Origin of the sequence: Comamonas sp. JNW, assembly GCF_003105075.1 — a bacterium.
Lineage (GTDB): Bacteria > Pseudomonadota > Gammaproteobacteria > Burkholderiales > Burkholderiaceae_C > Comamonas > Comamonas squillarum.
Window position 1 is genome coordinate 340,875 of sequence record NZ_QETI01000003.1, and the last position, 104,301, is coordinate 445,175.

At 63.8% G+C, this 104,301-nt stretch carries 96 protein-coding genes (1 of these 96 cut by a window edge); 61 read left to right on the forward strand and 35 right to left on the reverse strand.

From position 1 onward, the window contains the following. Both DCO45_RS07140 and DCO45_RS23175 read right to left on the reverse strand, forming a co-directional pair. Window positions 1–155: the 5' end (the start) of an excalibur calcium-binding domain-containing protein gene (locus tag DCO45_RS07140; protein WP_198424369.1), read on the reverse strand. 166 nt of this gene lie to the left of the window's left edge; 155 of the gene's 321 nt are visible here — the first part of the coding sequence; it begins with the start codon at window positions 153–155; its stop codon lies off the left edge, out of view. A 954-nt stretch (window positions 156–1,109) separates the two neighbouring features. Next, window positions 1,110–1,475 (reverse strand): hypothetical protein, encoded by a 366-nt coding sequence (locus DCO45_RS23175; protein WP_243419272.1) that lies wholly within the window; start codon window positions 1,473–1,475, stop codon window positions 1,110–1,112. Between the two features lie 52 nt (window positions 1,476–1,527). Between DCO45_RS23175 and DCO45_RS07150 the strand changes: the two genes are divergently transcribed. After that, window positions 1,528–4,323 carry a DUF5979 domain-containing protein gene (locus DCO45_RS07150; RefSeq protein ID WP_243419273.1) on the forward strand — a complete coding sequence of 932 codons (2,796 nt, stop codon included), beginning with the start codon at window positions 1,528–1,530 and terminating at the stop codon, window positions 4,321–4,323. 143 nt (window positions 4,324–4,466) lie between these two features. On the opposite strand, the gene DCO45_RS07155 is transcribed toward DCO45_RS07150, so the two are convergent. Further along, window positions 4,467–5,489, reverse strand: a complete 1,023-nt coding sequence (locus tag DCO45_RS07155) for a DNA topoisomerase IB (RefSeq protein WP_116925160.1) — start codon at window positions 5,487–5,489, stop codon at window positions 4,467–4,469. Window positions 5,490–6,575: 1,086 nt separating this feature from the next. Between DCO45_RS07155 and DCO45_RS07165 the strand changes: the two genes are divergently transcribed. Next, entirely contained in the window at window positions 6,576–10,526 is a 3,951-nt protein-coding gene (locus DCO45_RS07165) for a choice-of-anchor Q domain-containing protein (RefSeq protein WP_165841140.1), read from the forward strand. Between the two features lie 349 nt (window positions 10,527–10,875). Continuing rightward, window positions 10,876–12,582 carry a hypothetical protein gene (locus DCO45_RS07170; RefSeq protein ID WP_133248087.1) on the forward strand — a complete coding sequence of 569 codons (1,707 nt, stop codon included), beginning with the start codon at window positions 10,876–10,878 and terminating at the stop codon, window positions 12,580–12,582. Between the two features lie 266 nt (window positions 12,583–12,848). On the opposite strand, the gene DCO45_RS07175 is transcribed toward DCO45_RS07170, so the two are convergent. Both DCO45_RS07175 and DCO45_RS07180 read right to left on the reverse strand, forming a co-directional pair. Next, on the reverse strand, window positions 12,849–13,169 hold the full coding sequence (locus tag DCO45_RS07175; protein ID WP_116925164.1) for a hypothetical protein: 321 nt from the start codon (window positions 13,167–13,169) through the stop codon (window positions 12,849–12,851). Between the two features lie 213 nt (window positions 13,170–13,382). After that, window positions 13,383–14,300 carry a LysR family transcriptional regulator gene (locus DCO45_RS07180; protein ID WP_116925165.1) on the reverse strand — a complete coding sequence of 306 codons (918 nt, stop codon included), beginning with the start codon at window positions 14,298–14,300 and terminating at the stop codon, window positions 13,383–13,385. A 92-nt stretch (window positions 14,301–14,392) separates the two neighbouring features. On the opposite strand from DCO45_RS07180, the gene DCO45_RS07185 reads away from it, so the two are divergent. The 5 genes from DCO45_RS07185 (at window position 14,393) to DCO45_RS07205 (ending at window position 19,396) form a co-directional block, all read left to right on the forward strand. After that, complete coding sequence (locus tag DCO45_RS07185) at window positions 14,393–15,364, forward strand: tripartite tricarboxylate transporter substrate binding protein (protein ID WP_165841141.1); 972 nt, start codon at window positions 14,393–14,395, stop codon at window positions 15,362–15,364. Beyond that, window positions 15,357–16,253 (forward strand): amidohydrolase family protein, encoded by an 897-nt coding sequence (locus DCO45_RS07190; RefSeq protein ID WP_165841142.1) that lies wholly within the window; start codon window positions 15,357–15,359, stop codon window positions 16,251–16,253. The genes DCO45_RS07185 and DCO45_RS07190 overlap by 8 nt, the downstream gene beginning before the upstream one ends. 17 nt (window positions 16,254–16,270) lie before the next feature. Continuing rightward, window positions 16,271–17,239, forward strand: coding sequence for a hydroxyacid dehydrogenase (locus DCO45_RS07195; RefSeq protein WP_116925168.1), 969 nt, complete (start codon window positions 16,271–16,273; stop codon window positions 17,237–17,239). A gap of 54 nt (window positions 17,240–17,293) precedes the next feature. Beyond that, window positions 17,294–18,004 (forward strand): RraA family protein, encoded by a 711-nt coding sequence (locus DCO45_RS07200; protein WP_116925169.1) that lies wholly within the window; start codon window positions 17,294–17,296, stop codon window positions 18,002–18,004. A gap of 114 nt (window positions 18,005–18,118) precedes the next feature. Further along, window positions 18,119–19,396, forward strand: coding sequence for a citrate:proton symporter (locus tag DCO45_RS07205; RefSeq protein WP_116925170.1), 1,278 nt, complete (start codon window positions 18,119–18,121; stop codon window positions 19,394–19,396). A gap of 199 nt (window positions 19,397–19,595) precedes the next feature. On the opposite strand, the gene DCO45_RS07210 is transcribed toward DCO45_RS07205, so the two are convergent. After that, complete coding sequence (locus DCO45_RS07210; RefSeq protein ID WP_116925171.1) at window positions 19,596–20,063, reverse strand: nuclear transport factor 2 family protein; 468 nt, start codon at window positions 20,061–20,063, stop codon at window positions 19,596–19,598. Window positions 20,064–20,150: 87 nt separating this feature from the next. Between DCO45_RS07210 and DCO45_RS07215 the strand changes: the two genes are divergently transcribed. Next, entirely contained in the window at window positions 20,151–20,720 is a 570-nt protein-coding gene (locus tag DCO45_RS07215) for a TetR/AcrR family transcriptional regulator (protein WP_116925278.1), read from the forward strand. A gap of 105 nt (window positions 20,721–20,825) precedes the next feature. On the opposite strand, the gene DCO45_RS07220 is transcribed toward DCO45_RS07215, so the two are convergent. From DCO45_RS07220 to DCO45_RS07245, 6 genes are all read right to left on the reverse strand, one after another. Beyond that, complete coding sequence (locus tag DCO45_RS07220; RefSeq protein ID WP_243419274.1) at window positions 20,826–22,646, reverse strand: ATP-binding protein; 1,821 nt, start codon at window positions 22,644–22,646, stop codon at window positions 20,826–20,828. Between the two features lie 23 nt (window positions 22,647–22,669). Continuing rightward, window positions 22,670–23,362, reverse strand: coding sequence for a response regulator transcription factor (locus DCO45_RS07225; protein WP_116925173.1), 693 nt, complete (start codon window positions 23,360–23,362; stop codon window positions 22,670–22,672). A 453-nt stretch (window positions 23,363–23,815) separates the two neighbouring features. Then, window positions 23,816–24,562, reverse strand: coding sequence for a sulfite exporter TauE/SafE family protein (locus DCO45_RS07230; RefSeq protein WP_116925279.1), 747 nt, complete (start codon window positions 24,560–24,562; stop codon window positions 23,816–23,818). A gap of 323 nt (window positions 24,563–24,885) precedes the next feature. Continuing rightward, on the reverse strand, window positions 24,886–27,333 hold the full coding sequence (locus DCO45_RS07235) for a TonB-dependent receptor (protein WP_165841143.1): 2,448 nt from the start codon (window positions 27,331–27,333) through the stop codon (window positions 24,886–24,888). 185 nt (window positions 27,334–27,518) lie between these two features. Continuing rightward, complete coding sequence (locus DCO45_RS07240) at window positions 27,519–28,523, reverse strand: FecR domain-containing protein (protein WP_116925175.1); 1,005 nt, start codon at window positions 28,521–28,523, stop codon at window positions 27,519–27,521. Next, complete coding sequence (locus tag DCO45_RS07245) at window positions 28,520–29,086, reverse strand: sigma-70 family RNA polymerase sigma factor (protein ID WP_207788054.1); 567 nt, start codon at window positions 29,084–29,086, stop codon at window positions 28,520–28,522. The genes DCO45_RS07240 and DCO45_RS07245 overlap by 4 nt, the downstream gene beginning before the upstream one ends. A 453-nt stretch (window positions 29,087–29,539) precedes the next feature. On the opposite strand from DCO45_RS07245, the gene DCO45_RS07250 reads away from it, so the two are divergent. Beyond that, entirely contained in the window at window positions 29,540–30,049 is a 510-nt protein-coding gene (locus DCO45_RS07250) for a hypothetical protein (protein WP_116925177.1), read from the forward strand. Between the two features lie 204 nt (window positions 30,050–30,253). Here DCO45_RS07250 and infA read toward each other — a convergent pair whose 3' ends face one another. From infA to DCO45_RS07300, 11 genes are all read right to left on the reverse strand, one after another. Continuing rightward, window positions 30,254–30,520 carry a translation initiation factor IF-1 gene (gene infA / locus DCO45_RS07255; protein ID WP_116925178.1) on the reverse strand — a complete coding sequence of 89 codons (267 nt, stop codon included), beginning with the start codon at window positions 30,518–30,520 and terminating at the stop codon, window positions 30,254–30,256. Between the two features lie 28 nt (window positions 30,521–30,548). Beyond that, window positions 30,549–30,773, reverse strand: coding sequence for a hypothetical protein (locus DCO45_RS07260; protein WP_116925179.1), 225 nt, complete (start codon window positions 30,771–30,773; stop codon window positions 30,549–30,551). A gap of 316 nt (window positions 30,774–31,089) precedes the next feature. After that, window positions 31,090–31,512 carry a hypothetical protein gene (locus DCO45_RS07265; protein WP_232539603.1) on the reverse strand — a complete coding sequence of 141 codons (423 nt, stop codon included), beginning with the start codon at window positions 31,510–31,512 and terminating at the stop codon, window positions 31,090–31,092. A gap of 561 nt (window positions 31,513–32,073) precedes the next feature. After that, complete coding sequence (locus DCO45_RS22920) at window positions 32,074–32,247, reverse strand: hypothetical protein (RefSeq protein WP_158400602.1); 174 nt, start codon at window positions 32,245–32,247, stop codon at window positions 32,074–32,076. Window positions 32,248–32,476: 229 nt separating this feature from the next. After that, window positions 32,477–33,133: a glycosyltransferase family A protein gene (locus DCO45_RS07270; RefSeq protein WP_116925180.1), complete on the reverse strand. Its 657-nt coding sequence runs from the start codon at window positions 33,131–33,133 to the stop codon at window positions 32,477–32,479. A 7-nt stretch (window positions 33,134–33,140) separates the two neighbouring features. Next, a complete protein-coding gene (locus DCO45_RS07275) occupies window positions 33,141–33,719 on the reverse strand; it encodes a class I SAM-dependent methyltransferase (protein WP_116925181.1) in 579 nt (192 codons plus the stop codon). Next, window positions 33,716–34,462: a PIG-L family deacetylase gene (locus DCO45_RS07280; RefSeq protein ID WP_243419275.1), complete on the reverse strand. Its 747-nt coding sequence runs from the start codon at window positions 34,460–34,462 to the stop codon at window positions 33,716–33,718. The genes DCO45_RS07275 and DCO45_RS07280 overlap by 4 nt, the downstream gene beginning before the upstream one ends. Continuing rightward, window positions 34,462–35,487, reverse strand: a complete 1,026-nt coding sequence (locus tag DCO45_RS07285; RefSeq protein WP_116925183.1) for an acyl-CoA/acyl-ACP dehydrogenase — start codon at window positions 35,485–35,487, stop codon at window positions 34,462–34,464. Before DCO45_RS07285 ends, DCO45_RS07280 begins: the two co-directional genes overlap by 1 nt. Before the next feature lie 3 nt (window positions 35,488–35,490). After that, a complete protein-coding gene (locus DCO45_RS07290) occupies window positions 35,491–37,035 on the reverse strand; it encodes a trehalose-6-phosphate synthase (RefSeq protein ID WP_116925184.1) in 1,545 nt (514 codons plus the stop codon). Then, on the reverse strand, window positions 37,032–37,811 hold the full coding sequence (gene otsB, locus DCO45_RS07295; RefSeq protein ID WP_116925185.1) for a trehalose-phosphatase: 780 nt from the start codon (window positions 37,809–37,811) through the stop codon (window positions 37,032–37,034). Before otsB ends, DCO45_RS07290 begins: the two co-directional genes overlap by 4 nt. Then, on the reverse strand, window positions 37,811–38,068 hold the full coding sequence (locus DCO45_RS07300) for a hypothetical protein (protein ID WP_116925186.1): 258 nt from the start codon (window positions 38,066–38,068) through the stop codon (window positions 37,811–37,813). The genes otsB and DCO45_RS07300 overlap by 1 nt, the downstream gene beginning before the upstream one ends. A 252-nt stretch (window positions 38,069–38,320) precedes the next feature. Here DCO45_RS07300 and DCO45_RS07305 point away from each other — a divergent pair, with 252 nt between their 5' ends. The 4 genes from DCO45_RS07305 (at window position 38,321) to DCO45_RS22925 (ending at window position 42,544) form a co-directional block, all read left to right on the forward strand. Further along, on the forward strand, window positions 38,321–39,325 hold the full coding sequence (locus DCO45_RS07305) for a Ku protein (protein WP_116925187.1): 1,005 nt from the start codon (window positions 38,321–38,323) through the stop codon (window positions 39,323–39,325). Between the two features lie 25 nt (window positions 39,326–39,350). After that, complete coding sequence (gene ligD / locus DCO45_RS07310; protein ID WP_116925188.1) at window positions 39,351–41,861, forward strand: DNA ligase D; 2,511 nt, start codon at window positions 39,351–39,353, stop codon at window positions 41,859–41,861. 185 nt (window positions 41,862–42,046) lie between these two features. Next, complete coding sequence (locus tag DCO45_RS07315; protein WP_021028206.1) at window positions 42,047–42,241, forward strand: hypothetical protein; 195 nt, start codon at window positions 42,047–42,049, stop codon at window positions 42,239–42,241. A 132-nt stretch (window positions 42,242–42,373) separates the two neighbouring features. After that, window positions 42,374–42,544: a hypothetical protein gene (locus DCO45_RS22925; protein ID WP_021028205.1), complete on the forward strand. Its 171-nt coding sequence runs from the start codon at window positions 42,374–42,376 to the stop codon at window positions 42,542–42,544. Between the two features lie 73 nt (window positions 42,545–42,617). Here DCO45_RS22925 and DCO45_RS22930 read toward each other — a convergent pair whose 3' ends face one another. Beyond that, the gene (locus DCO45_RS22930; RefSeq protein WP_165841144.1) at window positions 42,618–42,770 is read right to left on the reverse strand and encodes a hypothetical protein; all 153 of its coding nucleotides are present in this window, start codon (window positions 42,768–42,770) and stop codon (window positions 42,618–42,620) included. A gap of 150 nt (window positions 42,771–42,920) precedes the next feature. Then, window positions 42,921–43,535: a TetR family transcriptional regulator gene (locus DCO45_RS07320; RefSeq protein WP_116925189.1), complete on the reverse strand. Its 615-nt coding sequence runs from the start codon at window positions 43,533–43,535 to the stop codon at window positions 42,921–42,923. Between the two features lie 133 nt (window positions 43,536–43,668). On the opposite strand from DCO45_RS07320, the gene DCO45_RS07325 reads away from it, so the two are divergent. Further along, window positions 43,669–44,910 (forward strand): MFS transporter, encoded by a 1,242-nt coding sequence (locus tag DCO45_RS07325; protein WP_116925281.1) that lies wholly within the window; start codon window positions 43,669–43,671, stop codon window positions 44,908–44,910. A 37-nt stretch (window positions 44,911–44,947) separates the two neighbouring features. Then, complete coding sequence (locus tag DCO45_RS07330; RefSeq protein WP_116925190.1) at window positions 44,948–46,144, forward strand: MFS transporter; 1,197 nt, start codon at window positions 44,948–44,950, stop codon at window positions 46,142–46,144. 37 nt (window positions 46,145–46,181) lie between these two features. On the opposite strand, the gene DCO45_RS07335 is transcribed toward DCO45_RS07330, so the two are convergent. Both DCO45_RS07335 and DCO45_RS07340 read right to left on the reverse strand, forming a co-directional pair. Then, complete coding sequence (locus DCO45_RS07335) at window positions 46,182–47,732, reverse strand: MFS transporter (RefSeq protein ID WP_279324803.1); 1,551 nt, start codon at window positions 47,730–47,732, stop codon at window positions 46,182–46,184. 2 nt (window positions 47,733–47,734) lie between these two features. After that, window positions 47,735–48,271 (reverse strand): GNAT family N-acetyltransferase, encoded by a 537-nt coding sequence (locus DCO45_RS07340; protein WP_165841145.1) that lies wholly within the window; start codon window positions 48,269–48,271, stop codon window positions 47,735–47,737. A gap of 83 nt (window positions 48,272–48,354) precedes the next feature. Here DCO45_RS07340 and DCO45_RS07345 point away from each other — a divergent pair, with 83 nt between their 5' ends. After that, window positions 48,355–49,242, forward strand: coding sequence for a LysR family transcriptional regulator (locus DCO45_RS07345; protein WP_116925192.1), 888 nt, complete (start codon window positions 48,355–48,357; stop codon window positions 49,240–49,242). Here the strand turns inward: DCO45_RS07345 and DCO45_RS07350 are convergent. Beyond that, entirely contained in the window at window positions 49,224–50,642 is a 1,419-nt protein-coding gene (locus tag DCO45_RS07350; RefSeq protein WP_116925193.1) for a short-chain fatty acyl-CoA regulator family protein, read from the reverse strand. The genes DCO45_RS07345 and DCO45_RS07350 overlap by 19 nt on opposite strands. Window positions 50,643–50,801: 159 nt before the next feature. Between DCO45_RS07350 and DCO45_RS07355 the strand changes: the two genes are divergently transcribed. From DCO45_RS07355 to DCO45_RS07410, 12 genes are all read left to right on the forward strand, one after another. Beyond that, window positions 50,802–51,200, forward strand: coding sequence for an acyl-CoA thioesterase (locus DCO45_RS07355; RefSeq protein ID WP_116925194.1), 399 nt, complete (start codon window positions 50,802–50,804; stop codon window positions 51,198–51,200). After that, on the forward strand, window positions 51,197–52,375 hold the full coding sequence (prpC, locus tag DCO45_RS07360) for a 2-methylcitrate synthase (protein WP_116925195.1): 1,179 nt from the start codon (window positions 51,197–51,199) through the stop codon (window positions 52,373–52,375). The genes DCO45_RS07355 and prpC overlap by 4 nt, the downstream gene beginning before the upstream one ends. 85 nt (window positions 52,376–52,460) lie before the next feature. Then, the gene (gene acnD / locus DCO45_RS07365) at window positions 52,461–55,100 is read left to right on the forward strand and encodes a Fe/S-dependent 2-methylisocitrate dehydratase AcnD (RefSeq protein ID WP_116925196.1); all 2,640 of its coding nucleotides are present in this window, start codon (window positions 52,461–52,463) and stop codon (window positions 55,098–55,100) included. Between the two features lie 25 nt (window positions 55,101–55,125). Continuing rightward, window positions 55,126–56,325, forward strand: coding sequence for a 2-methylaconitate cis-trans isomerase PrpF (prpF, locus tag DCO45_RS07370; RefSeq protein ID WP_116925197.1), 1,200 nt, complete (start codon window positions 55,126–55,128; stop codon window positions 56,323–56,325). Window positions 56,326–56,340: 15 nt separating this feature from the next. Then, entirely contained in the window at window positions 56,341–57,201 is an 861-nt protein-coding gene (locus tag DCO45_RS07375; protein ID WP_116925198.1) for an isocitrate lyase/phosphoenolpyruvate mutase family protein, read from the forward strand. A gap of 114 nt (window positions 57,202–57,315) precedes the next feature. Continuing rightward, the gene (locus DCO45_RS07380; RefSeq protein ID WP_116925199.1) at window positions 57,316–58,005 is read left to right on the forward strand and encodes a response regulator transcription factor; all 690 of its coding nucleotides are present in this window, start codon (window positions 57,316–57,318) and stop codon (window positions 58,003–58,005) included. Between the two features lie 76 nt (window positions 58,006–58,081). Next, window positions 58,082–58,918 (forward strand): hypothetical protein, encoded by an 837-nt coding sequence (locus DCO45_RS07385; RefSeq protein ID WP_116925283.1) that lies wholly within the window; start codon window positions 58,082–58,084, stop codon window positions 58,916–58,918. Between the two features lie 7 nt (window positions 58,919–58,925). Further along, window positions 58,926–59,990 carry a PAS domain-containing protein gene (locus tag DCO45_RS07390; RefSeq protein WP_116925200.1) on the forward strand — a complete coding sequence of 355 codons (1,065 nt, stop codon included), beginning with the start codon at window positions 58,926–58,928 and terminating at the stop codon, window positions 59,988–59,990. Window positions 59,991–60,134: 144 nt separating this feature from the next. Further along, window positions 60,135–60,782 carry a MarR family transcriptional regulator gene (locus DCO45_RS07395; RefSeq protein WP_165841146.1) on the forward strand — a complete coding sequence of 216 codons (648 nt, stop codon included), beginning with the start codon at window positions 60,135–60,137 and terminating at the stop codon, window positions 60,780–60,782. A gap of 11 nt (window positions 60,783–60,793) precedes the next feature. Next, window positions 60,794–62,236, forward strand: a complete 1,443-nt coding sequence (locus DCO45_RS07400) for a TolC family protein (protein ID WP_116925202.1) — start codon at window positions 60,794–60,796, stop codon at window positions 62,234–62,236. 22 nt (window positions 62,237–62,258) lie between these two features. After that, on the forward strand, window positions 62,259–63,431 hold the full coding sequence (locus DCO45_RS07405) for an efflux RND transporter periplasmic adaptor subunit (protein ID WP_116925203.1): 1,173 nt from the start codon (window positions 62,259–62,261) through the stop codon (window positions 63,429–63,431). Then, a complete protein-coding gene (locus DCO45_RS07410; RefSeq protein ID WP_116925204.1) occupies window positions 63,428–66,511 on the forward strand; it encodes an efflux RND transporter permease subunit in 3,084 nt (1,027 codons plus the stop codon). The genes DCO45_RS07405 and DCO45_RS07410 overlap by 4 nt, the downstream gene beginning before the upstream one ends. 213 nt (window positions 66,512–66,724) lie before the next feature. Here DCO45_RS07410 and DCO45_RS07415 read toward each other — a convergent pair whose 3' ends face one another. Beyond that, the gene (locus tag DCO45_RS07415; protein WP_133248088.1) at window positions 66,725–66,919 is read right to left on the reverse strand and encodes a hypothetical protein; all 195 of its coding nucleotides are present in this window, start codon (window positions 66,917–66,919) and stop codon (window positions 66,725–66,727) included. Window positions 66,920–67,095: 176 nt separating this feature from the next. Then, on the reverse strand, window positions 67,096–67,356 hold the full coding sequence (locus DCO45_RS07420; RefSeq protein WP_232539609.1) for a hypothetical protein: 261 nt from the start codon (window positions 67,354–67,356) through the stop codon (window positions 67,096–67,098). 233 nt (window positions 67,357–67,589) lie between these two features. On the opposite strand from DCO45_RS07420, the gene DCO45_RS07425 reads away from it, so the two are divergent. After that, entirely contained in the window at window positions 67,590–67,892 is a 303-nt protein-coding gene (locus DCO45_RS07425; protein WP_116925207.1) for a DUF883 family protein, read from the forward strand. A gap of 120 nt (window positions 67,893–68,012) precedes the next feature. Here the strand turns inward: DCO45_RS07425 and DCO45_RS07430 are convergent, their stop codons facing one another. Further along, window positions 68,013–68,522, reverse strand: coding sequence for a hypothetical protein (locus DCO45_RS07430; protein ID WP_133248089.1), 510 nt, complete (start codon window positions 68,520–68,522; stop codon window positions 68,013–68,015). Between the two features lie 193 nt (window positions 68,523–68,715). On the opposite strand from DCO45_RS07430, the gene DCO45_RS07435 reads away from it, so the two are divergent. From DCO45_RS07435 to DCO45_RS07470, 8 genes are all read left to right on the forward strand, one after another. Continuing rightward, window positions 68,716–69,834: a 4-oxalomesaconate tautomerase gene (locus tag DCO45_RS07435; protein ID WP_116925209.1), complete on the forward strand. Its 1,119-nt coding sequence runs from the start codon at window positions 68,716–68,718 to the stop codon at window positions 69,832–69,834. Window positions 69,835–69,903: 69 nt separating this feature from the next. Beyond that, on the forward strand, window positions 69,904–70,932 hold the full coding sequence (locus DCO45_RS07440; protein WP_116925210.1) for an amidohydrolase family protein: 1,029 nt from the start codon (window positions 69,904–69,906) through the stop codon (window positions 70,930–70,932). Window positions 70,933–70,964: 32 nt separating this feature from the next. Next, entirely contained in the window at window positions 70,965–71,648 is a 684-nt protein-coding gene (gene ligK / locus DCO45_RS07445; RefSeq protein ID WP_116925284.1) for a 4-carboxy-4-hydroxy-2-oxoadipate aldolase/oxaloacetate decarboxylase, read from the forward strand. A gap of 12 nt (window positions 71,649–71,660) precedes the next feature. Then, a complete protein-coding gene (locus tag DCO45_RS07450) occupies window positions 71,661–72,578 on the forward strand; it encodes an amidohydrolase family protein (RefSeq protein WP_116925211.1) in 918 nt (305 codons plus the stop codon). A 77-nt stretch (window positions 72,579–72,655) separates the two neighbouring features. Continuing rightward, entirely contained in the window at window positions 72,656–73,093 is a 438-nt protein-coding gene (gene ligA / locus DCO45_RS07455) for a protocatechuate 4,5-dioxygenase subunit alpha (RefSeq protein WP_116925212.1), read from the forward strand. A 1-nt stretch (window position 73,094) separates the two neighbouring features. Beyond that, on the forward strand, window positions 73,095–73,964 hold the full coding sequence (locus tag DCO45_RS07460; RefSeq protein WP_116925213.1) for a class III extradiol dioxygenase subunit beta: 870 nt from the start codon (window positions 73,095–73,097) through the stop codon (window positions 73,962–73,964). A gap of 77 nt (window positions 73,965–74,041) precedes the next feature. Beyond that, complete coding sequence (locus tag DCO45_RS07465; protein WP_116925214.1) at window positions 74,042–74,998, forward strand: Gfo/Idh/MocA family oxidoreductase; 957 nt, start codon at window positions 74,042–74,044, stop codon at window positions 74,996–74,998. A 70-nt stretch (window positions 74,999–75,068) separates the two neighbouring features. Further along, window positions 75,069–76,085 (forward strand): aldo/keto reductase, encoded by a 1,017-nt coding sequence (locus tag DCO45_RS07470; RefSeq protein WP_116925285.1) that lies wholly within the window; start codon window positions 75,069–75,071, stop codon window positions 76,083–76,085. Window positions 76,086–76,190: 105 nt separating this feature from the next. On the opposite strand, the gene DCO45_RS07475 is transcribed toward DCO45_RS07470, so the two are convergent. The 4 genes from DCO45_RS07475 to DCO45_RS07490 are packed head-to-tail and all read right to left on the reverse strand — an operon-like array spanning window position 76,191 to window position 79,804. After that, window positions 76,191–76,904 carry an SDR family oxidoreductase gene (locus DCO45_RS07475; protein ID WP_116925215.1) on the reverse strand — a complete coding sequence of 238 codons (714 nt, stop codon included), beginning with the start codon at window positions 76,902–76,904 and terminating at the stop codon, window positions 76,191–76,193. Window positions 76,905–76,916: 12 nt separating this feature from the next. Then, a complete protein-coding gene (locus DCO45_RS07480) occupies window positions 76,917–77,996 on the reverse strand; it encodes a 2,3-butanediol dehydrogenase (protein WP_116925286.1) in 1,080 nt (359 codons plus the stop codon). Continuing rightward, window positions 77,996–79,246, reverse strand: coding sequence for an MFS transporter (locus DCO45_RS07485; RefSeq protein ID WP_116925216.1), 1,251 nt, complete (start codon window positions 79,244–79,246; stop codon window positions 77,996–77,998). The genes DCO45_RS07480 and DCO45_RS07485 overlap by 1 nt, the downstream gene beginning before the upstream one ends. 24 nt (window positions 79,247–79,270) lie before the next feature. Then, the gene (locus tag DCO45_RS07490) at window positions 79,271–79,804 is read right to left on the reverse strand and encodes a 2,4'-dihydroxyacetophenone dioxygenase family protein (protein ID WP_116925217.1); all 534 of its coding nucleotides are present in this window, start codon (window positions 79,802–79,804) and stop codon (window positions 79,271–79,273) included. A 431-nt stretch (window positions 79,805–80,235) separates the two neighbouring features. On the opposite strand from DCO45_RS07490, the gene DCO45_RS07495 reads away from it, so the two are divergent. From DCO45_RS07495 to DCO45_RS07605, 23 genes are all read left to right on the forward strand, one after another. Beyond that, window positions 80,236–81,186: a LysR family transcriptional regulator gene (locus DCO45_RS07495; RefSeq protein ID WP_116925218.1), complete on the forward strand. Its 951-nt coding sequence runs from the start codon at window positions 80,236–80,238 to the stop codon at window positions 81,184–81,186. Window positions 81,187–81,366: 180 nt separating this feature from the next. Continuing rightward, window positions 81,367–82,146: a 5'/3'-nucleotidase SurE gene (gene surE / locus DCO45_RS07500; RefSeq protein WP_116925287.1), complete on the forward strand. Its 780-nt coding sequence runs from the start codon at window positions 81,367–81,369 to the stop codon at window positions 82,144–82,146. Window positions 82,147–82,262: 116 nt separating this feature from the next. Further along, a complete protein-coding gene (locus DCO45_RS07505) occupies window positions 82,263–82,943 on the forward strand; it encodes a protein-L-isoaspartate(D-aspartate) O-methyltransferase (protein ID WP_232539668.1) in 681 nt (226 codons plus the stop codon). Window positions 82,944–82,954: 11 nt separating this feature from the next. Beyond that, window positions 82,955–83,800, forward strand: a complete 846-nt coding sequence (locus tag DCO45_RS07510; protein WP_116925219.1) for a peptidoglycan DD-metalloendopeptidase family protein — start codon at window positions 82,955–82,957, stop codon at window positions 83,798–83,800. A gap of 74 nt (window positions 83,801–83,874) precedes the next feature. Continuing rightward, window positions 83,875–84,867 carry an RluA family pseudouridine synthase gene (locus DCO45_RS07515; protein WP_243419276.1) on the forward strand — a complete coding sequence of 331 codons (993 nt, stop codon included), beginning with the start codon at window positions 83,875–83,877 and terminating at the stop codon, window positions 84,865–84,867. A gap of 198 nt (window positions 84,868–85,065) precedes the next feature. After that, window positions 85,066–85,971, forward strand: coding sequence for an SMC-Scp complex subunit ScpB (gene scpB, locus DCO45_RS07520; protein ID WP_116925221.1), 906 nt, complete (start codon window positions 85,066–85,068; stop codon window positions 85,969–85,971). Then, on the forward strand, window positions 85,961–87,424 hold the full coding sequence (locus tag DCO45_RS07525) for a pseudouridine synthase (protein ID WP_116925222.1): 1,464 nt from the start codon (window positions 85,961–85,963) through the stop codon (window positions 87,422–87,424). Before scpB ends, DCO45_RS07525 begins: the two co-directional genes overlap by 11 nt. A gap of 79 nt (window positions 87,425–87,503) precedes the next feature. Next, window positions 87,504–87,929, forward strand: a complete 426-nt coding sequence (ndk, locus tag DCO45_RS07530) for a nucleoside-diphosphate kinase (protein WP_021027513.1) — start codon at window positions 87,504–87,506, stop codon at window positions 87,927–87,929. A 59-nt stretch (window positions 87,930–87,988) separates the two neighbouring features. Then, window positions 87,989–89,110 (forward strand): 23S rRNA (adenine(2503)-C(2))-methyltransferase RlmN, encoded by a 1,122-nt coding sequence (rlmN, locus tag DCO45_RS07535; RefSeq protein ID WP_021027514.1) that lies wholly within the window; start codon window positions 87,989–87,991, stop codon window positions 89,108–89,110. A 43-nt stretch (window positions 89,111–89,153) separates the two neighbouring features. Continuing rightward, window positions 89,154–89,969, forward strand: a complete 816-nt coding sequence (gene pilW, locus DCO45_RS07540) for a type IV pilus biogenesis/stability protein PilW (protein ID WP_243419277.1) — start codon at window positions 89,154–89,156, stop codon at window positions 89,967–89,969. Next, the gene (locus DCO45_RS07545) at window positions 89,966–90,883 is read left to right on the forward strand and encodes a RodZ domain-containing protein (RefSeq protein WP_116925224.1); all 918 of its coding nucleotides are present in this window, start codon (window positions 89,966–89,968) and stop codon (window positions 90,881–90,883) included. The genes pilW and DCO45_RS07545 overlap by 4 nt, the downstream gene beginning before the upstream one ends. 33 nt (window positions 90,884–90,916) lie before the next feature. Next, window positions 90,917–92,161, forward strand: a complete 1,245-nt coding sequence (ispG, locus tag DCO45_RS07550) for a flavodoxin-dependent (E)-4-hydroxy-3-methylbut-2-enyl-diphosphate synthase (protein ID WP_116925289.1) — start codon at window positions 90,917–90,919, stop codon at window positions 92,159–92,161. Window positions 92,162–92,222: 61 nt separating this feature from the next. After that, a complete protein-coding gene (gene hisS, locus DCO45_RS07555; protein WP_116925225.1) occupies window positions 92,223–93,527 on the forward strand; it encodes a histidine--tRNA ligase in 1,305 nt (434 codons plus the stop codon). Between the two features lie 50 nt (window positions 93,528–93,577). Further along, window positions 93,578–94,222, forward strand: a complete 645-nt coding sequence (locus tag DCO45_RS07560) for a tetratricopeptide repeat protein (protein WP_116925226.1) — start codon at window positions 93,578–93,580, stop codon at window positions 94,220–94,222. Window positions 94,223–94,244: 22 nt separating this feature from the next. Continuing rightward, window positions 94,245–95,396 carry an outer membrane protein assembly factor BamB gene (bamB, locus tag DCO45_RS07565; protein ID WP_116925227.1) on the forward strand — a complete coding sequence of 384 codons (1,152 nt, stop codon included), beginning with the start codon at window positions 94,245–94,247 and terminating at the stop codon, window positions 95,394–95,396. A gap of 21 nt (window positions 95,397–95,417) precedes the next feature. Continuing rightward, window positions 95,418–96,758: a ribosome biogenesis GTPase Der gene (der, locus tag DCO45_RS07570; protein ID WP_116925228.1), complete on the forward strand. Its 1,341-nt coding sequence runs from the start codon at window positions 95,418–95,420 to the stop codon at window positions 96,756–96,758. A gap of 129 nt (window positions 96,759–96,887) precedes the next feature. Continuing rightward, window positions 96,888–97,139 carry an RNA chaperone Hfq gene (hfq, locus tag DCO45_RS07575; protein ID WP_116925229.1) on the forward strand — a complete coding sequence of 84 codons (252 nt, stop codon included), beginning with the start codon at window positions 96,888–96,890 and terminating at the stop codon, window positions 97,137–97,139. 98 nt (window positions 97,140–97,237) lie between these two features. Beyond that, window positions 97,238–98,395: a GTPase HflX gene (hflX, locus tag DCO45_RS07580; RefSeq protein WP_021027522.1), complete on the forward strand. Its 1,158-nt coding sequence runs from the start codon at window positions 97,238–97,240 to the stop codon at window positions 98,393–98,395. A gap of 58 nt (window positions 98,396–98,453) precedes the next feature. Further along, window positions 98,454–99,818, forward strand: coding sequence for an FtsH protease activity modulator HflK (hflK, locus tag DCO45_RS07585; protein WP_116925230.1), 1,365 nt, complete (start codon window positions 98,454–98,456; stop codon window positions 99,816–99,818). 9 nt (window positions 99,819–99,827) lie between these two features. Then, the gene (gene hflC / locus DCO45_RS07590; RefSeq protein ID WP_021027524.1) at window positions 99,828–100,712 is read left to right on the forward strand and encodes a protease modulator HflC; all 885 of its coding nucleotides are present in this window, start codon (window positions 99,828–99,830) and stop codon (window positions 100,710–100,712) included. 189 nt (window positions 100,713–100,901) lie between these two features. Further along, window positions 100,902–102,050 carry an ATP phosphoribosyltransferase regulatory subunit gene (locus tag DCO45_RS07595; protein ID WP_116925231.1) on the forward strand — a complete coding sequence of 383 codons (1,149 nt, stop codon included), beginning with the start codon at window positions 100,902–100,904 and terminating at the stop codon, window positions 102,048–102,050. A gap of 29 nt (window positions 102,051–102,079) precedes the next feature. Then, complete coding sequence (locus tag DCO45_RS07600; RefSeq protein WP_021027526.1) at window positions 102,080–103,453, forward strand: adenylosuccinate synthase; 1,374 nt, start codon at window positions 102,080–102,082, stop codon at window positions 103,451–103,453. Between the two features lie 32 nt (window positions 103,454–103,485). Beyond that, window positions 103,486–104,010 (forward strand): phosphoribosyltransferase, encoded by a 525-nt coding sequence (locus DCO45_RS07605; RefSeq protein WP_021027527.1) that lies wholly within the window; start codon window positions 103,486–103,488, stop codon window positions 104,008–104,010. Window positions 104,011–104,301 lie beyond the last annotated feature (291 nt).

Sequence of the window (104,301 nt, forward strand, 5' to 3'; positions counted from 1 at the left end):
GCACTGGGCGCTGCTGCTTCAGGTGCCTCGGGTGGCTCGGGCTCGGAGAGAACCGGCTCGGAATCCCGCATCGATGCGGCCTGCTGCTGCTCATAGCGGCTGTAGACCGTCCACGCGGCTAATGCGATCAGCAGATAGATGACAGGCCTGAACACGGTCTCCTCCATTTTTTGGATGTTAATGAGTGTAACAACTCCATCCAAAGCCGAGTCAAGCCAGGGGCGCGGGAAAGCACTTAGCTGCTTGTCCCGGCAACAGCATGCGGTTCCTTCCCGCTGCCAGTTCGGGCTCTGAGCAGGTGCCGCTCAACCATGCGGCACGCAGTGCCGCGCACAGCGTCCAGATCGTACAGGCGCTGGCGAACCCGGCAGGCCGAGCCCAGCGCCAGGTCAAAGGCGCTGACTGCCAACCTATCTAACTGGAGTTGGTGGTAGAGCTTGGGGCAGGGCGCGACCAGGTTGCCCATGCTGCGAATGTACCCGTGGCAGCGCTGGGCGCCCCGGCTTTCACATTTGGCGCGGTATGCCGCCTGGGCCCTATCAAGCCGGTGGACTTGAGCGCAGGGGCTCCACTGCCAAGTGGCTATGGCTGGCGCAAGGGTTTTCCCTGGCACTGTTTTCAGTCATTGGCATTTAGTTACACGACCGGGATATTAGCGGCCTCTGCCCACCATCGCAGCGCTGACGCTCGGCCCACAAAGGGCTTCCTGGTGCTTGGGCTGACTCTTCGACGCTGGATGGCCAGCGCGGATGGTGGATGGTCGCTGCCGGGCAGCCACAGGTTCCGGCGCTGCGCCAAGTCAGTGCCAATCAACTTATCAGCAATCTAGATGTGATCAGAGATTGTTCACAGTCTCAATGTCGTGTTTGAAATAAAATAGATTTCTTTGATTAATTCATATATTTATTAGAATTTTTCAATTGTTTGCAATCGCAGGTTGGTTGGAGATTGACTTCCTCATGGCCCTTGGCTGTGGGTAAAGGCCATGGCAGAAGAAGCCGCAGAGAGCGGCTTCATGCGATTTTGTGGGTGGTTTTGGGTAAACGCATTAACTCATTTCTTGCAGTTAATGATGGGTTGACGTCCTTTGATAAATTCTTTTAAAGATTTTATATGTCATTTAATTCTATAAAGAAGAGAATATCCAATTTCTGCTTCTTGTTATTCTCTTTTATGCTTTTGCCGGCGTTTGCGCAGGCGCAAACAGCAGATCTGCAGATTACCAAGACAGGGCCGGTATCTGCCAATGGTGGGGATGGGTTTTTGTATGTGCTGACCATTGATAACAACGGTCCAGGTGCAGCGGGTGGGGCCAGTGTGGTCGATAGCTTGCCGCCCAATTTGAGCAATGTTGCCGCTGTCTGCGTGTCTGCCATCAACGGTGCGGCATGCCCAAGCTCCATGGCGATCGACGCCTCGGGTGTGACGGCCACCATTCCCAGCTTTCCGGCTTTGGGGCGGGTGATCATCAACATCACCGGGAATTTCCCCAGCAGTGGCCCTTCGAGTATCACGAACTCTGCCCGCGTGGACACCCCTGTGGGGGTGACGGATCCCGATCTGGCCACCAATACCAGCGTGGTGAGTACCGCCATGTCCTATAAAACGGATCTGGCCGTGACCAAGACGCAAAGCAGCAATGTGTTTGCACCGGGTGTTCCCATCACCTACACGATGACGTTGCAAAACAATGGACCGGCCAGCGCTGATGGCGCCCATATTCAAGACAGTCTGACCAATTTCGCCAATTACAACTCAGGCCCACCCTATGACTACCTGACGATTGCCAATACCTTTGTCAGCTGTACCGCCTCGGGCGGAGCGGTGTGCCCGGCCAGCTCCAATTTCAATAGCCAGTCTGCTACTGGCATTGACTACGTGTTGTTCAATACCCCCGTGCCCAGCTTGCCCTCGGGAGGTTCGATCACCATCGTCTACACCATGACGCCGACCATTACCGGTGCGCAGCGTTGCGGCACGGGCGCGGGATTTTTGCAAAACGAGTTCCGGGCATCGGTGCCAGCGGGCATGACCGACTCTGATTACAACAACAATGCTGCGCAAGTCAGCATCTCCACACCGCAATCGCCCAACTGCCCGCAGTCGGATCTGGCCGTGACCAAGACGCAGAGCACGGACACCTTTACCTCGGGTGCCCCCGTGACCTACACGATGACCCTGGTGAACAACGGCCCCAATGCCGCCGATGGCACCAATATCCGTGATTCCATTACCAGTTTTGCCAACTACAACGCGGGCGCTCCCTACGATTACATGAATATCGAAGCCAGCTTTGTCGACTGCTCGGCTTCTGGCGGCGCGGTTTGCCCGGATGGCCCGAATTTCAACAATATCTCGGCGACAGGTATTGATTACAACCTGTTCAACACGACGGTGCCCAGCCTGCCTGCCGGAGGTGCGCTCACCATTGTCTATACGATGACGCCCACCATTGTGGGCACGCAGCGCTGCAGCTCGGGCGCAGGATTCATCCAGAATGAATTCCGTGCCACCTTGCCCAGCGGCATGACCGATAGCAATTACGACAACAATGCTTCGCAGGTGAGCATTCAAACGCCGCGCGCGCCCGATTGCCCGCAAACCGATCTGGAAGTCACCAAGACCCAAAGCAGCGACGTGTTTGTGGCAGGGCAGCCCATTACCTATACGATGACCTTGCTCAACCACGGCCCCAATGCGGTGGACCAGGTGCAGATCACCGATTCGATCACCAATTTCGCGAATTACACCTACGGCGCGCCTTACCAGTACATCAATACCAGCACGGCCTTTGTCAGCTGTACTGCGGCGGGAGGCGCGGTGTGCCCCGATGCATCGAATTTTGGCAATCAATCCCAAGCGGGTATTGATGTGATGCTGTTCAGCACCGCCGTTCCCAAGCTGCCGGTGGGAGGCGCGGTGACCGTGGTTTACACGATGACGCCAACGGCGCTCCCGGTTCCGTCTTGTGGCAACAGCGCGTCGAGCTTTATCCAGAACACGTTTTCTGCCTCCGTTCCCGCAGGCTATATCGATCTGGGTCCGGCCAGCAATTCGGCGAGCGTATCGCTGCCTGTCAGCTGTGCGGATATTTCCGTGAACAAGAAGGTGGACCCGGTAACCACCAGCGTGAGCGGCTCCACCGTGGTGTACACCATTGATGTGGCCAATGCCACGGGCTCTGCTGCGGCGAACAACGTGGCTTTCTCGGACCCTCTGCCCAGCGGCTTTGTCTACGGCAATGCGGTGTGCGCTGCCCAGACGCCAAATGCCATTTGTGGTGCGGTGAACTACGACGCGGCGAGCCACACGGTGACCAGCACCATCCCTGCGCTTCCCGAAGGCGGCATCGTGCGCTTTGTCATCACTGGAGCGGCCGGCAACACCGCGGGTACCTATGCGAATACGGCCTCTGCCGCTGTGGCGCCAGGGTGGCTGGACCCCGTGCCCTCGTCGAACAGCAGCACGGTGAACTTCCAGATCTTCAATACCAGCTCGCCCATCACCGTCACGAAGAAGGTGCAAGGCTTGCCTGCTGCAGGCATGCCCGCAGCGATGACCTTTACCGGCACCATCACCTGCGGCGCGCAGGCACCGCAGACATGGTCGGCCACCGTTGCCGCTGGCGCCTTGAGCGCGGACAGCGCGGCACTGACTTTCTATGACAAGGACAGCTGTACGGTGACCGAAGATACGCCGCCCGCAGCGCCCAATGGCTACACCTGGGTGGGGACGGCGACCATTGCCCCGAACCCTACCAATGTGTTGGGGCCGGCGACGCCCCTGACGGTGGTGGTGACCAATACCCTGGCTGCACTGCCGCCTGGCAAGGTAACGATCGCCAAGCTGGCGCAAACCGCAACGGGTACCCCTGCCACGGGAACCGCCAGCTTCAGCTTTGCCGGCACCGGCACGGGTGTGCCCGCCACCATGGCGGTGGCGACCCAGGCTGGCTCCGGTAGCCAGACCATCGACAACCTGGCAGCCGACCAAAGCTACACCTGGACGGAAGGTGTTCTCTCCGGTTGGAAGCTCGCCAGCATTCAATGCACCGACCAAAATGGCGCCCCGCCGAAGAGCACGATCACCACCGATGTAGCCACGCGGCAACTGAGCGTTGCCCTGGTATCGGCCGAGGAGCTGGTTTGCACCTTTACCAACCGCCAAACAGAGACGTCCGATGGTGGCCCCACTGATCCCAATGGCCCGGGTACTCCTCAGCTCAAGAAAGTGCCGACCCTCGATCCATCCAAGCTGGTGCTGATGATGCTGGCAGTTGCAGCCATGGGCATGGCGGGCCTGCGCCGCGCACAACGACGCTGATCCGATTGCGCCAGGCATTGGGCCGCAACGCCGATATCGTGGAGATATCGGCGTTTTTTCTTTGTGCCAGGATTGGCGCCAGGCATCCGCATGCACGCTGCAGCAGCTGCCCAATGCGCTAAAGGAGAAGGCCCAAAGCCGTTTTATGGTTTGCGCCGCCGCTTGCCAGTCGCCAAAAACGCCATCAGCGTGCGCTCGGCCTCGCGCAATCCCGCGCTGCCGCGCAGCTTGCCCGCATAGGCATCGCAGCGCGCGCCGCCCTCGGGACCTTCGCAGACCTCCATCACCAGGGGGTGAATGTAGTACTTGCGGCAGACCGCCACGGTATTGCCCAGGTGCTGGGCGACCTGGCGGACGATATCGGGTGCCGTCAGCGGCGCATCGCTGCTGCGCGACTGCAGCGCCAGCGACAAGGCCAGCACGCTGGCATGCCAGGTGCGAAAGTCCTTGGCGCTGAAGTCCTCACCGGCGATCTCGTGCAGATAGGCATTCACATGCTCGGAGCGCAGCTGCTTGCGCTCGCCCGCATCATCCACATACTGGAACAACCGCTGGCCCGGCAGGTCCTGGCAGCGCCGCACGATGCGCGCGACGCGCGGGTCCTCCAGCTCCACCTGCTGCTCCACGCCGCTCTTGCCTTTGAACGCCAGCCGGATGCGCGATGCGCGCATCGTCACATGGCGGTTGCGCAGGGTCGTCAGCCCAAACGAGCCGTTCTCGCGCGCATAGCTGTCGTTGCCAATGCGCAGCGCCGTGGTGTCCAGAAGGCGGACTACCGCTGCCGCCACCGAGGTCTGCGTGGTATCCCCCGCTTTCAGGTCGCGCTGGATGCGCCTTCGAATCAGACCCAGCTTGGCCGCAAAGGCCGCCATGCGCTCGAACTTGGTCTGCTTGCGCTGCTCCTGCCACAGCGGGTGGTAGCGGTACTGCTTGCGCCCCCGGGCATCGCGGCCCGTCGCCTGCAGGTGGCCCTGCGGATCGGGGCAGATCCACACATCGGTGTAGGCGGGGGGAATGACCAAGAGGCGTATGCGCTCGAGCTGGCGCGGGTTGCGGATGGTCTGCCCGCGCTGGTTTTGGTAGACAAACCCGTCGCCGCGCTGGATGCGCTGCCAGCCGGGCGAGGCATCGGTGACATAAGCCAAAGGCTTTTGGGGTTTGACCATGTGGTGCTGCTCTTGTGGTTTTGAGAAATGCGCTGAGCGCGTCGCAAAAGCGTAGTGGGGACCACGGCAGCCCGCTGTCAGCGCGGGGCTTGCGCAGGCCTCCTGTTTTGGCGCATCTGCGCCTCAGACGGGGCTGCTGCGCAGATGCGGGGTAGATGCCGCATGGCTGTGGTCTTGGCAAAGCCGGGGCAGCCGGGACCGTGCTCGGCGGAAAAGTTCAATGCGCTGGCACGGGCACTCTGTAAGCGGAAATCGCTTCGTTATGTAGTTTTTGTAACGCCGGATAGATTTCATCAAATAAATAGGTAGAGTTAATTTTTCAAAGAAAATTGAAGAAAACCAAATGTCAGAACGTTCTAGCAACCTGCAGGATTTGGCTGAAAGATTGGCAGCCTTGAGGGAAGAAGGGGCGGAGTTGCTGGCCCGCAGGCCGGCGCCGGGCACCAGCGACCATGCGCGTTTGTCTTCAATCGATGCCCAGATAGAGGCGTTGAGCCGGCAGCTGCAGCAGGGGGCGGGTCAACCTTGAGCCTTGGACTCACGCGCGGCATGTTGTGCAGGCTGCACCAAGGTACCGGCTCTTATGGGGCCCTCGGTAAGCGCCATCGCGCGGAGGCCAACCGCTATTTGCCCTTGCATGCGCAGAAGCGGATGGCAGCATGCCAGGCATCTGTTCTGTATTCTTCCGCTTGGGCCAAGCCACACGATCGGTGACGCAGAGTAGGTCTGGGAAGCCTGGCGGCTGGACGCTGATAAGCAAGCGGACTGCATTGGCTTTCACCCGAGCGCTGACCATCGCCCCAGTGCCGCGCATGGGCCTCGATAGTCCCCACATCTCCCCTGGGCAGGCCCTGAAAGCCCGCCACCCGCAGCCGAATCACTAATTTACGGGATGGCAAAACCGGCTTACCCCTTTAGTCTGCGCTCAAGACAAGACTGGGGGTAACTATGGTTAGTTTTGGCAACGCCGGTAACGTCGACAGGCGGGCGCAATGCGGGAGAGTTGGGCTGGCAACGACCCTTGAGCGCACAGCGCAGGCAAGGGCCGCCGGGAGCCGCTTGCGGCAGCTGATCTTGCTGGGCAGTTTGGCATTGGCATCTGCACTGCCACTGGCGGCCCAGGCCAAAACCTATGTGGTCAATGCCGTAACCAGCGCTACGGTGAATGCGTCCGGCTGCGGTGCAGGCAATAGTGGCACTTGCACCCTCGGCAATGCGATTTTGGCGCTCAATGCAGATGCAGACAGCAGCGTTGCGGCGCGCATCGAGTTTGACGCGGGGCTGTTTTCGTCTCCGCAGACGATTGCGGTGAGCCAATTGGCTCCTCGTTACAGCGTGGACATTGCGGGCCCGGGTGCGCATCTGCTGACCTTGAGGGGCAGCAGCTCGCAGACCATGTTTGTGATGAATGCCGGCCAAGACGCCAGCGGTACCGGAAGTACCTTGGAGGTTCGTCTCGCTGGGCTGCGCATCAGTGGCGCGCGCCAAGGTATCAACAGCGCTGCCAAGCTCACGGTCGACAGCTGCTGGATCGATGGCAACACCAACACCAGCACGAGCAATGGTGGCGGTATCCTCAACCGCGGCAGCCTCAGCTTGCTCAACAGCACGGTGGCCAACAACACGGCCAGCAACGCGTCGTTTGGCTACGGCGGCGGCATCCAGAATGATCCGACTGCCACGGCGCTGCTGATTCACAACAGCACCATTGCCAATAACCGCGCCATCCGGGGGGGCGGCATCAACAGCAGCTCTGGCGGCAGCGTGGTCATCCATAACAGTACCATCAGCGCCAACCTGGCCACGACCGGTTTTGGTGGGGGCTTCTATAAGGAGGGCAGCAGCGCGCCGTTGGTGGTCAACTCCATCATCCGTGGCAATACAGCACCCTCCAACAGCTATCCGGATGTCGTCGGAGGGGCCTCTTTCCTAGTCCAGAACAGCCTGGTCAATACCGTTCGGCTGGAGGATGCGGTGCAAGTGAGCATGGCAACTTTGGGCGCCTATGGCGGCACCATGCCCACGATGCCGCCCCTGGCGGGCTCGCCGGCACTGGGCCTGGGCCGCTACGCAGCAGGCGAGCAGGCGCTCGACCAGATCGGCGCACCGCGCCCAGCCACCGTGGGTGCGGTGATTGATGCAGGTGCTGTGCAAGGCCAGGCCTATACCCTGACGCTTGCCAGCCCTTCGCCTTTCCCCAGCCAGGTGGCGCCGGGCGCGGCGTTGCCGGTGACGGTGGATGTGCAAAGCGGCGGGCAGCCTCTGGTGGGGGTTACGCCGGCCTTGCTTGCCAGCGCACATGCGGGCCTGACTTCCAGCGCCAGCTGCGCGCCGAGCAATGCCAGCGGCCAGGCTGCTTGCACGGTCAGCTTCACATTGCCCGGTGGCGTGCCGGTCGCGGGCGTCAGCCTCAGTGCCTACCTGGGCGCAGCCTCGGTCAGCAGCGCGGCCTTTACCGTTGCGGCCCAGCAGCTGGGCGGATTTGGTATCAGCCTGCCAGCGCAAGTGGCTGCGGGCCAGGCGTTCAACATCACCGTCAACGCGCTCGATACCGATGGCCATGCGATGCCCAGCTACAGTGGCACCGTGCATTTCAGCAGCAGTGATGCCGGGGCGCAGTTGCCCGCAGACGCCGCACTCTCCGGCGGCGCGGGCAGTTTCAGCGCCACCGTGGCCGCCACGGGCAACCAGCAGATCACGGTGGCAGATGCGCTGTCCAACCCAGTGGCCCAAGGCTCGGCCAGCACGCAGGTGCTCTTGCTGCCGCCCACCGTCACCAATCTGGCGCCCGCTGTGGCCGATGCCGCAGGCGGCACGGTGGTGACGGTGAACGGCAGCCACTTTGATGCCACGGCCCAAGTGCAATTTGCCGGCTTTACCTATATCCAGCCTTTCAATGTGACAGCCACGTCGCTCAGCTTTGTGGCGCCAGCCGGCGCGGGCGGCAATGATGCAGCGGTACAGGTGTTTACCCAAGGCTGCTATGTGGCCCCGCCCAACACCCATTGCATGAGCCCCATCACGCCCGCCAGCCGGTTGCGCTTCTTTGCGGCCAGCTATGTGGTCAACAACGCTGGCGACAGCGATGGCAGCAACCCACAAGCCTGTGCCCAGGGCAATGCCAACACCTGCACCTTGCGCGATGCGGTGCTGCAGGCCAATATGCTGGGCGGCGCGCCCGTCATCGAGTTTGATGCCAGCGTGTTCAACCCCGCTGCGCCGCAGACCATCAGCTTGGCCCATGGCCAGATCAGCCTGGCTAAAAGCATGACCATCGAGGGCCCGGGCGCCGATGTGCTGACGGTCAGCGGCAATGGGGCCAGCCGTGTGCTGCAGATCGAGGCTGCCGCGCAGCCGGTGCGCTTGGCGGGCCTGCGCTTGGCGCAAGGCCGCTCCAACGGCGGCAGCGCGGTGCTCAACCATTCCATCGGCATGGTGCAGCTGCAAAACCTGGTGCTGGCGCAGAATGTGGCCGCAGCCGGGGGCTATAGCGGCGGCAATGACACGCTGGCCCAGGCGGGCTCGGGCGGCGCCGTGTACTCGCATGGAACGGGTGCGTTGGAGATTGAAGGTTCCACCTTCGACAGCAACAGTGCTGCGCAACTGGGCGGCGGCCTGTTGGTGGCATCGGGCCACACCGCAAGCTTGCGCGGCAGCACTTGGATGTCCAACCAAGGCGACTTGGGTGGCAGTGCGCTTGCCAACCTGGGCAGTGTGGCGCAAATCGAGAACAGCACCTTCAGCGCCAATGCCAGCCCGGATGCGGCCGGCCAAGGCGGCACCCTGTTCAGCCAGGGCCAGAGCCGTTTGGTGCTGGTGAACAGCACGCTGGCAGGCAATAGCAGCGGCGTTGCCGGTGGTATCAGTGGCGCAGCCGACGGTGGCAACACCCCCAGCCTGACGCTGGTGAACAGCATTGTGGCCGGCAACAGCGGCGGCGCTAGGCCAGCGGCTGATATCCGCAGCACAGGGCTGACCTTGGTTGATGGCGGTGGCAATGTCTTTACCCGGGACACATCTACGACCATCGACCCTGGGCTGGCACCGCTGGGCCACTACGGCGGCAACACGCAAACCCTTCTGGCGCTGCCCGGTTCGCGCAGCATTTGTGCGGGCGTGGCCAGCGCGGCTGGGGTGACCGTGCCGCCGCTGGACCAGCGTGGCGCCGCACGCCCCTATGCGGCCGACGGCCTGGTGCCCGCATCCTGCGTGGACGCCGGTGCCGTGCAAAGCCATTACGCGATGCAGTTCAGCGTGCAGCCATCAGCGGTGGCGCTGAACACGCCCATGCTGCCAGCGCCACAAGTCACATTGGAAGAAAACGGCCAGGCCTTTAACAGTACCAGCTACCCAGCCCTTGGCGCACTCGCCTCGCTGGGCAGCGTGCAGCTGGCCCAAGGCCCAGGCACGGGCCGCCTGGCCAAGCTGGTGTTGGCCACCACGCCGGTATCGGTAGACCTGGCAACTGCCACCGGCATTGCCGTGTTTGACGATCTGGAGTTTGCCCAAGCCGGTAGCCAGAGCCTCGTCGCCAGCCTGGCGCTCAACCCCAGCCTGGCCGAGCTGGCCCTGCTGCAAACCAGCAGCGCCAGCTTCGCCGTCGGCCAGTCCGCCGCGCAGGTCAGCCTGGAGGCCAGCCCGCAGCAAGTGCAGCAGGGCCAGGCGGTGACCTTGACCGCGACGGTGATCGGCAGCGCCCCTGGCGGCACCTTCACCTTCAGCGATGGCCCCACCGTGCTCTGCGGCGGCCCCGTGGCCCTTGCCACCGTGGGCGATACCGCCACTGCCCGCTGCACCACCACCGCGTTGGCGCAGGGTGAGCGCGCTATCACCGTGACCTACAGCGGCGATGCGAACAATGCGGGGGCCGTCGTGTTGACCCCGTCGCAGGTGGTGTTGACCGCGCCCCCAGGCAACGGCGGCGCCAATCCCATTGCGGTTCCTGCGCTGTCGGGTTGGGCGCTGGCCTTGCTGGCGGCGCTAGTGGGCGGGATGGGCCCGGTGGGGCGCCGTGTGGTGGCGCGCAAGCAGGACTGACGGCCTTGGCTGTGATCAGCTTGCATGGCAGAGCATTGGAGTCATATTTTTTGATCAAACAGAGGCGAGAGGGCTGAGGGGCAGGCTAACGGTCCCTCGTTGCGCGGCTGGTCTGGCAGTTTTTTGCCAGATCCGCCGCAGCTGGTTTGGGAACTAATATTTTTTGCACCCACGACATGGGCTCGTTTGTTGACGCCTGAGAGTGACACCGCTCTTCACAGCGTGCTTGTGTACAGAGGTATTCCGCAGCGAGCATTGGCTGCGGGGTGCGGATAAATAAAGGATGGCGGTAGATAGCCAGCGATTAACGACGCATCCCCTATACTTGCTGCGCACCATAGGAGATAAAGTGAAAAGCACCCAATGCATAAAAGTGATTCGTTCGGCTATGTTGGTTTCTTTGGCTGCTTTATCAGGAGCCGCGAGTTGGGCAGCGCGCGATTTCACGCCACAAGCTGGCACCTGGGTCATCAATCAAGAAGTGGACGGCAAGCCTGGACGTGGCCTGGCGATTGATGTACAGGGAAATACGTTTTTTATGCAGGTATTTGGCTATGAGAAGAATGGGGATGCCACCTTCTACACTGCCACCGGTCATATGGATGGCACGGCTGTTACCGCCCCGCTGATGCGCTATCAAGGTGGCCGTAGCTTTGGCAGCGAGGCACGGGATGCGAAAGAGGACGCCAATCTGGGTAATGTGACGGTGAGCTTTACCAGCGGCTTGAAAGGAACGGTGCAGTTTCCTGGCGAGCCTGCAGTCGAGATAAGGCGATTCCTGGTCGACAGCGCGATGGAAGGCGTGACGAATCCCGTCATGCAAAACGGCACGCGTCTCATGACCATGCTGGTGTTGAATGCACAGCGAGAAGTGGCCTTTCAATGGATGGCGGAACTTTCGCGGTCTCGCGACAACAGAACCGAGCTCACCATGCATCAGCACGGGTACAACCCCAGAGGGTATGGCGGAACTATTTTTCAAAAGCTGGTCTGTGAACCAGATGGATTGAGAAGCCGCTTTACATGCCTTCCCTCAGGCTCTGAACCTGTTCTGGGATTTGATGGGAAACCCGCAGAAGGCCCCAACATCGCCAGATTGAACTTTGAATTGGCTGGCTATGATTTGTCAGGCTTCGTGGATTTGGCAGGTGCTGGCGAAAGCCAGCCGGTCACTACGCTGCAGCTGACGGGCTTCGACCAGTTCTCCAGCATCAAGGGCTCCACTCGGGTAGTCGATGGCAAATTGATAACACCCTATACACAGCAAAACTATTATCCAGACGGAAATGAATTTGGGCCAGGCGCTTGTTCCTTGCAGTGCTCGGCTCGTGAAAATTTCAATACCTTGATGCCTATCAATGGAACCTGGGTGGTAGAGGACGAATTAACTGGAAAGCCAGGCAGGGGTTTAGCCCTGGATATTCAAGGCAGCACTGCGATCTTGCAGATTTTCAACTACCGTCCCGACGGACAGCCCAGCTTTCATATGGGCAGTGCCGATTATGTGAGCAAAGGGGTCGATACCTTGGCTACGGTAGCGACCATCCCGATGGATGAGTATGCAAATGGTCGCAGCATCGGGGGCGTACAGCAGCCTGCACAATGGCGTAGCCATGCAGGCGATGCGCTTTTGGAATTTGCATACCAAAAGTTCAACGCCCAGCCTCAAGAAGAATGGCAGTACTGGACTTCGGGCCTTGTACAACTGCCCGGCGAGCAGCCTGTTCGCATCAGGCGCCTGCAGTTGGAACGGGCAGAAACCTGGCCCGAAGAATTCTTGGGGCAATGGTTCCTGCCAGCGCTCCAGACAAGCTTCACCCTCAGCAAGATAGAAGGCAATGCAGCCGTTTCGGAAGACGGGCTAGCCAGTTGCCGCCCACCCGTGACGGGAAGCGCCGATAACCAAGTCAGTTGCATAGTTCGGCTTGGTGATGGTGCTTCCTGGAACCGGGACTCTCCCAAGCCATTGATGAACCGAGGTGGCGCCATGATCCGCTTACGTGACCGCCACGGCAACGGCGTGGGCTTGGGGCAGTTGGACTGGGCGAAAGATTAACGCTGCAGTCTGTGCAGAGCCATCCAGGCCATAGCTCTGCCGAACCTCGCGATGGTCCCGCGTCGGTGTCTGTCTACGAGGTTTGGTTGTGAAGAAGTCCCTGGTAGTCAAGCCGGCTGTAGTCGACCATTGCCAGAAAAAATCTTCAAATGTGGGGAAGGTATCGATCAGTCCGCCAGCGAACCAGAAAACCTGGCCTGGTTCACCTGCATGGGGCCGTGTCATGAGCATGATATCGATGTCGTCGGAGGAAACCGCCACTGCCATCAATTCTGACCGGTCGCATCCGCACAAGTCGGGCAGCCGCTCCAGCGAATCGCTAAGTTCCTTCGCACGATCAGCGCGTGGCCCCGCCAAGAGATCGTCGATACCGAATAGGTCAATCTGGTAATGAAACGCTCGGCATGCAGCAAAAAGCTTCTGTACCCCGAGTCCAGGCTTTCGCCAAGGCACATTTCAAGTGCATCCAATGCTTGCTCGCTGGCGGCGACTTCGGGAAGGATGTGCTGCCATAAGCCGAGGGCATCCACCTCTGCGACCTTTTGCTTCACCAGTGCGGCGATGACAAGCGCTCTTTTCCAGTCCATTTTCTATCTTTTCTGGGGAAATGATGGGGGGCTATAGGGGGGAAAATTCTGCCTGTAAGGGATGAATAGGCGTTGTTGGCTGATAGATTGCATGCGCCAGCCCTCAGCGACAATGCCGCATTCGAGTTTTTGGACTACGGATGCATGTTGGTGTCTGCGCCCGAGGCCGGGTGGCGTTCTTGCACAAGTGCGGGGTGCGCTCTGCTGTGGCTTTCAATCCCCAGCTCCCACAAACAAACTCCTTCCCCGCTCCCGCAGCAGATTCAGCAAGCGGCGGGCCGCAGGCGATAGGTAGCCGGAGCGGCGGTAGGTCACGCCAAGCTTGCGGTGCAGCTGCAATTCCTTGAGCGGTACTTCGCGCAGCGCCTGGTGGCCACGCGCTTCTGCCAAGGTGTGGCGAGACAGAAAGCTCAGCAGCTCGTTGTGGGCAATCAGGCGGGGCAGCAGGGGGATGGAGTTGGCGTTGATCTGCACCTGCGGGGTAGAGAGGCCCCGGGCGCGGAAGGCGGCATCCAGCCATTGCCGGCTGGGGATACTCTCGAGCGGAAGCACCCATTTCCAGCGTAGCAGCGACTCGACAGTGATCTGCGGCAGCGAAAACACGGGGTGCCGGCGGCTGGTGGCGACCACGACGACGTCGTCGACGATGGCATGCGATACCAGCTCCTCATCGTCGTCCGGCATCAGGCCGATCAGCAGATCGAGCGAGCCTTCCTTCAAGCGCTCTCGGAGCATTAGGCTGGGCCCGGTGGTGATGTCGATCGTGGTCTCGGGCGCCTCGGCCAGCAGCAGGTTGCAGATTTCGGGCAGGACATAGTCGGCGGCGATGGGGCCGCTGCCAATGCGCACATGGCCGGCTTGCCCCCGCGAGAAGTCGTTGACCTCGCGCAGCACTTCCTCGGTCGTGCCCCGCAGCAGCCGGGCCCGGGCCAGCAGCACCTCGCCCACGGCGGTGAGCTGGATGCCCCGGCCCTTGCGCTCAAACAGCTCGCACGCAAAAGCTTCCTCCAGCCGCTGGATGGCCTTGCTCAGGGCCGGCTGCGTGCGGCCCAGCTTGTCGGCAGCCAGGCCGACATGGCCGGCATCTGCCACCGCTTCGAAGTATTTGAGGTCCCGGAAATTGATGTCCATCGATAACTTTTAGGAATTATTTTATGAAAATTATCCAATGGACGGAATGATTTGTCGACTGGAGAATGCCATCCCATAACAGGAGACAAGACATGCGCAATATGACGAAAAAGGCTGCAGTGGCAGCGCTGGCCTTCGCCTGCTCGGCGGCCTTTGCAAGCGCCTGGCCAACCCGCGCCATCACCCTGGTGGTGCCCTTTGCCCCGGGCGGCAACATCGATTTCACGGCACGGGCCATTTCGGACCTGATTGGCAAGTCGCTGGGCCAGCCGGTCATCGTCGAGAACCGGCCCGGCGCTGGCGGCGTGATCGGCGCGGCCTATGTGGCCCGCGCCAAGCCCGATGGCTATACCTTGCTGCTGGGCAACTCCGGCCCCAACGCGGTGGCCAATGCGGTCAGCAAAAAGGTGCCTTACGACGGCGTCAAGAGCTTCACGGTCATTGGTGGCATCACCACCAATCCGGCGGTGCTGACGATCTCCACCCATATCCCCGCCAGCAACTTTGCGCAGTTCAATGCCTATGCCAGGGGCCGCGCGGGCGGCGCCAGCGTGGGTACCGCTGGCAACGGCTCCTTCACCCATCTGGCGATCGAGCTGGTGCGGGCCGCCACGGCCACGCCCATTACCGTCATTCCCTACAAAGGCACAGGCCCTGCGGCGGCCGACCTGATGGGCCATACCCTGGATGCGATGGTGGACCAGATCACCACGGCCGCGCCGCTGATCCGGGATGGCCGAGTCAAGGCCATCGCCCAGCTGGGCCCTGTGCGCTCGCCGTTGATGCCCGATGTGCCCACCTTGGCGGAGCAGGGGTTCCCGGCGGTGGATGCCACGCTCTACACCGGCTTGTTTGCGCCTGCCGGTCTGCCTCCTGCCATCCTCGACAAACTCTCCAGCGCGCTGACCGCTGCCCTGAAGGACCCCAAGGTTCAGCAGCGCTACCGGGAGATGGGTGCCGAGCCCACGGCGCTGACGCGTGTGGAGTTTGAAGCCTATGTGGCAGCGGAAGCCAAGCGTTGGGCCAATGCGGCCCAGACCAGCAAGGTGTCGATCGATGACTGATGCGGTAGCCACCGGCAAGCATGCGTCGCCTGCGCTGCCTTCGCCGCTGCCGGTTCTGTCAGGCCAGCAATGGGCGGGCGCCTGCGACTGCCATATTCATATCAACGATCCCCGCTACCCCTATGCGGCTGGGGCCGACCTCCATCCGCCCGCAGCCACTGTGGCCGATTACCGGCAGCTGCAGGCGCGGCTGGGCACCCGCAGGGTGGTGGTAGTGCAGCCCTCCAGCTACGGAACGGACAACCGCTGCACCTTGGATGCGGTGGCCGAGCTGGGCTTGGACGTTGCCCGCGCCGTCGTCGTGGTGGATGCCAGCACGAGCGCGGACGATGTGGCCGCGATGCACCAGCGCGGCGCCCGTGGCGTGCGCTTCAACCTGCTGCGGCCGTCGCCTGTGGCTGCTGGCCACATGCATGCGGTGGCCCGGCTGATTGCACCCTGGGGCTGGCATCTGCAGCTACATGCCAGTGCTGATCAGATTGCTGCGCTGGCGCCCGCGATACGTGATTTGCCAGTGCCGGTGGTGTTTGACCACCTCGCCCGTTTGCCGGGTCATGGCGGCAGCACGCATCCCGCATTTGACGTGGTGGCCCAGCTGCTGCAGCAGCAGCGCGCCTGGCTCAAGCTGTCCGGCGCAGAGCTGGATGGCGCGGCCGAGGCGCCGGGCTACGCCTCTGCTGCCCGTGTCGCCCAGCGCTTTATTGCGCTGTCTCCTGACCGCCTGGTCTGGGGCAGCAACTGGCCGCACCCCGCTATCCACAAGACCGGAGATGCGGCCCCCGATGACGCAGCGCTGCTGCGTTGGCTGTCTGCCTGTGTACCCGATAGCGCTGTGCAACGGCAGATCCTGCTGGACAACGCCTGCAACTTGTACGGCTTCAGCGTTTGATTTTTTGACTCTCACCTATGACTTTCTGCATCTTTGTTACCGCACCCCGTCTGGCCCCAAGCGGGGTTGACCTGCTGGCCCAGGCCAACGCCCGTGTCATCTATCTGCAGGATGGCAACAGCGCCGAGGAGGTGGAGCACATCATGGCGACCGAACCGGTCGATGCCGTCATCTCGCGCACCGTCGCGCTGTCGGCCAAGGCCATTGCCTCCTGCCCCACGCTCAAGGTCATCTCCAAGCATGGCGTGGGCGTCAGCAATATCGATGTCGAGGCGGCCACGGCGCGCGGCATTCCTGTGTATGTGACGCCAGGCGCCAATGCCCAGTCCGTGGCCGAGATGACCTTGGGCCTGATGTTTGCCGCAGCCCGCCGTATTGCCTGGATGGACAGCGAACTGCATGCCGGCCGCTGGTCGCGCGTGCAGGATGGCATCGAGCTGCAGGGCCGCACCTTGGCGTTGGTCGGGTTCGGGCAGATCGGGCAGCGGGTGGCAGCGGCTGCGCTGGCCATCGGCATGCAGGTGGTTGCGTTTGACCCGGCTCTGGCGCAGAGCTCCAACCCCGCCGTTCGTCTGCTGGGCTCTTTCGAGGAGCTGCTGGGCCATGCCGATGTGCTGAGCCTGCATGTACCCCTGAACAAGCACACCCGCGGCATGCTGGGTGCCGAACAGATCGCCAAACTGCCACGCGGCGCGATCGTGGTGAACACCGCGCGCGGCGAGGTGATCGACGAGGCTGCGCTGATCGATGCCTTGAAGACCGGGCAGCTCTATGCCGCCGGCCTGGACACCATGCACGAGGAGCCACTGCCTGCCTGCCACCCGCTGACCCGCCTGCCCAATGTGGTGCTGACCCCGCATGTGGGCGGCTCCACGCCCGCCGCCTTGGCCGGCATGGCCTCGGGCGCCGCGCGCAATGTGCTGGGCTGGCTGCAGGGGCAGCCGGCCGATGCGGCCGCCTGCGTGAACGGGCAAGTACTGGCTTGATGCCCGCCCAACGACCTTCGATACCTTTTCCCTCTTTATCCGAGAAAGCGCCGCATGAGTTCTGACACCACTACTACCGCATCGCTCCAATGGCCTGCGGGCTACCGCATCAACCCCCGTGTGGACGGGCCAGCCGCTGACGTTGTAGCCGCGTTTCGCGAGATTCCGGTGGCCGCGATTGGCGATGCGATGAGCCGCAATATCGGCACCATCGGCCTGCGCCAGTACCATGCGCGGCTGGACACCGTCCTGTGCGGCCCTGCGGTGACGGTGCGCGTGCGCCCGGGCGACAACCTGATGATCCACAAGGCGCTGATGATGGTGCAGCCCGGCGATGTGCTGGTGATCGATGGCGGCGGCGATGTGGCCCAAGCCCTGGTCGGCGGCCTGATCCGTACCACCTGCGTAGCTAAAAAACTGGGCGGCCTGGTCATCGACGGCGCTGTGCGGGACCTCTGCGAATGGGCCGAGGAGGGCATGCCGCTGTTTGCCAAGGGCCATACGCACCGGGGCCCGAGCAAGGACGGCCCGGGCGAGATCAACATCCCCATCTCCTGCGCCGGCATGGCCGTGCTGCCGGGTGACCTGATCGTTGGGGATGCCGATGGCGTGATCGCGATCCCGGCCGCCGAGGCAGCGCGGGTGCTGGAGCTGGGCCGTGCGCACCTGATCAAGGAAGCCAAGATCCGCGCCGACAATGAGGCCGGTCGTTCGGACCCCGAGCGCTTTGACGCCACCTTGCGCGCCAAGGGTCTGCCGGTCTGATCGCCAGCCGCCTCAGCGGCCATACCAAGAAGGTCAGCAGGACCCCTCGCTGACCCCTTTACCAAGACACATCTCCCTTCGGGCCAGCGCCCGTGGGGGTGGAGGAACACGTCCATGCTCGTCGCATTGAGCTTTGCCATGTTTGCCTGTTTCATCTACCTGCTGATCAGCGGGCGGATGTCGGCCGTGGCCACCCTGATTCTGGTCCCGACCATTTTTGCGCTGATTGGAGGCTTTGGACCAGAGATGGGCGCCATGGTCATCAAGGGCGTTCGCACCATTGCACCGACCGGCGTTTTGCTGATCTTCGCGATGGCCTATTTCATGCTGATGACCGACACCGGTCTGTTCGATCCGATCATCCGCCGCATCGTCGGCGCGGTCGGCGGTGATCCCGTCAAGATCCTTATCGGCACCGTGGCGCTGGGCTACCTGGTCGCGCTCGATGGCGATGGCGCCACGGTCTACATGATTGTGCTGTCGGCCTTCTTGCCGATCTACAAACGCCTGGGCCTGTCCTTGCCGCTGGTGGCGGTGCTGCTGCTGCAGTGCACTGGCATTGGCAACCTGCTGCCCTGGGGCGGCCCAACGGCTCGGGCCGCCGCTTCGATGAAGGTCGAGATGTCGGAGGTATTCACGCCGCTGATCGCGCCACTGCTGGCCTGCGTGGTCTGGGCCTTCTTTATGGCCTGGCTGTTTGGCAAGCGTGAGCGCAGCCGCCTGGGCATCGTCCAGCTCGACACGGCGCAGATGCTCGAGCAGCACCCGCCTGCTGGCTGGAAGCTGTACTTCAACTGGGCGCTGACCATTGGCCTGATGGTTGGCCTGGTGATGGAAGTGCTGCCTCTGGCCTATTTATTCATGCTGGCCACCGCTATTGCCTTTGTCGTGAACTTCCCCAAGCACCAGGACCAGCAAAAGCGCATGGCCGAACATGCGCCCGCCATCCTGTCCGTGGCGATGATGCTGTTTGCTGCCAGCGTCTTTATCGGCATCCTGAACGAAACCGGCATGGCCTCGGCACTGGCCAAGACCATCGTCGCGATGGTTCCCGAGGCGCTGGGCCCTTATATGGCCGTGGTCACCGCCTTGGTCAGCATCCCGATGACCTGGGTCGTCTCCAACGATGTGTTCTATTTCGGCATGCTGCCCATCCTGGCGGAGGCCGCCGCCCATTACGGCGTGACGGGCGCCGAGATGGCCCGCGCTTCGCTCATCGGCCAGCCCGTGCACATTCTGAGCCCGCTGGTCGCCTCCACCTATTTGCTGGTCAGCATGCTGGATCTCAACTACGGTGCCGTGCAAAAGCAAGCGATCAAGTGGGCCGTGGGGTCAAGCATGGTGATGCTGCTGGCATCGCTGGCGCTGGGTGTGGTGCCTTTAGTGAAGTAAGCGCCTGATGCCCATCACCGAAGCGGCGGTGATGGGCGCCCCAGCGGTGGATCACGGTCGCTGCTTTCAACCCAGTCGCACCAGATTTTTGAGCAGGACCAAGCGGGAGATGCCCAGGTGCCGAGCTGCCTCAGACTGGTCCGCGGGGGAGCGGGAAAATTTGCCATTGAGATGGTAGAACCGCTCGCTAGCCTGTTTATTAAAGCCCCAACTCTGACAGTCCAGGATGGTCATCCGGCCGGCGGCCAAGGGGCCAGTGGAACTTGCGCTCGGACTCTTTGATCGGCATGTCGTTGATGCAGGCGTAGCGGCGTCGCATCAGGCCGTCGGCTTCGAACTCCCAGTTCTCGTTACCGTACGAGCGGAACCAATGGCCTGCGTCGTCATGCCACTCATACGCATACCGAACCGCGATCCGGTTGCCTTCATGCAACCACAGCTCTTTGATGAGCCGGTAGTCCAGCTCCTTGTTCCACTTTCTCTCCAGGAAGGCCTGGGCCTCCGCTCTGCTGTGCGCGAATTCGGCGCGGTTGCGCCACTGTGTATCCAGCGTATAAGCCATAGCCACTGTAGCGGCATCTCGGGTGTTCCAGCCGTCTTCAGCCATACGCACCTTTTGGATGGCGGCTTCGCGGGTAAAGGGGGGCAGGGGTGGGCGCATTTCCATGGGTTACCTCTTTCAAAACGTATGTAGGACGATCTGTCTACATGTGTCATGCTAGCGCATGTGGAACGATCTGTCTACAATGCCCACATGCCTTCTGCAAAATCCTCCTCAGACACCCTCGCTCCTAGGGAGCGCATTCTTGTGGCCGCGCACGCGCTTTTCTACCAGGATGGCATCCGAGCCACCGGCGTAGACAAAATCATTGACCAGGCCAGCGTCAGCAAAGTCACGTTCTACCGCCAATACCCGAGCAAAGACGAGTTGATCCGGGCCTATCTTGACTATCGACATGGCATCTGGATGTCCTGGTTCGAGATGAGTTTGACGCAAGCCCTCCATGCAGGAGCGGCTGCCACGCTAGCACTCAGCACCACGTTGCGGACTTGGTTCAGCCGTGCTGATTTTCGGGGCTGTGCATTTCTCAACGCAGCGGCTGAGTTAGGCTCTTCTAACCCGGAAATTTTGAAAGTGGTGCGCCAACACAAGCAGGAAATGGCAGCGGTGCTCGACAGCCTGTTGGCCAGCGATGGCAGGCCTGTGGGCCATGCGCTGTCGTTGGTGATTGATGGCGCGATCGTCCATGCGCAAATGGGCCAAGTCTTGGATGACGTAATGGACGCCTTCAACGTAACGGCTGCGGCGATGCTTCAGCGCTAAGCTGCGAGCACGCAGCTCGCGCATGCAGCTCGTGCAATCTTGCAGGAGGAATGGGGATGGTTGCCTCGAATGAAGCGTACTCTCAACAAAGGTGCTTGGCGGACATCAGGCCTCAGGTGTTTCAGCACCCTCTGCGTCCGTGGGCAGCGGTACCCGCAGCAGCATCGTTGTGAGCCCGCCTTGCGACCCTACGGACAACTGCGCCCCCAGCCGCTGGGCCCGGGCCTGCATGCTGCGCAGGCCGGTGCCGTGCGTGGGGGTGTTGGCCGCTTTGGCCGCAGGCAGACCCACGCCATTGTCTTGCACCTGCAGCAGCAGCTGGCCGGCCTCGCGGGCCAGCACCACGTCCACGCGCTTGGCGTGGCTGTGCTTGAAGGCATTGGTTAAGGCTTCTTGCAAAATGCGCAGGACATCCAGGCTGGCGCTGGTGGGCAGGTGCAGCTGGTCGATATGGCTCAGCTGCCAGTGCACCTCCATGTCATGCACTTCGAACAGCTGGCTCATGCGGTAGCGCATGGGGGCGAGCAGCTCTGCGAGCGACAGCTCGCCATAGTGCTGGGCAGAGGCCAGGTCGATGATCAGCCGCAGGTCATCGCGCATGCCGCGCAGCATGCCCAGCACCTGGTCGGGTGGCAGCGAGCCGCGTGTGCGCTCCAAGGTGGTGATATTGCCGATCAGCATGCCGCCCAGGCCGTCGTGCAGGTCATGCGCAATGTTGACCCGCTCGCCCAGGCGGGCCTGCAGCAGCTCCAGCTCATGGCGGCCGGCCAGCGATTCGGTCAGCTCGGCGCGGGCTTCGGCCACATGGTGCTGCATCTCGTCGTTGAAGCTCTCGATGCGCCGCGTGTTCTGCACAAAGGTCCAGGCCAAGGTCAGCGCAATGCCTACGGTGGCCAGTGGCTCGGTGTAGGTGGCCAGGTAGAAGTTGTCGTCCACGATGCGGGTGAAGACCAGCAGGTCATGCGCCATCGCCAGGGCGCTGGCCAGTGCCGTGAGCGACAGCAGGCGCTGGGCCTGGTTGCCGTTGCGCCAGGCCAGGCCGACAAACACGCCAGCGGTGGTGAACAGCAGGGCCGACGAGGCCCAGGCCATCACATTGCGCATGTCTCTGAGCTGCGCATCAGGCACCAGCAAGGTAATGGCCGCCAGCGCGGCAATGATAAGCCACATGGCGGCCTCGCGCCTGGGCCAGCGGCGGCCCATGAAGCGCAGCACAAACATGGCATTGCAGCCGTGGTAGAGCACATAGGCAACCGACACCACGGCTGCATAGGTATTGATATGGTTGAACGGCCAGGGCGTGGTGCTGACAAAGTTGACGGTAAAGCCCACCCAGGCGGCCTGGCGTGCGGCGTACCAGCCGTAGGCGGCCTCTTGGCGGCGCATCAGCCACAGCACCAGGAAGAAGCAGCCCAGGGTCGCCCCCACGCCCAGGTGCAGCCAGTTGAGGTTGTGCCGCACCAGGTAGCTGTGCTGCTGTGCCATGCGCAGCGGCTCGGGTGCACCAATCTCAACCGGGCCTAGCGCAGGCTGGTAGGCGTAGTAGCCGCTCACGCGGATCAGCAGCTCGTTGCTGCCGCTGTGCAGCAGCGGCGCGGGCAGCACCAGGTAGCGCGGCGTGTTCCAGGCGCGTGTCATCGGCTCGGTCAGATACGGGTCGCGCTGCAGCTCCACGCCGTTGACCGAGATGACACCGGCTTGCATCAGGTAGTGGATGTAGAGGCCCTGGGTCTGCGGCTCGCCGCTGATGTCCCAGCGCAGCCGGTACCAGACAACGCCGCTATAGCCGGGCCACTGCTGGTTCCAGTCGTTGGGCACCTTCACCGGCACCCAGCCGTTGTCGGGTGGCTGCTGGGCATCCCAGTCCGAGCGCGCCGCCTCGGCCGTGCCAGGCCAGGGCTGGCCTTGCGCCTGCGCGGGCGGCACCTGGCACAGGGCCGCCAGGCAGATCAGCGCAACAAGCCATGCTCGCGTGCACGCCGCAAGGCCTGCGTGCGCGAGCTCACGGCCAATTTGTCGTAGATATGCCGGATATGGGTGTCGATGGTCCATCGGGATAGGTGCAGGCATTCGGCGATTTCGCGGTTGCTCATGCCGGCGGCGACATGGTCGAGGATCTCGCGCTCGCGCTCGGTGAGCGCTTCGCGCAGCGCCGGGTCCGGCGGCTGCGACGGGGTGGGAGGGCGCCCGGCCGGGCGCCCCACCAGGTCCAGAATACGCCGGGCGATGAAGGGGTCGATGGGCGCGCCGCCCTTGAGCACATTGCGCACCGACAGCGCAATCTCCAGGTCGTCGCGCTCCTTGAGCACATAGCCATTGGCGCCGGCGCGCAGCGCGCCCAGAATCATCTCCTCGGTGCTCCAGGCCGACACCACCAGAATCGGCAGCACCGGGTTGCGCGCGCGCAGCCAGTCAATCAGGTCAATGCCATTGCCATCGGGCAGGCCTAGATCGATCAGCGCCATCACTATGGGCTGCAGGCCGCCCTCGGGCGCGGTCACCAATTGCTGGCACTCGGCCAGCGAGCCGGCCTCGCACAGCTGATCGGCTGCGACGCCTACCGAGCCCAGCACGGCGCCCAGCCGGGCGAGCATGTCGGGGTCGTCATCAACCAGCAGTACGGGAAGTTGCGCAATAGCCATCGCTACATTTTGACGCAAAGACGGAGATCTTCCATCACGCATTTACGGTAAATGCGGCTGTTATGGCCCCTGGAGCGCTAATGGCCGGACAAGGCGTTGAGCGTGGATGGCACCTGCTGGGCACTGCGCTAGGTGAGCCGCCACAGTACGGCAGAGGCCAGCAGCATAAAGCCAGCCACGGAGCGGTGCCCAGGCACCACCACCTTGCCGCACAGCGGCGTGGCGGCCGAGAGATGCTGCGCTGGAACGCGCCCGCTGCGCGCCCAGCAGCGGACTGATGAGCGCCAGCTGCGCGACGCCTGCGCACAGCACCAGCGTGTCGCTGGTGACCGCGCCGATCCGCGCCATGGCCACAGGTTGCGGACGGTAGCAAGGCATTTTTGCCATCCAGGTGATCGGCTGCTGTGGTGGGGCGGGCGTGGGGGATCGGTGTTTTGCGTGGTCTGCGCGTCTTTAAATAAAGGGCCGAGAGGCAAGCTCGAGTCCCAAGACAAGCAGCAACAGCAGAAAGCAAAGCCGAAAGCGCTGGGGACTGATACGCGCCCGGAGCGAAGCGCCAAGCCCCATGCCCAGCAACGCAGGGATGACGCTGAGTGACGAGAGGCCCAGCTGGTTCAGGCGAAATGCGTCGTTGGCCAGCAAACCTGCGGCAAGGGCCAGGGTCGAGATGCTGAAGGACAGCCCCAGCGCCTGCACCAGCTCATCCTTGTGCAAGCCAAGAGCGCCAAGGTAGGGAACGGCCGGCATCACAAAGACGCCGGTGGCGCCTGTGACCATGCCGGTAACCAGCCCCACCAGCGGTGAAAGCCATGTCTCCAGCGCACGCGGGATGGTGAGCGCGGGCGCCAACAAGGCATAGACCGCATACGCGATCAAGGCCGATCCCAGGGCGAAGCCGGACCAGCGGGGGTCAACTTGCACCAGGAGCGCGGACCCGCCCACCGTCCCGATCACCATGGCCGCCAGCATGGGCCACAGGCGCTGCACCAGCGCTGCCACCGCGCTGCCAGAGAACAGTTGCCAAACATTGGTGACTAAGGACGGCACCACCAACAGGGATGCCGCCATGGCCGGCGGCATCACCATGCCCAGCAGCCCCATCGCCACCGTCGGCAGCCCCATCCCGGTCACCCCCTTCACCAAGCCGGCAAAAAGAAAGGTGGCTGTCAGCAAGCCATAAAAGAACATTGAATCATGCATGGGAAACCTCCAGATGGCCCCCATTGAACGGGTTTGGCGGTCCAAGCACAATTCGGAATTTATGGCTGATGCTTCGGTTATTCCTGAGGATCTATGGAGAGAGCCTGGAAAATGGCCGGAATGGTTGGAAATGCCGTATATGCCTATGGCTGCTGTCTGGTAGGCGGTAGCCGGGCTGGCGTTGGCCGTTGGGCCCCCGCGGCCCGCTGGACGTGGCAGCGTCCAGTTTGTTTTACTGTGCAGACCATGCCGACCCGGCCGCTCCAGGTGTGCAGCCAGGCCATGCGTTGGCGAAACTCGCCTGCCATCTGCGCAGGCGGGTTTTAGAACGAGCCGCGCAAGGTCAACATCGCGTTGCGCGGCTCGCCATAGTGGCTGCTGTTGACCAGGCTGCCGATGGACGAGTAGTAGCGCTTGTTGAAGATGTTGTTGAGGTTCAGGCTCAGTTGCCAATGTGGGTCGATCTGGTAGCGCACATAGCTGCTCCAGACGGCGCGGCCCGGGGCATGGAGGTTGATCGCACCGATCTTGCGGTAAGAGGCCGTTTGGGTGTTGACGCCGCCACCGATGGTGAGGGCGTTCCAGTCGCCGGGCAGGCGGTAGGTGGTCCACAGGCGCAGCAGGTGCTTGGGCGTGTAGCTGTTGAAGTCCAGGCCTTCGTTGTTGATATCGCGCTTGTAGGTGTTGCGGTTGAAGGTATAGCCGGCAAACAGGTTCCAGCCCCGGCTCAGCTCGCCGCTGATCTCGGCATCAAAGCCCTGGCTGCGCACGCGCCCGTCGTCGGTGTAGCAGTAGTAGCCATCGCGGCAGTCCGGGCCGGAGGCGACGTCTTCGGTGGCGCGGTTCTTCTGGTCGACGCGGTAGAGCGCAAACGATGTGTTGGCGCGGCCGCCCAGGATTTCACCCTTGAGGCCGAGCTCATAGGTTGCACCCTGGATGGGTTTCAAGTTCTGGCCCGCCGCGTTGAGCGACCACTGCGGGTTGAAGATATCGGCATAGCTGGCGTAGGCCGACCATTGCGGGTTGAGGGCATAGATCAGCCCGGCAAAGGGCATGAAGCGGGTGTTGTCCTGGTGCGTGGATGAGGCGACGACGGTGCCGGTCGTCGTCGTGATCGTGTCGAAGTCGGTCTTGTAGCTGCCCAGGCGCCCACCCAACACCAGCTTGAGCGGATCGCTCAGCTGCAGGCGCAGCGCGCCATAGGCGCCGGCCTGGCGCGTCTTGCCCAAGGTGCGCTCGGTGTTGGCATAGCGAATGGCCTCGTCGCTGGGCTCGGTGCGGAACGGGTCCGGGTCAAACACATTGATCGGCACCGCCGGGCTCATCGAGCTGTAGTCGCTGGTGACCTTGCCCTGGCTGTAGCTCGTGCCCAGAACCAGCTGGTGCTCGCGCCCCAAGGCGCTGAAGTCGCCCACCAGGCTCGCATCCAGGCCCGAGGCGCTCTGGTCGGCTTGCGTCAGGTTGCTGACGGTGGCGCCCAGGCCGGTGGCGGCGGCCACGGCGCGCTGGGAAGAGGCGTACTTCATGTCCAGCGCTTCCTTGACGTGCAGGGCCGAGACCTTGGCGCGCCAGCGGCTGTTGAAGGTATGGGACAGGTCGGCGTACAGCGTCTGGGTATGGTTGTTCTGGCGGTTCCAGATGGCGCCCAGGTAGGTGGAGCGGGGCAGCGCGATGTCGCGGCCATCGCTGTAGTGCGGCAGGCCCGAGATAAAGGGCCGGCCCTTGAAGGACTCGTAGCTTGCGCCCACGCTGACCTGGGTCTGGGGCGAGATGTCGTACTCCAGGGTGCCGTACAGGGTGCCATTGCGCTGGTTGGCATAGTCGATGAAGGAGTGCTGGTCGTCCACATCGATGACGGCGCGGCCGCGCAGGCTGCCTTCGGCGTTCAACGCGCCGCTGCCATCGATTTGCGCGCCATAGCGGTCCCAGGAGCCGGCCTTGGCGGTGACGGTGACGCCGCCTTCCTTGAGCGGGCGCTTGCGCGCCAGGTTGACGGCGCCGCTCGGGTCGCCGCCGCCTTGCAGCAGGCCGGCCGAGCCGCGCAGCACTTCGGCCCGGTCATAGATGGCCGTGCCGCCCTGGTAGTTGCTGGCGCGGCCATAGAGGCGCTGCACATTGACCCCGTCATACTGGATGGTGGCGATGCTGAAGCCGCGCGAGTAGATGTACTTGCCGCCTTGCGGGCTTTGCAGCAAGGTGATGCCAGTGGTGCTGCCCAGCGCATCGTAGACCGAGGTCGCGTTTTGCTCATCCATCAGCTGGCGGGTGACCACGCTGATCGACTGGGGGATGTCCTTGAGCGCCTGCTCACCCTTGCCGATGGTGACGGCACGCGGCGTGTAGGCGCCGGTCTGCTCGGTGGTCGCACTGCGGATGGCCGGCGCGGTCACGCGGATCTCGTTGAGCGTCAGGCCAGCGGCGGCGGCATCGCTGCTGACGGTCGTGGCGCCGACTCTGGCTCCCGTATGGGGCGCGGCGCGCAATGCCCAGGTGCCGCCGTCGATCTTGACCAGCTCCAGCCCGCTGCCGGCCAGCGCGGCGCGCGCTGCGTCCTCCGGGGCATAGCTGCCGCGCAGGGCCGGCGCCGTGCGGCCTTGCACCAGGCTGGCATCCATGCTGATTTGCTGGCCGCTTTGCGAGGCAATGCGGGCCAGCGTGCTGCCCAGCGGCTGGGCAGGCAGGTCATAGCTTTGGACGGCGGCCGGGTGGCTGGTTTGGGCCTGGGCAGGCAAGCTGCAGGCGATGGCGGCGGCCAGTGCGAGTGCGCCCATATGCGCAGTAGGCAGGGCGGGCGAGCGGCAAAGTGGCATAGATTCCTTGGAGATGCAGAGGGAAAAATTGAGGCTTCCAAGGTGTGTAGAGCGAGCACAAAAAAGTGTTCATTTATTTTTGAGGGGCGAGGCCGATGCGCTGCAGCCCCATCCCGAACAGACCTGTCCGGACAGGTCTGTGCGCCTCAGGCCGCCTCGATCACGACCAGCCAGCCGCGCTGGTAGACGCGCACCGTGATGGGCAGGGTCGCCGCCAGCGCATCCAAGGCGCGGTCGCTGTCATCGAGCGCATAGTTGCCATAGACCCGCAGCGCCGCAGCCTGGGCGCTGATGCGGACAAAACCCCGGCGGTAGGCCCGCAGCGCCTGCACCACCTCGCCCAGCGGCTGGTGGTGCACTTCGAGCATGCCGCGCTGCCAGGCAGCCGCTGCCTGCGGGCTGGTGTCGTCGCCAGCGATCGACAGCGTATCAAAGCGCGCGCTTCGGCCTTCTTCCAGCACCTGGCTGGCACCGGCTGCAGTCGTCAGGCGCGTGGCGTGCTCGAGCATGCTGACGCGGGTAGCGGCCTCATCCAGCCGTACGGCAAAGCGGGTACCCAGCGCCTGGATGCGGCCGTGCGGGCTCAGCACCTCCAACGGCGCCAGGCCGTTGCTGGCGGGCTGGGCCTGCAACAGCAGCGCGCCCTGGCGCAGCTTGACCCGGCGGCGGTCCGCGCCAAAGTCCAGGTCCACGGCCGAGCGCGCATCCAACAGCAGCTCGCTGCCATCGGGCAGGGTGAACGCATGGCGCTCGCCGGTGCCGGTGCGCAGGTCGGCGGTGATCTGGCGCAGCGGCATCTGGCGGTTGGCCAGCAGCAGCGCCCCGGTGGACACGCCGGCAACGGCCAACGCACCGCTGAGCAAACGCCGCCGGCTGCTGCCCCGGCGCTGGGCATGCGCGAGGGCCTGGCCCATCACATCTCCGATCGGGGTGGCGGCTTGGGGCGCGGCCACGGCGCGGGCAGCGCCAAACTGCGCATGCAGGCTGCCGCTCAGCCGCTGCCAGACCACCTGGTGCTGGGGTTGGGCGGCGAGCCAGGCACGGTGGCGGGCCTGGTCGGCCTCGGTCATCTCGCCCGAGTGGAACTGCACGAGCCATTCCACGGCCGCTTCGCTGACCGGGTCGAGCGCGGATTCGGGGCCTGCCGTCATCCAGCGCTCAGGCGGGTCGCCATCGCAGGTGCTGCATTGCGCACTGGTGCGGTAATGCCGGCATCCTGCCTGGCCAGGGCCAGCGCAATGCGGCGAAAGCCCTCTGCCATATGGCGGCGCACGGTGCTGTGCGAGATGCCCAGGCGCGTTGCGATGGCCTCATAGCCCAGACCATCGAGCTGGCTGAGCAAAAAGGCCTGCTGGGCCGGCAGCGGCAGGCCGTCGAGCGCATGGGCCACATGGGCCAGCGTCTCTTGCAGCACCGCCAGCTCTTCGGGCGAGGGCATCAGCGGCTCGGGCTGGGCGCCCAGCGCTTCGAGGTAGCTGCGCTCCAAGTCGCGGCGGCGCCAGTGGTTGATCAGCAGCCGCTTGGCAATGGTCGTCAAAAACGCCCGGGGCTCACGGATGGCCTCGGGCGGCGTGGCACTGGTGAGCACGCAGACAAAGGTGTCGGCCGCCATGTCCTGCGCATCGGCGGCATTGCCGAGCCGGTGCTGCAGGCGCTGCTGCAGCCATTGGTGGTGGCCGGTGTAGAGAAGCTGGATGTCGGGAATGGCAGACATGGGAGGCGGTGCCAAACAGGCGGCAAGCGGATGCATTTGAGAATTATTCTCATTTTAAGCCGGTTTCCTGGGCCTGTCGGCAATACCCTCGTGCCGTGGGATGGATGCCGATGGGCATGCGGCGCAAGGCGTCGTTTGCGGTCAGCTGCGAGCTCGTGGCAACGACGACGACGCAGCGAATCGCCCGAGCCCGCATGCAGGCAAATCAGAGGCGTTGGCCGAGGGCCCTTCGCTCTGGCGTTGGGGTTTGTGTTGTGCCGCGGGCCAGATGCGGGCCGCGCTGCTTCGCCGAGCACGGTTCGCATGGCTATCGATGGCAGTCGGCGCCATGGATGAGGTGCCTGGCCAATTGGTAAACGCGGGAAGCGCCTACTTGAAGGACATCTACTTGCTCTCGCTCCATCGCCCTGGCGATGGGGTAGCCTGACTCACAGCTTCAGGTAAAGGAACGAGATGAGCTATGGGCAAATACTGTTGTTTTTCTTCATGTGTTGGCTGTCGTACTTTGCGTACTGGCTTTTGTCGAGGGGGCCGCCGAATGCGCCTGGGCGTCTCAGCCGCCCTGTTGAGGGCTCGGTCCGATTGGAAGACCTGATATCAAAAAAGCACTGGGCCAGAGGGGAGACGGTCAAAATTGCCGACGATGGCAGCTATACGGCAAACATCTCACGAGTCGCAGGCAATACCTTTGGTGAAAACGCCAACCGGGAGTGCATCGCGTTTCTTGTTCCAGAAGACGGCAAGGCGAGTTCCGACAAGGCCGTGTCAGTGGTGGTGGATGGGCTGCGCATCGGTCAGCTGTCCGCGAGAGACCTGATGCCCTTTGAAGTCATGTTGCACGGCGCGGGATTGCATGCCCAAGTCACATCCTGCGATGCATATATCGGCGGTGGCGGAACGGGGGCGGACGGGAAAAAGCGGCACTATGCGATTTGCCTGGATGTGGATTGGTTCGAAGCCTAGCGCCTTGAAGGCGGGCCACCGGGGTTCGCGGGCCTGTCACCGAGCCTGATGACTGAAGCGCGCCATGGCGCTGGCTTGCTCGGTGGTGCATGCCATGGCCCACAGCGGCGAGATTGCAGCCCGGGGCCTGCAGTGGACGAAAAAAACCGCCCGGAGGCGGTTATAGATCGGCAGAGCCAAGCTCCTTAAAGGTTGCTTGTCTGTCTATCGCTTGCGGAACTGCTTGGAGCCGGTGGCGGCTCCCGTGCGAGGCGCAAGATGCCGGAACGTAATTCGACCCTTCGACAGATCGTAAGGGGACATTTCGATAGTCACATTGTCCCCTGCAATGATCTTGATACGGTGCTTTCTCATCTTGCCACCGGTATATGCAATGAGGGAGTGTCCATTGTCCAGGTTCACGCGATACCTGGCATCTGGAAGAATTTCTTCGATCTTCCCCTGCATTTCGATAAGGTCTTCTTTGCTCAACGGATGTCCTTGGTGATGGCCTGCGGCCTTATTTCATGAGGGCAAGCTGCATGCCCTCTTGCTTGGCGTGATCGACCGCCTCCTGCGCTGTCTCGAACAGCTTGGAGAAGGTGTACACGGTGTCTTGCGCTACTGAGCCCTGGCCGGACTTCAATGAGACTGCGGATTGGAACTTTCCGTCTGGCTGCTCGCACACGCCTGGCGAGATGAAGTAACGGGAAATTTTGTTAGTGTCTTTAAAAAAATGAAACATGGGTGCGCGCTCCACACGTTGACACGGTGGAGCATGAAGCGCCAGAAATAAATGCGAAAGAGGGAAAAGCCGACCCTAGGAATTTATTGTGGCTTGGAGGGCTTGCCTAGGATGGTGTGCACAGCGCCTTGAGCACTTTGCACTTTGACGAATCAAGGGGCAAGCATGCCCTGATCGGATATTTCAGGATAGCACAAAGCTGACTTCCGTGCGCGAGAAGTCCAATTGCAGGAAGAATCCAGGTCAGGGCCCAGGGTGGGCACCGGCTCCCAAAAAGGCAACCCATCCTGTGGCAGCGACGGTACACCCCAGAGCGCTACGGCGCAGCGATGGCTGCGGGTAATGCGAAATCAGGATGGTCGTACAGCCGTTGGCAAGCCCGCTTGATCTGGTAGGCGGCCATTTCGCTGCGCGTGTCTTGCGCTTTTCGGGCTGAACACTGGGCCCCGGAGCGGAAGTCTGTGCCGCCATTTCTTGACCCTTGTCCTACCGCCTCCATCCCTGCGGGGTAGCTTGCCAAGCAGCCTTGCGATACCGCCTTGGCAGCAGCGTCGCTTCCCACTTGTTCCGCATGGTCGAGGATGCAGGTTGCGTAGTTGCCCGCCCGTATCGGTAGGGGCCACAGCAGGGCCAGTGCTGCCAACGGTGACGACAGCGCAATCCACCAAGAAAAAAACCGCGCAACGGCGGTCAGGTCTTTGGACTGCAGCGTCCCCCTGTTATAGAAATTTGAAGGCATGCACCGCCGCGATCTGCTGGTCCTGGCCGGGGCGATCTTTGTCTGCAGGGAGTTTCTTGTCTTGCTCCTGCGGCGCTGGCACCCCCGCGCTGTGCAGCATCAGTTTGGACGTATCCCAAAACGACGCAGGGGGATAGGCTGAGAATTTGAACATGTAGACCTCCGGTCTATTGCGGCAGATCAAGATGGATTGCCTCGACCCACAGTACTCCTTTTAATGACCTTAAACCGGCCCACACAATGTCTTACGTTGGCACTTTGGGTAGGCACCGCCTGCGCCGCTTGCCGCGCCGTTGGCACATGCCAGAGACGCCATCGCTGGGCACAGAGCATGCTGGGATGTCGCATTGCCATGCGGGTACCGGGCGCTTTTGCGACCAAAGGAGCCGGAACCCAGATGCAATTCCAGGCAAACAGCCCGCCAGTGGGCGGGCTGTGGTGCCGGTAGCCAGGCCTGGGTGATACCGCAGGCAGGTGCAAGAAAGCCGATGCTCGCTAAAAGCCGTTCATGCAAGCTTGAACCGGATGGAGGAGATGCACGAACTCGGCGTGAAACAGAGACTAGGTGGCGAGCTGCTTGGCGTTTTGCAATGCAGCGAGGCGGCGGTACTTTTCGAAGGTCTTGCTGATATCAGTGGACACCGCTGGAACATAGCGGTTTTGCTTCTCACCACGCTGCGCGACTAAGGGTCGGGTTGGCATGGTCAGCATCGGAAATGATGGCTGGTGTTGCATGACGAACTCCTTTCTTCGATAGCTCCATGATCGCCGCGAAGGGCTGCTTCGCGGTGTAGGCGCTGTCTGAGGAATGTCAACAGATTTGAGCTGACTGGCTGTAGTGTTTTTGCCCGTGGCCTGCTGCCGCAGCGATGGCGTTGGGCAGATTGCTGCAGCGCCTGGCGGCACATCAGGCCTTGAGGGCAGTTTTGGTGCTGCGTGCAGGGCTGCCTTAGCGCAGCCCGTGCTAGGTTGCCCGCCGAATGGCCCCCGCAAAGCCATGCTCGACGCGCGAAAAAGGCCGGCCGCTGGTGAGCACCCGCGGCAAGGCGCTCCAGGCGATCTGCGCGCCCAGGGCGGCAAGGCGGTCCACCAACGCCTGGTCTTCGCCGCACTCCATCGCGTCAAACCCGCCCGCCTGTTGGTAGCAATGGGCAGACAGGCCCAGGTTGGCGCCATGCACATGGCGGTGGCCGTCGCGGTCCTGGTAGCTCGATTCAAAGCGCAGACGCGCGGCCTGTGCATCCAGGCCGTGCGCCTCCCAGCTGTCGACCCCCACCGTGCCGCAGACCACATCGGCCCCCAGCGACAGCTGCACCGCCAGCCAATCGGGTGCCACGCGGGTATCGGCATCGGTAAATGCCAGCCAGCGCGCCTGGTGCTGCAGCAGATGGCGCGCACCTGCGGCCCGCGCGCGGCCCACATTGCGGGCACTGACGTGCAGGGTCACAAAAGGCCATTGCTGTGCGATGGCAGCGCTGCCATCGCTGCAGCTGTCGAGCACGACGACAACCTTGACGTCTTCGCCCTCCAGGTCGGGGTGCAGGCTGGCGCGGGCGACGCTCTCGAGGCAGGCCGCGATAAGCTCCTCTTCGTCATGGGCGGGTATGCAGATACCAATCATCGGGTGCTCACAGTCTTTCCCAAACCTCTAGCAAGAAATCAGTCTCGCGGTGCTCCACAACAGTCTTGAGCGCTGCGCTGGCCCCCACCTGCGCATGGATGGTATCGGCGGCTTGCAGCAGGTCGGGCGCCTGGTGGCGCCAGTGGCACATCAGCCAATGACCACCCGGCGCGAGGCACGACAGGCAGCGCTCGATGAACAACGCCAGATCGGCATCACACAGGTAGTAGGCGAGCTCGGAAACCACCAAGAGATCAAAGCCGCCGGGTGGAACCTGGGGCCACTGCTGCGGCAGTTGCAGCTTTTGCAGGTGCAGCTGGTGCCGGTCCTCGCGCTGGATGCGGGCGTTGCACAGCAGCATCGCCGATTCGGCACAGTCGGCGGCGATCAGTTGGTCACAGCGCTCGAGCAGCGCCATCGTGGTTTCGCCATTGCCGCAGCCGGGCTCAAACGCGTAGCGGTAGTGCTCGCGCGGCAGCGATGCCAGCAGCAGCTGGCGTTTGCGCCGCTCGTACCAGGCGGTCTTGACGGCCCAGGGGTCCGGGGAGCGTTGGTAGAGCTGTTCAAAGTGTTGGCGCTGGTTCATCGCAAGATCACCTCGAAGTTGCGCAAGAGGCGCGCCGTGGCCCAACGGGGCAGGATTGGGGGTCTGCCCGTGGACGGGTCAGGCAGCAACTGGCTGCGAAAGCAGGACAGCGCCAGGCATTTGCGGTCCAGCTGCTCGGCGCTCAGCGGCATGCGCACGGCCTGCTGCCAAGGCACGCGCTGGTCTCCGGGGCTGGCCCAATGCCAGGTCCAGATTGGCACCTCAAACAAGCGGCTGCCCACATCGGCTGTGGCTGCTGCGCAGGCCTCGCCGGTGGCCTCGTGGTCCGGGTGGCCGTCATAGCGCCACGGGCAGAAGACGGCGTCCGTTGCGCGCAGCAGTTGCTGCAGGCGCGACTCGAGCTGGGGCTGGTGGTCCTGTACCTGCCCATCAGGGATGCGCAGGTGGATGATCTGGCTGCCCGGGCAGAGCAGGGCCAGCGCCTGGGCGCTTTCGCGCTCGCGGGCTTGGGCCAGTTGGTCCGGCGTCCACAGGCGCGAGCCCGGGTGGCTGGCTTCGCCCGAGGTGACGGCGATCACCGTGCAGGGCAGCGCGTTGGCCTCGCAGTACTGCATGATGGCGGCAGTGGCAAGAATCTCATCGTCGGGATGGGGTGAGACAATCACCACCCGCTGGCAGCCTTGCAGCAGCGCATCGGCAGGCGTGGTGTTCAAGGGGGCCTGGGCCAGCCAGGACTGCCATTGCAATTCGGGGGTGCCTTCTCCCTCGATATGGCGGGACATCAGAGCTTCCATGGTGCGTTGTTCTCCTGTTGTGTGATGGCCTGCCCGAGAGCGGCGAGATCGCGCTCCGCATGGCTTTGGCGGATAAAAATTGGCAGATCGGCCAGCAGCAAGGCGAGCGACCTGTCTTTGCAAAAAGGGCCCGGGCCCAGCGCGCGCGGCACATGCTGCAGCACTTGCTGGGCTGTGGCCTCGGCGGCCAGGCGGGTGCGGTTCACTTCCCGGGTCCAGGGCTGGTCAGGCTGGGCATCGATATGGGCTGCCGTGGCGCGCAGCAGCGCGGCTGTGGCCGAGAGCGCCACATCCACCGCGCCCAGGTGGGCCAAGGCATGGGGCTCTGCATGGCTGCGGCAGGTGCGCAGCAACTGGCCCGCGATGCGGGCGCTGGCGCCATACCAGCACGCTGCAATGCCGGCGCCCCCATGCTGAAAGCCCGGGCGGCTGAGGTAGGCACCGGGCTGGCCCACCAGGGTGCCAGTGGCGTTGCGCAGCTGCACATCCACACTCGCGCTGTCGGCCATGCCTACGGCCTGCCAGCCATCGCTGCTGACCTGCACTGCGGGCTGGAGCAGGTTGACGGCGACCAGACAGCGCTCGGTATCGGAGAGCCAGGCGGTCACCAGCGCATGGTCCACGGATTGCGCGCCCGAGCACCAGGCCTTGGTGCCGGTCAGCAGCACCTTGCTGCCGGGGGCCAGGCCATCGCTGGCGCTGAGCGCTACGGCCTGCACCCGGTTGCCCGGCGGCTCCGCGCCCCAGACGGCCCAGGTCCGCGCCGCTGCCGGCGCCTGCGCGCCCAGTTCAGCCAGAGTGGCCAGCGCATCGGTATGGCCCTCAAACAACTTGACCAGGCTGAGGTTGCTGGCTGCCACAGCCGCCAGCGCCCGCCAGCGCGCCAGGGTCTGGCCCTTTCCGGGCAGAGGCAACCGGTCAAGGCGCTGCGCCACCAAGGTGCGCAGCATCTCTGCGGGCTCCTGCGGCTCGGAGGCGGTCAGAAAATCTTCAAGTTCGGTAGAGGCATTCATCGTTCAACGGCCCATGCGTATTGCTGCAGCGTCCGGGCGTGGTGCGGGGGCGCTGCCGCTCACCACACGCAGATAGGGAAAGCTGCCATCCCGCGTGGGGCGGGTCATCGGCAGCTCGCCATCCGCGGCGGCAACGAGGCGGTGTGCTGGCACAGACAAGCGCGGTTTACGCGGCATCGCAGGCTGGCACTGGTCCAGTGCCTGCAAAAAGCGCTGGCACCACCAGTGCACATCCTCGGCCTCGATGCGGGCCAGCAGCTTTTGGTGCCGCTCGATGCGCTCGGCCAGCGGCATCTGGAGGGCCTGGTCCAGGCTGTTGGCAGTGCTGTGGGCGTCATAGGGATTGACCAGCAGGGCTTCTTGCAGCTGCTCGGCCGCACCGGCAAAGCGCGACAGCACCAGCACCCCGGGGTCAGCCGGGTCCTGGGCGGCAATGAATTCCTTGGCGACCAGGTTCATGCCGTCGCGCAGCGGCGTGACCAGGCCCACCGCTGCCGAGCGGCACAGGCCCGCCAGTTGGGCACGCGTGAGCACCTGGTGCATGTAGCGCACGGGCATCCAATCGAGCTCACCAAAATCGCCATTGATGGCGCCGCACAGCGATTCGAACTGGCGGCGGATCGCGGCATAGGCCAGCAGGTGCTCGCGGGTGGGCGAGCCGATCTGCACCAGGGTGGCGCTGCGCCGGTGGGCCGGGTGGCGCTCGAGCAGATCGCGAAAGGCGTGGATGCGCTCGGGCAGGCCCTTGGAGTAATCGAGCCGGTCAATGCCCACCACCAGGCGGCGCTGGCGGTATTCCTGCTCCAGTGTCGCCTGCACCTGCTGGGCGGGGGGGGTGGCCGTCAGCGCTGCAAAGGCGCGGGCATCGATGCCGATCGGAAACACCTCGCAGCGCGTTTGCTGGCCGTGGGCGCGGTAGTGGTGGCGGTGGCTGATGCGGCCATCTGCCTGTGCCAGCACATAGCTCTCAAAATGCTGCAGGTCCTGCCGGCTTTGCAGGCCCACCAGATCAAATGCCATCAAGGCCTGCATCAATGCCTTGTGCTGGGGCACGGCCCCGAGGGCGACCAGCGGCGGGAATGGGATGTGCAGAAAGAAGCCGATGCGCTGCTGGCAGCCCAGCGCGCGCAATTCAGACGCCAGCGCCATCAGGTGGTAATCATGCACCCAGATCACGTCATTGGGCTGCAGCAACGGCAGCAGCTGCTGCGCAAACTGGCGGTTGACACGCTGGTAGCCTTCGTAAAAGCTGGGGTCGAATGCAGCCAGATCCAGGCGATTGTGGAACACCGGCCAGAGCACGTTGTTGCAAAAGCCGCTGTAGTAGCTGTCATGGTCGCAGCGCTCCAGCGTGGTCGTGGCGACGGTCACGGCGCCCCATGGGCGGATGGAGGGTTGCGCTGGGGACTGCTCCGTGACCGCGCCGCCCCAGCCAAACCACAGACCGCCGTGGCGCTGCAGCGCCTCTTCCAGCGCGATGGCCAGGCCACCGGGCGCCGCATCCTGCGGATCGGCCACGCGGTTGGAGACAATGACCAGACGGCTCATGGTTGCACCTCCGCCGGCCGGCGCAGCGCGCTCAGCATGCGTTGCTGCGTGCACGCGGCTTGAAGCCAGTGGTAGACGGCCTCCACGCCATCGAGGCGGTGGCTGGCGCAGCTTACGTCCGCGCCCACCTTGATGGCGACGCCGCGCTCGGCCAGCACAGCGGCAAAGCCGCTTTCATCGCTGATGTCATCACCCAGGAAAAATGGCGTGCGGCCGGAAAACGGCGGCTCCTGCATAAAGGCCTGGATGGCGCGGCCCTTGCTCGCGCCCACCGGCAGCATCTCCAGCACCTGCTTGCCGCGCAGCAGCGTCCACTGCGGCCTGTGGGCCAGCATCGCTTGCAGGCTGCGCAGGCACAGGTCCTCCAGCGATGGATCGCGGCGGTAGTGCAGGGCAACACCGCTTTGTTTGGGCTCGACATACAGCGCTGGGTGCGCCTGGGCCAATTGCTCGCAGGCGTCGATCACTGCAGAAATATCACCTGGCGCGTCGTCGCATTGGTGGCCTGCGGCATCGCGGCGCTGCGCGCCATGCGCGCCGGCACAGGGCAATTTCAAGGGCTGCAGGAAGGCGTCGATGACTGCAATCTCCCGCCCGGAGATGATGGCCAGCGCGCCGCCCAGCAGTGCCTGCAGATCGCGCAACAACGGCACCAGCCCGGCAGGCACGGCAATGCTGTCTGGCGTTGTGGCAATGGGCACCAGGCTGCCATCGAAGTCCAGGAACAGCGCCGCATTGGCGGGCAAATGCGGCGGCACTGGCAAGAGGCTGGCCATCAGGGATCCAGCGGTTCGGGGCTGATGACGCGCTCGGATTCGGGATCCTGCGGAATGTCGGGCTCGGTGCTGGGTGAGAACGGAGGGTGGGGCGGGTCCTCGCCCGGCTCGGGTGCCAAAGGCTCCTGCTCGGGATAGGGCTTGCCCACGGGATCCATGGTTTCGTCTTCGGGGTAACTGGGTTGGGTTGCGGGCCGGGTGTCGGTGCGGCTGTCGGTACCGGTTTCCGGCTGGGTGTCTGGCTTGGTGCTGCTCATGTCGTGCTCCTCGGTCGTATGCCTACTAGGTTCGCTGCTGCCGCGCCCCAGGTCTGTAGGATTTGTGCGCCCGCGCATGGAGTCATCCAAGCGAGTTGGCAGCTGAGGCTGGTGCAGGATTGGGGTGGTGCGGTCTTTTTGTCAGACCGCGCTGGCATGCAGATGGTCGGAAGTTCCCTGCGCGCGTTGCCATTTGCTCTCAGCGGTCCGGCCGTGACGCGCGCACACTGGCCGCATACCTAGGAGGCCGGCATGAAAGCGCAGCAAGGCAACGCCCCGACATCGACACGAACCATCTGGAAAGGCGCGATCAGCTTTGGGTTGGTACATGTACCCATAGGGCTGTACACGGCCACACGCGATTCGGGCATTGATTTTGACTGGCTGGACAAACGCTCGATGGAGCCAGTGGGCTACAAACGCATCAACAAGCGCACTGGCAAGGAGATCGCCAGCAGCGATATCGTCAAAGGCGTGGAGTACGAAGACGGGCGCTATGTGATCCTGAGCCAGGAGGAGATCAGCGCGGCCTTTCCCAAAACCACGCAGACCATCGAGATCGAGGCCTTTGTCGATGCCGATGACATTCCGCTGATCTACCTGGAGCGGCCCTACTACACGGCGCCGCTCAAGCGCGGCGAAAAGGTGTATGCACTGCTGCGCGAGGCGCTGCGCAAGACCAACAAGGTCGGCGTGGCCAAGGTCGTCATCCAGACCAAGCAGCACCTGGCCGTGCTGGTGCCGTGCGGGCGGGCGCTGGTGCTGAACCTTCTGCGCTGGGGCGGTGATATCCGCTCGTTCGAGCAGCTCAACCTGCCGCCCCAATCGCCCAAGGCCGCAGGCATCAGCAGCGCCGAGATGGACATGGCCGTTGCGTTGATCGAAGACAAGGCCCAGGCCTGGAATGCCGATGATTTTCGCAATTCCTTCTCCGAACAGATCCAGAAGCTCATCGTTGCCAAGGTCAAATCGGGCGAGGTCGAAGAGGTGGTGCAGGCGCCCAAGGATTCGCCGGTATCGGGCGGCGCCGAGATCCTGGATTTGACCGCATTGCTCAAGCGCAGCCTGGCTGGCGGCGCCAAGACTGCCGAGGCCAAGCGCGCTGCACGCAAAACCAAGGCCGCGCCGGCCAAGACCAAGGCCAGTGCCCCAGCCAAAGTGGCAGCCGCAGCGGCTAAACCCAAGGCCAAGTCCACGCCAGCCACCAAATCCGCCAGCGCCCGCAAGCCCACGCCTGCCAAGCGGCGTGCGGCTTAGTGGCCTGGCGCCCTGGAGGCTCTGCATGCCCAGTTCATTGGACAAATACCAAGCCAAGCGCAACTTTGCCAAGACCCCTGAGCCGGCCGACGGCGGCGAATCGGTCGCGGGCCAGCTGCAGTTTGTCATCCAGAAACACTGGGCCAGCCATTTGCACTACGACCTGCGGCTCGAGCTCGATGGCGTGATGAAAAGCTGGGCGGTGCCCAAAGGGCCCAGCCTGGACCCCAGCCACAAGCGCATGGCCGTGCAGGTGGAAGACCACCCGATTTCCTACAACCGCTTTGAGGGCCAGATCCCCGCCGGCCACTATGGCGCGGGCAAGGTGATCGTCTGGGACAAAGGCCTGTGGCTGCCGCTGGCTGACCCGCACGAGGGCTACCGCAAGGGCAAACTCCATTTTGAGTTGCAGGGCCACAAGCTGGGCGGGCGCTGGACCCTGGTGCGAATGAAGGGCAAGGAGGGCGAGCGCCAACCGCCTTGGCTTTGGATCAAGGAAGCGGACGACTTTGCCCGCCCGGCTGGCGAGTTGGACATTGTCAGCGCCCGGCCCGACAGCGTGGCCAGTGTGCAGCGGGCGGCGGTCGCCCAACTCGCTGCAGCGCCAGCGGCCCAGCGCGGCACCACCCGCAAAGCGAAAACCCGAGCCTCTGCCTTGCCCACCACGATGGCACCGCAGCTGGCCGTGCTCGCTGATGCGCCGCCTCCGAACCCCCAGGACTGGGCCTGGGAGCTCAAGCTCGATGGCTACCGCATGGCAGCGCGCAAACAGGGCCGCAAGCTGGCGCTGTGGACCCGCAATGGCAAGGACTGGACGGCCAAGATGCCGGCGTTGGCAGCGGCCCTGCAGCATGTGCAGCTCAACGACGCCTGGCTGGATGGCGAGGTGGTAGCGCTCAATGACAAAGGGCTGCCCGATTTTCAGCGGCTGCAAAACGCGTTTGATGGGGAGGGTACGACCGACCCTGTCTATTACCTGTTTGACCTGATGTTTGCCAATGGTCAGGATTTGCGTGCCCAGCCCTGGCAGGCGCGGCGCCAGGCGCTGCGGGCGGCGCTGGATGCCAGCCCGGGCTTGGGCAACAGCGTGCGAATCAGTGAGGCTTTTGCCGGCGACCCGGCACAACTGTTGGCCTCGGCCTGCGCGCTGGGCATGGAGGGCATTGTCGGCAAGCGCAAGGATGCCGCCTACCGCGAGGGCCGCACGGCGGACTGGATCAAGCTCAAATGCGGCCAGCGCCAGGAGTTTGTCATCGGCGGCTACACGCGCCCCCAAGGCACGCGAACCGGTCTGGGCTCATTGCTGCTGGGGATGCACGACAGCGGCGGCCAACTGGTCTATGCCGGCAATGTGGGCACCGGTTTTACCGAGGCCAGCCTGCGCGCGCTGACGGCGCAACTGCAAAAAATCAAGACTAGGACATGCCCTTTTGTGGACCCCAAGCGCATTGACTATGCGGCCATCTGGGTTCGTCCCGAGCTGGTCGCAGAAATCGCCTTTGCCGGCTGGACCGGCCAGGGCCGGGTGCGCCATGCGGTCTTCCATGGCTTGCGCGGGGACAAGCCCGCCAACCAGATCACTCGGGAGAGAACCACCACCATGCCTGTTTGCAAGATAACCCCCAGCGCTACCGGCGGCATTGAGGTCAGCCATGGAGAGCGCATCATGGACGCCAGCACGGGCGTGACCAAGCTGGACGTGGTGCGCTACTACGAGCAGGTGGCGCCGCTGATGATGGAGCACCTGCAAGACCGGCCTACCTCGCTTGTGCGCACCCCCGATGGGGTGGGGGGCGAGCATTTCTTTCAGAAGCACCTGCAGGCCCGTGCCATGGCCGGCATCGTGCAGTTGCCCCCGTCGCTCGATCCGGAACACCCGCCGCTGCTGGCCATTGCCCAATCGGAGGGCCTGGTCCAGGCGGCGCAGTTCAATGTGCTCGAGTTCCACACCTGGAACGCCAGGCGCGACAAGATTCTGCGGCCCGACCGCATGACCTTTGACCTGGACCCGGGAGAGGGCGTGGCCTGGCCGGCGGTGCAGGAGGCGGCCGAGCTGGTGCGGGTGCTGCTGCAGGAGCTTGGCTTGGAGCCCTTTCTCAAAACCAGCGGCGGCAAGGGCCTGCACTTGGTAGTACCGATCCAGCGCCGCCATGACTGGGATACCGTCAAGGGCTTTTCCAAGGCGATCGTGCAGCACCTCGCAGCCACCGTGCCCCAGCGCTTTGTGGCCAAGAGCGGCCCGCAAAACCGCAAGGGCAAGATCTTTGTCGACTACCTGCGTAATGGCTGGGGCGCCACGACGGTCAGTGCCTGGTCGCTGCGGGCGCGGCCGGGTATGGGTGTGTCGGTACCCATCGGCTGGTCGGAGCTGGACCAGGTCAGCAGCGGCGCACACTGGGGCATTGAGTCCATTGAAGCGCGCTTTCGCAAGGGAAATGCACCCTGGGATGGCTATGCCCAAGCGGCGGTGTCAATTACCGCGGCAATGAAGCGGCTCGCTGACGCAGGCTCATCATCGGGTGATGGATGGGCTTGAAAGCCTCTATATCAACCCAGTGCATATCAGCTGGGTTAGTCTTACGGAAAGCAAATAACAAGTCTGCGCCACGCCTGGGGGTGGCTGTAGGACGTTTTCTGCTTATTTCGTAATTTTAAGATCGCTGGCTGGCGTTTTGGAGTAGTTTTGTTACAGTTTAACCACCAAAGCATTGGAGGCTAGGAATGTCTACGCAGACCGGAAATGACAAGGAGAAAGACGCCTATTTGGATGCGTTGAAAGCCCAGGGCGCCGAATTGCTGGCAGACCACCCGGCAGAAGGCACCATTGAGCACGCGCGCCTGTCGCTGATCGACGCCAAGATCGAGCAGTTGACGCGACCCATCACCGCAGACAGCTGGAAAACGCCGGAATACTGAATACGCCCGGGGGTGTACCAAACGTTGGTTCTTGTAAAAGAACTTTGCAAAACGCGTGGATGGCGCTATCGTCGTGGAACCTGGACCGTCAGCCGAATCTACGGTTTGGGTATCAGGTGGAAAGGAGGTCTTATGCGAGAAGCGGAAGACCTGCTTGTGGTGACGCAAGCGCAATACGAGCGTCTGGAACTGGAAGTGATTGGTTTACGGGATCTGGAGCCCTTCATGGGCTCTCCGCAATATGATCGCCTGCAGGATGTGGAATTGGCACTGAAACATTACCAAACGCAATTTCGCCCCTAAGCGATACGACACAAAACCCGCAGTGGCGGGTTTTTTCCTGGGCGGGTCTTGCGGCCCGCCTGCTTCACCGCTTTTACTGCTGCTGGGACTGCGCTTGCTGCTGCTGGTTCTGGCCCCGGCCTTGCTGCTGCTGCTGGGCAGGGCGCTGCTGGTTTTGTTGGTCCTGCTGCTTTTGGGCAGGTTGTTGGCCATTGGGACTTTGGTTGGGTTGCTGCTGGTTGGTCATCTCTGTCTCCGGTTAAAGGGCGCAGCGGGATATTTGCTGCCCTTTCAGATTAAAGGCGCAGCCTTGCTGAATCTGTAGTCACTGTGCTTGCATGGGCGTAATATGCCGTGGAGGCATGTCGTCACCGCCCATCTCACAGACACGCCAGAGCTAGCCACGCAGCGGCTGCACCAGCAAGCCCCGCAGCAGTAAATCCAGGCCCACGGCGGCTTGCTCCAGGCGCGCTGCGCCATCGGCCCCATCGGCACCTTCAGCCCCATCGGCAATCCAGAACGCCGCCTCGGCCAGGCTGCCATAGATCAGTGCTGCGAGCGCCCGCGCATCGGCTGGGGCCACCACGCCTTGCGCGATCAGCGTGCTGATCAAGCCCTGCATGGCGGTGAGGCAATGGCGTTGTGCATCGGGGGACGCGCCGCCTAGCACGGCCCGGGCATCGCGCAGCACGATGCGCTGTATCTCTGGCTCCAAGGCCATTTCCAGGTAGGCGCGGCAGCGCTGGCGAAAGCCTTGCCAGGGGTCCTCGGCGCTGTCCGAGATCGCCTGCAGCCGGGCATCCATCTCGTCATCGATCTGCGCCACCACGGCGGCGAGCAGGCCTTTCTTGTCACCAAAGTGGTGGTAGAGCGCGCCCCGGGTCAGGCCGGCCCGGGCGGTCAAATCGTCCATCGACGTATCGGCATAGCCATGCTCGGCCAGCACTTGGCGGGCGGTGGCCAGCAGGCTGGCACGGGTGGCTTCCATCTCGGCGCGGGTGCGTCGAACCATGCGCAATCTCCTTACATACAGTGCGTATGATTATTTACAAACATGGCGCATGTATATAAGATTTTATTCATACGCCTTGTATGTATTGTCGCTAGCCCGGCCCGTGTTGGCAAGCCGGGCGCAGAAAGAAGCCATGCTCCAGACCTACCGAACAATTTTTGCCGCGCCCGGCAGCACGGGCTTTTGCCTGGCTGGGCTGCTTGCCCGCCTGGCGCTGCCGATGATGGGCATCGGCATCATCACCATGCTGGCCCAGTTGCGCGGCAGCTATGCGCTCGCTGGCGCAGTCTCTGCCGCCTTTGTGCTCAGTTATGCGCTGCTGTCGCCGCAGACATCGCGCCTGGTGGACCGCCATGGCCAGCGCCGCGTGCTGCCGCTGGCCACCGGCATCAGTGTGGCCGGCCTGGTGCTGCTGCTGGCGGCCACCCGGTGGCCGCTGCCCGATTGGACCTTGTTTGCCGGCGCGGTGCTGGCCGGGGCCATGCCCAGCATGCCGGCGATGCTGCGTGCCCGCTGGACGGCGCTGTACCGGGGATCGCCGCAGTTGCAGACCGCTTATGCGCTGGAGGCCGTGCTCGATGAGCTGAGCTTTATTGCCGGGCCACCGTTGTCGGTGGGACTGTGCGTGGCGGCCTTTGCGCAGGCAGGCCCGCTGGCTGCCGGTGGTCTGCTGGTGCTGGGCGTATTCGCTTTGCTCGCCCAGGGCGCGACCGAGCCAGCGCTTCAGCCGCTTTGCATGCAGGGCAGAGCAGCGGTCTCGGTGATTTGCCTGCCCCATGTGGGCCTACTGGCGCTCTTGATGGCGGCGATGGGGGTCATCGTGGGCACGGTCGATATCGTGAGCGTGGCCTTGGCGCGCACGCTTGGCCAGCCAGCCTGGGCCAGCGGCGTGCTGGCCGCTTATGCGCTGGGCTCTTGCGTGGCAGGCCTGCTGTTTGGTGCGCTCCAGCTGCGCATGCCTTTGCCGCAGCAGCTGGCGCTGGGCGGGCTCGCCACGGCGCTGACGACCTTGCCACTGCTGCTGGTAGGCAGCATCCCGGCGCTCGCTGGTGCCGTGCTGCTGGCCGGTCTGTGTTTTGCGCCCACGATGATCGTGGCGATGGCGCTGGTCGAGCGCCTGGTGCCCGCGCAGCGCCTGACCGAGGGCATGACCTGGCTGCTGGCCGGCCTGAATGTGGGCGTAGCGCTGGGCGCAGCGGCATCGGGCCAACTGGTCGATGGCTTGGGTGCTCGCTCGGCCTTTGCGGTGGCCTGGGTGGCTGGGGCGCTTGTGCTGCTGCTGGCGCTATGGGCTGCGCGGCAACTGCGTGTGCCGATGTCTGCTGCGGCAGATGGCACCACCACCAACAACAACACCGCCTCCCCAGCCGCTTGATAGCGCGCTGCCTTTTGCCATGACTGGAACCCATGACATGTCCCTGTCTTTATCAGCGCCTGCTCCACATCATGCCCGCAACCCTTGGCCGGCCGTGATCGCCGCCGGCCTGGCAACCTTTTCTGTCGTTACCACCGAGATGCTGCCCGTGGGCCTCTTGACAGCGATTGCGCCTTCGCTGGGCATGACCACTGGCCAAGCTGGGCTGATGGTGTCGCTGCCTGCCTTGCTGGCAGCGGTGTTTGCACCGCTGGTGGTGGTGATAGCCGGCCGCATGGACCGGCGCCGCATGCTGGCAGCGCTGCTGGCGCTGTTAGCGCTGGCCAATACCGCATCGGCCCTCGCGCCGAGCTGGGGCTGGATGCTGGCCGCCCGCGTGTTGCTGGGTCTGTGCATTGGCGGGATCTGGGCGGTGGCGGGGGGATTGGCGGCGCGCCTGGTGCCAGCGGCTGCCGTCGGGCTCGCCACCTCCATCATCTTTGGCGGGGTGGCCGCCGCATCGGTGTTGGGCGTGCCAATGGGCGCGCTGATCGGGGAAGGGGCAGGCTGGCGCTGGGCTTTTGGTGTGATGGCCTTGTTCAGTGTGCTGGTGCTGGCCCTGCAGCTATGGGTGATGCCGGCCTTGCCGGTCCGCAGCGCGGTGGGGCTGCGCCAGTTTCTGGCACTGCGCAGCAACCGCGCGCTGCAAGCAGGTCTGGTGTTGACCTTGCTGCTGGTCGCAGGGCACTTTATGGCCTTTACCTTTGTGCGACCGCTGCTGCTGGCGGTCTCGAGCTTTGATGCGCAGTGGATTGCAGCCTTGCTGCTGGCCTATGGGCTAGCCGGCATTGCGGGCAATTTCATCGCAGGCCTGGCGGCGGCGCACAAAACAACGCTGACGGTGGCCACCATTGCACTGGGGCTGCTGCTGGTGCCGTTGCTGTGGCTGGTGTTTGGCGGCTCTCCCACGGGTGGACTTGCGCTGCTGCTAGTCTGGGGCCTGGCCTATGGCGGGGTGTCCGTCGCCTTGATGACCTGGATGATGAAGGCGGCCCCCCAGGCGATGGAGGTCGTGGCAGCGCTGTATGTCGGGGTTTTCAACACCGGCATTGCGCTGGGTGCTTGGGGAGGTGGGGCGTTGGTCGATGCATGGGGTTTGTCTGCCGTGCTGTGGCCGGCCGCCGCCTTGGCGTCGGCGGCCTTGATGTTGGCGACCGGGCACGCACTGCGGCAGCGGCGCATGGGGACGCGCTAAAGGAGATGGCGCCCCGCCGCTGAGCAGTGACTCACGATCAGTGCCCTTTGCTGGCCACCGCGCCGCTGCGATGTCCCAGGGTGGCCTGTTGCTGACCTCGGCTGCGCAGCAGGGCCACCGCCAACGCAGCGGATAGCACCAGCACCACGGCCGTGGCCATCACCGCGATAAAGCCCTGGTCAAACGCGGCATGGGCTAGGCCCAGCAGCTGCGTGGCAGCCTGCGGCGGCAGTTTTTCTGCAGCCAACAAAGCCGCATCGATGCCGTCACTGGCCCCGCCAGCGGCGCCATGCAGGATGTCTGGCAGCACCAGGCTGCTGGTATAGCGCCAGGACAGCACGCTGCCCAGCAAGGCCACGCCCAGCACGCCGCCAAACTCGTAGGACACCTCTTCGACCGAGGCGGCCATGCCGGCATGCTCGGGCGGCGCGCTGTTCATCACCGCGTTCGATGCGGCGGTGATGGTGACGCCCACGCCCAGGCCCAGGACGGCCAGTACCGCTATTTTCTGCAGGCCATGGGCATCGCTGTTGAGGCTCATGGCCAGCGCGCACAGCGCCACGGCAGTGACGAGGAGGCCGCCCACTATCAGCTGGTGGGTGCCCAGGCGCGACAGCGCCCAGCCGGCAATCGGGCCGGCGACAAAGGCCGCCACCGGAATCGGCAAGATGGCCAGCCCCGCTTGCAGGGGGCTGAGGCCCAGCACCAGCTGCAGGCGCTGGCTGAACACCAGCTCCACCCCGACCAGGGCCACGGCCGCCACCACGGCTGCCACCACACCGCCCGAGAACGTCGGAATGCGGAACAGACGCAGCTCGATCAGCGGCTGGGGCCGGCTGAGCTGGCGGCGGATAAAGATCCACAGCACGGCGGCACTGAGCAGCCCCATCAGCACGGCAAACACCAGCGATGGTGCGGGCTTGGCCAGCTCCTTGATGCCCAGCACCAGACTGACCATGGCGACCATGGCCTGCAGCGAGCTGGTGTAGTCCCAACCGGGCAGGCTGGCCTTGGTGCTCAGGCGGTCTGCAGGAATCAGCCAGGCGGTCAGCACCAGCGCCAGCGCCACGATGGGCACATTGACCAGAAACACCGAGCCCCACCAGAAATACTGCAGCAGCACGCCGCCCACCACCGGGCCAAGCGCCGCGCCCCCCGAGGCGACCGAGGCCCAGATGCCGATGGCGACCGAGCGCTCGCGTTGGTCGGGAAAGCTCATGCGGATGATGGCCAGGGTAGCGGGCATCATGATGGCCGCCCCCAAGCCCAGCACGGCGCGCGCGGCAATCAGCAGCCCGGCATTGGGCGCATAGGCGGCTGCCAGCGAGGCGGCGCCAAAGATCACCAGGCCGAGCATGAACATGCGCCGGTAGCCCAGGCGGTCGCCTAAAGCGCCGGTGCTCAGCAGCAGGCCCGCGACCACCAGCGCATAGGCGTTGACGATCCACAGCTTCATCGAGGTGGAGGCGGCCAGGTCATGGGTGAGGGTGGGCAGGGCGGTGTAGAGCACCGTCATGTCGACGACGATCAGCAGCAGCGCCATCGACACAATGGCCAGCACCAGCCATCTTTTGGAATGCATTGCCATGGTCAAACTCCCAACTCTTTCATCATCGTGACGGACACGGGCTGGCAGCCCAGGCGCTCAAACAGCCGGTGTGCCCCTTGGTTGCCGATACCGCTTTCCAGAAACAGGCGCTGTACGCCCTCGGCCTGGAGCTGGGCGCAGACCCAGCCGAACAGGGCCTCGCCCAAGCCCTGGCCGCGCACGGCGGGGCTGACCACCAGGTCGTCCAAGGTGGCAAACGGGGTGGGCGCGAGCTGGGCCTCGTCGAGCGCGACAAAAGCAACGCCGACCAGCGTATCGCCCTGGTGGGCGGTGGCGATGCGCTGCATCGCGTTTGCTTCGGGCGCGGCCAACGTGGCCTCAATCTGCAGCGCCATGTTGTCGGCCAGCTGGGGGCTCCATTGGCCCGGTGCGATGGCGCGCGGGGACTGCAGCTCGCCATGGGAGATGTAATAGGGACTGAGCTGGCCCATGAACAGCGCCAGGATCGCTGGCGACTGCGCGGGGTCATGGCACCAGGCCATCGTCAGGGCTGGTGCGGGGGTGTTGATCGATTGCATGGGCCCGATATTGCGCCATAAAAATCGATTGATAAAGTTGGAATCCATCAATAAATCAGATGGATGAGCTACAGTACCGGGCTATGGAATGGACCGTTGAACAACTGCGGCAGTTTGTCGCCACCGCCGACAGCGGCTCTTTCTCTGCCGCTGCACGTAGCTTGGGCAAGGCGCAGTCGGCCGTCAGCACCGCCGTGGGCATGCTGGAAGTGGACCTGGGCGTGGTGCTGTTTGACCGCTCGCACCGCAATGCCCAGCTCACCGATGCCGGCCGGGTGCTGCTGCTCGAAGCGCGTGAGCTGCTGCGCCAGGCCCAGCAGCTGGACCAGCGCGCGCAGGCGCTCAGCGGCGGGGCCGATGCCGAGCTGTCGCTGGCGATTGACGAGGCGCTGCCCTATACGGCGGTGGCAAGCCTGCTGCGCGAGATGGCGCAGCAGTACCCGGGCCTGGAGCTGCTGCTGCTCAATGGCACCGCCAGCGAGGTGGCCGACTATGTGGGCGAGGGCAGGGCGGGCATGGCCCTGCATATCGATCGGGGCCCGGTGCTGCAGCATTTTGAGCAGCGCCACCTGGGCACCGTGCCCCAGGGGGTGTTTGTGGCGACCGACCACCCGCTCGCCGATGGCCGGGTGGTGGGCCTGCAGCAACTGGCCCAGCACCGCCAGCTGCTGATGCATACCGAGGATGTGCACGAGCGCGCCTACAGCCCGCGCGTGTGGCGCTCAGATAGCTTCTACAACATCGCCGACATGGTGGCCGACAAGCTGGGCTGGGCGGTGCTGCCTGTCAATATCGCGCACTACGAAGGCAACCGCCAGGCGCTGCGCGAGGTGCCTTGCCCGGCGCTGGCGCTGCCCCCGCTGTCGGTGCGCATGCTCTGGCGCCAGGGCGCGCAGCGCAGCCCGACGGCGCAGTATGTCGAGCGGCGTTTTGGCCAGCTGCTGGCGGAGATTCAGACGCCCGAGCCGTAGGGGGTGAGGCGGCTGGCGTTCTCATCGACGGCCAGGCTTTTGCCCAGATAGGGAAAGGCGCGCTGCGGGCAGTGGTCGCGCTCGCAGACCTTGCAGCCCATGCCGATCGGCGTGGCCAGCTCCGGGTCCTGCAGGTCGATGCCCTTGGCATAGACGAGGCGCGCTGCATGGCGCAGGTCGCAGCCCAGGCCGATGGAAAATGTCTTGCGCGGCGCGCCATAGCCGCGCTGCCCGCCCGAGACCGAGCGCGCAATCCACAGGTAGCGCCGGCCATCGGGCATGCCCGCGACCTGGGCGAGCACCTGGCCGGGCTGGCCAAAGGCCTCGTAGACATTCCACAGCGGGCAGGTGCCGCCGGTGCGGCTGAAATGGAAATGCGTGGCCGACTGGCGCTTGGAGATATTGCCGGCCCGGTCCACCCGTACAAAGAAAAACGGCACGCCCGGGCTGCCTGGCCGCTGCAGGGTGCTCAGCCGGTGGCAGACGGTCTCAAAGCCCACGGCAAAGCGCTGGCCGAGCAGGTCAATGTCATAGTCCAGCGCCTCGGCGGCTTGTAGAAAGGGCCCGTAGGGCAGCAGCAGGGCGCCGGCAAAATAGTTGGCCAGGCCCAGCCGCGCCAGCCGGCGGGCAGCGGGGTCGCTGATGAGTGTTGGCACCTGGCTGAGGCTGTCGAGTGTGTCGCCGATCTCGAGCAGCGCCAGCTGGGTGGCAAGCTGGAACGCCTGCTGCGCGGTGCCCAGCGCAGAGGACAGCTGCAGCAGGCGCGAGGCGGGGTCGAACTGGCGTTTGCTCGCGCCTGCGCTGTCCACCAACTCCACCCGCACCTGGTGCGCCAGCGCCAGGCGCTCACGCAGCCAGTCGGCCAGCGGCCTGCCCGGGCGCTCTGCCTGGGCCTGGGCAGCCAGGCTTTCAGCGGCGCGGTCCACCGCATCAAAGTAGTTCTGGTGCGAGAAGAAGAAATCGCGCACCACCTCAAACGGCATGGCGGCGGGCTGGCTGCTGCCGGCGCGGTCATCGCCCAGCTGCAGCGACAGCGCTTCGAGCCGCTCCTTGGTCTCCAGATGGCGGCGGTACAGCGCCACCACCGCTGCGCCCAGCGCCGGCATTTGCGTGGCCACCTCTTGCAGCTCTGGCAGCGCAATGGCCTCGGGCGCATCGGCGAGGGCTTCGCGCAGCCCCGCCACCAGGCGCGCCTCTTCGTCTTCGGAGAACTGCTGGATATCCACGCCCAGGCTGCGGTGCAGTTTGAGCAGCACCGACACCGTCAGCGGCCGCTGGTTTTGTTCGATCTGGTTGAGGTAGCTGGGCGAGAGCCCCAGCGCATGGGCCAGCGCAATCTGGGACAGATTGCGTTCGGCGCGCAGCTTGCGCAGCTTGACGCCCATAAAGGTTTTTTTCATCGCAGAGTCTTTCGCGTCAACAGGGGCGCTCGCATCGAAGAGGCGGTGGAGTACCCAGATTCTACATTTCGCAAAATTCGCAAAATACCAGTTTTCATTCGCAGAAATTCGCCATTTCAGTGCTGTTCATCCCTTTGTATTTTGCGTAAATTGCGAAGCATGACAACACCTACCGGATTCGCCGAGTTGCAAGAGCTGGTACTGCCGGCGCTGGCCAACCACCACGGCACGCTGTTTGCGGGCCAGGGTTTGCAGCTGATGGCCAAGGCCGCGTTTTTGGCGGCGCGGAGCCTGGCGCAACGCGAAGTCGTGATGGCCGCCGTCAGCCGGGTGGACTTTGTGGCACCGGCACCGGTGGGCCATGCCCTGACCTTGCGCGCCTGGGTCAGCCGCGTAGGCCGCAGCTCGATGACCGTCTGCGTGACCGGCTCGGCCGGGCTGCCGGGGACGCCGCCCGAGCTGGTGCTCCAAGGTTTGTTTGACATGGTGGCCGTCGATGCCAAAGGCCGGCCCATCCCCCTCGATTGCGCATATTTGAACCAGGAACCCCTGCTATGACCACCACGACCGCCGAGGCCACCGCGCCCACCACGCCTTCGACCTTCAAGCCCAAGAAATCGGTTGCGCTCTCGGGCGTGACGGCGGGCAACACCGCCTTGTGCACCGTAGGGCGCAGCGGCAATGACCTGCACTACCGGGGCTATGACATTTTGGACATGGCCCAGGTCTGCGAGTTTGAAGAGATCGCCCACCTGCTGGTGCATGGCAAGCTGCCCAACCGCGCCGAGCTGCGCGCCTACAAGGACAAGCTCAAGGCGCTGCGCGGCCTGCCCGCGAGCGTCAAGCAGGCGCTGGAGCAGCTGCCCGCCGCCAGCCACCCGATGGATGTGATGCGCACGGGGGTATCGGTGCTGGGCTGCACCCTGCCCGAGAAGGACGACCACAACCTGCCCGGCGCGCGCGATATTGCCGACCGCCTGATGGCAACGCTCGGCTCCATGCTGCTGTACTGGTACCACTTCAGCACCTCGGGCAAATGCATCGATGTGGAGACGGATGACGACTCCATCGGCGCGCATTTTCTGCACCTGCTGCATGGCAAAAAGCCCAGTGCGCTGTGGGAGCGGGCCATGCATACGTCGCTGAACCTGTATGCCGAGCATGAGTTCAATGCCTCGACCTTTACCGCCCGCGTCGTGGCCGGTACCGGTAGTGACATGTATTCGTCGATCACCGGCGCGATTGGCGCGCTGCGCGGCCCCAAGCATGGCGGCGCCAACGAGGTGGCCTTCGAGATCCAGAAGCGCTACGACAGCGCCGATGCCGCCGAGGCCGATATCCGCCGCCGGGTGGAGAACAAGGAGGTGGTGATTGGCTTTGGCCACCCGGTCTACACCGTCAGCGACCCGCGCAATGTCGTCATCAAGGGCGTTGCCAGGGAGCTGTCGCTGGAGGCCGGCTCCACGAAAATGTACGACATTGCCGAGCGCCTGGAGGCCGTGATGTGGGAGGCCAAGAAGATGTTCCCCAACCTCGACTGGTTCAGCGCCGTGAGCTACCACATGATGGGTGTGCCCACTGCGATGTTCACGCCGCTCTTTGTGATTGCGCGCACCAGCGGCTGGGCTGCGCATGTGATCGAGCAGCGCGTGGACAACAAGATCATCCGGCCCAGCGCGCACTACACGGGGCCGGAAGACCAGGTGTTCCAGCCCATCGACCAGCGCAACTGAGCTGTCGGCCGACACGACCTTCTACAGATCTATATAGAAAAGTGACACCCTGCGGGCGGCCCAGCCCGCCGGTCCGCACTGCCCCATGAACAGCAATTACCGACAAGCACTGGCCGGCACCGGCCTGGATTATTTTGATGCGCAGGCGGCAGTCGATGCGCTGGCGCCCGGCGCCTGGGCGCAGCTGCCGTATACGGCGCGCGTCCATGCCGAAAACCTGGTGCGCCGCGCCGACCCGGCGCAGCTGTCAGACTACCTGCGCCAGCTGATCGAGCGCAGGCGCGATATCGACTTTCCCTGGTTTCCCGTGCGCGTGGTCTGCCATGACATCCTGGGCCAGACGGCCTTGGTGGACCTGGCCGGCCTGCGCGATGCGATTGCCCAGGCGGGCGGCGATCCGGCCGCCGTCAACCCGGTGGTGCCGGTGCAGCTAATCGTCGACCATTCGCTGGCCGTCGAATGCGGCGGATTTGACCCGCAGGCCTTTGAGAAAAACCGCGCGATCGAGGACCGCCGCAATGAGGACCGCTTCCATTTCATCGAATGGAGCAAGCGGGCCTTTGCCAATGTGGATGTGATCCCCGCGGGCAACGGCATCATGCACCAGATCAACTTGGAGAAGATGTCGCCGGTGGTGTATGTGCAGGACGGTGTCGCCTTTCCCGATACCTGCGTGGGCACCGACAGCCATACGCCCCATGTCGATGCGCTGGGTGTGATTGCGGTGGGGGTGGGCGGGCTGGAGGCGGAGAATGTGATGCTGGGCCGGGCCTCTTGGATGCGCCTGCCCGATATTGTCGGCGTGGCATTGAGCGGCCAGCCCCAGCCGGGCATTACCGCGACTGACATCGTGCTGGCGCTGACCGAGTTCCTGCGCCAGCAAAAAGTGGTGGGCGCGTATCTGGAGTTTTATGGCGAGGGCGCGCGCAGCCTCTCGGTTGGTGACCGCGCCACCATTGCCAATATGTGCCCGGAGTATGGCGCCACTGCCGCGCTGTTTGCGGTGGATGCGCAGACGCTGGCCTACCTGCGGCTGACGGGCCGGGATGAAGCGCAGGTGCAGCTGGTCGAGACCTATGCCAGGACCGCCGGATTTTGGGCGGACAGCCTGCACGAGGTGCAGTACGAGCGGGTGCTGCAGTTTGACCTGTCGACGGTGGTGCGCAATATGGCGGGTCCGTCCAACCCGCACCGGCGTCTGCCGACCTCGCAGCTGACCGCGCGCGGCATTGCCGGCGCCGAGCCCCTGGCGCTGGCGCGCGCCCAAGAAGCCCAGGGCCTGCTGCCCGATGGTGCCATCATCATCGCCGCCATCACCAGCTGCACCAACACCAGCAATCCGCGAAATGTGATCGCTGCGGCGCTGCTGGCGCGCAATGCGCGGCGCCTGGGCCTGGTGCGCAAGCCCTGGGTCAAGACCTCGCTCGCGCCCGGATCCAAGGCGGTGCAGCTGTACCTGCAAGAGGCGGGTCTGCTGGAGGACCTGGAGGCGCTGGGCTTTGGCATCGTCGCCTTTGCCTGCACCACCTGCAATGGCATGAGCGGCGCGCTCGATACGCAGATCCAGCAGCAGATCATTGAACGCGACCTCTACACCACCGCAGTGCTGTCGGGCAACCGCAATTTTGACGGACGCATCCACCCCTATGCCAAGCAGGCGTTTCTGGCCTCGCCACCGCTGGTGGTGGCCTATGCGATGGCGGGCACCATCCGCTTTGACATCGAAAAGGACGTGCTGGCCGTCGTGAACGGGCAGGAGATCCGGCTGCAGGACCTGTGGCCGAGCGACGCGGAGATCGATGCCGTGGTGGCGCAAGCGGTCAAGCCTGCGCAGTACCGCGCGGTGTACGAGCCCATGTTTGCAGTCCAGGCAGACAACGGCGAGCGGGCGGCTCCGCAGTACGCTTGGCGCCCCCAGTCCACCTATATCCGCCGCCCGCCGTATTGGGACACCGAAGGTGTGGGCGCGCTGGCAGCGCATCCGCGCACGCTCAAGGGGCTGCGGCCGCTGGCACTGCTGCCCGACAACATCACTACCGACCACCTCTCGCCATCCAACGCCATTCTGCCCAGCTCGGCCGCTGGCGAGTACCTGGCCAAGATGGGCCTGCCCGAGGAGGACTTCAACTCCTACGCCACGCACCGGGGCGACCACCTGACCGCCATGCGCGCGACCTTTGCCAACCCCCAGCTGGTCAACGAGATGGCCGTGGTGGGTGGCCAGGTGCAAAAAGGCTCGCTGGCCCGCATCGAGCCCGAGGGGCAGGTGGTGCGCATGTGGGAGGCGATGGAGACCTATCTGCAGCGCCGCCAGCCGCTGATCATCATTGCCGGTGCCGACTATGGCCAGGGCTCCAGCCGCGACTGGGCCGCCAAGGGCGTGCGCCTGGCGGGGGTGGAGGCAGTGGTGGCCGAGGGTTTTGAGCGCATCCACCGCACCAACTTGATCGGTATGGGTGTGCTGCCTCTGGAGTTCCAGCCGGGCACGACACGCAAGACGCTGCAATTGGATGGTACGGAGACCTATGATGTGGAAGGTGAACGCACAGCGCGCGCTACGCTGAGCCTGGTGATCTGGCGCCGCAGCGGCCTGGTGGACCGCGTGCCGCTGACCTGCCGCCTCGATACCGGCGAGGAGCTGTCTGTCTACGAGGCAGGCGGCGTGCTGCAGCGCTTTGCGCAGGATTTTCTGGCATCGCGCGCGGTGCAACCGGCCTCGGTGTGAATGCCTAGTTTTTTTCTGAACGACCATGACGAACCTGACCGCCCATCCTCCCCAGATCAAGATCCCCGCCATTTATATGCGGGGCGGCACCAGCAAGGGGGTGTTCTTCCATGTGCCGGATTTGCCGCTGCCCGCGCAGCAGTCTGGCGCGGCGCGCGATGCGATCTTGCTGCGCACCCTGGGCAGCCCCGACCCCTATGGCAAGCAGATCGATGGCCTGGGCAATGCGTCCTCCAGCACCAGCAAGGCGGTGCTGCTGGCCAGGAGCACTCGCGCTGACCATGATGTGGACTACCTGTTTGGCCAGGTGGCCATCGACAAGCCCTTGGTGGACTGGAGTGGCAACTGCGGCAACCTCTCGGCCGCCGTCGGCCCCTGCGCGATCGCGATGGGCCTGATCGATCCGGCCCGCATCCCGCACAACGGGCTGTGCACGGTGCGTATATGGCAGGCCAATATCGGCAAGACCATCATGGCCCAGGTGCCCATCCGCAACGGACAGGTGCAGGAGAGCGGCGACTTTGCGCTCGATGGCGTGAGCTTTCCCGCTGCCGAGGTGCAGCTGGCCTTCATGGACCCGGCTGATGAGGGCGAGGATGGTGGCGCCATGTTCCCCACCGGCCAGCTGGTGGACCAGCTCGATGTGCCAGGGGTAGGCCGCTTTGCCGCGACCTTGATCAATGCCGGCATCCCGACGATCTTTCTCAATGCGCAAGACCTGGGCTACACCGGCTGCGAGCTGCAGGGCGATATCAATGGCGATGCGCAGGCCTTGGCGCGCCTGGAAGCGATTCGTGCCTGCGGCGCGCTGAAGATGGGCCTGATCCAGGACCTGGCCGAGGCCGCGAGCCGCCAGCACACGCCCAAGATTGCCTTTGTGGCGCCGCCGGCCAGCTACACGGCATCGAGCGGCAAGGCGGTGGAGGCGCAGGACGTGGACTTGCTGGTGCGGGCGCTGTCGATGGGCCAGCTGCACCACGCGATGATGGGCACGGCAGCGGTGGCCATTGGCACGGCTGCAGCCGTGCCGGGTACCCTGGTCAACCTGGCCGCCGGTGGCGGCGAGCGCAGCGCGGTGCGCTTTGGCCACCCCTCGGGAACCCTGCGGGTGGGAGCGGAGGCGCGCCTGCAGGATGGCCAGTGGGTGGTGACCAAGGCGCTGATGAGCCGCAGCGCACGCATTCTGATGGAAGGCGCCGTGCGGGTGCCGGGCGATTGTTTTTGAACGGGGGACTGTGGGATGGATACCAAGCAACTGCTGAAAGACATGGTGGCGGCGCGCCGGGGCGTGCTGGTGCCGGGCGCCTTCAATGCGCTGTCGGCCAAGGTGATCGAGGACCTGGGCTTTGAGGCGATTTACGTGACCGGCGCGGGCGTGACCAATATGTGGTTGGGCCTGCCGGACCAGGGCTTTATGGGCCTCGCTGAGATCGCCGACCACACGGCGCGCATCCGCGATACGGTCAGTGTGCCCTTGCTGGTCGATGCCGATACCGGTTTTGGCAATGCGCTCAATGTCTACCACACGGTGCGCACCCTGGAGCGTGCCGGTGCCGACTGCATCCAGCTCGAAGACCAGGTCGCGCCCAAGCGCTGCGGGCATTTCAACGGCAAGGAGGTGGTCTCCACCGAAGAGGCGGTGAGCAAGATCAAGGCCGCCGTCGATGCCCGGCGCGACCCGAACCTGCTGATCATGGCGCGCACCGATGCGGCGGCCACCCATGGCTTTGAGGCGGCGGTGGAGCGGGCCCAGCGCTTTGCCGAAGCCGGGGCCGATATTTTGTTTGTCGAGGCGGTCACCAGCGCCGAAGAGATCCGCGCGCTGCCCAAGCGGCTCGCCACCCCGCAGCTGATGAACATGGTGATTGGCGGCAAGACCCCCATTTTTGATGCCGAGCAACTGGGCGCGCTGGGCTACGGCATCGTCCTCTATGCCAATGCGGCGCTGCAGGGGGCAGTGGCCGGCATGCAAAAGACCTTGACCGTGCTGCGCGATAAGAAGTCGGTGCAGGAGGCGAGCGGCCTGGTGGCCACCTTTGCCGAGCGCCAGCGCCTGGTGGGCAAGCCCGCCTGGGATGCGCTGGAGAAGCGGTTTACTTAGAGTCGCTAACACGACCCAGCAAACCGTCACGGCGCTGAAATTCACCAGTTTCAGTGAGGGGCAAGGGCCTGGGCTTGCGGAATAATTGCAGCACTTGGAATATGAACGGATCCCATGCCCACCCAGATGCTCACCGCCGATCTCGCACTGCCCGCACCCGTACTGGTGGTGGAGGACAACCCGCTGGTGCGCAACCGGCTGCAGGGCTTGCTGCAGCAGCTGGGCTACAGCAGCGATGCGCTGGTGATGGCCGGGTCGCTCGCCCAGGCGCGCGCTTACCTGGCGGGCGAGGCCCACACCGTATCACTGGTGCTGGTGGACCTGGGCCTGCCCGATGGCAGTGGTATCGAGCTGATCGAGGAGCTCCATGCCCAGGCGCCCAACTTGCCGATGCTGGTGGTGTCTGCCTGGAGCACGCAGGAAATGATCTGGGCGGCCTTGCGCGCGGGCGCCGTGGGCTATGTGCTCAAGGAGCGCGACGACATGGAAATGGCCATGGCCTTGCGCAGCGTGCTGCGCGGCGGCGCGCCCATCGACCCCTTTATTGCCCGGCGCATTATTGAGGAGCTGCCGCTGCAAGCCCCGCCAGCCGTGCAGGCGGCGGACGACCCGGGCTTGAGTGCGCGCGAACACACTATCCTGCACCTCGTGGTCGAGGGCCTGAGCAACCGCGAGATTGCCGAGCGCCTGTTTCTGTCGCGCTACACGGTCGAGTCGCATATCAAGAATGTCTACCGCAAGCTGTCGGTGTCCTCGCGCACCCAGGCAGCGCAGGAAGCGCGCCGGCGCCGCCTGGTGGATTGAGCCGGACGCGCGCAGCGCTGGTCCCTTTTCTCGCTTTCCCCCAACCGCCCGCCCATCCCATCTGGAGTGATTGACCGTGCCCCACACTTTTTTTGATGCGCCTTTGCTGATTCGAGACGGTATCGGCACATGGGTCGATACGCAGGAGAAGCCCTATGTCTGCAATATCGATGGCATGCCCACATTCAAGGACAAGCTCCCTGCAGCGGTGAAGGAGCTGCAGCCTGTGGCCGGCACTCCGGTGGCGGGCAGCCCCGCGGCCGGTTCCCCCGAGCCCTCTTGGGGTCGCGGCTACCAGGTCAGTGGCACGCATCGCTTGCCGCCGACAACATTTGGTGAGGAGACTAAGTTGGAGTTCGTCGCCACCGAGGTGGTGTACGAGCCGCTGTGGGCCACGCGCGAGGCCGCTGCTGCGTTTGGCATCACCTTGATCGAGCCGGGCCAGGGCCTGCGCATGCAAAGCCCGATCCGCCATCTGGAGAACACCCCGTTTGAGTACGGCATGTTTGCAGGTCAGCAATGTCCGTACCTGGACGATGCGCAGCGCAACCAGCTGCAGCCCACGGTCTGCACCGACCTGGAGCACCATGATTTCCCGCATGTGTTCTCGTCGGTAGATTCCCAGCTGCCACTGGTGATTTCGGTAGGGCGCTATTGGCCCCAGCGGGATAGAATCTTTCTCGCCGATCTTTGGGTGCCCCGGGGCATGGCCTTGTACATGCCGCCCAGGCCCAAAATCCCGAATGCGGCCTATATCGATCTGCACGGCAACCGCAATTCAGCCCTGGCCTGTTGGCGGGGAGGCACACAAAGAAGTGTGCAGACCCTGACCTTGCTGCCCAAAGACAGCGGGTACTTCTACTGGTTCTGGAATGCGTTGCCGACGGTTCACCCCTTGTTGACGCAACCCTGACACCCCTATGCTCGATACGCAGCCTCGTCTACGCACCCTGGAGCCCGATACCGACAACGGCCTCTACCAAACGTTGCTGGAGTCCACGTTGGCGATTCCGTTCCGCATCGATTGGGCGAGCAAAAAGTACACCTATGTGGGCCCACAGATCGAGGCGCTGCTGGGCTGGCCCCAGGACAGCTGGCAGACGGTGAACGATTGGGCCGAGCGTATCCACCCGGACGAGCGCGACACGACGGTCAACCGCTGCGTGGGGCTGTGCCTGGCCGGCGTGGACCACGAGGCTGAGTACCGCGCGCTGACCAGTGAAGGCAGCTTTGTCTGGGTGCGCGAGGTGGTGCATGTGCTGTGCGATGCACAGGGCGAGACCACCGGGCTGATCGGCTTTACCTTCGACATCACCGAGCAGAAGAAGGCCGAGCAGGTCAAGGCCGAGCTCGATGCACAAAAGCTGTCGAACGCGCGCCTGCAAGAGCGCCTGGCCCTGACCCATGACCTTCATGACGGGCTCGGTGGTTCGCTGGTGCACATGATTGCTGCCGTGGAGCAGGGCGGCGGTGGCAGCCTGACGCGGCCCCAGGTGCTGTCCATGCTCAAGCACATTCGTGATGACCTGCGCCAGACCATTGACAGCAACTCCTCGGCCCAGGTGCGCGTGCCCGCGTCGCCGCAGGAGTGGCTGGCCCCGTTGCGCCACCGCTTTGCCAACCTGTTCGATGCGCTCGACATCCGCTGCGACTGGCAGTTTGCGCCCGCCTGGCGCACACCGCCCGATGCGCTGCAGTACCTGGCGATGACGCGCCTGGTCGAGGAGGGCCTCACCAATGTCATCAAGCACAGCCAGGCGCGCCAGGTGCGCCTGTCCTTTCTGCAGCCTGAGGCCGATGCGCTGGTGCTGGAGATCGAAGATGATGGCGTGGGCTTTGATGCCGCAGCCGTGGAGGCTTCGGGCCTGGGCATCGGCATGCGCTCGATGGCCGTGCGTATCGGCCGCGTGGGCGGCGTGCTCGAGATCGATTCCGAGCCGGGGCGCACCCTGCTGACGGCGCGGCTGGCCTTGCGCCAGTCCTGACTACCAGTAGCACAGCACCGCAGGGCCGACCACCACGGCCCTTTTTCTTTTTTAGGCGAGCGTTACTTCTAATAACTAGGGTCAACCCGAATTCGTTTATATTGTTCAGCGGTGACTGAACAATATGGATAAAGGACGGTGGCTGTGACCCAGCAGGACAAGGCGAAGGCGGCCTCGGCGGCCAAGAAGGCGCATGAAGCGCTGGAAGCGCGCGAGCTGTTTATCGAGCGCAATGCGATCCAGGCGGAAACCAGTGGCCTGCCCCGGATTGCAGGGCGCCTGATCGGCATCTTTTTGCTCGATGGCGGGCCCATCAGCTTTGCCGAGCTGGCCGAGCGCATGCAGGCCAGCCGCGCCAGCGTGAGCACCAATACCCGTTTGCTCGAACGCCTGGGGATCATCGAGCGGGTGGCGATGCGCGGCGAGCGCCAGGACTTTTTCAGCCTGCGCGCCAACCCCTTCTTGATCGTGCTGGAGCAGAGCATTGCCGATTGCCAGCGCTTTACGACCTATGTGGATGAGCTGCTGGCGGCCAGCCCGCTGTCCGCTGATGCCACCGCGCGCCTCAAGCAGGCGCAGGATTTTCATGCGGTGACGGCCCAGACCTTGCAGGAGCTGCTGGCCAAGCTGGCCGAGCGGCAAAAGCAGGCGGCGGCGCCACCGGTGCCTGCCCGGCGATCGGCACGTGCCGAGAGGGCGGCAGCCGCTGCTGCAACCACGCCCAAAATGCCTAAAGCACCTAAAGTGCGCCAAGCTCGCGCGCCGTCATCCAGCCGCAAAGCACCAGACTGAGTACCCGAGCCATGAAATACGTTCTATGGGCGGCCGCGCCGCTGTGCCTGGCGGCTTTGTCGGGGTGCTCGTCGGTGCCGGATGCGCCCGCGCCAGCGCCGGTGGTGGCGTCGCAGTTTTCGGTGGCCTCTTCGTTGCCGGACCTGCAGCCAGCGCAGGCGGCGCCCCAGCTCGATACCTGGTGGACCCTGTTCGAGCAGCCCCAGCTCAACCGCCTGGTGGACCAGGCCTTGGCGGCCAGCACCGAGGCGCGGATGGCGCTGGCGCGGGTGCGCGAGGCCAGGGCGGTGCGCGAGGCGACGCTGACCCAGTACCAGCCCCAGGGCGGCCTGCGCGCCAGCGGCGAGCGCAGAAGCGTGCAGCGGCTGGGCGGTGCATCGGCGGGTGGGGTTGGCCTGGGCCGGCAAAGCAGCGCCGGGCTGGACCTGCAAGTCTCCTGGGAGCTCGATGTGCTGGGCCGGGGTGATGCGCTGGCGCGGCAGGCCGATGGCGACTTTGGCGCGGCGCTCTATGGCGCCTATGGCGAGCGCGCGGCCTTGGTGGCCGAAGTGGCGCGCAGCCTGTTTGAGGCCCAGCGCCTGACCGCTGCGCTGGCCGATGCCCAGGCGACGATCACCATCCAGACCCGCCTGCAGCAGGTGCTGGCGCGCAAGCTCGAGCGCGGCCTGGTGGCGCTGGCCGATGTGGCGCGGGTCGATGCCAGCTTGCTGGCAGCCCAGGCCAATGCGCTGGTGCTGCAGTCGCAGCTCGATGCCGCACGGCGCGCCTTGCTGGTGCTGGTGGGGCAGGGCGACCAGCCCTTGTCGGCCCTGGTGCTCGATGACAGCCAAACCCAGGCGCCGGCGCTGCCGCGTGCCTTGCCTGCGGATTTGCTGGCGCGGCGCCCCGATGTGCTGCAGGCCCAGGCGCAGATGGATGCGGCCGCGGGCGGCCTGGAGCTGTCGCGCCTGGCGCTGCTGCCCAGCATCACCTTGACGCCCGGGCTGGGGCTGAACTGGCAAAAGCAGGGCGCGTCGCTCAGCACCGGGCTGTGGTCGCTGGCAGGCAATGTGGCCATGCCGGTACTGGACCGCCCGCGCTTGTTGGCCAACGCCCGCGCTCAGGGCGCCCGCGCCGAGCAGGCGGTGATCGCCTATGAGCAGGTGGTGCAGCGCGCGTTTTCCGAGACGGACCAGGCGCTGCTCCGCATGGCGCCCGATACACAGCGGCTGAAAGTGCTGGCGCAGGCCGAGGCGCGGGCGCAGACCGCCTATGAGGCGGCGCGCAAGGGCTATGAGGCCGGCTTTTTTGACCTGGTGGTGGTGCTCGATGCCGAGCAGGTCTACCGCGACTCGCGCGGTGGCCTGACCCAGGCGCGCGCTGAAGCCTTGGCGCATGCGGTGCAGGTGTTCCAGGCGCTGGGCGGCGGTTGGCCCCGGGATGCGCTGGGCACCGACACAGAGAAGACAAATTGAGAGGGATGCAATGCTGCAATCAATGACAAGCGGATGGCGCGTGGGCTTGGGGCTAGGCCTGGGGTCGCTGGCCCTGCTGGGCCTGGTGGCCTGCTCCGAAGGCAGTGCGGACAAGACTGCGAAGCCGGTGGCCGAGGTGGTGCGAACGGTGAGCGTGGCGCAGGTGGAGCTGCGTCCCATGGGTGGGGTGCAGCAGGCATCGGGCCTGCTGGTGGCGCGCGAAGAAATTGCGATTGGCCCGGAGCTGAGCGGCTACCGGGTGGCCGCGCTGCTGGCCGATGAGGGCGACCAGGTACGTGCCGGCCAGCCGCTGGCGCGGCTCGATGACGGCTTGCTGCAGGCCAAGATTGCCCAGGCCCAGGCCAGCCTGGTGCAGGCCAAGGCGCAGGCCAGGCAGGCCCGGGCCGAATCGGCACGGGTCGAAGGCCTGGACGGCCAGGGCGTGCTGTCGGACGAGCAGATCCAGCAGCGCCGCACGGCAGCGGCCAGCGCCCAGGCCAATGCCGATGTGGCAGCGGCCAACCTGGCGGGGCTGCGCGTAGAGGCCGAGCGCATGGTGCTGCGCGCGCCGGTGGCCGGTGTGGTGCTGCAGCGCAATGTGCGCCGGGGCGATGTGGCCAGCCCTGGGGGCGAGGCGATGTTCCGCCTGGCGCGGGACGGCATGGTGGAGCTGGCTGCCGAGGTGCCCGAGGACCAGGTGGACCGTATCCAGCCGGGCAACCAGGTGGCGGTGACCCTGGCTTCGGGTGTTGAGCTGGAGGGCCAGGTGCGGCTTTTGTCGCGCCGGGTGGACGACAAGACCAAGCTGGCCCAGGTGCGCGTGGCGCTGCCGGTGCGGGCCGATCTGCGCCCCGGCGGCTTTGCGCAGGCGCGTTTTGCGCAGGCGGCCGCACCGGTGGCGGCAGTGCCAGAAAAAGCCATCCACTTTGAAGCCGGTGGCCCGCAGCTGGCCACGATCGATGCCGACAGCCGTATCCGCAAGCTGCCGGTGAGCCTGGGCGCCCGTGCCCAGGGCTGGGTGGCCTTGCGCGATGGCCCGCCGCTGGGCACGCGCCTGGCCTTGGGCGGCGGCGCCTTTGTGCTGGAGGGGGACCGGGTGCAGATCAATGGCGCTGCCCAGCCGGCCGCCGTGCCTGCCACGCCGGAGGCGGCACCTGCACCTGCACCTGCTGCTGCGGCTGGAGGCCAGCGATGAAGCTGCGTATCTCCGCCTGGTCCATCCAGAACCCGATCCCCGTGGTGGTGCTGTTCATCGCCATCCTGGTGGCCGGGCTGATGGCCTACCGTGTCATGCCGATCAAGCTCTACCCGGATGTGTCCTTTCCCATCGTGCAGGTGGCAGTGGCCTTGCCCAGCGCGGCGGCCACCGAGGTGGAAACCCAGGTCACCCGCGTGGTGGAAGACGGGGTGGCCAATGTCGCCCGCGTCAAGCATGTGATCTCGACCGTCACCCAGGGCATGTCGCTGACCTTGGTGGAGTTCGAGATTGGGCTGGAGCCGCAGCGGGCCGTCGACGAGGTGCGGGCGGCCATTGACCGTGTGCGCGCCAACCTGCCAGCCAGCATCGAGCCGCCGATTGTCGAGCGCCTCGATTTTGATGCCATGCCCTTGCTGACCTATGCGGTCTCCGCCCCGGGCATGGACGATGTGGAACTGAACTGGTTCATTGAGGATGTGGTGGCGCGCAAGCTGGTGGCGCTGCCAGGGGTGGGGCAGGTGACCCAGGTCGGCGGTGTGGCGCGCGACATCACCGTGACGCTGGACCCCGCCAAGCTGCAGGCGCTGGGACTGACGGCCGTGGCGGTGAACGATGCGCTGCGCGCGCACAACCTCGATGCATCGGGCGGCCGCACGCAGATTGGTGCGCAGGAGCAGCAGGTGCGTATCCTCGCGGCCGCCCCATCGGTGCAGGAGCTTGAGCAGCTGGTGATTGCCACCCGTGACGGCCGCCATCTGCGCCTGGGTGATGTGGCCACCGTGGCCAGTGGCGCCAGCGACCGGCGCGGCTTTGCGGCCTTGAATGGCGAGGCGGTGGTCGGTTTTCAGGTGATGAAGACCAAGGCCGCGTCCGACGTGGATGTGGAGACGGCGGTGGCCAAGGCGGTGGCGGCGCTGGCCAAGGAGCAGCCCGGGGTCTCGTACCAGCTGGTGTCATCGGGCGCCAAGAACACCCGCGAGAGCTTTGATGCCACGGTGGCGACCTTGCTCGAAGGCATGCTGCTGGCGGCGGTCGTCGTGTTCATGTTCTTGCGCGACTGGCGCGCGACGCTCATTGCGGCGGTGGCCATGCCGATCTCGCTGGTCCCCACGTTTGCGGTGATCCATTGGCTCGGCTATTCGCTCAATATGCTGTCCCTGCTGGCCTTGACCTTGGTGATCGGCGTGCTGGTCGATGACGCGATTGTCGAGGTGGAGAACATCCAGAAGCGGGTGCAGGCCGGCGCCTCGCCCTGGCGCGCCTCGATGGAAGGGGCCGACGCGATTGGGCTGGCGGTGGTGGCCACCACCTTGGCGATTGCCGTGGTGTTTTTGCCCGTTGCATTTATGGGTGGCTATGCGGGACCGTACTTCCGCGAGTTCGGGGTGACGGTGGCCGTGTCGGTGATGTTTTCGCTCTTGGTGGCGCGCCTGCTGTCACCGCTGATGTGCGCCTATTTGCTCAAACCCTCGGCGCAGCCCCATCCGCACAAGCCCTTTACTGGCCGCTACCGCCAGTTGCTGGAATGGACTTTGTCGCACCGCTGGCTGTCGATTGGCGGCGGGGTGCTGATTTTTGTGGGCTCGCTGGTGCTCGCCTCGCTGCTGCCCACCGGCTTTGCGCCCAAGGGCGATGGCGGCACGGTGCAGATCAACCTGCAAGGCGCGCCCGGCGCGACCACCGAAGACATGCGCGCCTCGGCCGCCAGCCTGACCCGTTTGCTCCGCCAGCAAGGCGATGTGCAGGATGTGTTTGTCAGTGTGGGCAGCAGCCAGCGCGATGGCGACCCGCGCAAGGGCAGCGTGATTGTGCAGCTCAAATCACCGCGCTCGATGACGACCAAGGCCTTCCAGGACCATCTGCGGCCTCTGCTGCTGCAGGTGCCCGATGTGCGGCTGAGCTATAGCGAGAGCGAAGGCGGCGGCACGCAGAACCTGCAGGTAATCCTGGGTGGCCACCATGGCGAGCTGCTGCGGCGCACGGCGGCAGACGCCGAGCGCGAGCTGCGCGGCCTGCCCATGCTGGCCAATGTGCACCAGGTGGCGCCCAACCCGGGCCCCGAGCTGGTGATACGGCTCAAGCCCGATGCGGCCGCGCGCCTGGGCGTGACCCCCGATGTGGTGGCCGAGGTGGCGCGCATGGCCAGCCTGGGTGACCTGGATGCGACCGCCTCCAAGTTCAACACCGGGCGCCAGCGGCTGGCGGTGCGCGTGCGGCTGCCCCAGGGTACCTTGCGTGATCTGGACAGTATTGGCGCGCTGCGCGTGCCCACGGGGCAGGGTGGCACGGTGCCCTTGTCGGCGGTGGCGGACATGCATTTCCAGGTGGGCGAATCCCACATCGATCGCTTTGACCGCGAGCGCCGCATCACCTTGGAGGCGGAGGTCCATGGCGTGTCGCTGGGCCAGGCCAATGCGGCCGTGGATGCGCTGCCGTTCCTGAAGAACCTGCCCGAGGGCGTATCGCGCCCGCTCTATGGCGATGCCGAGGGCATGCAGGAGCTGTTTGCCAGCTTTGGCCTGGCCATCATGGCGGGGGTGGGGCTGATCTTTGGCGTGCTGATCTTGCTGTTCCGCAGCTTTGTCAAACCGGTGGTGATTCTGGCGGCACTGCCGCTGTCGCTGGCCGGCGCCTTTTTGGCCTTGCTGGCAACAGGCGGAGAGCTGAACCTGCCGGTGCTGATTGGCTTGCTGATGCTGATGGGCCTGGCGGCGAAGAACTCGATCTTGCTGGTCGAGCATGCGGTGGAGGCCGAGCGCATGGGCAAGAGCCAGACCGAGGCCCTGCTGGAAGCCGCCCATGAGCGCACCCGGCCGATCATCATGACCACGATTGCGATGGCCATGGGCATGCTGCCTACCGCTTTGGGCGTGAGCAGCGGCTCGGAGTTCCGCCAGCCGCTCGCCGTTGCCGTCATCGGCGGGCTGGTGTCGTCCACCGCCTTGTCGCTGGTGCTGGTGCCGGTGGTCTATGCGGTGATGGATGATCTGGAGAACTGGCTGCGGCCCAAACTGGCGCGCTGGGTGACCTTGCCCAGTGCTCAGGATCAGCGGGAGACGCTACAGGCCCACCAATGAGAGCCGCAAACAAAACCCTTGATACGTCGTTGCCTAGCCGGCCGCCTCAAGCCTTGCCGTACGTTTGTACTGTCTGCGGTTTGACACCTCGTCTCAACCGCAAACCTCCGGTTTGCTGGGTCGTGTTAGCGGCTCCAAGTTCGCTGCCGTGCGGCCCCCGGCGCAGCGGTTGCGCCGGGCAACAAAAAACCCGCTGGATCAGCGGGCTGCGGTTCACAAACCTGTTTCCTTCCAGTTCGGGACGGTAATGGGGCTGGTGAGTTGGTCAATCTTGGCGTCAATCAGCATCATCTTGGCGTGCTCGGGCGTACCTTCCTGTGGGTTCTGCATCAAAAGACTGGCACCTTCGGCTTTGAGCTGTTCCAGGTAATCGCCTGTGGCAGCATCCTCCTGCTTTCGTTGCGACACGGCAAACCTTCCTGTCGGTGCCACATGGACGGGCTCCAACGTGGACAGCTTAGTACGAAAGCAAGATTTATCCTATAGATGCATTTGTATATTTGATCATGTTACAAAATAAATCATTTGCCCCCAAATAGGGTTTTCGAATGCTGTACCGCTGATGTCTGCGGCGATGAAATGCCTCAAGTGGCCGATGGTTTGCTTGCTTTGGGCCGGCCGTCGGGGGCACGCGCATCGGTATCGATCAGACCGCGCTTGAGATCTGTATGGGCTTGCTCCATCTCGGGCGAGGGCTCTGGGCTGGTCTCCCCCACGGACTGGTCTTTTTCATGGGGCATCTTGGCCTGCGAGCCGGTGTCATGGGGCTGCTGCTTGCGGGTGGTGTTGATCTTGGTCTCGTCGCTCGCGGGCGGGTTGGTTTTCTCGGGGGCTTGGTCTGGCATACATCCTCCAGGGTTCATGGGGCTCAGCGCCCATGGTGGACTGCAAGGCAAGGCTTGTGTGTAGGAAAAGCGGGGGCAGCGCTTGTGCGCCAAAGCATGGTTTTGTTCTGCCACCGCTGATAGCAGAACCCTTGCACGCCGATGCGGGCGGCTTTCCTACATGGCGCTAGTTTGTCTTTGGATAAGGTATGAGCTAGAGCACATTTTGGGCTTGGTACAAGAAAGGAAAGAACATGTTTTTCAAGAAGCGACAAGTCAGCCTCTCCGATGTGAAGGGGGATGTCGACCAGTTGGTGGGCGATGTGCGTGCACTGCTGTCGGTCAAGGAGCTCGATGCGATCCCCGAGATCAAGCGCATTCGCGAGCGCATGGACGAGGGCATGGGCATGGCCCGCGATTCCGCAGCCCGCGCCATTGCGCAAACCAAGCACACCGCCGCCTGCACTGACAAATATGCGCATGACGAGCCCTGGCACATTGCAGGCGCAGCATTGGCCATTGGTGTGGTGCTGGGCTACGCAGCCTGCCGTCGCTGATCGCCAAATTTTGGGGCTGGCGGCGCCGGCCCTTTGTGCATGCGAGAAAACCTGCGCTGACCGCATCGGGTCAGGGCAGGTTTTTTTGCGCCATGTCCACCGGCGCCGCGCCATGCGGCATCAACGCGGCGGGTTTGCGAGGGGCAAGTCGCTGCGGGCAGGCGCCAGCGGAGTCAAGGGACGGTCAGTGGACATCGCAGGGGGCGCCTCCACGCGTTTGACCTGGGCATCTTGCTGGGCTTTGCGATAGGCCGCCTCGGCGTCTTTTTTGCAGATGCCGACGGCATCACCGCGCATCTCATTGCAGCGCTCGTTGGCAACGCGGTAGTCTGCTTCGGCTCTGGCCACACGCACCTGGTAACTGTGGCCGGCGTCGCCCAGCACTTTGGCATCGCGCTCGGCCTGGGCCACGCGCTGGCTGCCTTTGGCATCCTCTATGCAGATGTGCTTGTCGTTGCCCTGCAGCGACTGGCAATGGGCGATGGCCGTGCTGTACTGGGCCGCAATGCGGTCGGTTTCAGCGCGGAGCTCCTCATCGCTCATCGCAGAGGCCGTGGCAGCGATACACAGGCTCGCCAGCGCGGCGGCCGCTTTCCTAGAAACTTTGGAGGTAGCTCTCTTAATCAGCATGCCCCATGCTAGGACAGAGGCGGGTGAAGGCCTGACAGCAGCCGATGCCATCTGCCGTAGGACGAGGCGCGCCTGTGCGTTGCCTGTGCGGCGCAGATATGCCAGCAGGGTATAGCTGCTAGGCCGCTGTGCCCGTGGCTCTTTGTGGTGTCTGTCCCCAGAATGGATACCAACAGAACACGGGGAGCATTCCATGCCAACAGCGATTCCTTGCCTGCTGATGCGGGGCGGCACGTCCAAAGGGCCATTCTTCAATGCCGCCCATTTGCCCCAGGATACGGCCACGCGGGACCGGGTGCTGTTGGCCGCAATGGGCTCACCCGACGGCCGGCAGATCGACGGCATTGGCGGCGGGCATGCGCTGACCAGCAAGATCGGCATTGTCAGCCGCTCGGCGCAAGCGGGGGTGGATCTGGAGTTTCTGTTCGCCCAGGTGCAGCCGGACATGGGCACGGTCGATACCCGCCCCAACTGCGGCAATATGCTGGCCGCGGCGGTGCCCTTTGCGCTGGCCTCGGGCATGGTGCAGGCCCAAGGTGAGCGTGCCAGCTTTCGCGTGTTGGCCCGCAACACCGGCATGCTGGCCGATATCACGCTGCCGCTATCTGGCGGCCAGCTGGCAGATGGCGGAGACGCCCGCATCGATGGCGTGCCGGGCAGCGCTGCGCCGATCGAGATCTGTTTTCAGGAAACAGCGGGGTCGGTCTGCAAGAGCCTGCTGCCCACCGGCAAGGCGCGCGAGCGCATGGACGTGGCAGGAGAGGGCTTTGCGCCATTCAGCGTGGAGGTGACCTGCATCGACAACGGCATGCCGTTGGTGATGGTCAAAGCAAAGGATATGGGTGCCAGCGGCTATGAGACCGTTGCCCAGCTCGATGCCCACCACCATCTTCGGCGCCGGCTGGAGGCGCTGCGCCTGCAGGCCGCGAAGGCCATGGGTCTGGGTGACGTCTCTGCCAAAAACTACCCCAAGATGACCCTGGTGGCGCCGCCCCGGCATGGCGGTGCGATCAGCACGCGCAGCTTTATCCCCCATGTGTGCCACGAAAGCATTGGCGTGCTGGCCGCGGTCACGGTGGGCACGGCCGTTGAGCTGCCAGGCTCCGTCTGTGACGGATGGGCCCGGCGGGCCAGCGGTGCCGATGCCGATACGGTCGCCATCGAGCATCCCTCCGGCGTGTTGAGCGTCAAGCTCAAGCAGGGCGTGGCGCAGGCCGATGCGCCGCCCCAGGTGGCCTTGCTGCGCACAGCGCGGGTGCTGATGCGCGGCGAGGTGATGGTGCCCAGCGCCATCTGGGCAGGGCCCGTGTAACGCTGGGCCATACAAAGCCACGTTTGGCTGCAAGCGCTACCAAAGAGAACAAACAGGGAGGAGCACCGCATGATTATTGATGTACATGGGCATTACACAACCGCACCTGCTGGCTTGGGCCAGTGGCGCGACCTGCAGATGGCTGGCCTCAAGGACCCACGCCTGACGCCTCGGGCCGCAGATTTGCGCATCAGCGATGACGAGATTCGCGAGACCATCGAGTGCAACCAACTCCAGCTGATGCGCCAGCGGGGGCTGGACCTGACCGTCTTCAGCCCGCGCGCCAGCTTCATGGCCCACCATATCGGCGATTTCGAGACATCGAGCGCCTGGGCCGAGGTCTGCAATGAGCTGTGCTTTCGCGTGAGCGAGCTGTTCCCCGACCACTTTGTGCCGGCCGCGATGCTGCCCCAGTCCCCGGGTGTCGATCCCCGCACCTGCATCACCGAGCTGGTGCGCTGTGTCGAGCAATACGGCAATGTGGCGATCAACCTCAACCCTGATCCCTCCGGTGGGCACTGGACTGCGCCGCCGCTGTCTGACCGCTCCTGGTACCCGATTTACGAAAAGATGGTGGAGTACGACATCCCCGCGATGGTGCATGTCTCCACCAGTTGCAATGCCTGCTTTCACACCACTGGCGCGCACTACCTCAATGCCGACACAACGGCCTTTATGCAGTGCCTCGACAGTGCGCTGTTCCAGGACTTTCCCACGCTGCGCCTGCTGATCCCCCACGGAGGAGGGGCCGCGCCTTACCACTGGGGGCGGTTTCGGGGGCTGGCGCAGGCGCTGGGCAAGCCCTTGCTCGAGGAGCACCTGCTCAACAACCTGTATTTTGACACCTGTGTCTACCACCAGGCCGGCATTGACTTGCTCACCCGGGTGCTGCCAGTCAAAAACATTCTGTTTGCCAGCGAAATGGTGGGGGCGGTGCGCGGCATCGATCTGCAAACCGGCCACCACTACGACGACACCCGGCGCTATATCGAGGCAACGCCTCATCTCAACGACGAAGAGCGACATCAGGTCTACGAGGGCAATGCGCGCCGCGTGTTTCCGCGCCTGGATGCCGTGCTTCGCCACCGGGGGCTGTGAAGCGCCCGCCACCCACCAACAAGGACATTTCCATGTATGAACTCGGTGTTGTTTACCGCCATATCCAGCGTGCTGACCGTGCCGCAGCCGATGGCCTGGCCCCTCTGGGTTCGGCCACGGTGCATGAGGCCATGGGCCGTGTCGGCCTGCTCCAGCCAGCGCTGCGTCCCATCGCCGCGGGCCAGTGTGTCTCCGGCACAGCGGTGACGGTGCTGCTCCAGCCCGGCGACAACTGGATGTTGCATGTGGCGGCAGAGCAGATCCAGCCTGGCGACATCGTCGTGGCGGCCGTGACCTCACCATGCAGCGATGGCTATTTTGGCGACCTGCTGGCCACCAGCTTTCAGGCGCGTGGCGCACGGGCGCTGGTCATCGATGCGGGCGTGCGCGATACCAAGGCCTTGCAGGAGATGGGGTTCCCCGTCTGGAGCCGGACGGTGTCCTCCAAGGGCACGATCAAGGCAACGCTGGGCTCGGTCAACATCCCGGTCGTCTGCGCCGGCATGTGGGTCACCCCGGGCGATGTGATCGTGGCCGATGACGATGGTGTGGTCTGCGTGCCTGCCGCCATCGCGCCTGCCACCTGGGAGACCGCGCTGGACCGAGAGCGTTTTGAGATGGCCAAACGTGCCCAGCTGGCCGCTGGCGTGTTGGGGCTGGATCTCTACCAGATGCGTGCGCCGCTGGCCAAATCCGGCCTGCGCTATATCGACTAAAGGGGTTGCATCGTGTCCTTGTCTGTCAAAACCCCCGGCTGGCTGGATTGGCATCCCTGGCCGGCAAAGCCTGTGCTGCAGTTACCCGAGGGTGCTGTAGATGCGCACTGCCATGTGTTTGGGCCGGCTGCGGAGTTCCCCTTTGCCGCTGAGCGCAAATACACCCCCTGTGATGCCAGCAAGCAGCAGCTGTTTGCATTGCGTGACCACCTGGGCTTCTCGCGCAATGTGATTGTGCAAGCTACCTGCCACGGTGCGGACAACCGGGCCATGGTCGATGCCTGCAAGACATCCGGCGGCAAAGCGCGGGGGGTCGCCACCGTGCGGCGCAGCATCACCGACCAGGAGCTGCAAGAGCTGCACCTGGCCGGCGTGCGGGGCGTGCGCTTTAACTTTGTCAAGCGGCTGGTGGATGTGACCCCGCAGGATGAACTCCAGGAGATTGCCGAGCGCATCGCCGCTTGGGGCTGGCATGTGGTGGTTTATTTTGAAGCGCAGGACCTGCCTGAGCTGTGGCCATTCTTGCGCCGCTTGCCCACCCCCGTCGTGGTAGACCACATGGGGCGCCCCGATGTCGGCCAAGCCGCCGATGGGCCGGAGTTCGGCATGTTTTTGCAGCTGATGCACGAGAGCGACAACCTCTGGTGCAAGGTCAGCTGCCCGGAGCGCTTGTCGCTGACGGGCCCGCAGGCGCTGCATGGCGAGCGCCGCGCCTACCAGGATGTGGTGCCTTTTGCGCGCCGGGTGGTCGAGGCCTTTCCCAGCCGTGTGCTCTGGGGCACCGATTGGCCCCATCCCAATCTTAAGGGCCACATGCCCGATGACGGCTTGCTGGTGGATTTCATCGCCCAGATCGCCCCCACGCCTGCGCTGCGCCACCAGTTGCTGGTGGACAACCCCATGCGTCTGTATTGGCCAGAGGAGGCATGAGCCCACAGGATGTTTCCACGCGGATCCGCCCATCGGGCTGCGGGCCAAGACCCCATGACCAACTTGGAAAGAAAAATATGGCTTTAGAAAAACCCTATCTTGATGTGCCGGGCACCGTGGTATTTGATGCTGACCAGTCACGCAAGGGCTATTGGCTCAACCAGTTTTGCATGTCGTTGATGCAAGCGGACAACCGGGCGCGTTTCAAGGCCGATGAGCGGGCCTATCTGGACGGCTGGGATATGACCGAGGAGCAGAAGCAGGCCGTGATGGCCCGCGACCTGAATTGGTGCATACGCACAGGCGGAAATATCTATTTTCTGGCCAAGATCGGGGCCACCGATGGCAAGAGCTTTCAGCAAATGGCCGGCTCGATGACGGGCATGAGCGAGGAGGCTTACCGCGCAATGATGATCGCCGGTGGTCGCTCGGTGGAGGGGTGCCGCTTCATGCATGAGGCGGCTGGCACGCCGGCGCAGCCGACAGGCGGCATCGCCATCCAGGAGGGGGTCTGATATGGCACGCATCAGCGCATCGGTGTTCACCTCACATGTGCCCGCCATTGGCGTGGCCATCGACCAGGGCCTCACCCAGCAAGCCTACTGGCAGCCGCTCTTCCAAGGCTATGAATATTCGCGCCAGTGGATGCGCGAGAACCCGCCCGACGTCATATTTCTGGTCTACAACGACCATGCAACAGCCTTCAGCCTGGACCTGATTCCCACCTTTGCCATCGGCACGGGTGCGGCCTACTCGCCAGCCGATGAAGGCTGGGGGCCGCGACCGGTGCCGAACGTGATCGGCCATCCTGAGCTGGCCTCGCATATCGCGCAGTCGGTGATACAGCAGGATTTTGACCTGACCATCGTCAACAAGATGGATGTAGACCATGGGCTCACCGTGCCGCTGTCCCTGATGTGCGGAGAGCAGCCCGCCGATGGCGGTGCCTGGCCTTGCCCGGTCATTCCGTTTGCCGTCAATGTGGTGCAGTACCCCGTCCCCTCGGGCCAGCGCTGCTTCAGCCTGGGCAATGCGATCCGCAAGGCGGTGGAGAGCTTTGACGCCGACCTCAACGTGCAGATCTGGGGCACCGGTGGCATGAGCCATCAGCTGCAAGGCACGCGTGCGGGTCTGATCAACCAGGAGTGGGACAACTGCTTCCTGGACCAGCTGATCCACCGCCCCGCCAGTTTGGCCAAGGTGCCCCATATCGACTATGTGCGAGAGGCGGGCTCCGAGGGGATTGAGCTGGTCATGTGGCTGATTGCCCGTGGCGCGATGGCCGATGTGGCCGATCCTGCTAAGCGGCCCACGGTCAAGCACCGCTTCTACCATGTGCCGGCCTCCAACACCGCCGTGGGTCACCTGATTCTAGAAAACGCTTGAGAGACGCTGATGTTTCTGATTTTTGGTACGCATCGCCCAGTTGCTGATTTGGGCACCCAGACACCCTGGAGGACACCATGACACGTCGACCCATCAACGTAGCGCTTGCAGGAGCGGGCGCCTTTGGCCTCAAACACCTGGAAGGCATTGCGCATATCCCCGGGGTGCAGGTTGTGTCCCTGGTCGACCCCGATTTGTCCAAGGCGCGGCAGGTGGCCGAGCAATATGCCATTGCGCATGTGGCCACCAGCTTGCAGGACAGCCTGGCGCGGCCGCAGGTGGATGCGGTGATTCTGTGCACGCCCACGCAGCTGCATGCCAGCCAGGCGCGCCAGTGCTTGCTGGCAGGCAAGCATGTGCAGGTGGAGATTCCGCTCGCCGACCGGTTGGAAGACGCGCTGGCGGTGGCCGAGCTGCAAAAATCCAGTGGCCTGGTGGCGATGTGTGGCCATACCCGCCGCTTCAATCCCAGCCACCAATGGATCCAGCAAAAGGTGCAGGCGGGCAGCTTCCGGCTCCAGCAAATGGATGTGCAGACCCACTTTTTCCGCCGCAGCAATACGAACGCCTTGGGTCAGCCGCGCAGCTGGACCGACCATCTGCTCTGGCACCATGCGGCGCACACGGTCGATTTGTTCGCCCACCAGGCCGGCAGTCCCATCGTGCAATCCCATGCCGTGCAAGGGCCGCTGCACCCCGAGCTGGGCATTGCGATGGACATGGGCATCGTGCTCAAGGCGGCCAATGGCGCCCTGTGCACCCTGAGCCTGTCTTTCAACAACGATGGCCCATTGGGTACTTTCTTTCGCTATATCGGCGACACGGGCACCTATGTGGCGCGTTATGACGAGTTGCTCGATGGCCAGGGTCAGGCCATCGATGTCTCGCAGGTGGACGTGTCGATGAATGGCATCGAGCTGCAGGACCGCGAGTTTTTCGCCGCCATCCGCGAGGGCCGCCAGCCCCGCGCCAGCATCGCCCAGGTGTTGCCCTGCTACCAGGTTTTGCATGCTTTGGAGCAGCAGCTGCAGTAATATCGGCCCGACCAGTCGTGAACCGCCTGCACACCTTATCGCAGGCGGTTTTGGTTTTTCAGGAGAGATGATGAGCGATCGCCTTATTGGCCCCTTCCAGGTCGGCCCTGTCGCCCTGGGTTGCATGAACCTGAGCCATGCCTATGGCCACCCGGCCACGCAGGCGCAGGCCCAGGCGCTGCTGCATGCAGCGCTCGATGCCGGGGTCACCTTGTTTGATACAGCAGCGCTCTACGGCTTTGGCGCCAATGAAGCGCTGGTCGGGCCGGTGCTCAAGCCGCACCGCCACCGCATTACGCTGGCGAGCAAGTGCGGTATGGCGGGCGTGCGTGGCGATGATGGCGTGATGCGCCGTGTGATTGATGGCCATCCCAAGACCTTGCGCCGCCATTGCGAAGACAGCTTGCAGCGTCTGGGCACCGATGTCATTGACCTGTACTACCTGCACCGCTGGGACCGGCGGGTGCCGATCGAAGAATCGGTGGGCGCGATGTCGCGCCTGGTGGAAGAGGGCAAGGTCCGGGCGCTAGGCCTGTCCGAGGTCGGGGCGGAGACGCTGCGGCGCGCCCATGCCACCCACCCGATTGCGGCCTTGCAAAGCGAGTATTCGCTGTGGTCACGCAATGCCGAGTTGGGAAGCTTGCAGGCTTGCCGCGAGCTGGGCATTGCCTATGTAGCCTTCAGCCCGATGGGCCGGGCTTTTCTGTCAGGCAAATTGCCTGCCGGCACCCAATGGGTGCCGGGCGATATCCGTGCGGGCATGCCCCGTTTCCAGCCCGAGGCCTATGCCAAGAACCTGCGGCTGCTGGCGCCCATGCAGGCGATTGCCGAGCGCGCGGACTGCAGCCTGGCCGAACTGGCCATTGCCTGGGTGCTGCACCAGGGCGAGCATGTGGTTGCGCTGCCAGGTACCACCGATATAGACCATTTGCATGAAAATCTGCGTGGCGGCAGTGTGCGGCTGGATACCGGCTTGCTGGCCGAGCTCGACGCCTTGTTTGCCCCGGAGGCCATCGAAGGCGAGCGTTATGCACCAGCCTCGCAGCGCGAGGTGGATACCGAAAAGTTTGCGTTCGAGCAGTGCTGATGCCAGGCTGACAGGGCGCTTGGGGGCGCTGTGCAGAACGGGGAGCGGATCGACCCGACTCCCCGTCCCGCTGTCCTGTGCTACCTGCCATCCCGCGCGCTGGGACTAGACCGTCAGGTAGCCGCCATCGACGGGAATGACGGCGCCGTTGACAAAGGATGCGGCGGGTGAGCACAGAAAACCGATCACCGCCGCCACCTCGGACGCATGGCCCCAGCGCTGCATGGGGGTGCGAGACAGAATGCCTGCCGAGGCCTTGGGGTCGGCCATCAGGCCTTCGCTCAAGGGGGTGGCAATCCAGCCGGGAGCGACCGCATTGACACGCACGCCCTCATGCGCCCAGGTTTGGGCCAGCGAGCGCGTCAGCTGCACGATGCCGCCCTTGCTGGCACTGTAGGCGGGGCGGTCCTTGCTGCCGAAGTAGCTGTACATCGATGCCACATTGACGATGCAGCCCTGGCGTTGCAGCAGATGTGGCGCAGCGGCCATCGAGGCCTGCATCACGGCCGTCAAATTGGTGTGGATGACTTGCAAGAAGGCCTCTGGCTGGTATTCCTGTGCATGGCGGCTGATGCCCGCCGCGTTGACCAGCGCATCGAGCCGGGGCAGCTCGGCGATCGTCTGGCTCAGCTTGGCGCTGTCACAGACATCGAGCTCCAGGCACTGGATGCGGGGATGGCGCGGCGCATGCAGGCCCTGCGCGTCCAGCCCCAGGGCCAGCACGGAGGCGCCGGCGTGGGCAAAGTGCAGCGCGGTGCTCGCGCCAATGCCGGAGGTGCCGCCGGTAATGAGAATGACGTTTTCTTCGATGGTGGACATCCTGGGTGTTTCCTAATGCTGGTTTTTGCAGCCCGCGCTCGGGCTCACGAGAATCTTGATCTGGGACCGGTCCTGCACCAGTGCTGCAAAGCCGTTACTGACCGCCTGTTCGAGCGGGACTGTTCGGGTGATGATGGCGCTGGGGTCGAAGGAGCCGGCCGCGATGCGCCCGATCAATTCCGGGTACACATCGCGGTAGCCGACGCTGGCCACCAGGCTCAGCTCACGGTTGACGGCGTCAAAGGCGTCGAGCCGCGCCTCGGACATGAGCCCCACCATCACCATGTTTCCGCCTTTGCGCAGTGCGCGCAATGCGCCTTCGAACGTGGCTTGCAGGCCGGCGGCTTCAAAGCTGGTGTCTACGCCCAGGCCGGCAGTGGCCGAGGCGATGGTGTGCCGCAACTCGCGCGGCGTGAGGCCCTTGGCATCGACGAGGTGGCTGGCGCCTGCCTGCTTTGCCATGTGCAGGCGCTGGGGCGATACATCCACCGCAATGATGGTGCCCGCTCCTTGCAGTTTGGCGAGCGTGACCAGCAGCAGCCCGATGGGGCCCAGCCCGAAGATGGCGCAACTGGCGCATTCAGCCAACTGGCTGCGGCGCAGCGCATGCAGCGCGACGGCAGCGGGCTCCAGCACAGCGGCCTGTTCCAGCGTCACCGCATCGGGCAGGCGATGGAGCATGTAGCTGGGCACTACGGCAAACTCGGCCATGCCGCCGTCACCCATCAGCCCGGCAAAACCCATGTCGGCGCAGAGGTTGTAGGCGCCGCTGCCGCAGTAAGCGCAGTGGCTGCAGCGGTACTCGGGCTCCACCGCCACCCGGTCACCCACCTGTAGGCCGGTGACCTCGCTGCCCAGCTCGACCACCGTGCCACAGAACTCGTGGCCCAGCGTCAAAGGCGCGCTGCGCCCCGAGACCGCGTGGGCGGTGCCGACCGGGATGGCATGGGGGCCTGATTCGTATTCGTGCAAATCACTGCCGCAGATGCCGCAGTACTGCACCGCAATCCGTACTTGCTGGGGGCCGGGGCGGGGGATGGGGATCTGCTCCAGGCGCAGATCCTGGGCGCCATGCCAGCGCAACGCGCGCATCATGGCGCAGCTCCTGCAACTCCCGCAGCGGCACGGCGCTGCAGCACCAGCGGGGCGGTTTCCTTCAGACCCAGCGCGAGCAGCCCTGCCACCAGTGCCCCAGCAGCCGCTATCCACATCGTCACCGGCAGGCCGTAATGGTCGGCCGCTAGGCCCGCAGCAGTGGGGGCCACAAAGCCGCCCACCAACTCGCCCGCGCCCATGATGAGGCCCAGCGCGCCGGTCAATACCTGGGGCGGCACGGTTTCAGCCGGGACCGTTGCCATGAAGAGGGTAAAACACCCCAGGCCGGTATAGGTGAAGAACACCACCGCACCCAAGGCGACGGCCGAATCCCCATAGATCAGCGCGATAGGGCACATCGCCGCAATCGGTGCAAAGATGGCCAGCGCTGTTTTGCGTCCGATCCGGTCGGAGATGGCGGGTACCGCAAAGCCCCAGAACACCCAGGCGGCGCCCAGGCAGGTCATCACCAAGCCCATGTCGCCCGGCGAAAACGCGCGGTATTTGACGAGAAAGGTGGGCGCAAACGAGATGATGATGATGAACCAGGTAAGGAAAAAGCAGCTGATGAGCATGCACAGCAGCACATTGCGCTCACGCAGCAGGGCCCAGCGGTTGATCGGCGCTGGCTTGGCGTCTGCGGCAGGAGCGCCACCCGGGTGTTCATGCACCCAGCGCCAGATGCACAGGGCGATCAGCATGCCGGGGATGACGGTGACATAAAAGGCCACGCGCCAGCCAAAATGTGTGGCCAGGCCAATGACCACCGGTGGCCCGATCATTGCGCCAATCAGACCGGCCGACGAGCCCTGCAGCAAGCCCATATTGAGGCCGCGCCGCGAAGGCGTGGAGCTTTGGATCATCAGGGACTGCGCGATGGGCAGCACCGGCCCTTCTGCCAGGCCCATCAGCGCGCGGAACACCAGCAGGCTGATGAAACCCCCAACGAGCCCGGACAAGGCCGAGCAGATGGAAAAGCCCAGCACGGACACCACCAGCAAGGCCTTGCGCTTGGCGCGCGCATCGGACCAGGCGCCCGCAATCGCCCCGGAGAGGGCCCAGGTCAGTGCCAGGGCCGAGGAGATCATGCCCAGCTGGGTCTGGCTCAGATCGAGCTCATCTTGCATGAAGGGGAACAGAAAGGACAGCGCCAGGCGGTCAAAAAAGACAAAGCCGAAGGTCAGAAAGAGGATCAGCAGCAGCCGGTTCTCATAGGTCCACAAGGCGCGGATGGAGGATGGTTTCATGGCGTTCTCCAGGCTCTGCAGCCGTTAGCGGAAGAGCTTTTCCACGGCCTCGGCGCCCAGGCCCACCTTTTCGTAGTGGGCCTTGCACATGGCGATGTAGGAGTGCACATCAAAGTAGCCATCGGGCTTGCCCTGTTCGTCCAGCCAGATCAGCGGCCCCTTGACGATGAAGAAGGCCCGCATGGGTTCGGGATGGTCGAAGGCGACCAGCGTGTGGCCTTCGCCGGGGGTCTCGTAGACAAAGTCGCCCTTGGTCGCCGTCCAGTCATGCTCCAGGTAGCCCCATTTGCCCGAGATGGTGTAGGCAAAGACTTCATGGGGGTGGTAGTGGCGGTTGACCAGGCCCGCTTTCTTGGCCATCAGGATGTCGCACCACTTGTTTTGTGATGGCGAAATCCACAGGGGGCGGGAGAACACGGTGTCCGTGAACGGCACATACAGGCGCTCGTCTTCCGGCACGGCATTGGGCGTGTAGACCTCCGGGAGCGCATCGGGCATGAAGGGGTTGGCGATGGGGCTGAGGTGTTGCCAGAACTCGGTGTTGGCTTTGTCGACCATGGTGGATCTCCTTGGGATTGAGGGAAGGGTTGAAGTCGGTGCATTGCATCGCGAACAGGGGCAGGGACCGGGAAGAAGCCTGGTGCATCCGGTGGCCGTGTCAGCGCGGCTGCTGGCGGTACCGCGCGCCGGTGAAGCGGGCGCAACCGCTGGTTGTGAGGGCTGCATGAGGGCGGCTGTGTGCCTGTCAATGCAAGCAGGGCGTGTGGCTGGGAGCGGTGGGAGGGCGCCCGGTGGACGCAGGGTCTGCGCTGGCATGGATCCGGTTGTGCTGCATCCTGAGGTCTCCTGGCTTTCTGTGTTGTATGACCAAACCCATTCTGTGGAAGATGACCCCAGAGTCCTAGGTGGCAGCGAAGCTAGCAGCTATAGCAAAATGGCATACTAATAGCTAAAAATTATTAAAATTTAACAAATTGAAGGGGATTTCTATGAATTTGCAGCAAATCGAAACCTTTGTGGCGGTAGCGGAAACCGGCAGCTTCAGCAAGGCGGCCATGTTGTCGGACACGGCGCAGCCGGCGCTGAGCCGGCAGGTGCGGGCGCTGGAGGTCGAATTGCGTGAGACCTTGCTGATCCGCACCGGGCGCGGTGTGACATTGACGGAGGCCGGAAGGCGCTTGCTGGAGCACAGCCATGCCATCCTGCAGCACGTGGCCCAGGCCAAGGAGGACCTGGGTTGTGAGCGCGATGAGCCGGTGGGCCGCATCGTGGTGGGGCTGCCGCCCAGCCTGGCCAGGCGGCTGACGCTGCCGCTGATCCATGCTTTCGGCAGCAAAATGCCCAAGGCCCGCGTGGCGATCGTCGAGGGCTTTTCCGTTCAGATGGCCGAGTGGCTGGCCTCGGGCCGCATGGACCTGGGTCTGGTCTATTCGCCCGAGCCGCATCCGCATATCGAGATCAGCCCGGTCTTGCAGGAGCGCCTGTGTCTGGTAGGACCTGCCTGCGCGCTGGGCGGCCGCACCAGCCTCGCGTTCCAGGATCTGTCGGATTTTCCGCTGATCATGCCGCAGTACGGCCAGATCTTTCGCAAGCTGATGGAAGCCCAGGCCAGGCTGTCGCAGGTCAAGCTCAATGTGGTCTGGGAGGTATCGAGCGTGCCGGCCATCTTGGATTTGGTACGCGGCGGTTACGGCTATGCGGCCTTGACGCGCAGTGCGCTCGACGGGCATGTGGTGGGTGAGCGTCTGGTGGTCGCGCCCATCGAGTCGCCTGCGGTGATGATCAACCTGTGCCTGGCGCAGTCAGCCAAACGCAAAGCCACGCCTTTGCTGCGCTGCACCGCAGCCGTCTTGCAGGCGTTGACCACCGAGGTCTGCGCACAGGCCCCGTCCATGGCGCCAAGCGAGGGCTCCGGCAGCGACAGCGGCATGTCATCGTAATTTTGTGTAGCAATGGGCTGGTCGCGTGGGGGCGGGGCGGCAGCGCTCCTTACAATGCCTGAGCCCTGTGCATAGGCCGCATTTCCGTGGGCCGGGGCGGCCTGCCGGTCGCTTTGCTGCCACACTCCGCTCGGGTTCTGTGTTGGCACCTCTACAATGCAGTGCAACTGGTTCAATGACATGAAGATACTGCTTTGTAACGATGATGGTTATCAGGCGCCCGGCATCGTGGCGTTGCATGACGCATTGCAGGCGGTAGCCGATGTCGAGGTGGTGGCACCAGAACACAACAACAGTGCCAAATCGAATGCGCTGACCTTGCATTCCCCGCTGTACGTGCAGCGCGCTGCCAATGGCTTTCGCTATGTCAATGGCACACCGGCTGACTGCGTGCATATCGCGCTGACGGGTCTATTGGGTTATCGGCCCGATTTGGTTATCTCCGGCATCAATAACGGCGCCAATATGGGCGATGACACCATCTATTCCGGTACCGTCGGCGCGGCGATGGAGGGCTATCTGTTCGGTATCCCAGCGATGGCCTTCTCGCAGATCGACAAGGGCTGGGGCGAGCTGGAATCGGCCGCCAAAAAGGCCTGTGAGTTGGTGCAGCAGTTCGAAGCGGCCAAGCTGGTGACCCTCAAGCCCTGGCTGCTCAATATCAATATTCCCAACCTGCCGTTTGACGAGATCAAGCCGCTCAAGCTGTGCCGTCTGGGGCGCAGGCATTCGGCCGAGAAGGTGATCACCCAGACCAGTCCCCGGGGCGAGACCATGTACTGGATCGGCAATGCCGGCCTCGCGCTCGATGACGCCGAGGGCACCGACTTCCATGCGGCGGCGTCCGGCCATATGGCGATCACCCCGCTCAAGGTGGATTTGACCGACCATGACAGCCTCGCTTACTGGGCGCAGACGGCGGCGAGCCTGCGCAGCAAGGACCTGGAGGTGCCAGGGTGACCTTGCGCAAGCCCGGCTTTCCTGCCCGCGGTGCCATGCCTGTGAGCACCAAACCACAGGCCAGCAGCGTGCATCGGCAATGGGCCCGGCTGCCTGCGGAGCTGTCGCCCGTGCCCATGGCGGTGCGCGAGTCGCTGGGCCCTGAGAGCGTAGATTTCACCTCGGCGCGCTGGCGCATGGTCCAGCGCCTGGCTGCCTCGGGCGTGGAGCACACCCGGGTGCTCAAAGTGATGAATTCCGTGCTGCGCCACCAATTTGTTGACAGTGCACTGGCGGTTCAGGCCTATGAGGACACCAGTTTGCCTATAGGATTGGGGCAGACCATCTCCAAACCCAGCGTGGTGGCGCGGATGTGCGAGCTGCTGCTGCAATCGCCTGCGGGGAAAATGGGCCTGGGCCGTATATTGGAGATTGGCACGGGCTGCGGCTACCAGGCCGCGGTTCTGAGCCTGATGGCCAAAGAGGTGTATACCATTGAGCGGCTGCGTGCGTTGCATGAAAAGGCGCGGGTCAACCTGCGTCCCTTGCGGCTGGCCAATGTGCACCTGATCCTGGGCGATGGCATGCTGGGCTTTGAAAAGGGCGCGCCTTACGCCGGGATCATCGCCGCAGCCGGCGGGGATTCGGTTCCTCAGGCATGGTGTGACCAGCTGGCAGAAGGCGGCCGGCTCGTGGCACCGGTGATGGGGCCGGGCCAACAACAGGTTTTGCTCGTGGTGGACCGCAGTGCTGATGGATTTCAGCGCACGGTTCTGGAGCATGTTCATTTCGTACCCCTAAAATCGGGGCTTGGTTAAGAAGGATAGGTATGTTGGATTCACGTGGTGTTTTGACCTGGGGTGCCAGTGTGGTAGCGGCCATGGTGCTGGCGGGTTGTGGTAGCACATCGCTCAACCAGGCGCCCGTGGAAGATCGGGGTTCATCGGCAGGTCGCACGCCTTCGTCGACCGCCTCTGCGCCAGCACGCATTGATCCGGCCACCTTGCCTGGCGCAGAAAACGCCGGCAAGCCCGGCTACTACACCGTCAAGCCCGGTGAGACCTTGATGCGCATTGCGGCTGACAACGGCCAGAACTGGCGCGACATTGCCCGCTGGAGCAATCTGGACAATCCCAACGTCATTGAAGTCGGCCAGGTGCTGCGTGTGGTGCCACCGGTGACGGCCGCTGCCAGTGCTGCCCCGGCAGCGACTGCGCCGGCTGTGACCGGTGCGAACACGCCAGCGGCGACGCCCGGACCCGCCCCAGCGCCTGCTGCCGCAGCTTCTGCACCGGCTGCCTCTGATGGCAATCTGGGCTTTATCTGGCCGGCGTCGGGTGCTGTCATTCAAGGCTTTGACGATGCGCGTAACAAGGGTGTGGATATTGGTGGCAAAGCCGGCGATCCGGTCGTAGCAGCCGCCGACGGCCGGGTGATCTACTCGGGTGCAGGCCTGCGCGGCTACGGCAACCTGATTCTGGTCAAGCACAACAACACCTACCTGACCGCTTACGCCCACAACCAGACCTTGCTGGTCAAGGACGACCAGGTGGTCAAGAAGGGTCAGAAGATTGCCGAGATGGGCAGCTCCGACGCCGACCGCGTCAAGCTACACTTTGAGGTGCGCCGCCAGGGCAAGCCGGTCGATCCATCGCGCTACCTGCCTTCCCGCTGATGCCGGGCACTTCTTCGAAGCCGACATCGCCGCCCGCCGACGATGTCGGCTTTTCCCATTTGGACGATGCCCCTTTGTCCTCGCCTGAAGGCGATGAGGAGTCGGCGGAGGTCGAGTCGCAGGCCTGGGAAAGCCGCACGGTCGTGGCCGGGGTGGCTGAGCATGGCATGCGCCTGGACAAGGCGCTGGCGCAGTGGGTGCCGGAGTTCTCGCGCAGCTACCTGCAGGCCTTGCTGCTGCAAGGCGCGGTGCTGGTCAATGGCAAGTCCGGCCTCAAGCCCAGCGCCAAGGTCAAGGCCGGTGACCAGGCGGTGGTCGAGCTGCGTCCTACGCAGCAAAGCCAGGCCTTTTTGCCGCAGGATATTGCGCTCGATGTGGTCTACCAGGACGAGCACCTGCTCATCATCAACAAGCCCGCCGGCATGGTGGTGCACCCCGCGCCAGGCAATTGGAGCGGCACCTTGCTCAATGCGTTGCTGGCCTATGACGCCAAGGCGGCCCAGCTGCCGCGCGCGGGCATTGTGCACCGGCTGGACAAGGACACCAGCGGCCTGATGGTCGTGGCGCGTGAGCGCCAGACCATGGATGCGCTGGTCAAGCTGATTGCCGCGCGCGATGTGCGCCGCAATTACCTGGCGCTGGGCCACAAGCCCTGGCAGGGCGCAGCGCAGACCTCGGTCAGCCTGCCCATTGGCCGTGATCCGCGCAACCGGCTGCGCATGGCGGCGGTCGATCTGGCCCAGCACCCGGGTAAACCGGCGCGCACCGATATCCGCCTGCTGGTCAATGGCGAGCAGGGCTGCGCAGTGTTCTGCAGCCTGCATACCGGGCGCACGCACCAGATCCGCGTGCACATGGCCTCGCTCCAGCACCCGCTGCTGGCCGACACGCTCTACGGCGGCACACCGGCTGCCGGCATGGAGCGCCAGGCCTTGCATGCGCTGCGGCTGGCTTTTGTGCATCCGGTCACGGGACAGAGCATGTCCTGGTTCGCGCTGCCGCCTGCCGATATCACCTCGGCGATGGAAAATTGGGATCTTCGGTATAATTTGGCCCAATTGGCCTAAGCGCCACCCATGCAGTTCTGGTTTTTGACCAGCGCAAACATCTGGTTTGCGCACTGCAACGGTGGCGCCCAGTGCCGACGGCTATGGGCGTTTATGCCTGCGCCGTGATCTTGGCCATGCAAACGCGGCCCTCTTGATACGCATTCCTTTGTCTCAACACGCAGCCCGCGCGCTGGCGTGCCAACAGGGATTTATCGCATGCATACTTTGGAAGCAAAACGGGTGCTGGAGACTGCGCTGATCTGCGCGCCCCAGCCCATCACCGTGCGTGAGCTGCGGGGATTGTTTGCCGATGATTTGGGAACGGATACGCTCAAGGTGCTGCTGCAGGAGCTGCAGCTCGATTGGTCCCATCGCGGTGTGGAGTTGGTGCAGGTGGCATCGGGCTGGCGCTTTCAGAGCCGGCCGGAGATGCGCGAGTACCTGGACCGTTTGCACCCCGAGAAGCCGCCCAAGTACTCGCGTGCAACCTTGGAGACCTTGGCCATCATTGCCTACCGGCAGCCGGTCACCCGTGGCGATATCGAAGATATCCGGGGGGTGACCGTCAACAGCTTGATCATCAAGCAGTTGGAGGACCGGGGCTGGGTGGAGGTGATTGGCTACCGGGAGACCATCGGGCGGCCTGCGCTGCTGGCGACCACCCGGCAGTTTTTGGACGACCTGGGTCTGCAGTCGCTGGACCAGTTGCCCGAGTTGGACAGCAGCAACCAGCCGCAGACGATGTTTGACAGCCTGCCGCTGGAGGCTGCGCCGGACGAAGCTGTGCCGCAGGATGCCGGGCTGCCGGACGCCGAGGCTTTTGAGTTGGTGGGCGAGTCGATGCCGATGGTAGCGCCCGCGGACGAGGTGGATGCTTTGGAAGAGTTGCAGGACGCGCAGGATTTACAAGACGCGCAGGATGTGCAGACCTCACCCTTAGGTGAGGCTGCCGGTGATGAAGATACTGCCGCCCATCAGGCGGCTGAGGCCCAGGCGGCAAGTGGCGAGGCAGATGCCCCCGCCGCAGCGGCCGCAGAAATAGATGCGGATCCTTTGGACCGTGATGACGATGCACATAATTCCGCACCAGGCGGGGTAGAAAAGCAAAAAAATGATGAGTGATACCAGCGATATGAATGCGCCCCAGGACGGAGATAAGGCCTTGCAAGAAGGCGCTGCCCCGTCCGGCAAGCGCCGCGCCCCGCGCAAGCGTGCCGTGCCTGCGCAAGCTGCAGCGGCTGACGAATTCCAGGCGGCGCGCGCTGACGCCGGCGAGGCTGATGGCGACGCTGCTGCCCAGCCCGCCGGTGAGCCGCGTGCGCGCCGTGATGGCGAGCCGCGCGTGAGCCGTTACCCGGCCCGTGCCCGCCGTTTCCGCGAGCGTGATGGACAGCCGCGTGATGCGCAGGGCGCGCAAGGCGATGCGCCGCCCGTCCGGGGCCGTGGTCCTGCGGGCCGCCCGCAGCGCGATGCCGAGTCGGAAGGCTATGCCTTCGAAGATGTGGTGGCCGGCGCGCTGGAAGCGGCGGAAGACTCGGATACCCCCGCACCGGTCAAGCGCGTGCTCCAGCCCCATGTGGAAGCGCCCAAGCTGCACAAGCTGCTGGCCCAGGCGGGCCTGGGTTCGCGCCTGGAGATGGAGCGCCTGGTTCTGGAAGGCCGCATCTCCGTCAACAACGAGCCGGCCCACGTCGGTCAGCGCATTTTGCACAGCGACAAGATCCGTGTGAATGGCAAGCTGATCACCTTCCGCATCGAGCAGCCGCCAGCGCGCGTGCTCGCCTACCACAAGCCGGTGGGTGAGGTGGTGACGCATGACGACCCGCAAAACCGCCCCACGGTGTTCCGCAAGCTGCCGCGCGTCTCGCACGGCAAGTGGCAGTCCATTGGCCGTCTCGATCTGAACACCGAAGGCCTGCTGCTGTTCACCAATTCCGGTGAACTGGCCAATAACCTGATGCACCCGCGCTTTGGCCTCGAGCGTGAGTACGCGGTGCGCGTGCTGGGCGCCCTGACCAATGAAGAAAAGGCCTTGCTGCTCGCTGGCGTGAACCTGGAAGACGGCGTGGCGAGCTTTGGCTCCATCGACGACGGCGGAGGCGAAGGCGCCAACTGCTGGTACCGCGTCACCATCTCCGAAGGCCGTAACCGTGAAGTGCGCCGTATGTTCGAGTCGGTGGGTCACGCGGTCAGCCGCCTGATCCGTATCCGCTACGGCGCGATGGTGCTGCCGCGCGGCCTGCGCCGGGGCTCCTGGGTCGAGCTCGACCAGCGCGATATCCAGGCGCTGACCGTGGCGGCCGGTGGCGTGGTGGAGCGCAAACCCCGCGAGCAAAATGCCGCGGGCCGGGGCGGCCGCAGCGACAACCGTCCCCAGCACAACGGCCCGCGCCCATCGGTGGGCCCTGCCAAGAACACCCGGGGCGGCGGCTTGCGCAAGGCGCCCGAGAAGCGCAGTACCCAACCCGATCCGATGAAGACCTCGCTGGGCTACATCGGTCATGACAGCCTGACGCGTCAGCGCCAGGGCCAGCGCAAGAGCGGTGGCGGATTCAAGCGCGGTGGAAGGTCGTAGTCACGCCGCTGACTTCCCGGACACCGTACAATCAAAGGTTTGCTTTTAGAGCAAAAAATCCATCAACAGGAAATTTATTATGGCAATCGAACGTACCCTCTCGATCATCAAGCCCGATGCAGTGGCTAAGAATGTTATCGGTCAAATCTACGCCCGCTTTGAAGCTGCTGGCCTGAAGATCGTGGCCGCCAAGCTGGTGCAACTGTCGCGTCAAGACGCTGAGCAGTTCTACGCTGTGCACGCTGCCCGTCCTTTCTTCAAGGATCTGGTGGACTTCATGATCTCCGGCCCTGTGATGATCCAGGCTCTGGAAGGCGAAAACGCCATCCTGAAGAACCGTGAGCTGATGGGCGCTACCGACCCCAAGAAGGCTGACAAGGGCACGATCCGCGCTGACTTCGCTGACAGCATCGACGCCAACGCCGTGCACGGCTCTGACGCCGCTGAGACCGCCGCTGTGGAAGTGGCGTTCTTCTTCCCCGGCATGAACGTCTATTCCCGTTAATTGACATGTACGCGGCCGCAAGGCCGCGTGGCATAGGTAAGTGGCCCGAGCGTATATCCATGACCACCAATTTGCTTGATTTTGATTTGGCTGGTTTGACCGCCTTTTGCGAAGGGCTGGGAGAGAAGCGCTTCCGGGCCACGCAGCTTTTTCGCTGGATCCACCAGCGCGGTGCAGCCGATTTCGACCAGATGACCGATCTGGCCAAGTCCCTGCGCGAAAAACTCAAGGGCACGGCCCATGTCACGGCGCTGCCCGTGATCACCGAGCATGTGTCCGCCGACGGAACGGTCAAGTGGCTGTTCGACGTGGGTGATGGCAATGCCGTCGAATCCGTATTCATTCCCGAAGATGACCGTGGCACCTTGTGCGTCTCTTCGCAGGCCGGTTGCGCGGTGGGATGCCGCTTTTGCTCGACAGGGCACCAGGGCTTCAGCCGCAACCTGACCACCGGCGAAATCATGGCGCAGCTGTGGTTTGCCGAACATGCGCTGCGCAAGCGCCTGGGGCGCGATGAGCGCATCATCTCCAACGTGGTGATGATGGGCATGGGCGAGCCCCTGCAAAATTACACGGCCCTGGTGCCCGCGCTGCGCACCATGCTCGATGACCATGGCTATGGTCTGTCGCGCCGCCGCGTCACCGTCTCCACCTCGGGCGTCGTGCCGATGATGGACCGCCTGGCGCAGGACTGCGCGGTGGCGCTGGCCGTGTCGCTGCACGCTCCCAACGATCCGCTGCGCAATGGTCTGGTGCCGCTGAACAAGAAATACCCGCTTGACGAGCTGATGCAGTCCTGCCGTCGCTACCTGGAGTTTGCGCCGCGTGACTTCATCACCTTTGAGTACTGCATGCTCGACGGCGTCAACGACCAACCCGAGCATGCCCAGCAATTGATAGCACTGGTGCGAGAGTATGCGGGCAACGGCGGGGCATGGTGCAAATTCAATTTGATTCCATTCAACCCTTTTCCAGCCTCGGGTCTGTTACGATCACCTGCCAGTCGGGTGACGGAATTTGCCAAGATGCTCTCGGATGCGGGCGTTGTGACCACCGTGCGCAAGACCCGGGGTGACGACATCGATGCGGCCTGCGGCCAGCTCGCTGGCGATGTGAAGGACCGTACCAAAGCGGCAGAACGCATGGCCAAGAACCGGGTCATACCGCTGGCGCAAGTCTAGAAATAGTCCAAACAGTTTGAGGAGGGTGTGCATGCAAGAGGCTGTGACAAAAGGGCAACCGAGGGTACATCGCCTCACGGCTGCCGCCTTGCTGGGTTTGGCCCTGGTAGGCGGTTTGTCGGGCTGTGGTACCAGCAGCAGTACGGCCCGTGAGGATGCCGCCTATGTCACCCAATCCGATGAGACCGAAATCCATCGGCGCGCGCGCATCCGCCTTGAGCTGGCCGCCAACTATTTCCAGTCTGGCAAGACCACGATCGCGCTCGACGAGATCAAGCAAGTGCTGGCGCTCGACCCCAACAGCGGTGATGCCTACAACATGCGTGGCCTCATCTACATGCAGCTGGGCGAGCCCGATATTGCCGGCGAGAGCTTTACCAAGGCCCAGTCGCTCAAGCCCACCGATGGCGACATCATGCACAACCACGGCTGGTTGCTCTGCCAGGAGAAAAAATACGAGGCGGCTGACCGCTATTTCAACCAGGCCCTGGCGCAGCGCCAGTATTTTCAGCAAGCCAAGACCTTGATGGCGCAGGGCCTGTGCCATGAAGCGGCCGGCAAGCCTGCCGAGGCCGAGGCCAGCTTGCTCAAGGCCTATGACTACGACGCGGGCAACCCCATCGTCAGCTTCAACCTCGCCAAGCTGCTGAACCAGCGCGGCGATGCACGCCGCGCGCAGTTCTATATCCGGCGCCTGAACAACGGCGAGCTGGCCAATGCCGGCTCCCTGTTCCTCGGTATCCAAATTGAAAAAGCCCTGGGCGATGGAGCGAGCGCGCGTGCGCTCGCTGCCCAATTGCAAAAGCGTTTCCCCGACTCCAAAGAGGCGGCACGTATTGCTGGTGGAGGCGTGCTGTGATCGAGTCTGATATCCAACAAGCAACGAACGCCAGCGATGCGTCCCCAGGCGGCGTGATGAGCGCTGGCGAGATGCTGCGCCAGGCGCGCGAGGAGCTGGGCTACCACCTGCCGGCCGTGGCCGCGCACCTGAAGGTGTCGGTGCACAAGCTCGAAGCGCTGGAAGCGGGCAATTGGAGCGCCTTCCCGGACGTGGTCTTTGTGCGCGCACTGGCCTCCGCCGTGTGCCGTGTCCTCAAGATCGATCCGGCGCCCGTGCTGGCACAGTTGCCCAAGCCGCCTGGCAAGGACCTGAGCTCTGGCGTGGAAAGTGTCAAGACCCGCGTGGCCGTGGGCCCGGCGCAGAGCAAGAAAAACGATTTTCCCAGCAGCAAGCCTTTTCCCTGGATGGGCGTGGTCGTGCTGCTGATCGTAGCGACCGTTGGCGTGCTGTTTTATCCGCAGCTGGCAGATCACTGGAAGAGCCAAGCCGCCGCGTCTGCGCCGGCGCCGGCACGCTCGAACAATGTCGCCGGTGTGGCTGACCAGCCCGAGCCGGTGGCACTGGGTGGCAGCTCGACCGACCCCGTGCCCGAGGCACCGGCCAATGGCGCAACTGACGCCGGTGGCAGCGCTGCGCTGGCTGGCCAGTCCAGCCCGGCCGCTGCGGCCCCTGCGGCTGCTGCTCCTACAGAGGGCGCGCCGTTGTTGCATTTCAAGGCCAGCCAGGACAGCTGGGTGCAGGTCAAGGAAGCCAGCGGCAAGGTGGTGTTTGAAAAGACCATCCGCGCTGGCACGAGTGAAGATATCGCGGCCACGCCGCCGCTCAAGCTCATCGTGGGCAATGCGGTGGGGGTGGAGATGCAGCTGCGCGGGTCGGTTTTTGATCTGAAAAAAGTGACCAAGGGCAGCACCGCCCGTTTTGAGGTGAATTAAGTGCAAGAAGAGAACATCCTGTTGCCCGTGCCCATGGTGGCACCGGCCGCGCGCAAAAGCCGCCAGGCCCGTGTGGTCTGGGGTGACCGTGTGGTGACGGTCGGGGGCGATGCGCCGGTGCGCATACAGTCGATGACGAATACCGATACCGTGGATGTGATCGAGACGGCCATCCAGGTCAAGGAGCTGGCGCAGGCGGGCTCGGAGATGGTGCGCATCACCGTCAACACACCCGAGGCCGCAGCAGCGGTGCCCTATGTGCGCGAGCAGCTCGACCGCATGGGCGAGAACGTGCCGCTGGTGGGCGACTTCCACTACAACGGCCACCGCCTGCTGACCGAGTTCCCTGACTGCGCCAAGGCGCTGTCCAAGTACCGCATCAACCCGGGCAACGTGGGCAAGGGCGACAAGAAGGACAAGCAGTTTGGCCAGATGATCGAGGCGGCCATGCAGTATGACAAGGCCGTGCGCATTGGCGTGAACTGGGGCAGCCTGGACCAGGAGTTGCTCGCCGAGCTGATGGACGAGAACAGCCGCCGCGCGGTTCCCTGGGATGGGCGCCAGGTGATGTACGAGGCGCTGATCACCTCGGCCATATCCTCTGCGCAGCGTGCCCAGGAGATGGGCCTGAATGGCGACCAGATCATTCTGTCCTGCAAGGTCAGTGGCGTGCAGGATCTGGTGGCGGTCTACCGCGGCCTGTCTGCGCGCTGCGACTATGCACTGCACCTGGGGCTGACCGAGGCGGGCATGGGCACCAAGGGCACGGTGGCCTCGGCCGCTGCGCTGTCGATCCTGCTGCAGGACGGCATTGGCGACACCATCCGCGTGTCGCTGACCCCGCAGCCGGGTGAAGCGCGCACGCAAGAGGTGGTGGTGGCCAGCGAGATTCTGCAAGCCATGGGCATGCGCAGCTTTGTGCCTAGTGTCACCGCCTGCCCGGGGTGTGGCCGTACCACCAGCACCACCTTCCAGGAGCTGGCGCGCGACATCGACCAGCACCTGCGCTCGCAAATGCCGGTCTGGCGTGTGAAGTACCCCGGTGTCGAGAAGATGAAGGTGGCCGTGATGGGCTGCATCGTCAATGGCCCCGGCGAGAGCAAGCATGCCGATATCGGCATCAGCCTGCCGGGCAATGGCGAGTCGCCTGCTGCCCCCGTCTTTATCGATGGCGAAAAGGCCCTGACCCTGCGCGGTGACCGCATTGCGCAGGAGTTCCACGAGATCGTGCAGGCCTACGTGGAGCGCCGCTACGGTGCCGCCAAGGTAGATAATTGAGAGTTGCACTTGCTGGCCTGGCAAGTGTTTGCAAGCAGACTGAACAGAGAGATTGAAGCCCATGGGCATGAATGAAAAGCTGGCCGCCATCAAAGGCATGAACGATATCCTGCCGCCCGATTCGGCCATGTGGGAATGGTTTGAAGGCAAGGTGCGCGATGTGATGGGGCGTTTTGCCTACCGCAATATCCGCACGCCGCTGGCCGAGCATACGGCGCTGTTTGTGCGTGGCCTGGGTGAGGTGACCGATATCGTCGAGAAGGAAATGTATTCCTTCGAAGACCGGGCCGACAAGCACGGCCAGGCCGAGCATCTGACCTTGCGCCCCGAAGGCACGGCTGGTGTGGTGCGTGCCGTGGTCGAGAACAACCTGCTCTATGACGGCGGCAAGCGCCTGTTCTACATCGGCGCGATGTTCCGCCGCGAAAAGCCCCAGCGCGGCCGCTACCGCCAGTTCCACCAGGTGGGTGTCGAAGCCATGGGCTTTGGCGGCGCTGAGCTCGATGCCGAGGTGATCCTGCTGGCCGCGCAGCTGTGGAAGGACCTGGGCATTGAAGGCGTGCGCCTGGAGCTCAACAGCCTGGGCCAGCCCGAGGAGCGCCGCGCGCACCGTGAGGCGCTGGTGGCCTATTTCGAGCAGCACACCGAAGTGATGGACGACGAGGGCAAGCGCCGCATGTACAGCAACCCACTGCGCGTGCTCGACACCAAGAACCCAGCGATGCAGGCGATGGTCAATGCCGCGCCCCAGCTGCTCGATTTTCTGGGCGAAGACTCCAAGGCCCACCTCAAGGCCGTGCAGGACATCCTCGATGCCAACGGCGTGGCCTGGTCGGTCAACCCGCGCCTGGTGCGCGGCATGGACTACTACAACCTGACGGTGTTCGAGTTCATCACCGACAAGCTCGGCTCGCAAGGCACGATCTGCGGCGGCGGCCGCTATGACTACCTGATCGAGCAGATTGGCGGCAAGCCCGCGCCAGCCGTGGGCTGGGGTATGGGCATCGAGCGCGTGCTCGAGCTGATCAAGGAGCTGAATATCCAGTGGGATCGCCCGTCTATTGACGCCTACGCTATCCTGCCGGACGCAGCCCTGCTGCCGCAGGCCATGCGCGTGATCCAGACCCTGCGACAAGCCGGTGTGCGGGTGCAGATGCATGGCTCGGCGGTGGCAGGGAGCCTGGGCAGCATGAAGTCGCAGTTCAAGAAGGCCGATGCCAGCGGCGCCGCTTGCGCGCTGATTTTTGGCAGCGGCGAGATGCAGCGCGGCATGGTGACCGTCAAGCAGCTGCGCGATGGCGAGGGCGCCCAAGCTGAACGCGCTATCGACGCCGTGGCCGATTGGGCAGCGCAACTGCGCGCATAAGCGCAGTCGCAGCGGCAAGCTTTTTTTTGATTCAACTCCATTAGAACAATATGGCAACGCATTTAGATCTGGAAGAACAGGAACAGATAGACCAGCTCAAGCACTTCTGGAACAAGTGGGGCACCTTGATCACCACGGTACTGGTGATTGTGCTGGGTGGCTTTGCCGCCTGGAATGGCTACCAGTACTGGCAAAACCGCCAGGCATCGCAAGCGAGCGCACTGTCGTCGGCGGTCGAATCGGCCGTCAACTCGGGTGACAAGACCCGTATCGACCAGGCCTTTGGCGATCTGCGCAGCAACTACGGCAGCACTGTGCAGGCGGCGCATGCCGGTCTGCTGGTGGCCAAGGCGGCGGGTGACAAGGGCCAGATGGACGATGCCAAGGCAGCGCTCACCTGGGTGGCAGACAATGCATCGGACGAAGGCCTCAAGGCCACCGCCCGCGTGCGTTTGGCAGCGGTGCTGCTCAACAGCCAGGCCTATGACGAGGCGCTCAAGGTGCTGGGCACCAAGATGCCGACCGAGTTCGATGCCGTGGTGGCAGACCACAAGGGCGATGTCTACCTGGCCAAGGGCGACAAGGCGCAAGCCATCGAGTCCTACAAGGCGGCCTTGCAAAAGACCGAACCGGGCGTGGAATACCGCAACGTGATCTCCGTCAAGCTCAATGCGCTGGGCGAAGATCTGAAGTGATGGATGGCAGAAGGCAGTGCGCATGAAACAACAACAGGCATATGCTGCAGCAGCTGCTGCAGCCAAGGTTTTGACGGTATCGGCAGTGGCGCTGGCCATTGCGGGCTGCTCTTTGTTCTCGTCGGACAAGCGCAAGCCCACTGAGCTGGAGCCCAATGTCGCACTGCTGTCCGTGCAGCAGGTCTGGACGCAGCGGATTGGCAAGAGCAATCCCACCTTGGTGATGAATGTCAGCGGCAAGGTGGTGACCCTGGCTTCGGCCGACGGCCAGGTGGCTGCGATCAATGCCGACACGGGTGCCGATCTCTGGCGCGTCAACGTGGGCCAGAAGCTCTCGGCGGGCGTGGGCAGTGATGGCAAATGGGCCGCTGTGGTGACCGAAGACGGCAACCTGGTGGCGCTGACCCAGGGCAAGGAAATGTGGCGCAAGCGCCTGCCAGCGCGTGTCTATACCGCGCCGCTGGTGGCGGGCGAGCGCATCTTTGTGCAAAGTGCGGACCGTTCGGTGCAGGCCTTTGATGCGGCCTCAGGCCAGGCACTTTGGAGCCAGGCCAAGACCAGCGAAGCGCTGGTGCTGCGCCAAAGCGGTGTGCTGACCGCCTACCAGGACACCCTGGTCGCTGGCGTCTCGGGCCGCTTTGTCGGTATCGACCCCAACACTGGCGCACTGCGCTGGGAAGTGCCGATTGCCAGCCCCCGTGGCACCAATGACGTTGAGCGTCTGGTGGAGCTGGTGGGTGGCGTCTCGCGCCAAGGCTCGGTGCTGTGCACGCGTGCCTACCAGATGGCCGTGGGCTGTATTGATGCCGCTACCGCGCAGCTGAGCTGGACCGTGCGTGCCGACGGTATCAATGGCATCTCGGGTGATGCCGAGGTGGTGGCCGGTGCCGATGGCAATGGCGTGATCACAGCCTGGGCGCATGAGGGCGGCAGCGTGGTGTGGACGAGCAATCGCCTGCGCTACCGCAAGCTGAGCCAGCCGCTGGTGCTGGGCCGCTCTGTGATTTTTGGTGATAGTTCGGGCACGGTGCATATGCTGTCCAAGAAAGACGGCTCGCCGCTCAACCGCTTCTCTACCAACAGCTCCGGTATCTCCGTGGCGCCGGTAGTGGCGGGCAACACCATGGTGGTGCAGACGAATGACGGCGCGGTGTATGGCTTTCGGCCCGAGTAAGAAAAGAAAAAGTAGTCAGGAATGAAGCCAGTTATTGCTTTGGTGGGGCGCCCCAATGTGGGCAAATCCACCTTGTTCAACCGCATGACAAAGTCGCGCGACGCCATCGTTGCCGACTTTGCCGGGTTGACGCGTGATCGCCATTACGGCCAAGGCCGTCAGGGCAAGCACGAATACATCGTGATCGATACCGGTGGTTTCGAGCCCGATGCGACCAGTGGCATTTTCAAGGAAATGGCCAAGCAGACCCGCCAGGCCGTGGCCGAGGCGGATGTGGTGCTGTTCGTGGTCGATGTGCGCCTGGGCCTGTCGGCCCAGGACCATGAGATTGCCGGCTACCTGCGCCGCCTGGGCAAGCCTGCCATGCTGGTGGGCAACAAGGCCGAAGGCATGAAGGACGGCGGCCAGTTGGCCGAGTTCTATGAGCTCGGTCTGGGTGAGGTGTTCCCGGTCTCGGCCGCGCACGGTCAGGGCATCCGCACCATGATCGACATGGCGCTGGAGAAATTGCCTTGGCTCAGCCAGGACGAGGATGCAGAGCCCGAAGAAGATGAGAGCGTCATCAAGCTGGCCGTGGCAGGGCGCCCGAATGTGGGCAAGTCCACCTTGATCAATACCTGGCTGGGTGAAGAGCGCCTGGTGGCCTTTGACATGGCCGGTACCACGCGCGATGCGATTGCGGTGCCGTTCGAGAAGAGTGGCCAAAAGTTCCAGCTGATCGACACCGCGGGTCTGCGCCGCAAGGGCCGCGTGTTCGAGGCGATCGAGAAGTTCTCGGTGGTCAAGACCTTGCAGGCCATTGAAGGCGCCAACGTGGTGCTGCTGCTGCTCGATGCCACGCAAGGCGTGACCGACCAGGACGCCCACATCGCCGGCTACATTCTGGAGAGCGGTCGCGCCGTGGTGCTGGCCGTCAACAAGTGGGATGCGCTCGATGATTACGGCCGCCAGATGCTGGAGCGCTCAATCGAGCTGCGCCTGTCCTTCTTGAAGTTTGCACCGCTGCACTTCATCTCGGCCAAGAAGCGCCAGGGCCTGGGCCCGCTGTGGACCTCGATGACCCAGGCGCACAAGTCGGCCCTGTGCAAGATGCCGACGCCCGTGCTCACGCGCGTGCTGCTGGAGTCGGTGCAGTACCAGACCCCCAAGAAGATCGGGCCTTACCGCCCCAAGCTGCGCTATGCGCACCAAGGTGGCATGAACCCGCCGGTGATCGTGATCCACGGCAATTCGCTCGAACACATCACCGATGCGTACAAGCGATTCCTGGAAGGGCGTTTCCGCAAGGAATTTAATTTGATCGGCACCCCCTTGCGGATTGAATTCAAGACCTCACATAACCCTTACGCTGACAAAGATTGATAGCGTACAAGTGAGATGAGGTCTGATCCACAGACCCATCACATGGAAAAAACCATTTATCGTTCAGTTAGGATGCCACTGTGGTAAGGTGGCGTTTTACAACAACACTGTCCGAACACGGAGAATATCGTGAGCAACAAAGGCCAACTTCTGCAAGATCCCTTCCTCAACGCTCTGCGCCGCGAGCATGTGCCAGTGTCCATCTATTTGGTCAACGGCATCAAGCTCCAAGGCCAGATCGAATCTTTTGACCAGTACGTTGTGCTGCTGCGCAACACCGTCACCCAGATGGTGTACAAGCATGCGATCTCGACCATTGTCCCCGGTCGTGCCGTGAACTTCTCGGCACCTGACTCGCAAGACAACGAAGCTTCAGCCTAACGCTTTTGATAGCACAACACTCGCGCAACTCGCGGGTGAGCAGCTCTACATCATTGAGTAATCAACAAAATTCCAACGACAAAAAATCCACCCCGGTCATGCTGGTCGGGGTGGATTTTGGTTTTCCGCACTTCGATTCCGAGCTCGAAGAGCTGGGACTGCTGGCCCAAACGGCTGGCCTGAACCCGGTCGCGCGCCTGGTGTGCAAGCGCAAGGTGCCCGACGCGGCGCTGTTTGTGGGCAGCGGCAAGGCCGATGAGATCCGCCTGGTGGCGCAGACCCATGGTGCCACCGAGATCCTGTTTGACCAGGCGCTCAGCCCGGCCCAGCAGCGCAATCTGGAGCGCCATTTGCAGATGCCGGTCAATGACCGGACCTTGCTGATCCTCGAGATCTTCGCGCAGCGCGCACGCAGCCATGAAGGCAAGCTCCAGGTCGAACTGGCCAAGCTGCAGTACCTCAGCACGCGCCTGGTGCGCCGCTGGTCGCACTTGGAGCGCCAGCGCGGCGGTATCGGCACGCGTGGCGGCCCGGGTGAGACGCAGATCGAGCTGGACAAGCGCATGATCAACGATGCGATCAAGCGCACCAAGGACCGGCTGCTCAAGGTCAAGAAGCAGCGCGCCACGCAGCGCCGCCAGCGCCAGCGCAACGACACTTTCAATGTCTCGTTGGTGGGTTACACCAATGCCGGCAAATCGACCTTCTTCAACGCCGTGGTCAAGGCCCGCGCCTACGCTGCTGACCAGCTGTTTGCGACCTTGGACACGACGACGCGGCAGATGTATTTGGAGTCGGCACAGCGCTCCATCTCCATCTCCGATACGGTCGGTTTTATTCGTGACCTGCCCCACGGGCTGGTCAATGCTTTTGAGGCAACACTACAAGAAGCGGTCGATGCAGATCTGCTGCTGCATGTGGTCGATGCCTCCAACCCTGCCCACCCGGAACAAATACAACAAGTCCAAAAGGTTCTTCGGGAAATTGGGGCAGAAAACGTGCCGCAGGTTCTGGTATTCAATAAACTGGATGCCATTGAGCCAGACCGGCGGCCACCAGCGCTTGCAGACAGCTATGAGCTCGATGGGGTGCAGGTTCCACGATTCTTTGTCAGCGCAGCCAAGGGGCAGGGGCTCGAGGCCGTGCGCGAGCACCTGGCCCAGGCCCTGGTCGCTCGCCAGGCAGCGCTCGATGCGGGCGATGCTTGGGAGATAGCCCCAGACGCTGATGACGAATTGCTGGGAAATGCCTCCTAGGGCTGCCACAATGGCTGCTTGCATGCGCTTGTAACGCTGATTCATAGAGACATCGCTAATGAAACTTCATTCACGTTTTCCGCGCCTGGCCTTGCTGCCGCAGGGCCTGCGCGGAATGTTTAACCTGAACGATCCTCGCTGGGGGCGGGGTGACGATGGCAAGGACGACAGCAGCAATGCAGGTCAAGAGCCATCTCGCCCGCCTTACAACCCGCCCGAGCAGAACAACCGGCCCAACCCGCAGCGCCCTGGCACCAACGGTGCCCCGGATCTGGACGAGCTGTGGCAGGACCTGAACAAAAAGCTCGGTGGTTTGTTCGGTGGCGGCAAAGGCGGTGGCACGGGCCGCGGCAGTGCAGGGCAGCCGCCCGAGTTCAAGGGCGCAGGCGTTGGCCTGGGCCTGATCGTCGGCGTTGCCGCACTGATCTGGCTGGGTACCGGCTTTTTCATCGTGCAAGAAGGCCAGCAAGCGGTCATCACGCAGTTCGGCAAGTACCACAAGACCGTCAATGCCGGTATCAACTGGCGCCTGCCGTATCCGATCCAGCGCCATGAGCTGGTCTATGTCTCGCAGATCCGCTCTGCCGATGTGGGCCGCGACAGCATCATCAAGACCACTGGTCTGCGCGAATCGGCGATGCTGACCGAAGACGAGAACATCGTCGAGATCAAGTTCGCCGTGCAGTACCGCCTGAGCGATGCGCGTGCCTGGCTGTTCGAGAGCAAGGCGCCAGCTGACACCGTCATCCAGGTGGCCGAAACCGCCGTGCGTGAGGTGGTGGGCAAGATGAAGATGGATGCGGCACTGGCCGAAGAGCGCGACCAGATTGCGCCCCGCGTGCGTGAGCTGATGCAGGTCATCCTGGATCGCTACAAGATCGGTGTCGAGGTCGTGGGCGTCAATCTGCAGCAAGGCGGCGTGCGCCCGCCAGAGCAGGTGCAGGCGGCATTTGATGACGTGCTCAAGGCCGGGCAGGAGCGTGAGCGCACCAAGAACCAGGCTGAGGCCTATGCCAACGATGTGGTGCCACGCGCCACCGGTACGGCGTCGCGCCTGATGGAAGAAGCTGCCGCTTACAAGGCCCGGATCGTGGCGCAGGCCCAGGGTGATGCCCAGCGCTTCTCGTCAATCTATACCGAGTACCAAAAGGCGCCGGTGGTCACGCGTGACCGTCTGTACCTGGAAACCATGCAACAGGTCTACAGCAATGTGACCAAGGTCGTGGTCGATTCCAAGCAAGGCTCCAACCTGCTGTACCTGCCGCTGGACAAGATCATGCAGCAGACCCAGGGCGGGGCTGCGGCAGGCGATGCTGCTGCCAGCTCGAACGCGTCCACGACCACCGCACCTGCGCCCGCACCGTCGGTGCCCGATGCCCGTGCCCGTGATACCAGCCGTACCCGTGACCGCGAGTCGCGCTAGGAGTGATTTGTGAATCGAATGGGATTTTTAGCTTCAACCGTCCTGGTGGTGCTGGCCTTGCTCAGCTCCACCGTGTTTGTCGTCGATCAGCGGCAGTTCGGCATCAAGTATGCGCTCGGCCAGATCAAGGAAGTCATCACGGAGCCGGGCTTGAACTTCAAGCTGCCGCCACCGCTGCAGAACGTGACCTACCTGGACAAGCGCCTGCTGACCTTGGACAGCACCGATACCGAATCGATGCTGACTGCCGAGAAGCAGCGCGTGGTGATCGACTGGTATGTGCGCTGGCGCATCACCGACCCTTCGGCCTATATCCGCAACGTGGGTACGACCGAAGGCCAGGGCGCGATCCAGCTCAACCGTGTGGTGCGCAATGCCTTCCAGGAAGAGGTCAACCGCCGTACCGTGCAGGACATGATCTCTGGCAAGCGCGAGCAGACCATGGCCGACGTCAAGCGCGAAGTGCTCGAAGCGGTCAAGGGCAGCAAGCCCTGGGGTATCGACATTGTGGACGTGCGCATCACGCGCGTTGATTATGTGGAGGCCATTACCGAATCGGTCTACAGCCGTATGGAAGCCGAGCGCAAGCGCGTGGCCAATGAGCTGCGCTCGACCGGTGGTGCCGTGGGTGAAAAGATCCGCGCCGATGCCGATCGCCAGCGTGAAGTGACGGTGGCCAATGCCTACCGTGACGCCCAGGCGCTCAAGGGTGAGGGTGACGCCGAAGCGGCCAAGGTCTATGCTGATGCCTTTGGCAAAGACCCGCAGTTCGCGCAGTTCTATCGCAGCCTGGAGGCCTACAAATCCAGCTTCAACAAGAAGTCGGACGTGATCGTGGTCGATCCATCGTCCTCGGATTTCTTCAAGGGCTATCGCTCGTCCGGCACCAAGTAAGCCTGGGTCAGCGCTCCCTGCCAGCCACTTTGCATTCGCAAAGTGGCTTTTTTCATTGGGGTTTCTTATAGCATCGCTAGGCGCTGGGCTCTGTAATGGCCGCAAAGGCGCAGTGCCGAGAGCAGGAAATGCGGATCGCCCGCTGTCATCCCTGTAGAATCACGTTTTTAACAGCCCTCCCAATTCCCCATGTCTGCTTGGATCCTTCCGGATCACATTGCCGATGTGCTGCCTTCTGAAGCGCGACACATCGAAGAGCTTCGGCGTGGCCTGCTCGACACGGCTTGTGCTTACGGCTACGAACTGGTGATGCCCCCACTGCTGGAGCATCTGGACTCGCTGCTCTCCGGCTCCGGTGAAGCGCTGGACCTGCTGACCTTCAAGCTGGTGGACCAGCTCTCCGGTCGCACCCTGGGCATCCGCCCTGACACCACCCAACAAGTCGCTCGCATCGATGCCCATTTGCTCAACCGCAAGGGTGTGGCGCGTCTGTGCTACTGCGGGCCGGTGCTGCATGCCAAGCCCGATCGCCCCCATGCGACCCGCGAGCCCTTGCAGTTTGGCGCTGAAATCTACGGCCATGCCGGGGTAGAGGCGGATGTGGAGGTGATCGCGCTGGCGACCGCGTCGCTGCGCGTAGCCCAGCTGCATGATTTCTCGGTGGACCTGGCCGATGTGCGCATTGTTCAGCGCCTGCTGGCGGGCTTGCTGGTGGATCTGCCGACCCTGCGCCGCGTGCATGCGGCGCTGGCGGTCAAGGATGCCTCCGAGCTCGCGTCGCTGACCCGCGATTTTCCGCCGGCCCAGCGCGATGGACTGCGTGCCTTGCTCAACCTGTATGGCGATGTGGAGGTACTGGCCGAGGCGGAAAAGGCCCTGGCAGCCATCCCGGGTGTTGCACCGATTCTGGCGGACCTGCGCCAACTGGCCAGCCGCATCGACAGCCCGGCTGTGACGTTTGACCTGGCCGATCTGCGCGGCTACTCCTACTATAGCGGCATGCGCTTTGCGATCTATGCGCAAGGCGTGACCGATGCGCTGGTGCGTGGCGGCCGCTATGACGAGGTGGGTGCTGCCTTTGGCCGCAGCCGTCCTGCCGTTGGTTTCAGTCTGGATATCAAGCAGCTGGTGCCGGTGGTCGAGCCGCGGCCCCTCAAGGCTGCCATTCGCGCGCCCTGGGTGGACCGCCACGATATGCGCGAGGTCATCGCCCGCCTGCGCCAGACCGGTGAGACCGTGGTCTGCGCCTTGCCCGGGCATGACGATGAAGTCGACGAATTCAATTGTGACCGCGAACTGGCCGAAGTCGATGGCCAGTGGATCGTGCGCAGCATTTAACCGTATTTTGTTCTTGGATGGGAAAAGACATGGCTATCTCCAAAGGTCGCAACGTTGTTGTGGTTGGCACTCAATGGGGTGACGAAGGCAAGGGTAAGTTGGTCGATTGGCTGACGGAGAGCGCACAAGGTGTGGTGCGCTTCCAGGGTGGCCACAATGCCGGCCACACCTTGGTCATCAACGGCGTGAAGACGGCACTGCATCTGATCCCCAGCGGCATCATGCGTCCCGGCGTCAAGTGCTACATTGGCAATGGTGTGGTGCTGTCCGTGGGCAAGTTGTTCGAAGAAATCGAAGGTCTGGAGAAGGCTGGCGTTCAGGTGCGTGATCGCCTGCGCGTATCCGAAGCCTGCCCGCTGATCCTGCCTTTCCACCAGGCATTGGATCTGGCGCGTGAAGCGGCCCGTGAACAAGGCGGCGTGCAAAAGATCGGCACCACCGGCAAGGGCATCGGCCCGGCTTATGAAGACAAGATTGCCCGCCGTGCACTGCGCGTGCAAGACCTCAAGCACCCCGAGCGTTTTGCCACCAAGCTGCGCGAGCTGCTGAGCCTGCACAACCACATCCTGGTGAGCGTGCTCGGTTCGCAGAAGTTCGACTTCGGCCCGCAACTCGCTCCGTACATGAAGAATGGCGAGATCCAGTTCGATGCCGTCTACAACGAAGCTATGCAACACGCCGAGCTGATCAAGCCGATGATTGCCGATGTCTCGTCCGAGCTGAACCAGGTGCATGCCGAAGGCGGCAACCTGCTGTTTGAAGGCGCGCAAGGCTCGCTGCTGGATGTGGACCATGGTACCTATCCTTATGTGACCTCGTCCAACTGCGTGGCTGGCAATGCGGCTGCCGGCGCTGGCGTGGGTCCAGGCCTGCTGCACTATGTGCTGGGTATCACCAAGGCATACTGCACCCGCGTTGGTGGTGGTCCCTTCCCGACCGAGCTGGAATGGCAAAAGGAAGGCACCCCCGGTTGGGTGATGAGCACCGTGGGCGCGGAAAAGGGCGTCACCACCGGCCGCTATCGCCGCTGCGGCTGGTTTGATGCGGCCTTGCTCAAGCGCTCGGCCCAGATCAACGGCCTGTCCGGTCTGTGCATCACCAAGCTGGATGTGCTCGACGGCATCGAAGAGCTGCAGCTGTGCGTGGGCTATGAGCTCGATGGCGAGCGCATCGACCTGCTGCCCCTGGGTGCAGACGACATCGAGCGCTGCAAGCCCATCTACGAAGCCATTCCCGGCTGGACCGACACCACCGTGGGTGTGACCGAATACGACAAGCTGCCCGTCAATGCGCGCCGATACCTGGACCGTATTGCCGAAGTCACCGGTGTGCCCATTGCCGTTGTCTCGACCAGCCCGGATCGCGACCATACGATCCTGATGCACAACCCTTACCAGGCCTAAGCCCTGGTTGCTACTTTTGATTGAGGAAACCCATGCTTACTGAAGACGGCAAGCACTTGTATGTCAGCTACGACGAGTACCATGGCCTGATTGAAAAACTGGCCATCAAGATTCACCAATCGGGCTGGGAGTTCGACACCATCTTGTGTCTGGCTCGCGGTGGTATGCGTCCTGGCGACATCCTGAGCCGTATTTTTGACAAGCCCCTGGCCATCATGTCGACCAGTTCGTACCGCGCCGAGGCCGGTACGCAGCAGGGTCACCTGGATATCGCGCGCTTCATCACCACCCCCAAGGGTGAGATCGCTGGCCGCGTGCTGCTGGTCGATGACCTCGCGGACTCGGGTCACACGCTCAATGCCGTGATCAACATGCTCAAGAACAACTACGCGCCCATCACGGAGCTGCGCAGTGCGGTGATCTGGACCAAGGGTGTTTCCACCTTCACGCCCGATTACTCGGTGGAGTTCCTGGCGACCAACCCCTGGATCCACCAGCCGTTCGAAGGCTACGACAGCTTGCGTCCAGAAAAGCTGCTGGAGAAGTGGAAGGTCTGACCGGCCGCTGCAGTTGAAAAAAATTGCAATTTCATGAAAAGCTGTCGGTAAACGCCTATACAATAGCGTCTATCGACAGCACGATGCCTTGCAAAGCTGCCAGACTCGAAAGAGGGCGGTTCGCAAGGTTTGCTTTTTTGAGGTGCTGACAAGGGGCTAGCGGAGACGCTGAAAACTTTGTCAAACAGTTCAAAAAGCTGTGCTACAATACAAGGCTTCGCTGATCGCGGCGAAGGGGATCTGAGGGTTGAGGCTCTTGGGTCAGGTCTTTAAAAATTAACAGCCGATAAG

What these genes read in the sequence shown, in the direction of transcription:
- DCO45_RS07475 (WP_116925215.1), bottom strand. Translation starts at nt 76,904, where the DNA reads ATGTCCACCATCGAAGAAAACGTCATTCTCATTACCGGCGGCACCTCC.
- otsB (WP_116925185.1), bottom strand. Translation starts at nt 37,811, where the DNA reads ATGGCCAGCCTCTTGCCAGTGCCGCCGCATTTGCCCGCCAATGCGGCG.
- DCO45_RS07330 (WP_116925190.1), top strand. Translation starts at nt 44,948, where the DNA reads ATGTCCCTGTCTTTATCAGCGCCTGCTCCACATCATGCCCGCAACCCT.
- DCO45_RS07435 (WP_116925209.1), top strand. Translation starts at nt 68,716, where the DNA reads ATGCCAACAGCGATTCCTTGCCTGCTGATGCGGGGCGGCACGTCCAAA.
- DCO45_RS07495 (WP_116925218.1), top strand. Translation starts at nt 80,236, where the DNA reads ATGAATTTGCAGCAAATCGAAACCTTTGTGGCGGTAGCGGAAACCGGC.
- DCO45_RS07275 (WP_116925181.1), bottom strand. Translation starts at nt 33,719, where the DNA reads ATGAACCAGCGCCAACACTTTGAACAGCTCTACCAACGCTCCCCGGAC.
- ligA (WP_116925212.1), top strand. Translation starts at nt 72,656, where the DNA reads ATGGCTTTAGAAAAACCCTATCTTGATGTGCCGGGCACCGTGGTATTT.
- DCO45_RS07525 (WP_116925222.1), top strand. Translation starts at nt 85,961, where the DNA reads ATGATGAGTGATACCAGCGATATGAATGCGCCCCAGGACGGAGATAAG.
- DCO45_RS07200 (WP_116925169.1), top strand. Translation starts at nt 17,294, where the DNA reads ATGAGTTCTGACACCACTACTACCGCATCGCTCCAATGGCCTGCGGGC.
- DCO45_RS22925 (WP_021028205.1), top strand. Translation starts at nt 42,374, where the DNA reads ATGCGAGAAGCGGAAGACCTGCTTGTGGTGACGCAAGCGCAATACGAG.
- DCO45_RS07490 (WP_116925217.1), bottom strand. Translation starts at nt 79,804, where the DNA reads ATGGTCGACAAAGCCAACACCGAGTTCTGGCAACACCTCAGCCCCATC.
- DCO45_RS07235 (WP_165841143.1), bottom strand. Translation starts at nt 27,333, where the DNA reads ATGGGCGCACTCGCACTGGCCGCCGCCATCGCCTGCAGCTTGCCTGCC.
- DCO45_RS07605 (WP_021027527.1), top strand. Translation starts at nt 103,486, where the DNA reads ATGCTTACTGAAGACGGCAAGCACTTGTATGTCAGCTACGACGAGTAC.
- DCO45_RS07240 (WP_116925175.1), bottom strand. Translation starts at nt 28,523, where the DNA reads ATGACGGCAGGCCCCGAATCCGCGCTCGACCCGGTCAGCGAAGCGGCC.
- DCO45_RS07440 (WP_116925210.1), top strand. Translation starts at nt 69,904, where the DNA reads ATGATTATTGATGTACATGGGCATTACACAACCGCACCTGCTGGCTTG.
- DCO45_RS07280 (WP_243419275.1), bottom strand. Translation starts at nt 34,462, where the DNA reads ATGTCCCGCCATATCGAGGGAGAAGGCACCCCCGAATTGCAATGGCAG.
- DCO45_RS07180 (WP_116925165.1), bottom strand. Translation starts at nt 14,300, where the DNA reads ATGGACATCAATTTCCGGGACCTCAAATACTTCGAAGCGGTGGCAGAT.
- DCO45_RS22920 (WP_158400602.1), bottom strand. Translation starts at nt 32,247, where the DNA reads ATGCAACACCAGCCATCATTTCCGATGCTGACCATGCCAACCCGACCC.
- DCO45_RS07185 (WP_165841141.1), top strand. Translation starts at nt 14,393, where the DNA reads ATGCGCAATATGACGAAAAAGGCTGCAGTGGCAGCGCTGGCCTTCGCC.
- DCO45_RS07250 (WP_116925177.1), top strand. Translation starts at nt 29,540, where the DNA reads ATGAGCTATGGGCAAATACTGTTGTTTTTCTTCATGTGTTGGCTGTCG.
- der (WP_116925228.1), top strand. Translation starts at nt 95,418, where the DNA reads ATGAAGCCAGTTATTGCTTTGGTGGGGCGCCCCAATGTGGGCAAATCC.
- DCO45_RS07285 (WP_116925183.1), bottom strand. Translation starts at nt 35,487, where the DNA reads ATGAATGCCTCTACCGAACTTGAAGATTTTCTGACCGCCTCCGAGCCG.
- DCO45_RS07290 (WP_116925184.1), bottom strand. Translation starts at nt 37,035, where the DNA reads ATGAGCCGTCTGGTCATTGTCTCCAACCGCGTGGCCGATCCGCAGGAT.
- DCO45_RS07225 (WP_116925173.1), bottom strand. Translation starts at nt 23,362, where the DNA reads ATGGCTATTGCGCAACTTCCCGTACTGCTGGTTGATGACGACCCCGAC.
- hflK (WP_116925230.1), top strand. Translation starts at nt 98,454, where the DNA reads ATGAAACTTCATTCACGTTTTCCGCGCCTGGCCTTGCTGCCGCAGGGC.
- surE (WP_116925287.1), top strand. Translation starts at nt 81,367, where the DNA reads ATGAAGATACTGCTTTGTAACGATGATGGTTATCAGGCGCCCGGCATC.
- DCO45_RS07190 (WP_165841142.1), top strand. Translation starts at nt 15,357, where the DNA reads ATGACTGATGCGGTAGCCACCGGCAAGCATGCGTCGCCTGCGCTGCCT.
- DCO45_RS07355 (WP_116925194.1), top strand. Translation starts at nt 50,802, where the DNA reads ATGACAACACCTACCGGATTCGCCGAGTTGCAAGAGCTGGTACTGCCG.
- rlmN (WP_021027514.1), top strand. Translation starts at nt 87,989, where the DNA reads ATGACCACCAATTTGCTTGATTTTGATTTGGCTGGTTTGACCGCCTTT.
- DCO45_RS07560 (WP_116925226.1), top strand. Translation starts at nt 93,578, where the DNA reads ATGGCAACGCATTTAGATCTGGAAGAACAGGAACAGATAGACCAGCTC.
- DCO45_RS07375 (WP_116925198.1), top strand. Translation starts at nt 56,341, where the DNA reads ATGGATACCAAGCAACTGCTGAAAGACATGGTGGCGGCGCGCCGGGGC.
- DCO45_RS07600 (WP_021027526.1), top strand. Translation starts at nt 102,080, where the DNA reads ATGGCTATCTCCAAAGGTCGCAACGTTGTTGTGGTTGGCACTCAATGG.
- DCO45_RS07230 (WP_116925279.1), bottom strand. Translation starts at nt 24,562, where the DNA reads ATGCATGATTCAATGTTCTTTTATGGCTTGCTGACAGCCACCTTTCTT.
- DCO45_RS07405 (WP_116925203.1), top strand. Translation starts at nt 62,259, where the DNA reads ATGACAAGCGGATGGCGCGTGGGCTTGGGGCTAGGCCTGGGGTCGCTG.
- acnD (WP_116925196.1), top strand. Translation starts at nt 52,461, where the DNA reads ATGAACAGCAATTACCGACAAGCACTGGCCGGCACCGGCCTGGATTAT.
- DCO45_RS07485 (WP_116925216.1), bottom strand. Translation starts at nt 79,246, where the DNA reads ATGAAACCATCCTCCATCCGCGCCTTGTGGACCTATGAGAACCGGCTG.
- DCO45_RS07175 (WP_116925164.1), bottom strand. Translation starts at nt 13,169, where the DNA reads ATGGACTGGAAAAGAGCGCTTGTCATCGCCGCACTGGTGAAGCAAAAG.
- DCO45_RS22930 (WP_165841144.1), bottom strand. Translation starts at nt 42,770, where the DNA reads ATGACCAACCAGCAGCAACCCAACCAAAGTCCCAATGGCCAACAACCT.
- prpC (WP_116925195.1), top strand. Translation starts at nt 51,197, where the DNA reads ATGACCACCACGACCGCCGAGGCCACCGCGCCCACCACGCCTTCGACC.
- DCO45_RS07380 (WP_116925199.1), top strand. Translation starts at nt 57,316, where the DNA reads ATGCCCACCCAGATGCTCACCGCCGATCTCGCACTGCCCGCACCCGTA.
- prpF (WP_116925197.1), top strand. Translation starts at nt 55,126, where the DNA reads ATGACGAACCTGACCGCCCATCCTCCCCAGATCAAGATCCCCGCCATT.
- DCO45_RS07155 (WP_116925160.1), bottom strand. Translation starts at nt 5,489, where the DNA reads ATGGTCAAACCCCAAAAGCCTTTGGCTTATGTCACCGATGCCTCGCCC.
- DCO45_RS07265 (WP_232539603.1), bottom strand. Translation starts at nt 31,512, where the DNA reads ATGCCTTCAAATTTCTATAACAGGGGGACGCTGCAGTCCAAAGACCTG.
- ndk (WP_021027513.1), top strand. Translation starts at nt 87,504, where the DNA reads ATGGCAATCGAACGTACCCTCTCGATCATCAAGCCCGATGCAGTGGCT.
- hisS (WP_116925225.1), top strand. Translation starts at nt 92,223, where the DNA reads ATGGGCATGAATGAAAAGCTGGCCGCCATCAAAGGCATGAACGATATC.
- DCO45_RS07505 (WP_232539668.1), top strand. Translation starts at nt 82,263, where the DNA reads ATGGCGGTGCGCGAGTCGCTGGGCCCTGAGAGCGTAGATTTCACCTCG.
- DCO45_RS07420 (WP_232539609.1), bottom strand. Translation starts at nt 67,356, where the DNA reads ATGCCAGACCAAGCCCCCGAGAAAACCAACCCGCCCGCGAGCGACGAG.
- DCO45_RS07325 (WP_116925281.1), top strand. Translation starts at nt 43,669, where the DNA reads ATGCTCCAGACCTACCGAACAATTTTTGCCGCGCCCGGCAGCACGGGC.
- DCO45_RS07425 (WP_116925207.1), top strand. Translation starts at nt 67,590, where the DNA reads ATGTTTTTCAAGAAGCGACAAGTCAGCCTCTCCGATGTGAAGGGGGAT.
- DCO45_RS07300 (WP_116925186.1), bottom strand. Translation starts at nt 38,068, where the DNA reads ATGAGCAGCACCAAGCCAGACACCCAGCCGGAAACCGGTACCGACAGC.
- DCO45_RS07465 (WP_116925214.1), top strand. Translation starts at nt 74,042, where the DNA reads ATGACACGTCGACCCATCAACGTAGCGCTTGCAGGAGCGGGCGCCTTT.
- DCO45_RS07340 (WP_165841145.1), bottom strand. Translation starts at nt 48,271, where the DNA reads ATGCAATCGATCAACACCCCCGCACCAGCCCTGACGATGGCCTGGTGC.
- DCO45_RS07595 (WP_116925231.1), top strand. Translation starts at nt 100,902, where the DNA reads ATGTCTGCTTGGATCCTTCCGGATCACATTGCCGATGTGCTGCCTTCT.
- DCO45_RS07315 (WP_021028206.1), top strand. Translation starts at nt 42,047, where the DNA reads ATGTCTACGCAGACCGGAAATGACAAGGAGAAAGACGCCTATTTGGAT.
- hflX (WP_021027522.1), top strand. Translation starts at nt 97,238, where the DNA reads ATGCTGGTCGGGGTGGATTTTGGTTTTCCGCACTTCGATTCCGAGCTC.
- bamB (WP_116925227.1), top strand. Translation starts at nt 94,245, where the DNA reads ATGAAACAACAACAGGCATATGCTGCAGCAGCTGCTGCAGCCAAGGTT.
- scpB (WP_116925221.1), top strand. Translation starts at nt 85,066, where the DNA reads ATGCATACTTTGGAAGCAAAACGGGTGCTGGAGACTGCGCTGATCTGC.
- DCO45_RS07270 (WP_116925180.1), bottom strand. Translation starts at nt 33,133, where the DNA reads ATGATTGGTATCTGCATACCCGCCCATGACGAAGAGGAGCTTATCGCG.
- DCO45_RS07470 (WP_116925285.1), top strand. Translation starts at nt 75,069, where the DNA reads ATGAGCGATCGCCTTATTGGCCCCTTCCAGGTCGGCCCTGTCGCCCTG.
- DCO45_RS07320 (WP_116925189.1), bottom strand. Translation starts at nt 43,535, where the DNA reads ATGGTTCGACGCACCCGCGCCGAGATGGAAGCCACCCGTGCCAGCCTG.
- ispG (WP_116925289.1), top strand. Translation starts at nt 90,917, where the DNA reads ATGGTGGCACCGGCCGCGCGCAAAAGCCGCCAGGCCCGTGTGGTCTGG.
- DCO45_RS07335 (WP_279324803.1), bottom strand. Translation starts at nt 47,732, where the DNA reads ATGGCAATGCATTCCAAAAGATGGCTGGTGCTGGCCATTGTGTCGATG.
- DCO45_RS07245 (WP_207788054.1), bottom strand. Translation starts at nt 29,086, where the DNA reads ATGTCTGCCATTCCCGACATCCAGCTTCTCTACACCGGCCACCACCAA.
- DCO45_RS07215 (WP_116925278.1), top strand. Translation starts at nt 20,151, where the DNA reads ATGCCTTCTGCAAAATCCTCCTCAGACACCCTCGCTCCTAGGGAGCGC.
- DCO45_RS23175 (WP_243419272.1), bottom strand. Translation starts at nt 1,475, where the DNA reads ATGTTGATGATCACCCGCCCCAAAGCCGGAAAGCTGGGAATGGTGGCC.
- DCO45_RS07460 (WP_116925213.1), top strand. Translation starts at nt 73,095, where the DNA reads ATGGCACGCATCAGCGCATCGGTGTTCACCTCACATGTGCCCGCCATT.
- DCO45_RS07410 (WP_116925204.1), top strand. Translation starts at nt 63,428, where the DNA reads ATGAAGCTGCGTATCTCCGCCTGGTCCATCCAGAACCCGATCCCCGTG.
- DCO45_RS07510 (WP_116925219.1), top strand. Translation starts at nt 82,955, where the DNA reads ATGTTGGATTCACGTGGTGTTTTGACCTGGGGTGCCAGTGTGGTAGCG.
- DCO45_RS07350 (WP_116925193.1), bottom strand. Translation starts at nt 50,642, where the DNA reads ATGAAAAAAACCTTTATGGGCGTCAAGCTGCGCAAGCTGCGCGCCGAA.
- DCO45_RS07400 (WP_116925202.1), top strand. Translation starts at nt 60,794, where the DNA reads ATGAAATACGTTCTATGGGCGGCCGCGCCGCTGTGCCTGGCGGCTTTG.
- DCO45_RS07345 (WP_116925192.1), top strand. Translation starts at nt 48,355, where the DNA reads ATGGAATGGACCGTTGAACAACTGCGGCAGTTTGTCGCCACCGCCGAC.
- DCO45_RS07210 (WP_116925171.1), bottom strand. Translation starts at nt 20,063, where the DNA reads ATGGAAATGCGCCCACCCCTGCCCCCCTTTACCCGCGAAGCCGCCATC.
- ligK (WP_116925284.1), top strand. Translation starts at nt 70,965, where the DNA reads ATGTATGAACTCGGTGTTGTTTACCGCCATATCCAGCGTGCTGACCGT.
- ligD (WP_116925188.1), top strand. Translation starts at nt 39,351, where the DNA reads ATGCCCAGTTCATTGGACAAATACCAAGCCAAGCGCAACTTTGCCAAG.
- DCO45_RS07430 (WP_133248089.1), bottom strand. Translation starts at nt 68,522, where the DNA reads ATGCTGATTAAGAGAGCTACCTCCAAAGTTTCTAGGAAAGCGGCCGCC.
- DCO45_RS07195 (WP_116925168.1), top strand. Translation starts at nt 16,271, where the DNA reads ATGACTTTCTGCATCTTTGTTACCGCACCCCGTCTGGCCCCAAGCGGG.
- DCO45_RS07260 (WP_116925179.1), bottom strand. Translation starts at nt 30,773, where the DNA reads ATGTTTCATTTTTTTAAAGACACTAACAAAATTTCCCGTTACTTCATC.
- DCO45_RS07205 (WP_116925170.1), top strand. Translation starts at nt 18,119, where the DNA reads ATGCTCGTCGCATTGAGCTTTGCCATGTTTGCCTGTTTCATCTACCTG.
- DCO45_RS07305 (WP_116925187.1), top strand. Translation starts at nt 38,321, where the DNA reads ATGAAAGCGCAGCAAGGCAACGCCCCGACATCGACACGAACCATCTGG.
- DCO45_RS07390 (WP_116925200.1), top strand. Translation starts at nt 58,926, where the DNA reads ATGCTCGATACGCAGCCTCGTCTACGCACCCTGGAGCCCGATACCGAC.
- DCO45_RS07480 (WP_116925286.1), bottom strand. Translation starts at nt 77,996, where the DNA reads ATGCGCGCGTTGCGCTGGCATGGCGCCCAGGATCTGCGCCTGGAGCAG.